Source organism: Micromonospora avicenniae (assembly GCF_900156065.1).
GTDB classification, from domain to species: domain Bacteria; phylum Actinomycetota; class Actinomycetes; order Mycobacteriales; family Micromonosporaceae; genus Micromonospora; species Micromonospora avicenniae.
Map to the genome: position 1 here is coordinate 1 of NZ_FTNF01000010.1, position 114,628 is coordinate 114,628.

General features: G+C 72.7%; 99 protein-coding genes and 2 pseudogenes (1 of these 101 cut by a window edge). 65 read left to right on the forward strand and 36 right to left on the reverse strand.

The features are described 5' to 3' along the window. The 5 genes and pseudogenes from BXA10_RS30915 to pspM all read left to right on the forward strand — a co-directional run. A pseudogene (locus tag BXA10_RS30915) lies at window positions 1-132 on the forward strand (IS110 family transposase); the annotation flags it as partial. A gap of 111 nt (window positions 133-243) precedes the next feature. Beyond that, window positions 244-774 carry a CinA family protein gene (locus BXA10_RS16580; RefSeq protein ID WP_076471294.1) on the forward strand — a complete coding sequence of 177 codons (531 nt, stop codon included), beginning with the start codon at window positions 244-246 and terminating at the stop codon, window positions 772-774. A 230-nt stretch (window positions 775-1,004) separates the two neighbouring features. After that, the gene (locus BXA10_RS16585) at window positions 1,005-1,460 is read left to right on the forward strand and encodes a helix-turn-helix domain-containing protein (protein WP_076471295.1); all 456 of its coding nucleotides are present in this window, start codon (window positions 1,005-1,007) and stop codon (window positions 1,458-1,460) included. A gap of 194 nt (window positions 1,461-1,654) precedes the next feature. After that, a complete protein-coding gene (locus BXA10_RS16590) occupies window positions 1,655-2,518 on the forward strand; it encodes a PspA/IM30 family protein (protein WP_076471296.1) in 864 nt (287 codons plus the stop codon). 23 nt (window positions 2,519-2,541) lie between these two features. Next, complete coding sequence (gene pspM / locus BXA10_RS16595; protein WP_076471297.1) at window positions 2,542-3,312, forward strand: phage shock envelope stress response protein PspM; 771 nt, start codon at window positions 2,542-2,544, stop codon at window positions 3,310-3,312. A gap of 115 nt (window positions 3,313-3,427) precedes the next feature. On the opposite strand, the gene BXA10_RS16600 is transcribed toward pspM, so the two are convergent. Beyond that, entirely contained in the window at window positions 3,428-7,069 is a 3,642-nt protein-coding gene (locus tag BXA10_RS16600; protein ID WP_076471298.1) for a fibronectin type III domain-containing protein, read from the reverse strand. 261 nt (window positions 7,070-7,330) lie between these two features. Further along, the gene (locus BXA10_RS16605) at window positions 7,331-8,209 is read right to left on the reverse strand and encodes a zinc finger domain-containing protein (RefSeq protein ID WP_076471299.1); all 879 of its coding nucleotides are present in this window, start codon (window positions 8,207-8,209) and stop codon (window positions 7,331-7,333) included. A gap of 110 nt (window positions 8,210-8,319) precedes the next feature. On the opposite strand from BXA10_RS16605, the gene BXA10_RS16610 reads away from it, so the two are divergent. Next, the gene (locus tag BXA10_RS16610) at window positions 8,320-8,466 is read left to right on the forward strand and encodes a hypothetical protein (RefSeq protein ID WP_245828281.1); all 147 of its coding nucleotides are present in this window, start codon (window positions 8,320-8,322) and stop codon (window positions 8,464-8,466) included. 106 nt (window positions 8,467-8,572) lie between these two features. Here the strand turns inward: BXA10_RS16610 and BXA10_RS16615 are convergent, their stop codons facing one another. Together BXA10_RS16615 and BXA10_RS16620 are read right to left on the reverse strand one after the other, a co-directional pair. Continuing rightward, window positions 8,573-9,409, reverse strand: coding sequence for an SAM hydrolase/SAM-dependent halogenase family protein (locus BXA10_RS16615; protein ID WP_076471300.1), 837 nt, complete (start codon window positions 9,407-9,409; stop codon window positions 8,573-8,575). A 10-nt stretch (window positions 9,410-9,419) separates the two neighbouring features. Then, on the reverse strand, window positions 9,420-9,971 hold the full coding sequence (locus BXA10_RS16620; RefSeq protein ID WP_076471301.1) for a GNAT family N-acetyltransferase: 552 nt from the start codon (window positions 9,969-9,971) through the stop codon (window positions 9,420-9,422). Between the two features lie 267 nt (window positions 9,972-10,238). Between BXA10_RS16620 and BXA10_RS16625 the strand changes: the two genes are divergently transcribed. Beyond that, on the forward strand, window positions 10,239-10,832 hold the full coding sequence (locus BXA10_RS16625) for a hypothetical protein (protein ID WP_076471302.1): 594 nt from the start codon (window positions 10,239-10,241) through the stop codon (window positions 10,830-10,832). Window positions 10,833-10,911: 79 nt separating this feature from the next. Here BXA10_RS16625 and BXA10_RS16630 read toward each other — a convergent pair whose 3' ends face one another. Beyond that, window positions 10,912-15,612 (reverse strand): Lhr family helicase, encoded by a 4,701-nt coding sequence (locus BXA10_RS16630; RefSeq protein WP_139338027.1) that lies wholly within the window; start codon window positions 15,610-15,612, stop codon window positions 10,912-10,914. 215 nt (window positions 15,613-15,827) lie between these two features. Between BXA10_RS16630 and BXA10_RS16635 the strand changes: the two genes are divergently transcribed. The 10 genes from BXA10_RS16635 to BXA10_RS16680 all read left to right on the forward strand — a co-directional run bounded on the left by BXA10_RS16635 (window position 15,828) and on the right by BXA10_RS16680 (window position 26,424). Further along, window positions 15,828-16,235, forward strand: a complete 408-nt coding sequence (locus tag BXA10_RS16635; RefSeq protein WP_076471304.1) for a hypothetical protein — start codon at window positions 15,828-15,830, stop codon at window positions 16,233-16,235. A 349-nt stretch (window positions 16,236-16,584) separates the two neighbouring features. Next, a complete protein-coding gene (locus BXA10_RS16640; protein WP_076471478.1) occupies window positions 16,585-19,419 on the forward strand; it encodes a Na+/H+ antiporter subunit A in 2,835 nt (944 codons plus the stop codon). Then, window positions 19,416-19,898, forward strand: coding sequence for a Na(+)/H(+) antiporter subunit C (locus BXA10_RS16645; protein ID WP_076471305.1), 483 nt, complete (start codon window positions 19,416-19,418; stop codon window positions 19,896-19,898). The genes BXA10_RS16640 and BXA10_RS16645 overlap by 4 nt, the downstream gene beginning before the upstream one ends. Before the next feature lie 28 nt (window positions 19,899-19,926). Beyond that, window positions 19,927-21,432, forward strand: a complete 1,506-nt coding sequence (locus BXA10_RS16650) for a Na+/H+ antiporter subunit D (RefSeq protein ID WP_076471306.1) — start codon at window positions 19,927-19,929, stop codon at window positions 21,430-21,432. After that, entirely contained in the window at window positions 21,429-22,025 is a 597-nt protein-coding gene (locus tag BXA10_RS16655; protein WP_076471307.1) for a Na+/H+ antiporter subunit E, read from the forward strand. The genes BXA10_RS16650 and BXA10_RS16655 overlap by 4 nt, the downstream gene beginning before the upstream one ends. Beyond that, window positions 22,022-22,285 carry an MrpF/PhaF family protein gene (locus BXA10_RS16660; RefSeq protein ID WP_076471308.1) on the forward strand — a complete coding sequence of 88 codons (264 nt, stop codon included), beginning with the start codon at window positions 22,022-22,024 and terminating at the stop codon, window positions 22,283-22,285. Before BXA10_RS16655 ends, BXA10_RS16660 begins: the two co-directional genes overlap by 4 nt. Next, window positions 22,285-22,617, forward strand: coding sequence for a monovalent cation/H(+) antiporter subunit G (mnhG, locus tag BXA10_RS16665; RefSeq protein WP_076471309.1), 333 nt, complete (start codon window positions 22,285-22,287; stop codon window positions 22,615-22,617). Before BXA10_RS16660 ends, mnhG begins: the two co-directional genes overlap by 1 nt. Before the next feature lie 201 nt (window positions 22,618-22,818). Then, on the forward strand, window positions 22,819-24,177 hold the full coding sequence (locus tag BXA10_RS16670; protein WP_076471310.1) for a hemolysin family protein: 1,359 nt from the start codon (window positions 22,819-22,821) through the stop codon (window positions 24,175-24,177). Further along, window positions 24,174-25,238 (forward strand): hemolysin family protein, encoded by a 1,065-nt coding sequence (locus BXA10_RS16675; RefSeq protein ID WP_076471311.1) that lies wholly within the window; start codon window positions 24,174-24,176, stop codon window positions 25,236-25,238. Before BXA10_RS16670 ends, BXA10_RS16675 begins: the two co-directional genes overlap by 4 nt. Window positions 25,239-25,494: 256 nt before the next feature. Next, window positions 25,495-26,424 (forward strand): sporulation protein, encoded by a 930-nt coding sequence (locus tag BXA10_RS16680; RefSeq protein WP_076471312.1) that lies wholly within the window; start codon window positions 25,495-25,497, stop codon window positions 26,422-26,424. Window positions 26,425-26,484: 60 nt separating this feature from the next. On the opposite strand, the gene leuE is transcribed toward BXA10_RS16680, so the two are convergent. Beyond that, a complete protein-coding gene (gene leuE, locus BXA10_RS16685) occupies window positions 26,485-27,153 on the reverse strand; it encodes a leucine efflux protein LeuE (RefSeq protein ID WP_076471479.1) in 669 nt (222 codons plus the stop codon). After that, window positions 27,153-28,421, reverse strand: a complete 1,269-nt coding sequence (locus BXA10_RS16690) for a bifunctional pyridoxamine 5'-phosphate oxidase family protein/GNAT family N-acetyltransferase (RefSeq protein ID WP_076471313.1) — start codon at window positions 28,419-28,421, stop codon at window positions 27,153-27,155. The genes leuE and BXA10_RS16690 overlap by 1 nt, the downstream gene beginning before the upstream one ends. A 35-nt stretch (window positions 28,422-28,456) precedes the next feature. Between BXA10_RS16690 and BXA10_RS16695 the strand changes: the two genes are divergently transcribed. The 7 genes from BXA10_RS16695 to rny all read left to right on the forward strand — a co-directional run bounded on the left by BXA10_RS16695 (window position 28,457) and on the right by rny (window position 36,965). Continuing rightward, window positions 28,457-29,797 (forward strand): aminotransferase class I/II-fold pyridoxal phosphate-dependent enzyme, encoded by a 1,341-nt coding sequence (locus tag BXA10_RS16695; RefSeq protein WP_076471314.1) that lies wholly within the window; start codon window positions 28,457-28,459, stop codon window positions 29,795-29,797. A 373-nt stretch (window positions 29,798-30,170) separates the two neighbouring features. Beyond that, window positions 30,171-30,872, forward strand: a complete 702-nt coding sequence (locus BXA10_RS16700; protein ID WP_076471315.1) for a UdgX family uracil-DNA binding protein — start codon at window positions 30,171-30,173, stop codon at window positions 30,870-30,872. Between the two features lie 182 nt (window positions 30,873-31,054). Next, window positions 31,055-32,401: an MFS transporter gene (locus tag BXA10_RS16705; protein ID WP_076471316.1), complete on the forward strand. Its 1,347-nt coding sequence runs from the start codon at window positions 31,055-31,057 to the stop codon at window positions 32,399-32,401. A gap of 4 nt (window positions 32,402-32,405) precedes the next feature. Next, entirely contained in the window at window positions 32,406-32,606 is a 201-nt protein-coding gene (locus BXA10_RS16710; RefSeq protein ID WP_076471317.1) for a DUF3046 domain-containing protein, read from the forward strand. A 184-nt stretch (window positions 32,607-32,790) separates the two neighbouring features. Beyond that, window positions 32,791-33,837 carry a recombinase RecA gene (recA, locus tag BXA10_RS16715; RefSeq protein ID WP_076471318.1) on the forward strand — a complete coding sequence of 349 codons (1,047 nt, stop codon included), beginning with the start codon at window positions 32,791-32,793 and terminating at the stop codon, window positions 33,835-33,837. An 8-nt stretch (window positions 33,838-33,845) separates the two neighbouring features. Next, entirely contained in the window at window positions 33,846-34,547 is a 702-nt protein-coding gene (locus BXA10_RS16720; RefSeq protein WP_076471319.1) for a regulatory protein RecX, read from the forward strand. Between the two features lie 654 nt (window positions 34,548-35,201). After that, complete coding sequence (gene rny, locus BXA10_RS16725; RefSeq protein WP_076471320.1) at window positions 35,202-36,965, forward strand: ribonuclease Y; 1,764 nt, start codon at window positions 35,202-35,204, stop codon at window positions 36,963-36,965. Window positions 36,966-37,124: 159 nt separating this feature from the next. Here the strand turns inward: rny and BXA10_RS16730 are convergent, their stop codons facing one another. The 4 genes from BXA10_RS16730 to BXA10_RS16745 are packed head-to-tail and all read right to left on the reverse strand — an operon-like array spanning window position 37,125 to window position 40,534. Next, window positions 37,125-38,099, reverse strand: coding sequence for an amino acid ABC transporter permease (locus BXA10_RS16730; protein WP_076471321.1), 975 nt, complete (start codon window positions 38,097-38,099; stop codon window positions 37,125-37,127). Then, window positions 38,096-38,803: an amino acid ABC transporter permease gene (locus BXA10_RS16735; protein ID WP_076471322.1), complete on the reverse strand. Its 708-nt coding sequence runs from the start codon at window positions 38,801-38,803 to the stop codon at window positions 38,096-38,098. Before BXA10_RS16735 ends, BXA10_RS16730 begins: the two co-directional genes overlap by 4 nt. A 42-nt stretch (window positions 38,804-38,845) precedes the next feature. Beyond that, window positions 38,846-39,730, reverse strand: a complete 885-nt coding sequence (locus BXA10_RS16740) for a glutamate ABC transporter substrate-binding protein (RefSeq protein ID WP_076471323.1) — start codon at window positions 39,728-39,730, stop codon at window positions 38,846-38,848. A gap of 57 nt (window positions 39,731-39,787) precedes the next feature. Beyond that, window positions 39,788-40,534: an amino acid ABC transporter ATP-binding protein gene (locus BXA10_RS16745; protein WP_076471324.1), complete on the reverse strand. Its 747-nt coding sequence runs from the start codon at window positions 40,532-40,534 to the stop codon at window positions 39,788-39,790. Window positions 40,535-40,734: 200 nt separating this feature from the next. Here BXA10_RS16745 and selD point away from each other — a divergent pair, with 200 nt between their 5' ends. Together selD and BXA10_RS16755 are read left to right on the forward strand one after the other, a co-directional pair. Further along, a complete protein-coding gene (selD, locus tag BXA10_RS16750) occupies window positions 40,735-41,730 on the forward strand; it encodes a selenide, water dikinase SelD (RefSeq protein ID WP_425436076.1) in 996 nt (331 codons plus the stop codon). A 244-nt stretch (window positions 41,731-41,974) separates the two neighbouring features. After that, window positions 41,975-42,454 (forward strand): hypothetical protein, encoded by a 480-nt coding sequence (locus BXA10_RS16755; protein WP_076471326.1) that lies wholly within the window; start codon window positions 41,975-41,977, stop codon window positions 42,452-42,454. A 148-nt stretch (window positions 42,455-42,602) separates the two neighbouring features. Here BXA10_RS16755 and BXA10_RS16760 read toward each other — a convergent pair whose 3' ends face one another. Continuing rightward, window positions 42,603-42,845 carry a DUF2277 domain-containing protein gene (locus BXA10_RS16760; RefSeq protein ID WP_076471327.1) on the reverse strand — a complete coding sequence of 81 codons (243 nt, stop codon included), beginning with the start codon at window positions 42,843-42,845 and terminating at the stop codon, window positions 42,603-42,605. A 352-nt stretch (window positions 42,846-43,197) separates the two neighbouring features. Here BXA10_RS16760 and BXA10_RS16765 point away from each other — a divergent pair, with 352 nt between their 5' ends. The 5 genes from BXA10_RS16765 to fxsT are packed head-to-tail and all read left to right on the forward strand — an operon-like array spanning window position 43,198 to window position 52,285. Further along, a complete protein-coding gene (locus BXA10_RS16765) occupies window positions 43,198-45,624 on the forward strand; it encodes an FxsB family cyclophane-forming radical SAM/SPASM peptide maturase (protein ID WP_076471328.1) in 2,427 nt (808 codons plus the stop codon). Next, window positions 45,608-46,444: an AAC(3) family N-acetyltransferase gene (locus tag BXA10_RS16770; protein WP_245828283.1), complete on the forward strand. Its 837-nt coding sequence runs from the start codon at window positions 45,608-45,610 to the stop codon at window positions 46,442-46,444. Before BXA10_RS16765 ends, BXA10_RS16770 begins: the two co-directional genes overlap by 17 nt. Before the next feature lie 53 nt (window positions 46,445-46,497). Next, on the forward strand, window positions 46,498-47,154 hold the full coding sequence (locus BXA10_RS16775) for a TIR-like protein FxsC (protein WP_139338020.1): 657 nt from the start codon (window positions 46,498-46,500) through the stop codon (window positions 47,152-47,154). Then, window positions 47,151-48,428: a TIR-like protein FxsC gene (locus BXA10_RS16780; RefSeq protein WP_076471330.1), complete on the forward strand. Its 1,278-nt coding sequence runs from the start codon at window positions 47,151-47,153 to the stop codon at window positions 48,426-48,428. The genes BXA10_RS16775 and BXA10_RS16780 overlap by 4 nt, the downstream gene beginning before the upstream one ends. Continuing rightward, window positions 48,425-52,285 carry an FxSxx-COOH system tetratricopeptide repeat protein gene (gene fxsT, locus BXA10_RS16785; RefSeq protein WP_076471331.1) on the forward strand — a complete coding sequence of 1,287 codons (3,861 nt, stop codon included), beginning with the start codon at window positions 48,425-48,427 and terminating at the stop codon, window positions 52,283-52,285. The genes BXA10_RS16780 and fxsT overlap by 4 nt, the downstream gene beginning before the upstream one ends. Before the next feature lie 57 nt (window positions 52,286-52,342). On the opposite strand, the gene BXA10_RS16790 is transcribed toward fxsT, so the two are convergent. Next, complete coding sequence (locus tag BXA10_RS16790) at window positions 52,343-53,251, reverse strand: alpha/beta fold hydrolase (RefSeq protein WP_245828285.1); 909 nt, start codon at window positions 53,249-53,251, stop codon at window positions 52,343-52,345. A gap of 212 nt (window positions 53,252-53,463) precedes the next feature. Here BXA10_RS16790 and miaB point away from each other — a divergent pair, with 212 nt between their 5' ends. Then, window positions 53,464-54,942 (forward strand): tRNA (N6-isopentenyl adenosine(37)-C2)-methylthiotransferase MiaB, encoded by a 1,479-nt coding sequence (miaB, locus tag BXA10_RS16795; RefSeq protein ID WP_076471333.1) that lies wholly within the window; start codon window positions 53,464-53,466, stop codon window positions 54,940-54,942. Window positions 54,943-55,655: 713 nt separating this feature from the next. Here the strand turns inward: miaB and BXA10_RS16800 are convergent. After that, entirely contained in the window at window positions 55,656-56,864 is a 1,209-nt protein-coding gene (locus tag BXA10_RS16800; RefSeq protein WP_076471334.1) for a DUF349 domain-containing protein, read from the reverse strand. A gap of 151 nt (window positions 56,865-57,015) precedes the next feature. On the opposite strand from BXA10_RS16800, the gene BXA10_RS16805 reads away from it, so the two are divergent. Genes BXA10_RS16805 through dapF form a run of 3 tightly spaced genes read left to right on the forward strand, consistent with a single transcriptional unit; the run spans window position 57,016 to window position 59,583 of the window. Continuing rightward, window positions 57,016-57,786, forward strand: a complete 771-nt coding sequence (locus BXA10_RS16805) for a class III extradiol dioxygenase subunit B-like domain-containing protein (protein WP_076471335.1) — start codon at window positions 57,016-57,018, stop codon at window positions 57,784-57,786. 41 nt (window positions 57,787-57,827) lie between these two features. Further along, window positions 57,828-58,730 carry a tRNA (adenosine(37)-N6)-dimethylallyltransferase MiaA gene (gene miaA / locus BXA10_RS16810; RefSeq protein WP_076471481.1) on the forward strand — a complete coding sequence of 301 codons (903 nt, stop codon included), beginning with the start codon at window positions 57,828-57,830 and terminating at the stop codon, window positions 58,728-58,730. 7 nt (window positions 58,731-58,737) lie between these two features. After that, window positions 58,738-59,583 carry a diaminopimelate epimerase gene (gene dapF / locus BXA10_RS16815; RefSeq protein ID WP_076471336.1) on the forward strand — a complete coding sequence of 282 codons (846 nt, stop codon included), beginning with the start codon at window positions 58,738-58,740 and terminating at the stop codon, window positions 59,581-59,583. Between the two features lie 6 nt (window positions 59,584-59,589). Here the strand turns inward: dapF and BXA10_RS16820 are convergent, their stop codons facing one another. Further along, on the reverse strand, window positions 59,590-61,056 hold the full coding sequence (locus BXA10_RS16820) for an NAD-dependent malic enzyme (protein ID WP_076471337.1): 1,467 nt from the start codon (window positions 61,054-61,056) through the stop codon (window positions 59,590-59,592). Between the two features lie 212 nt (window positions 61,057-61,268). Between BXA10_RS16820 and hflX the strand changes: the two genes are divergently transcribed. Together hflX and BXA10_RS31535 are read left to right on the forward strand one after the other, a co-directional pair. After that, window positions 61,269-62,774: a GTPase HflX gene (gene hflX, locus BXA10_RS16825; RefSeq protein WP_425436077.1), complete on the forward strand. Its 1,506-nt coding sequence runs from the start codon at window positions 61,269-61,271 to the stop codon at window positions 62,772-62,774. 51 nt (window positions 62,775-62,825) lie between these two features. Continuing rightward, the gene (locus tag BXA10_RS31535; RefSeq protein ID WP_076471338.1) at window positions 62,826-64,508 is read left to right on the forward strand and encodes a hypothetical protein; all 1,683 of its coding nucleotides are present in this window, start codon (window positions 62,826-62,828) and stop codon (window positions 64,506-64,508) included. A 173-nt stretch (window positions 64,509-64,681) separates the two neighbouring features. Here the strand turns inward: BXA10_RS31535 and lexA are convergent, their stop codons facing one another. Then, window positions 64,682-65,467, reverse strand: a complete 786-nt coding sequence (lexA, locus tag BXA10_RS16835) for a transcriptional repressor LexA (RefSeq protein ID WP_076471339.1) — start codon at window positions 65,465-65,467, stop codon at window positions 64,682-64,684. A 626-nt stretch (window positions 65,468-66,093) separates the two neighbouring features. Here lexA and nrdR point away from each other — a divergent pair. Together nrdR and BXA10_RS16845 are read left to right on the forward strand one after the other, a co-directional pair. Further along, window positions 66,094-66,594 carry a transcriptional regulator NrdR gene (gene nrdR, locus BXA10_RS16840; RefSeq protein WP_076471340.1) on the forward strand — a complete coding sequence of 167 codons (501 nt, stop codon included), beginning with the start codon at window positions 66,094-66,096 and terminating at the stop codon, window positions 66,592-66,594. Between the two features lie 68 nt (window positions 66,595-66,662). Then, window positions 66,663-69,524: a vitamin B12-dependent ribonucleotide reductase gene (locus BXA10_RS16845; RefSeq protein WP_076471341.1), complete on the forward strand. Its 2,862-nt coding sequence runs from the start codon at window positions 66,663-66,665 to the stop codon at window positions 69,522-69,524. A gap of 174 nt (window positions 69,525-69,698) precedes the next feature. Here the strand turns inward: BXA10_RS16845 and BXA10_RS16850 are convergent, their stop codons facing one another. Then, entirely contained in the window at window positions 69,699-70,811 is a 1,113-nt protein-coding gene (locus BXA10_RS16850; protein WP_076471342.1) for an FAD-dependent monooxygenase, read from the reverse strand. 197 nt (window positions 70,812-71,008) lie between these two features. Here BXA10_RS16850 and BXA10_RS16855 point away from each other — a divergent pair, with 197 nt between their 5' ends. Further along, entirely contained in the window at window positions 71,009-71,944 is a 936-nt protein-coding gene (locus BXA10_RS16855) for a DUF2332 domain-containing protein (RefSeq protein ID WP_076471343.1), read from the forward strand. A gap of 32 nt (window positions 71,945-71,976) precedes the next feature. On the opposite strand, the gene BXA10_RS16860 is transcribed toward BXA10_RS16855, so the two are convergent. Both BXA10_RS16860 and BXA10_RS16865 read right to left on the reverse strand, forming a co-directional pair. Then, the gene (locus BXA10_RS16860; RefSeq protein WP_076471483.1) at window positions 71,977-72,534 is read right to left on the reverse strand and encodes a dihydrofolate reductase family protein; all 558 of its coding nucleotides are present in this window, start codon (window positions 72,532-72,534) and stop codon (window positions 71,977-71,979) included. Window positions 72,535-72,584: 50 nt separating this feature from the next. Next, window positions 72,585-73,859 (reverse strand): MFS transporter, encoded by a 1,275-nt coding sequence (locus BXA10_RS16865; RefSeq protein ID WP_076471344.1) that lies wholly within the window; start codon window positions 73,857-73,859, stop codon window positions 72,585-72,587. 145 nt (window positions 73,860-74,004) lie between these two features. Here BXA10_RS16865 and BXA10_RS16870 point away from each other — a divergent pair, with 145 nt between their 5' ends. From BXA10_RS16870 to BXA10_RS16880, 3 genes are all read left to right on the forward strand, one after another. Beyond that, window positions 74,005-74,994, forward strand: coding sequence for an asparaginase (locus BXA10_RS16870; protein ID WP_076471345.1), 990 nt, complete (start codon window positions 74,005-74,007; stop codon window positions 74,992-74,994). A gap of 193 nt (window positions 74,995-75,187) precedes the next feature. Beyond that, the gene (locus BXA10_RS16875) at window positions 75,188-75,472 is read left to right on the forward strand and encodes a C1orf53 family protein (RefSeq protein WP_076471346.1); all 285 of its coding nucleotides are present in this window, start codon (window positions 75,188-75,190) and stop codon (window positions 75,470-75,472) included. 85 nt (window positions 75,473-75,557) lie between these two features. Next, window positions 75,558-76,106 carry a hypothetical protein gene (locus BXA10_RS16880; protein ID WP_076471347.1) on the forward strand — a complete coding sequence of 183 codons (549 nt, stop codon included), beginning with the start codon at window positions 75,558-75,560 and terminating at the stop codon, window positions 76,104-76,106. Between the two features lie 185 nt (window positions 76,107-76,291). Here the strand turns inward: BXA10_RS16880 and BXA10_RS16885 are convergent. Next, window positions 76,292-76,980: pseudogene (locus BXA10_RS16885) on the reverse strand (iron-dependent transcriptional repressor DtxR). 159 nt (window positions 76,981-77,139) lie between these two features. On the opposite strand from BXA10_RS16885, the gene BXA10_RS16890 reads away from it, so the two are divergent. The 3 genes from BXA10_RS16890 to BXA10_RS16900 all read left to right on the forward strand — a co-directional run bounded on the left by BXA10_RS16890 (window position 77,140) and on the right by BXA10_RS16900 (window position 81,912). Continuing rightward, on the forward strand, window positions 77,140-77,985 hold the full coding sequence (locus BXA10_RS16890; RefSeq protein ID WP_076471348.1) for a sulfurtransferase: 846 nt from the start codon (window positions 77,140-77,142) through the stop codon (window positions 77,983-77,985). A 175-nt stretch (window positions 77,986-78,160) separates the two neighbouring features. Then, window positions 78,161-79,342 (forward strand): acetoin utilization protein AcuC, encoded by a 1,182-nt coding sequence (locus BXA10_RS16895; RefSeq protein ID WP_076471349.1) that lies wholly within the window; start codon window positions 78,161-78,163, stop codon window positions 79,340-79,342. Window positions 79,343-79,362: 20 nt separating this feature from the next. Then, on the forward strand, window positions 79,363-81,912 hold the full coding sequence (locus tag BXA10_RS16900; protein WP_076471350.1) for a bifunctional acetate--CoA ligase family protein/GNAT family N-acetyltransferase: 2,550 nt from the start codon (window positions 79,363-79,365) through the stop codon (window positions 81,910-81,912). Window positions 81,913-81,976: 64 nt separating this feature from the next. Here BXA10_RS16900 and BXA10_RS16905 read toward each other — a convergent pair whose 3' ends face one another. Then, the gene (locus tag BXA10_RS16905) at window positions 81,977-82,384 is read right to left on the reverse strand and encodes a VOC family protein (protein ID WP_076471351.1); all 408 of its coding nucleotides are present in this window, start codon (window positions 82,382-82,384) and stop codon (window positions 81,977-81,979) included. 162 nt (window positions 82,385-82,546) lie between these two features. Next, a complete protein-coding gene (gene sigB, locus BXA10_RS16910; RefSeq protein WP_425436078.1) occupies window positions 82,547-83,563 on the reverse strand; it encodes an RNA polymerase sigma factor SigB in 1,017 nt (338 codons plus the stop codon). 246 nt (window positions 83,564-83,809) lie between these two features. Between sigB and BXA10_RS16915 the strand changes: the two genes are divergently transcribed. Beyond that, window positions 83,810-84,598: a sporulation protein gene (locus BXA10_RS16915; RefSeq protein ID WP_076471352.1), complete on the forward strand. Its 789-nt coding sequence runs from the start codon at window positions 83,810-83,812 to the stop codon at window positions 84,596-84,598. Between the two features lie 119 nt (window positions 84,599-84,717). Here the strand turns inward: BXA10_RS16915 and dtd are convergent, their stop codons facing one another. Both dtd and BXA10_RS16925 read right to left on the reverse strand, forming a co-directional pair. Then, window positions 84,718-85,140, reverse strand: a complete 423-nt coding sequence (gene dtd, locus BXA10_RS16920) for a D-aminoacyl-tRNA deacylase (RefSeq protein ID WP_076471353.1) — start codon at window positions 85,138-85,140, stop codon at window positions 84,718-84,720. A 193-nt stretch (window positions 85,141-85,333) separates the two neighbouring features. After that, entirely contained in the window at window positions 85,334-86,806 is a 1,473-nt protein-coding gene (locus BXA10_RS16925) for a DUF7782 domain-containing protein (RefSeq protein WP_076471485.1), read from the reverse strand. A gap of 231 nt (window positions 86,807-87,037) precedes the next feature. On the opposite strand from BXA10_RS16925, the gene BXA10_RS16930 reads away from it, so the two are divergent. Continuing rightward, window positions 87,038-87,616: an HhH-GPD-type base excision DNA repair protein gene (locus BXA10_RS16930; protein WP_076471354.1), complete on the forward strand. Its 579-nt coding sequence runs from the start codon at window positions 87,038-87,040 to the stop codon at window positions 87,614-87,616. Between the two features lie 56 nt (window positions 87,617-87,672). Here BXA10_RS16930 and BXA10_RS16935 read toward each other — a convergent pair whose 3' ends face one another. Together BXA10_RS16935 and BXA10_RS16940 are read right to left on the reverse strand one after the other, a co-directional pair. Continuing rightward, a complete protein-coding gene (locus BXA10_RS16935; protein WP_076471355.1) occupies window positions 87,673-87,984 on the reverse strand; it encodes a hypothetical protein in 312 nt (103 codons plus the stop codon). Between the two features lie 12 nt (window positions 87,985-87,996). Further along, entirely contained in the window at window positions 87,997-88,284 is a 288-nt protein-coding gene (locus tag BXA10_RS16940) for a hypothetical protein (RefSeq protein WP_245828286.1), read from the reverse strand. Window positions 88,285-88,414: 130 nt separating this feature from the next. On the opposite strand from BXA10_RS16940, the gene BXA10_RS16945 reads away from it, so the two are divergent. Then, a complete protein-coding gene (locus BXA10_RS16945; protein WP_076471357.1) occupies window positions 88,415-88,771 on the forward strand; it encodes a DUF3099 domain-containing protein in 357 nt (118 codons plus the stop codon). On the opposite strand, the gene BXA10_RS16950 is transcribed toward BXA10_RS16945, so the two are convergent. Beyond that, window positions 88,752-89,630 carry a helix-turn-helix domain-containing protein gene (locus BXA10_RS16950; RefSeq protein WP_076471358.1) on the reverse strand — a complete coding sequence of 293 codons (879 nt, stop codon included), beginning with the start codon at window positions 89,628-89,630 and terminating at the stop codon, window positions 88,752-88,754. The genes BXA10_RS16945 and BXA10_RS16950 overlap by 20 nt on opposite strands. A gap of 103 nt (window positions 89,631-89,733) precedes the next feature. Between BXA10_RS16950 and BXA10_RS16955 the strand changes: the two genes are divergently transcribed. Further along, complete coding sequence (locus BXA10_RS16955) at window positions 89,734-90,165, forward strand: VOC family protein (RefSeq protein WP_175649228.1); 432 nt, start codon at window positions 89,734-89,736, stop codon at window positions 90,163-90,165. A gap of 82 nt (window positions 90,166-90,247) precedes the next feature. Here BXA10_RS16955 and BXA10_RS16960 read toward each other — a convergent pair whose 3' ends face one another. Both BXA10_RS16960 and BXA10_RS16965 read right to left on the reverse strand, forming a co-directional pair. Beyond that, window positions 90,248-91,147 carry a carbohydrate kinase family protein gene (locus tag BXA10_RS16960; RefSeq protein ID WP_076471360.1) on the reverse strand — a complete coding sequence of 300 codons (900 nt, stop codon included), beginning with the start codon at window positions 91,145-91,147 and terminating at the stop codon, window positions 90,248-90,250. Continuing rightward, window positions 91,144-92,079 (reverse strand): pseudouridine-5'-phosphate glycosidase, encoded by a 936-nt coding sequence (locus BXA10_RS16965; protein WP_076471361.1) that lies wholly within the window; start codon window positions 92,077-92,079, stop codon window positions 91,144-91,146. Before BXA10_RS16965 ends, BXA10_RS16960 begins: the two co-directional genes overlap by 4 nt. Before the next feature lie 87 nt (window positions 92,080-92,166). On the opposite strand from BXA10_RS16965, the gene BXA10_RS16970 reads away from it, so the two are divergent. The 3 genes from BXA10_RS16970 (at window position 92,167) to BXA10_RS16980 (ending at window position 94,970) form a co-directional block, all read left to right on the forward strand. Further along, on the forward strand, window positions 92,167-92,385 hold the full coding sequence (locus tag BXA10_RS16970) for a DUF3039 domain-containing protein (RefSeq protein ID WP_076471362.1): 219 nt from the start codon (window positions 92,167-92,169) through the stop codon (window positions 92,383-92,385). 40 nt (window positions 92,386-92,425) lie between these two features. Next, on the forward strand, window positions 92,426-93,079 hold the full coding sequence (locus BXA10_RS16975) for a trimeric intracellular cation channel family protein (protein WP_076471363.1): 654 nt from the start codon (window positions 92,426-92,428) through the stop codon (window positions 93,077-93,079). 157 nt (window positions 93,080-93,236) lie between these two features. After that, the gene (locus BXA10_RS16980; protein WP_076471364.1) at window positions 93,237-94,970 is read left to right on the forward strand and encodes a DEAD/DEAH box helicase; all 1,734 of its coding nucleotides are present in this window, start codon (window positions 93,237-93,239) and stop codon (window positions 94,968-94,970) included. Window positions 94,971-95,149: 179 nt separating this feature from the next. Here the strand turns inward: BXA10_RS16980 and BXA10_RS16985 are convergent, their stop codons facing one another. Next, complete coding sequence (locus tag BXA10_RS16985; RefSeq protein ID WP_076471365.1) at window positions 95,150-95,383, reverse strand: DUF7455 domain-containing protein; 234 nt, start codon at window positions 95,381-95,383, stop codon at window positions 95,150-95,152. A 245-nt stretch (window positions 95,384-95,628) separates the two neighbouring features. Beyond that, window positions 95,629-97,230, reverse strand: coding sequence for an RNA polymerase sigma factor (locus BXA10_RS16990; protein ID WP_076471366.1), 1,602 nt, complete (start codon window positions 97,228-97,230; stop codon window positions 95,629-95,631). 289 nt (window positions 97,231-97,519) lie between these two features. Here BXA10_RS16990 and BXA10_RS16995 point away from each other — a divergent pair, with 289 nt between their 5' ends. Further along, window positions 97,520-98,338, forward strand: a complete 819-nt coding sequence (locus tag BXA10_RS16995; RefSeq protein WP_076471367.1) for an inositol monophosphatase family protein — start codon at window positions 97,520-97,522, stop codon at window positions 98,336-98,338. A gap of 20 nt (window positions 98,339-98,358) precedes the next feature. Here BXA10_RS16995 and BXA10_RS17000 read toward each other — a convergent pair whose 3' ends face one another. After that, window positions 98,359-98,874, reverse strand: a complete 516-nt coding sequence (locus tag BXA10_RS17000; protein ID WP_175649233.1) for a LytR C-terminal domain-containing protein — start codon at window positions 98,872-98,874, stop codon at window positions 98,359-98,361. Window positions 98,875-99,303: 429 nt separating this feature from the next. On the opposite strand from BXA10_RS17000, the gene BXA10_RS17005 reads away from it, so the two are divergent. Together BXA10_RS17005 and BXA10_RS17010 are read left to right on the forward strand one after the other, a co-directional pair. After that, window positions 99,304-99,600 carry a DUF4193 domain-containing protein gene (locus BXA10_RS17005; RefSeq protein WP_007075406.1) on the forward strand — a complete coding sequence of 99 codons (297 nt, stop codon included), beginning with the start codon at window positions 99,304-99,306 and terminating at the stop codon, window positions 99,598-99,600. Between the two features lie 130 nt (window positions 99,601-99,730). Continuing rightward, window positions 99,731-100,519 carry a hypothetical protein gene (locus BXA10_RS17010; RefSeq protein WP_076471369.1) on the forward strand — a complete coding sequence of 263 codons (789 nt, stop codon included), beginning with the start codon at window positions 99,731-99,733 and terminating at the stop codon, window positions 100,517-100,519. An 88-nt stretch (window positions 100,520-100,607) separates the two neighbouring features. On the opposite strand, the gene BXA10_RS17015 is transcribed toward BXA10_RS17010, so the two are convergent. After that, complete coding sequence (locus tag BXA10_RS17015) at window positions 100,608-101,102, reverse strand: DUF3093 domain-containing protein (protein WP_076471486.1); 495 nt, start codon at window positions 101,100-101,102, stop codon at window positions 100,608-100,610. A gap of 88 nt (window positions 101,103-101,190) precedes the next feature. Here BXA10_RS17015 and dut point away from each other — a divergent pair, with 88 nt between their 5' ends. From dut to BXA10_RS17035, 4 genes are all read left to right on the forward strand, one after another. Further along, window positions 101,191-101,703 carry a dUTP diphosphatase gene (dut, locus tag BXA10_RS17020; RefSeq protein ID WP_076471370.1) on the forward strand — a complete coding sequence of 171 codons (513 nt, stop codon included), beginning with the start codon at window positions 101,191-101,193 and terminating at the stop codon, window positions 101,701-101,703. Window positions 101,704-101,728: 25 nt separating this feature from the next. Next, on the forward strand, window positions 101,729-102,406 hold the full coding sequence (locus BXA10_RS17025) for a DUF3710 domain-containing protein (protein WP_076471371.1): 678 nt from the start codon (window positions 101,729-101,731) through the stop codon (window positions 102,404-102,406). 100 nt (window positions 102,407-102,506) lie between these two features. Beyond that, complete coding sequence (locus tag BXA10_RS17030) at window positions 102,507-102,887, forward strand: OB-fold nucleic acid binding domain-containing protein (protein WP_076471372.1); 381 nt, start codon at window positions 102,507-102,509, stop codon at window positions 102,885-102,887. A 22-nt stretch (window positions 102,888-102,909) separates the two neighbouring features. Then, entirely contained in the window at window positions 102,910-103,593 is a 684-nt protein-coding gene (locus BXA10_RS17035) for a DUF3159 domain-containing protein (protein WP_076471373.1), read from the forward strand. Window positions 103,594-103,642: 49 nt separating this feature from the next. Here the strand turns inward: BXA10_RS17035 and BXA10_RS17040 are convergent, their stop codons facing one another. Both BXA10_RS17040 and BXA10_RS17045 read right to left on the reverse strand, forming a co-directional pair. Continuing rightward, entirely contained in the window at window positions 103,643-104,332 is a 690-nt protein-coding gene (locus BXA10_RS17040; RefSeq protein ID WP_076471374.1) for a potassium channel family protein, read from the reverse strand. A gap of 3 nt (window positions 104,333-104,335) precedes the next feature. Then, window positions 104,336-105,001: a potassium channel family protein gene (locus tag BXA10_RS17045; protein WP_076471375.1), complete on the reverse strand. Its 666-nt coding sequence runs from the start codon at window positions 104,999-105,001 to the stop codon at window positions 104,336-104,338. A 160-nt stretch (window positions 105,002-105,161) separates the two neighbouring features. Here BXA10_RS17045 and BXA10_RS17050 point away from each other — a divergent pair, with 160 nt between their 5' ends. The 4 genes from BXA10_RS17050 (at window position 105,162) to dxs (ending at window position 111,866) form a co-directional block, all read left to right on the forward strand. Next, window positions 105,162-107,231, forward strand: a complete 2,070-nt coding sequence (locus BXA10_RS17050) for an APC family permease (RefSeq protein ID WP_076471487.1) — start codon at window positions 105,162-105,164, stop codon at window positions 107,229-107,231. Further along, window positions 107,224-108,459 (forward strand): class I SAM-dependent RNA methyltransferase, encoded by a 1,236-nt coding sequence (locus BXA10_RS17055; RefSeq protein WP_076471488.1) that lies wholly within the window; start codon window positions 107,224-107,226, stop codon window positions 108,457-108,459. Before BXA10_RS17050 ends, BXA10_RS17055 begins: the two co-directional genes overlap by 8 nt. Window positions 108,460-108,555: 96 nt before the next feature. After that, window positions 108,556-109,899 (forward strand): anhydro-N-acetylmuramic acid kinase, encoded by a 1,344-nt coding sequence (locus BXA10_RS17060; protein WP_084752886.1) that lies wholly within the window; start codon window positions 108,556-108,558, stop codon window positions 109,897-109,899. 11 nt (window positions 109,900-109,910) lie between these two features. Further along, window positions 109,911-111,866, forward strand: a complete 1,956-nt coding sequence (gene dxs, locus BXA10_RS17065) for a 1-deoxy-D-xylulose-5-phosphate synthase (protein ID WP_076471376.1) — start codon at window positions 109,911-109,913, stop codon at window positions 111,864-111,866. 114 nt (window positions 111,867-111,980) lie between these two features. Here the strand turns inward: dxs and BXA10_RS17070 are convergent, their stop codons facing one another. Beyond that, entirely contained in the window at window positions 111,981-113,171 is a 1,191-nt protein-coding gene (locus BXA10_RS17070; protein ID WP_076471377.1) for a hypothetical protein, read from the reverse strand. Window positions 113,172-113,577: 406 nt separating this feature from the next. Between BXA10_RS17070 and BXA10_RS17075 the strand changes: the two genes are divergently transcribed. Then, window positions 113,578-114,628: the 5' portion of a DUF6311 domain-containing protein gene (locus tag BXA10_RS17075; protein WP_139338029.1), read on the forward strand. Its footprint extends 707 nt past the window's final position; the window shows 1,051 of its 1,758 coding nt (coding positions 1-1,051); it begins with the start codon at window positions 113,578-113,580; its stop codon lies beyond the right edge, outside the window.

Here is a 114,628-nt window from a genome sequence, read left to right on the forward strand (position 1 = left end):
CGAGCCCAAGGAAAACGCCACAACGCCGCCCTCATCTGCCTCGCCCGACGCCGCTGCGACGTCCTATACGCCATGCTCCGCGACAAGATCCCCTATCAACCCCGCCCAGCCGCCTCAATCGCCACCGCTTGACGAAACCCATAGGGACCCCCCCCGATACGCCGTCCCGCTCCGTCCCGACGATCATGAGGTTGGCGGCGGGCCGGTGCGGTTTGCCCCAGGTCGTGGGGGAAGGATGGGGGCATGGAGAGCGACGCGCACGGGGATCGGCCGGTCGGTAGCCCGGCGGCCGGCGTGGTGCACAGTTTGTCCCAGCGGCACGAGACGCTGGCGACCGTCGAGTCGCTGACGGGCGGGCTGCTCTCCGCCGCGGTGGTGGAGATCGCGGGGGTGAGCGGGGTCTACCGTGGCGGCCTCGTCGTCTACGCCACGGAACTGAAGTCGAAGCTGGCCGACGTACCGGCCGATCTGCTCGCCCAGCGCGGCCCGGTCGATCCCGACGTCGCGGTGGCGCTCGCCGAGGGCGGCCGGCGGCGCTGCGACGCCGACTGGGGTCTGGCCACCACCGGGGTGGCCGGCCCGGAACCCCAGGACGGCAAGCCGGTCGGGCTGGTCTACGTGGCCGTGGCCGGGCCGGGTGGCTCCTCGGTGCGGCAGCTCGACCTGTCCGGTGGCCGGGACCACATCCGCTCCGCCGCGGTGATCGAGGCGCTGCGCCTGCTCGCCGAGCGGATCCACGAGGCGGACGCCGCCGACCTGGCCGACGCCGGGTAGGACCGGCAGAACGCCGGCCCAGCCAGGCCGGCGGCAACGACAGCGGTGCCGAAGCCGGCTCCTTCGACGTCGACGCCGGCCGGCCGCGGCGATCCGACGGGCGGGGCGGGATGTCGCCGGGCCGGGCAACGGGTACCGTTGTGGGAAGACTCCGTCGGTCGGTGCCGGCGCGGTCCACCGCGTTCGACCCGTGTCGCCGGGGAGAATGCGGTCGGAGAGGGGGAGGTGCGATGGTCCTGCTACGCCGAGTGGTCGGTGACGCATTGCGGGCACGCCGGCAGGGGCAGCACCGCACCCTGCGCGAGGTTTCCTCCGCCGCCAACGTCAGCCTCGGATACCTCTCCGAGATCGAGCGTGGCCAGAAGGAGCCGTCCAGCGAGCTGCTGGCCGCGATCTGCGACGCGCTGGGCGCGCGTTTGTCCGAGCTGCTGCGCGAGGTGAGCGACACTGTCGCGCTCGCCGAGCAGATGCCGAACGTGCTGGTGCCCGTGCAGGACGAGCCGGCGGGATCCACCCCGGTGCCGTCGGCTCCGGCGGCCAAGGCCACTGGTCGAGCCGTTCGCCAGGTCAGCTCCGACGGCACGGTCGCCGTCTCGGTACGCCAGGAGTCGCCGCTCAAGGCCACCCTGCGCAGCACCCGGGTCCGCGCCACCGAGCGTGAGCGCGACGTGGTCTGCGCCGCCTGAGTCTCCTTCGCGGCCGTAGCCGCCCGCGCGCGCTCCGCGTAGGGTTGATCGCAGACGGTGTCGGTCGCCTGCTCGCCGGTACGGGTGCCGGTCTGGTGCCCGGCTGAGACGATGGGGGAGCTGCCGCGCCGGTGGTCCGTCGTTCCGTCCGGCTCGTGCAGGCGAAGCGACGCTACTGAGGGGATACCGCGGAGATGGCGAACCCGTTCGTCAAGGGGTGGAAGTACCTGATGGCGCTCTTCGGCGCCCGGATCGACGAGCACGCCGATCCGAAGGTCCAGATCCAGCAGGCGATCGAGGAGGCGCAGCGCCAGCACCAGGCGCTCGTGCAGCAGGCCGCCGCGGTGATCGGCAACCAGCGCCAGCTGGAGATGAAGCTCTCCCGGCAGATGTCCGAGGTCGAGCGCCTCCAGGCCAACGCCCGCCAGGCGCTCGTCCTCTCCGATCAGGCCCGCGCCCGGGGCGACGAGGCCGAGGCGGGGCGGTACGAGCAGTCCGCGCAGACGCTGGCCACCCAGCTCGTCTCCGCGGAGCAGTCCGCCGAGGATTTGAAGACCCTGCACGACCAGGCGCTCGCCGCCGCAGGGCAGGCGCGCCGTGCGGTGGAGAACAACTCGATGATCCTCCAGCAGCGTCTCGCCGAGCGCACCCGGCTGCTCAGCCAGCTGGAGCAGGCGAAGATGCAGGAGGGTGTGGCCCGCTCGCTGGAGTCGATGTCGGCGCTCACGGCGCCGGGCACCACCCCCTCGCTCGACGAGGTCCGCGACCGGATCGAGCGCCGGTACGCCAACGCGATGGGCCGCGCCGAGCTGGCCGGCAACTCGACCGAGGGCCGGATGCTGGAGATCCAGAAGGCGACTCTCGACTCGGCCGGCTCGGCCCGGCTGGAGCAGATCCGGTCCAGCATGGCCGGTGAGCAGCTCGGTGTGCAGCAGCGGCAGGGCGGCGAGCAGCCGACGGCTCCGGCGAGCGACCCGGCAGCCGCCGCCCGCCTCGACGAACTCCGCGCGACCATGGCCCGCGAACGCGGCACCGGGGACACCACCGCCGCCGGCTGAGCGGCCGGCCAGAGGAGGGCAGGGTGGCAGACGAGCGTACGCGCTACTTCCGGCGGCTGGCCCGACTTCGCCGGTCGGCAAGACGGTGGAGCGTGCTGGCCGGTGGCCTCGGCGGGGCGGCTGCCGTCCTCACCCCGTACGCCGGGCTCGGGCTGCCGGACGCGGCCTGGGCCGGCGCGGCGGGCAGCGCGGTGGCCCTCGCCGCGTGGCGCTGGATCGACTTGCGGGCTCTCGCCGCCCAGCCGGCGCCTCCGCCGCTCGACCCGGCCGAGGCGGCCGCCCGATCCGCGGCCCGGCTGGTCGCCGCCGTCGAACGACTGCCGGCCGGATCCGGTGTGGTCGCCGAGGTACGTCGCGTCCGCGCCCGGGTGGCGTTGCGCGGCACCAGCGCGGCCGAGCCCTGGAGCCGGCTGGACCGGGCGGCGCTCACCCTCTCCGGTATGCGGCAGCGGTTGACCGGACCAGCCGAGCCGGCCCTGCAGGAGGCCGGCGCCGCCGACCATTCGCTGCGGGAACTCGCCCACCGGGTGGCGAGCGTGGAGCGGGCGCTCCGGCTCGCTCCGGTCGACGCCCGGGCCTCCCTGGCCGACACGCACCGCGTCCTCACCGGGCAACTGGAGAGCGGGGTGGCCGCGTACGAGCGGCTCGCGGTCGCCGCGGCCGGTTACGTCGCCGAGGATGCCCGCCCCGATGCTCCGCACCCGGCCGCGGCACGGCTGACCGAGGCGACCGACCTGCTGCACGGCGTCGCCGGCGCGCTAGCCGAACTACGCACCCCCACCCCCCACCCCTAACCCCCACCCCCCCGGAGCGGCGGGCACTCGTTCACGGAAAAAGTGACTGTTCCGCGCGGAATGCCCACTTGTTCCGTGAAAGTGCGGCCACCGTGGGGTGGCGGGTGGGTGGGGGTCAGGGTGGGGTGGTGATCGTTGTCGGGGGAGTGAAGGGGGAGCTGCCGACCACGTTGAAGGCGCGGACCCGGTAGTGGTAGGTGACGCCGCGGGCCAGTCCCGTGTTGGTGAAGCTTCGTCCGGTGACCGTGAACGTGGCGACCTCGCGGCTGAACTCCCGGTCGAGGGCGCGCTGGACGCTGAACCCGGCACCCGGTCCGGGCGCGGTCCCCGGTGCCCAGCCCAGGACCACCGTCGCCGTGTCGGGCTCCGGCGCGCTGGCGGTGACGCTCACCGCGTCGGGCGTCGCGGGCGCCGGCGGGGTGGTCACCGTGCCCACCGTCGACCACGGTGAGGCGGTGCCGAGATAGGTCGTCCGCACCCGGTAGTAGTACGTGGTGTTCGGCGCGACCGCCGGGTCGAGGTGGTTGTCGCCGACCCCGACGGCGGTGGTGGCCGGACCGCTGGTGAAGGTGGGATTGGTGGCCCGCTGTACGTCGATGCCGGTGGCGAAGGATCGGTTCGACCAGCGCAGCGCGACCCGCAGCGGGGCGGCCGGCGGGATCGCCGCGGTCAGCCCGGCCGGTGCGGTGAGCTGCACCGAGGCGGGCACGCTGTTGGACCAGGCCGAGCAGCTGACGGCGTTCTCCGCCCGGATCCGGTAGTGGTACGTGACCCCCGGGGTGACCGTGGCGTCGGTGTACCGGGTGGCGGTGGCCGCCACGGTGATCGTGGTGACCCCGGTGGTGAAGGTCGCGTCGGTCGCCCGTTGTAGCAGGTGGCTGGTGGCCGGCGGCCGACCGCCGTTGCCGGTCCAGGCCAGCGCGATGGCGGGCAGCGCGGTGGCCGAGCCCGGTGCCGGGGTTGCGGTCAGCCCGGTGGGCGCCTTGGGCGACACCCGAAGCACGAGCGGGCGGTTCGCGCCCAGGTCGCGGTGGCCGCCGAGCTGGCTGTGCCAGCGGTACTCCCAGCCGAGGTTCACCAGCTGGTTCACGACCAGGGCGGGCCGACCGTCGAACGGACTGACCGGGGTCGAGCCGGTCCGGGTGCCGGCCGGCCGGGTCGGGTCGAGCAGCCGGACGCTGTCACCGATCTTGAACGGCAAGGTCGGGGCGACCGGGCGCAACGCGACGACGACGTCCTCTCGCGGGTTGACCCGGATGACCTCCTTCCAGCCCAGTTCACCGGCCGCCGGTGGGCGGATCGTGCCGTCCCAGCCGACCCTGTTGATCACCTGGAGGTCGCAGCCGTCCAGGCGCAGCGTCTCGGTCTGCCGGCTGTTGCCCACGATCCGCCAGACCTGTGTGCCGTCGGCGGGGGCACCGATGGGCACCGCCGGGTCGGCCGCGAAGAGGATCTCGGTCGCCGGGTCGTCGGGGCCGAGCGGCAGGGTGGCGGGGGAGAGCGGCCCGGCGTGCGGGTGGGCGACGCCGAGGCGGACGGCGGCTCGGCCGTGCCCGGGCTCGAAGACCTGCTGCACGGCCTTGACCGTGACCGGCACCGCGACCGGCACGGCACCGCCGGCCGGGGTGAACGTGACGGTCGCGGCGTGCACCGGGACCAGCGTCTCGCGTGACGTCCGGGTACCGATCGCCTCGTCGTACGCCGGCTGCGGCACGATCGGCGGGCGCTGGCTGGCCGCGTACGCCCGGGGCAGCCGCTCGCGCAGCCGGGCCAGGTCGTACGGTGCCGCAGGGGCGCCGCGTACGCGGAACTGCAGCAGGGTACGGGTGTTCGGGCCGTACCCGGGGCGGGTGGGGGGCGAGCCGCCCTCGGCGGTGCGGTCGGGCGCGCCGGTGTGGTGGTCGTAGCGGGGGTCGTAGCCGGGCAGCGGAGCGGGGCAGTCGTTGTAGAGGATCAGCGTGCCGCCCGGAGGCACGGTGGAGAAGTCCACCACCACGTCGGCGCGTTCACCGGGAGCGAGCAGCAGCGCGTGTCCGTCGACGTTGAGCACGGTCGGGTCGCGCCGGTCGTACCGGTAGCCGATCGGACGGTTGCGGATCACCACCGGCGCGGGCAGCAGGCCACCGTCGTTGCCGATCTGGATCAGCTCCGGGCCGGCCGCGCGCGGGTCGGGCACCCCGCCGTCGCGTCCGTCGGCCGGCCAGTCCACCGACCGGCCGGGAGCCCGCGCCGCCGGCACCATCGGCACCTCACCCGCGTCGGCGTCGAGCAGGTTTCCCTCGTCGTCCCACATCGGAGCGTCCGATCCGGCCCGGTAGAGCTGGAGGTTGAGACCCCGGTCCAGGCAGGCGTTGAGGATCCGGAACCGGTACGCCCGCGGCTCCACCTCCAGGTAGGGGTAAGCGACGCCGTTGACCAGCGGGGTGTCGCCGAACGCTTCGGGAACGGCGCTCGGGTGCGGCACTCCCGGGGTCAGCGGCGGCTCCTCGGCCGCGGCGACCGGATCGTGGTGCGGGTTCGGCACCGGGCCCGAGCTGCCGTCGCGGTCGGGGTCGCGGTCCCCGTCGGCGGTACGCGACCAGGGCCCGTAGTCCCAACGGCCGGTCGGATTGATCCCCTCGCGCTGGTACGGATTCTGCCGGGGCTGGTAGACGTGCGGGAACCACAGGCTGCCCCGCGCTCCCCAGCGGTCCCGGTCCCAGGTCGGATCCTCCTCGGCGAGTTGGGTGTCGTCCGGTACGAACGTCTTGTCCTGGATCACCAGGGGCAGTTCGTCGCCGGGGAGCACCCCGTCGACCACGAGTTGCTCCTCCACCGGGTCGGTGAGCAGGTAGAGCGCGATCTGCCCCGAGTAGACGGTCAGCCGGGACAGGCCGAAAGTGTTGTCGTGGAACCACATGAGCCGCCCGCTCTGCTCGTTCGGGTAGTAGAGCGTGGTGGCACCGGCTCCGGGCGGCGGCATGTCCGGCACGTGGTGCAGGCCGACTCCGGTCGGGTACGGGGTGATCTCGCCGGCCGGGGTCACCCACTGCAACGGGTTGCCGGCGCTGATCCAGCCGGTCTGCGCGCCCGCGAGGTGCAGCACCGCCCGGTTCTGCGGGTACGGCGCCGGGCCGTCCAGCGGGCCGACGCCGGCTCCCTCGACGGTCTCGTCGACCGGCAGGAAGAGTTCGCCGGACCGGCCGGTGGGCAGCTGGTTGATGAATTTGATCCGCACCGGCCGGCCGCGCCGGGCGCGGATCAGCGGGCCGAGGTGCCAGGGGCGGCCGGGGGGCGCCATCGTGTTGTGCCCGGACTCGTCGGTGCCGAGGTTGAGCTGCCGGTAGCCCCGCAGGCGGGTGGCGGGCAGGTCGCGGTGGAGCCGCTGGGCGTACTGCTGGAGGCCGATCTCGTAGTAGTCGCAGCCCGGGTAGGTGATGGTGTCCGGCACCGCCACCGGCAGGTACCCGCCCAGTTGGGTGCGGCCGAGCGGACCCGGTCCGGGCAACGCGTCGACGAACTTGCGCAGGCCGGTCCCGGGCAGCACCTGACCGTCGGCGCCGCAGGTGGGCAGCGGGCTGCGGGCGAAGTTCGGCACCGGACCGAAGTAGCGCGGAACGGCGGCGGGATCCAGGCTGGCCGGTGCGGCCACGTCCGTCTCGTCGGCGGCCCGAGCCGCCGGAACGGTCGCCGCCTGCCCGCCGTCGGCGGTGCGGCCGTCGCCGCCTCGCGTCACGCGGTCCGCCCACGTGGTCCGGAGTCTGCGAAACATCGCCATGGCTCTCCCCGGGCTCGGGGCACGACCGTCGCCACCCCGGCGTGGCGGATCCGGTCGGGCCGGCTCTGCTGACGTCTGGTGAACGCCCAATCGCAGCATGCGACGTCGGGGTCCGGTTAGGAATTACCCAATCGTCCCAATCTGGGCAACTGGTGGTGCGGCTTCGGCCGGATGTTCCGCTGCCGGCTCTGCCGGGCGGACGGGCAGGTCAGGGACACGTCGGGCGGTCGCGCCCAGGCCGTCGGCGCTACGGCCGGCCGGTCAACGGGCCGGGTCTGGCTGGCAGACCGGGCACCAGTAGGTGACCCGCTCGCCCAACTCCTCCTTGCGAATCGCCGTGCCGCACCGGCGGCACGGCTGGGCTCGTCGGCCGTACGCGTAGGTGGTCTGCCCGCGGTGCAGCGAGCCGGTGCTGCTCTGCGTCCAGCGCCCCCGGTTGGCGGCGAGCAGCCGCTGCGCGAGGGCCACCAGGCCGGGCAGGTCGGGCACCGCGCGTACGGGCGTACGCGGCGAGACACCGCGCAGGAAGAGCAGCTCGCACTTGTAGAGGTTGCCCACCCCGGCCAGGTTGCGTTGGTCGAGCAGGGCCTCGCCGACGGGGGTGTCCGGGTGGGCGGCCAGCCGTCGTACCGCCTCGGCCGGATCCCAGTCCGAACCGAGCAGGTCCGGGCCGAGGTGGCCGACCAGGCGCTCCTCCTCTGCGGTGGGCACCAGCGCCAACTCGTGCAGGTGGTAGCCGACGGCCACGGCGTCCGCGCTGCGCAGCACCACCCGGATCAGGTGGCCCGGGCGCGCGGCCCAGCGTTCTCCCGGCGCGTACGCCCGCCACGCGCCGTCCATCCGCAGGTGCGAGTGAAGCGTCCAGCGTGTTCCGGGAGCCGCCCCGCCGTCCGTCGGGGTGCCCGGTACGCCGGTTTTCGTGCCGGTGGGCCGGCCCGCCGGGGTGGCGTCACCGCCCGTCGGCGCGTCGAGGCGGAGCAGTAGGTGCTTGCCGCGGGCGACCGACTCGCGCACGGTCCACCCGGCCAGGTCGGTTGTGGCGAGCTGCGGCACCCGGAACTCGCTCGCCGTCAGTACCGCGCCGGCCAATGCCCGGTGCAGGACGCGGGCGGTGTTCCAGACGGTGTCGCCTTCGGGCATCCTGCCATTCTCCCTCGGCCGAGCCGGATTCGCATGTATCGCTATTTGTACCGTGCTTACGCTTGATCTCCTGACATGGGCACCATCAGGGAGTTCTGGGGAGTTTGCCCATGAAACATGCTCATCGTCACCTTCGACCCGTTCTCGTCGCCGGTCCGTTCGGCACCACCAACCGGTGGGACCGCCTCGCCACCGGCCAGTACGTCAGCCACGCGTACATCTCCGCCGTCTACGGCGGCACCGTGCCGCGCTGCTGACCACTGCTCCGGGCCGGGACCGTGTGCCCCGGCTCGGCCGGCGCCCTCGACGGTGCCGGCGCGAGCCGTCGCAGGAAGTCCGCGCCGGCCGACGCCGGAGCCGCCGTCAACCGCTGATCCGGACGAGGTCACCCGGGCGTACGCCCAGCCGGTCGACCGCCCGCCCGCCGTTGACCGACACCGCCACCCGGTCGGCCGAGTCGGGATGCACCACCAGTTCACCCGGGCGGGCGTCGCCGAACGTCCGCCCGCGCACCGCCGTACGCCCCGGCGCGCCGTCCCCGACCGGCTCCGGTGCCGGCAGCGGCGCGTTGGCCGGCGCGGTCACCCGCACCATCGCCGGGAGCTGCTCCAGAAGCTCGGCCGTGGCGGCGAGCTGCACGTTGCCGAAGTGATCCACGGTCAACACCTCAGCGGTGAAGCCGGCGGGATCCGCCGCCACGATCGGCTCGGGCAGCCGGACCAGCTCCGCCGGATCGATCGCGGGCCCGGCCTCAACCAGCGGCGCGCCGAGCGCCAGCCGGGCCGCGACCGGTGCGAAGACGTCCCGACCGTGGAACGTGCCGGACACCCGTCGAGCCAGCCAGGCCGGGTTGGTCAGCTCGATGGCGCCGGTGACCCCGCCCAGCGCCTCGGCGGCGTCGGGCAGCAGCCCGTTGTCCGGTCCGACCAGCAGCCCGTCCGGGGTGGCCAGGGCGACGCCTCGACGCGCGGTGCCGACCCCCGGGTCGACCACCGCCACGTGCACCCCGACCGGAAGGTACGCAACGGTCTGGGCGAGTACGGCCGCACCGTGGCGTACGTCGGCGGGTGGAACCAGGTGGGTCACGTCGATCACCCGGGCGGCCGGGGCGATCCGGGCGATCACCCCGTGGCAGGCGGCCACGAAGCCGTCGGAGAGGCCGTAGTCGGTGGTCAGGGAGATCCAGGGCGTGGCGGGCATGGCTCGCAGGCTAACCGTCGCCCCGGGTCCGCGCCCCGGGTTGTGCCGGACCCCGCCGCTCCGGCCGGCCCCCGGCGGCGGTACGCAGCTCCAGGGTCAGCTCGTCGTGCAGCGGGATGCCGTCCTCCCCGACGAACGGGATCTCCGGCTTCAGGCGGCGCGCTCGGTCCACCGCCCCCGGGTCGAACCCGACCAGGCGCAGGCCGCGCCGCTGGTAGAAACGGAGCGCCCGGAGGTTGTCGTTCGTGGTGATCAGCCAGAGCCGGTGCAGGCCCGCGGCCCGCGCCGTCGACGCGGCCGCCTCCAGCAGGGTGGTGCCGGCCCCTCCGCCGGGTACGGCGGCCACCAGGCTCACCACCTCCAGTCCCTCGGCGTCGCAGTTGTAGGCGAGCGCACCGACCACGGCGGCGGCGCCGTCCACGGCCACCAGCGTCGGCAGGGTACGCAGGTCGTACCGGATGTCGTGGGCGATGACGTACGGGCCTCCCCACTCCCGGTCGTGCAGCGCGTCTACTTCCGCCCGGTCGCCCGGCTTCGCCGCCCGTACCATGATCCCGCCCATGCCGCCCCTCCTCGTCGGCCCGCTGCCCGCGTCGGCCCGTCGGCCCGCGTTGGTCCGTCGGCACGCGTTGGTCCGTCGGCCCGCGCCGGCCCGCGTCGGCTCGCGTCGGTCGGCGAGGGTAGCCGGGCGGCGCGGAGACGGCGCGCGAGTTTCGCGGTCGCGAGCCGCCGCGGCGGCGCACTGAGCGGTGCCTCTGCCGGATATGGGACAGGGCCTCTGGCCGACCGGCCACTGCCGTCGCCCGACCCGGTTCGGGAGACTGCCCTGGTGACACATCGGAGCCTGCCCGCGGTCGCGGTGCTCGTCGTGGCTGTCGCACTCACCGCCGGATGCGGCGACGGGAACCGGCCGACGAACGCTGCCGTAGCGTCCAGCACCCCGACCACCAGCCCGTCCCCGGTGGTCCCGCCGCCCGTCGCCGGTGCGCCCGTCGCCGGGCCCAGCTCCGGTCCGGCGGCTCCGGTGGTTCCACCGGCCGGCGACGCCCCGGCCGTGCAGGAACCCACCGAGCGCCGCCCGGCCAGCCCACCACCGGTGGTGCTGCCGCGCCGCCCGGCGGGTGCTCCCGGCGCGAAGCAGGTGGTCGACGCGTTCCGGGCCGCCGGTCTGAAGGTGCCCAACCCCCGTGACCTCTCGGTCGACTGTGGACCTGACGGACTCGGGCTGGGCTGCTCGGAGATCATCGCCACGGATGCCGTGACCGTGTACGTCTTCCCGGACGAGACCAGCGCGAGCGACATCGCCGAGATCTGGAGCGGACAGTCGTACCGCCGGGGCGCAGTGGTGCTCAACTACCTGGCGGCACGTACTCCGGCCGCCGACCGGCTCCGCTACGAGAAGGTGCTCGCCGGCCTGGGCTGAGCGGCCTCGCCGTGCGCCGGCGCACGTCCGCGCGGCAGGTCCCCCGCCATCGGCCGACGTCGACGACCGCGCCCCGCGCCTAGCCGCGTAGCCGCAGGCCGCGGGGGGTGGCTCGGAAACCGGCGGCGGTCAACGCGTCGCGCAGCGGCGAGGTGTGCACCGCCTCACCGTCGGCCCGCTCCACCGAGATGGCCCCGAGCGCGCCGGAGTGCACCGCGTCGGCCAGCGCCTTGCCAGCCGCGGCGAGCACGTCGGCGTCGTCGGTGAAGGAGAGCAGGGTCCGCCCGCCTCGCTCCACGTAGAGCACCAGGTCGCCGGCGACCAGGACGACCAGCGCACCCGCCTTGCGGCCGGCCCGGTGCCCGGTCGCCGGGTTGCCCCCGTCGCCCGAGTCGACGGCCCGGTCCGGCCAGGGCAGCGCGGCACCGTACGGGTTGGCCGGATCGGTGGCGGCGAGCACCAGGGTGGGCCCGCCGCGGCCCCGGCCGCCGTCGACCGGCTTGGCCAGCGCCCGGATCCGCTCCACTGCGCCGGGCACCGCGAACTGCGCCGCGCCCAGCCCCTCGACGAAGTAGCCGCGCCGAGCCGCGCCGCGCTCCTCCAGTGCGGACAGCACCGGGTAGACCGCCGCGAAACCGCCGACCACCTGCTCGGCCACGACCGCGCCCCGGGTGACCACGCCGTGCCGCTCCAGCAGCACGTCGGCCAGGGCCGCGGCCCGGCGTGTCGCGTCGGTGTCCCGTTCCGGGAGGCGGGACCAGCGCCCGGCCACGGTCGGCGGCCCGCCACGGGTGGGCAGCGCCACCCGGCCGGGACGCCGGTAGCGGGTGCGCGGTGCCGACGGCCGGGAGCGGTGTGCGCCACCCGCGCCGAGCACGGCTCGCAACGGGGCGAGCGTGTCGTTGGTGAGGTGACCGGCCCAGACCAGGTCCCAGATGGCGGCGGCCAGCGCGGTGTCGTCGGTCGAGCCGACCCGGTCGGCGAGCGGCCGGAAGAACAGCGCCTGCCCGTCGGAGAGCGCGTCGAGCACCGCCTCGTGCAGCGGCGTGAGGGCCAACGCCTCGTCCGGTGGGGGCAGCAGCAGCGGAGCGGCATCCGCGTACGCGAGGGTGACCCAGCCGTCGCCGCCGGAGATCGCGCCGGAGCCGGCCCAGACCACCTCGCCGCTGGCGCAGAGCTCGTCGAGCTGGGCGGGCGAGTAGTCGGCGACCCGGCCCGGCAGCACCAGCCGTTCCAGCGCCGACGCCGGCACCGCCGCGCCCTGCAACTGCTCCACCGCCGCGGCCAGCGCCTCCACACCACGGGCGGACGAGCCGACCTGCTGCCAGCGGGGCAGGAACGCGGCGAGTGCCCGCGGCGGCACCGGCTCGATCTCCCGGCGCAGCGCGGCCAGGGAGCGGCGGCGCAGCAGCCGTAGCACCTCGGCGTCGCACCATTGCGTGCCGACTGTCTCCGGGGTGAACTCGCCGGAGACCACCCGGCCGGTCGCGGCGAGCCGGCGCAGCGTCTGCTCCACCACGAAGACACCGAGACCGAACCGGGCGGCACAGCTGGCCGCCGCGAACGGCCCGTGGGTGCGGGCGTACCGGGCGACGAGATCGCCGATCGGATCGGAGACCGGAGCGAGGTACGCCTCCGCCACGCCGACCGGCAGCGCCACGCCGAGCGCGTCGCGCAGCCGGGCCGCGTCCTCGACGCCGACCCAGCGTTCCTCGCCGGCGATGCGTACCCGCAGCACGCGGCGGGCCGCCTCCAACTCGGTGAGCCAGCCGACCGGCACCCCTCGTTCGGCCAGCTCGGACGCGTTGAGGTCGCCGAGCACGCGGAGCAGCTCGACCACGTCCTCGGCGTCGCGGGGGCGGCGCTGCTCGGTCAGCCAGCGCAGCTGCCGCTCGGTCTCGGCGAGGACCGTCGGGTCGAGCAGCTCCCGCAGGTCGACCCGGCCGAGCAGCTCACCGAGGAGCGCCGAGTCCAGCGCCAGCGCGGCGGCCCGCCGCTCGGCGAGCGGGGCGTCGCCCTCGTAGAGGAACGCGCCGACGTACCCGAAAAGCAGCGAGCGGGCGAACGGCGACGGCTGGCTGGTCTCCACCTCGACCAGGCGGACCCGGCGGGCGGCCAGGTCGCGCATAACCCCGGCCAGCGCCGGCTGGTCGAAGACGTCCTGCAGGCACTCCCGGGCCGCTTCCAGGGTGACCGGGAACTCGGCGTACTCCCGGGCGACGTCGAGCAGCTGGGCGGCGCGTTGGCGCTGCTGCCAGAGCGGCTGCCGGCGACGGGGGTCGCGGCGGGGCAACAGCAGCGACCGGGCCGCGCACTCGCGGAACCGGGCGGCGAACAGCGCGGAGGTGCCGACCGACTCCTCCACGAGCTGGGCGATCTCGTCGGGCTCGAAGGCGACCACGTCGGCGCCCGGCGGCTCGTCGACGGTGTCCGGCAGGCGTACGACGATCCCGTCGTCGGAGGGCATCACCTGCGCGTCCACCCCGTAGCGTTCGGTCAGCCGCCGCCCGATGGCCAGCGCCCAGGGCGCGTTGACCCGAGCGCCCAGCACGCTGTGCACGGCGAGGCGCCAGTCACCCAGCTCGTCGCGGAACCGCTCGACGACGATCGTGCGGTCGTCCGGCAGGGACCGGGTCGCCGCGCGCTGTTCACGCAGGTAGGCCAGCAGATTGCCGGCGGCCCAGTCGTCGAGCCCGCCGGCGCGCAGGGCGGCGGTCGCCGCCTCGTCGCTCTGCCGGAGCAGGGCACGGACCCGGGCCCCGATGGCCCGGCCCAGTTCGACCGGCCGGCCCACGGTGTCGCCCTTCCAGAACGGCATCCGGGCGGCCTGGCCGGGCGCGGGGGAGACCAGCACCCGGTCGGGGGTGATCTCCTCGATCCGCCAGGAGGACGAGCCGAGCAGGAAGACGTCACCGATCCGCGATTCGTAGACCATCTCCTCGTCGAGCTCGCCGACCCGGGCGGCGCGCTCGGCGCCGGCCAGGAAGACGCCGAAGAGACCCCGGTCGGGAATCGTGCCGCCGCTGGTCACCGCCAGCCGCTGCGCGCCGGGGCGGCCGGTGAGCAGGTCGGTGGCCCGGTCCCAGACCAGCCGGGGGCGCAGCTCGGCGAAGGCGGTCGACGGGTAGCGGCCGGAGAGCATGTCGAGCACCGCGTGCAGGGCGGAGTCGGGCAGCTCGGCGAAGGGCGCCGCCCGGCGGACCACGGCGGCCAGGTCGCCGACCCCCCACGGCTCGAGCGCCACCATCGCGACGATCTGCTGGGCCAGCACGTCGAGCGGGTTGCGCGGGAAGTGCAACTCCTCGATCGCGCCCGCCCCCATCCGCTCCGCGACCACGGCGCAGGAGAGCAGGTCGCCACGGTGCTTCGGGAAGACCACCCCGCGGGAGACCGCGCCGACTTGGTGCCCGGCGCGGCCGACGCGTTGGAGCCCGGCGGCGACGCTGGGCGGTGCCTCGATCTGCACGACCAGGTCGACCGCGCCCATGTCGATGCCGAGTTCGAGGCTGGAGGTGGCGACCACGGCGGGCAACTGCCCCGACTTGAGCGACTCCTCGATGTGCTTGCGCTCCTCGCGGGAGACGCTGCCGTGGTGGGCCCGGGCGATTACCGGCGGCGCGCCGGTTGCGGCCCCCGACTGGGCCATCACCTCGGCCGGCTGGCGTGGGGCCCGCAGCGGCCCCACCGGTCCGTCGAACGCCTCCGCGCCGCGCCGCCGCGCCGGGCCGGCGCCGTCCGCCGGGCCTCCGTCGACGGCCGGCGGCCCGTCACCTCCCGGCAGCAGCTTGGATACGCTCACCGGCTCTCCACCCCGAGCCACGCGACGGCCGTCCGGTGCGGCCGACGCCTCCAGCTCCTCGGCGGCCAGCTCGTTGAGGCGTGCGCAGAGCCGCTCGGCGCTGCGCCGGGAGTTCGTGAAGACGATGGTCGAGCGGTGTGCGCGGATCAGGGAGTAGACCCGCTCCTCGACGGCCGGCCAGATGGACGCGCGGCGCGGGCCCGGCCCGCCCAGCTCGTCCTCGAGGGGCTGTTCCTGCTCGTCGAGCCGGGTCATGTCCTCGACCGGAACCTGGACCGTGACCTCGATGGTCTTCGCGGTGGCGGGCTGGACCACGTCGACGGGCCGGGCGCCGCCGAGGAACCGGGCGCAGCCGTCGATCGGACGGACCGTGGCCGAGAGGCCGATCCGCTGTGCCGGTGCGGGCAGCAGCTCGTCGAGGCGTTCCAGGGAGAGCGCGAGATGGGCGCCGCGCTTGCTGCCGGCAACCGCGTGCACCTCGTCCACGATGACCGTCTGCACGCCGCGCAGCGAGTCGCGGGCGGCGGAGGTGAGCAGCAGGAAGAGCGACTCCGGTGTGGTGATGAGGATGTCCGGTGGAGTGCGTGCGAAGGCCCGCCGTTCGTCGGCCGGGGTGTCGCCGGTACGCATCCCCACGGTGATCTCGGGCGGGGCGACGCCGAGCCGCGTCGCCGCCTGGCGCATCCCGGCGAGCGGTGCGCGCAGGTTGCGCTCCACGTCGACGGCGAGCGCCTTGAGCGGGCTCACGTAGAGCACCCGGCACCGCTGCCGGGCGTCCGCCGGTGCCGGCTCGCGGGCCAGCCTGTCCAGCGACCAGAGGAAGGCGGCGAGTGTCTTGCCGGAGCCGGTCGGCGCCACCACGAGCGCGTTGCGGCCGGCGGAGATCGCCCGCCAGGCCCCGGTCTGGGCGGCGGTGGGCGCGGCGAAGGCAGCAGTGAACCACTCCCGCGTCGCCGGGCCGAACCCGCCCAGCACGCCCATGCCGCCCGCCTCGGGGTCGGCTGCCACATCCGCCACCCATCCATACTGCCGCGCGCCTGTGACAACCGGCGCCGACGGCCGGGAGGTATGTCCGTCTACAATACCTTCAACCGTGGATATGACACTTGACGCATTAAGTCTCACTTAACTGCTTGCTTGCGCAGCACAACATAAAGTAACTTCACTCGCGACGCGGTAAGGGTGGAGGGGATCGGATGGCCGTCGAGCAGCGGAACGTCGAGCCCGGCAGCGACGTGCTCATCCGCAAGGTCGACAGTCATCTCGCCGCGGTCCGTGCTGGACTGCGCGGCCCCGAGCTGGAACTCGCCGAGCGGCTGGGTCGCTGCCTGCGGGAGCTGGTCGTCTCCACCGCGCACGCCAGCGCAGCCGACCGGGGGCAGGTCCGCGCCGCCGTGCACTACTTCGTGCTCCGCCGCGAGAGCCGAGGCCGCCTGCTGTCGGTGCGCTCGCTGGCCGCCGCCGAGCGGGTGGTGCAGCGGGTCGCCCGGCAACTCGGGCGCGCCGACCTGCTGGCCGAGCCGGCGATCGAGGACCGTACCGGCCCGGATCCCCGCGCCGCCGGGCCGGTACGGGCCGCTGAGCAGGGCGCCGCCGCCCGCTGACCTCGCGGCTGTGCCCGTTGGTCCGTGATGGGGCCGATTTGTTCCGTGCCGGCGCTCGTTGCGGCTCAAGGTCAACTCGGCTTCCTTGATGTTGGGGCATCCAGACGTCAGGGACACCCCGACATGCCGAGTCGATCATCGCGAGGGACTGGACCGAGCCGGACCGGGCCGGACCAGGAGCCGGACCGGGAGTGGGTTCGGGCAGGGGTGCAGGGCGTAAGCCCGGGACACGGACAATGCGGGAGAGTTTGCGTAAATGCCCCCGGAGAGCGCAGAACTGGCGTCTGATCACAGCTAGGCGCCGAACCGCCGGAGGCGTCCGCCGCTGCCACCTCGACCGGGAGTGCGGGTGCTCGTACTGCTGATCCTCCACCTCGTGGCGGCACTCCTCGCGCCGCTGCTCGTCCGGTGGTGGGGGCCACGCGCCTGCTACCCGCTGGCTCTCGCGCCGGCCGCCGCGTTCGGCTGGGCGCTCGCGCAGACCCCGACGGTCCGCGACGGCCGGGCAGTGGTCGAGACGTACCCGTGGATCGGACAGCTCGGGCTCGACCTCGCCTTCCGGCTCGGCACGCTCAACTGGTTGATGACCCTGCTGGTCGGCGCGGTCGGCACCCTCGTACTGGTCTACTGCGCCCGGTACTTCAGCCCCGGCTCACTCGGCCTCGCCCAGTTCACCGCAGTGCTTGTCGCGTTCGCCGGGGCGATGCTCTGCGTCGTCCTCGCCGACGACCTGCTGCTGCTCTACGTCGGCTGGGAACTGACCACGATCTTCTCCTACCTGCTGATCGGGCACAGCACCGAACGTCGGTCGAGCCGGTGGGCCGCGGCCCAGGCGCTGATGGTCACCACCCTGGGCGGGCTGGCCATGCTGGTCGGCTTCATCCTGCTCGGCGAGCACGCCGGCACCTACCGGTGGTCGGAGATCGCCGCCGGGTCGCTGCCCGGCGGTGGCTACCTGGTCACCGCCGTACTGCTGATCCTCGCGGGCGCGCTGTCGAAGTCGGCCGTGCTGCCGTTCAGCTCCTGGCTGCCCGTGGCGATGGCGGCGCCCACGCCGGTGAGCGCCTACCTGCACGCGGCGGCCATGGTCAAGGCCGGCATCTACCTCATCGGGCTGATCGCGCCGGTGCTCGCCACCGTCGGGCCATGGCGTCCGGTGGTGCTCGCCACGGGTCTGGCCACCATGATCGTCGGTGGCTGGGCGGCGCTGCGGCAGACCGACCTGAAGCTGCTGCTGGCGTACGGCACGGTCAGCCAGCTCGGCCTGCTGGTGGTGCTGACCGGGGCGGGCACTCCGGACGCCGCACTGGCGGGGATCGCCATGCTGCTCGCGCACGCCCTGTTCAAGGCGGCGCTCTTCCTGGTCGTCGGGGTGATCGACCACGGTGCCGGCACCCGGGACCTGCGCGAGCTCTCCGGGCTGCGGCACGGCAGCACCCCGTTACTCGTCGTGGCGCTGCTCGCCGCGGCGTCCATGGCCGGGATTCCCCCGCTGATCGGGTTCGTGGCCAAGGAGGCGGCCTTCGCCGCGTTCACCGACCGGCCGGTGATCCTCGCCGGACTGGTGGCCGGCATCGTCCTCACGGTCGCCTACAGCGCGCGATTCCTGTGGGGCGCCTTCGCCGACCGACCCGGGGTGGCGCCCGCCCGGCTCGACCGGATCGCCGCGCCGCTGCTGGTACCCCCCGCCCTGCTCGCCGTCGCCGGACTGGTCGCCGGTCCCCTCGCCGGTGGCCTGGACGTGGTGTTCCGCCCGTACGCCGAGTCGTTCGGCGCGGCCCACACGCACCTGGCGCTCTGGCCCGGCCTGACCCCGGCACTCGGCCTGTCGGCGCTGGTGCTGGTCGCCGGCGGCGCGCTCTTCGCGTTGCGGGGTCCGCTGGCCCCGCTGCTGGCCCGGCTGCGCGCACCCGTCGGCGGCAACCCCGGGTACGAATGGGTGATCGGCCGCTTCGACCGGTTCGCCGTCGAGGTCACCGGGGCCACCCAGCGCGGCTCCCTCCCGCAGTACCTCGGCACCATCCTGGTCGTCCTCGTCGTGCTGCCCGGCGGCGCGATGTTCGCGGCCCGGCCTTGGGGCGAACGGATCGCCCTCTGGGCCAACCCGCTGCAACTGGTCGTCGCCGTGGTGCTCGGGGTCGCGGCCGTGCTCGCGGTGGGCGCCCGCAGCCGGTTGACCGCGATGCTGCTGGTCGGGGTCACCGGCTACGGCACCGCAATGCTCTTCGTCCTCTACGGCGCACCCGATCTGGCGCTGACCCAGTTCCTGGTGGAGACCGCGACCATCGCGATCTTCGTCCTGGTGCTGCGCCGGCTGCCGGCCCGCTTCTCGGCCCGGCCGCTGCGGCGCAGCCGGTGGCTGCGCCGGGCCGTCGGCGCCGCGGCCGGGCTGGTGACCGCCGGCCTCGCGCTGGTCGCGGCGAGCGCCCGGGGGGCGCCCACCATCTCGGCGGCCTTCCCGGACCTGGCGGTCGCCGAGGGGCACGGCCGCAACGTGGTCAACGTGACCCTGGTCGACATCCGGGCCTGGGACACGATGGGCGAGCTGGCGGTGCTCGTGGTGGCCGCGACCGGGGTGGCCAGCCTGGCCTTCGAGCGCTCCCGTACCGGGCCCCGGCCCCGTCGGCAGCAGCGGGACGCCCGGGCGCAGCGTCCCGGCCGCCCGGTCTGGCTGCGCGGCGGCGCCCGCCTGGCGGAACGGCAGCGCTCGATCGTGCTGGAGGTGGTGACACGCCTGATCTTCCACACCGTGGTGCTGTTCTCGCTGTTCCTGCTCTTCTCCGGTCACAACGCGCCGGGCGGCGGCTTCTCCGGGGGCCTGGTCGCGAGTCTCGCCCTGGTCGTCCGCTACCTGGCCGGCGGCCGGTACGAGCTGGCCGAGGCCGCGCCCATCGGGGCCGGCACCGTGCTCGGCGCGGGGCTTGCCGTCTCGGTCGGCACCGGCGTGATCTCGCTGCTCGCCGGCGGTTCGGTCCTGCAGAGCGCGCGCGTCGACCTCTACCTGCCTGGCATCGGCGACTTCTACTTGATCACCTCGCTCTTCTTCGACATCGGCGTCTACCTCGTGGTGGTCGGGCTGATGCTGGACATCCTGCGCAGCCTGGGCGCCGAGGTGGACCGGCACATCGAGGCGGCCGGCGGCGGCGCGCGGGGGCTGGCCGTCGAGCGGGGGGAGGAAGCGTGACCGGCGGCGGGGCGGGCCCCACGCTGGTGCTGGTGATCATCGTCGGCGTGCTCGTCGGTTGCGGCGTGAATCTGCTGCTGGAGCGGAGCCTGACCCGCATCCTGCTCGGCATCATCCTGCTCGGTAACGGGGTCAACCTGCTGATCATGCTGGGCGGCCGGCCCGGCGTGGCCCCGGTGGTCGGCACCGGCCCGGTCGATCAGATGAGCGACGCGCTGCCACAGGCCATGGTGCTCACCTCGATCGTGATCACCTTCGGGCTGACCGCGTTCCTGCTCGCGATCGGTTACCGCAGCTGGTACCTGACCGGTGACGACGAGGTGCCGGACGACATCGAGGACCGGCAGATCGTCCGCCGGGCCGAACGCGACGAGGCGGCCACCGCGGACCTCGGCGGCGAGGGGGCGGACGCCGATCCGGAGCAGGTCGACCCGGAGCCGGCGCGCCGACGGCTGCGGCGCGGGGACGGTGTCGAATGAACTGGCACCCGCACCGGGGGGTGGTCCGGTGAACCGGCTGCTGCCGCTGCCGGTGGTGGTGCCGCTGCTCGGCGCGGCGCTGACGCTGGTGCTGGGCAGGTGGCCGCGGCTGCAACGGGGCATCAGCGTCGCCGGTCTGACCACCACCCTGGCGGTCGCCGTGGTGCTGCTGGTCGAGGCGTACCGGCACGGGCCGGTGGTGCTCGCCGTCGGGGCGTGGCCGCCACCGGTCGGGATCGTGCTGGTCGCCGACCAGTTGGCCGCGCTGATGCTGGTGGTCTCCTCGGCGGTCACCCTCTGCGTGCTGCTCTACTCGATCGGGCAGGGGCAGGGGGACGTCGGCGAGAGCGCCCCGGTCACCATCTACCACCCCACCTACCTGGTGCTGACCGCGGGCGTGACCAACGCGTTCCTCGCCGGGGACCTGTTCAACCTCTTCGTCGGCTTCGAGATCCTGCTCGCCGCGAGCTTCGTGCTGATCACCCTGGGCGGCACCGAGGTCCGGATCCGGACCGGCTCGACGTACGTGGTGGTCAGCATCGTCTCGTCGATGCTCTTCCTGGCCGCCGTGGGGCTGGTGTACGCCGCCACCGGCACGCTCAACCTGGCCCAGCTCGCCACGCGCCTGGACGCGCTGCCAGACGACGTACGGCTGGCGTTGCAGCTCATGCTCCTGCTCGCGTTCGGCGTCAAGGCCGCGATCTTTCCGCTGTCGGCCTGGCTGCCGGACAGCTACCCGACCGCGCCGGCTCCCGTCACCGCCGTGTTCGCCGGCCTGCTCACGAAGGTCGGCGTGTACGCCGTCATCCGGACCGAGACGCTGCTCTTCCCGGACCGCCAGGTCGCACCGCTGCTGATGGTGGTGGCCGGACTGACCATGCTCATCGGCATCCTGGGCGCGGTGGCCCAGTCGGACATGAAGCGGCTCTTCTCGTTCACGCTGGTCAGCCACATCGGCTACATGATCTTCGGAGTGGCGCTGAGCAGCGTGGCCGGGCTCTCCGGCGCCATCTTCTACGTGGTGCACCACATCACCATCCAGACCACCCTGTTCCTGGTCGCCGGTCTGGTCGAGGTGCGTGCCGGCAGCACCGACCTGCGGCTGCTCGGTGGGCTGGCGCGGCTGGCGCCGCTGCTGGGCGTGCTCTTCTTCGTACCGGCGATGAACCTCGCGGGCGTTCCGCCGTTCTCCGGTTTCCTCGGCAAGCTCGGCCTGCTCCAGGCCGGGGTCGCGGCCGGCGGCGCGCTGCCCATCGCACTGGTCGCGGCCGGGGCGGCCACCAGCCTGCTCACCCTCTACGTGGCCTCCCGGGTGTGGAACATCGCCTTCTGGCGATCGCCCCGGCTGGCCACCGACGAACCGGCCGTGCGGCTTCCCGCGCTGATGGTGGGGGCCACCGCCGCCCTCGTCGCGCTCGGGCTGGTGCTGACCGTGGCCGGCGGGCCGCTCTTCGACGTGACCGCCGACGCGGCCGAGGACCTGCGTGCCCGCACCCCGTACATCCGGGCCGTGTTCCCGGGTGGTACGCCGTGACCGGCGGAACCGGCGCGCAGCCACCCGGCCGGCTGCGCGGTCGGGTGGCGACCTGGCGCGACCAGGCCGTCGCATTCGGCTGGCTGGTGCTGATCTGGAATCTCCTCTGGGGTGAGTTCACCTGGGGCAACCTCGTCGCCGGGCTGCTGGTGGCGGCCGCGGTACTGCTCTTCTACCCGCTGCCGCCGGTCACCTTCGGCGGTCGGCTGCGCCCACCGGCGCTGCTGGTGCTCGCCGGCCGGTTCGTCGCCGAACTGGTCGTCGCGAGCGTGCGCGTGGCCCGGATCGCCGTGCAGCCCGGCTTCCGGCCGCGCAGCGCGATCATCGCCGTACCGCTGCGGGTGCGCACCGACCTCAACCTGGCGCTCACCGCCGAGCTGGTCTCGCTCGTCCCGGGCACGCTCATCCTCGAGGTGGACCGGGAATCGGGCGTCCTCTACCTGCACGTGCTCGACGTACGCCGGCCGCAGGACCTGGCCGACAACCGGGCGCGCGTCCGTGAGATCGAGCGGCGCATCGTCCGAGCCATCGGCTCGGCCGCCGAAGTGCGCCAGGTGCACACCGATCACGTCGAGAAGGAGAACAACTCGTGACCACGTTCCTCGCCGTCGTCCTCACCGGACTGTTCTCGGCGGCCGCGCTGCTCGTCCTGGTCCGGCTCTACCGCGGTCCGTCGCTGCTCGACCGGGTGGTCGCCGCCGACATGCTGCTCGCCACGATGGTCGGCGCGGTCGCCGCCGAGGCGGCGGTGAACCGGCACTCCGGCACGCTGCCGGTGCTGGTGGTGCTCTCGCTGCTCGGCTTCGTCGGCTCGGTATCGCTGGCCCGGTTCGCGGTACGGGAGGGCGCCTGATGCCGGGCATCGTGGCCGACTGGCTCGGCGCCGTCTGCCTGGTGGCCGGTGCGCTGCTCGCCCTGGTCGCCGCGATCGGTGTGCTGCGCTTCCCGGACGTGCTGGACCGGATGCACGCCGCCACCAAGCCGCAGACGCTCGGCGTGCTGCTCCTGCTGGCCGGAGTCGCCCTGCGGCTGCGTACGCCGGGTGACCTCGGGATGGTGGTGCTGGTCGGGGTCTTCCAGTTGGCCACGGCTCCGGTGGCCGCCCAGATGATCGGGCGGGCCGCGTACCGCGCCGGTCGGGTGGATCCCACCCTCCTCGACGTCGACGAACTGGCCAACCGCTGACAGCGCACCGAAGTGCCGACCCGGTCGGTCGACGAACCGGACAACCGGGAGGCTTCGCCCCACCTTCAGCGGGCGTACAGCCATCGCCGATAAAATGACCCGCATGATCGACTCTTCTGCCCAGGAGGGCAGCAGTAGCCAGCCGGGTCGTGCCCGGCATCCGAAGGCCCCGACGCGGTCGCGAGGAGCCCTGAGCCTCCCGTGCTGATCGTCCTGGGCCTGGTCCTGATCATCGTTCTCACCGCACTCACCGGCTACTTCGTGGCCCAGGAGTTCGGCTTCGTCGCCGTGGACCGGGGCAAGCTGCGCCAGCTTGCGGAGGAGGGCGACCAGCCCGCCGCCCGGGCACTCGAGGTGACCAGCCGGCTCTCCTTCATGCTCTCGGGAGCACAACTCGGCATCACCGTCACCGCTCTGCTGGTCGGTTACGCGGCCGAGCCGTACCTCGGTGCCGGCTTGGCCGATCTGCTCGGTCTCGCCGGGGTCGCCGAGTCGCTCAGTCTGCCCCTGTCCGTCGCGCTCGCCCTGATCATCGCCACCGTGGTGCAGATGGTTCTGGGCGAGCTGGCCCCGAAGAACCTCGCCATCGCCCGCGCCGAACCGGTGACCCGGGCGCTCGCACGGTCGACCCTCATGTACCTGAAGGTGGCCGGCCCGGTGGTCCGGCTCTTCGACAAGTCCGCGGTGCGGCTGCTGCGTCGCGTCGGCATCGAGCCGATCGAGGAGTTGCCCAGCGGCGCCACCCCGGAGGACCTGGAACAGATCATCGCCGAGTCCCGCAACGAGGGGCATCTGGACGTGGAGATGTCCACCCTGCTCGACCGGGGGTTGGACTTCCGCGAGCTCAGCGCCGGCGAGGCCATGGTGCCGCGGGTGGACGTGCACACCGTACGCGCCGACCAGCCGGTCAGCCGGGTGGTCGAGCTGCTGGACACCGGCCACTCCCGCTTCCCCGTCCAGGGCGCGGAAGGGGTGGACGACCTGGTCGGGGTGGTCGGCATCTCCGACGTGCTCGGCGTACCCCAGCACGAGCGGGCCACCACCCCGGTGAGCGCGGTGGCCGTACCGCCGCTGCTGGTGCCCGAGACGCTGCCGCTGCCGACGGTGCTGGACCGGCTGCGGTCCGGCCATCGGCAGCTGGCCTGCGTGGTCGACGAGTACGGCGGCTTCGCCGGGGTGATCACCCTGGAGGACATCGCCGAGGAACTGGTCGGCCCGATCCGTGACGAGGACGACCCGCCGGAACGGGCTCCGGCCCAGCAGGCCGACGGCTCCTGGGTCGTGCCGGCCCGCTGGCGGATCGACGAGGTGGCGGACAGCACCGGCATCGCACTGCCCGAAGCGCCCGAGTACGACACGCTCTCCGGCCTGGTCATGCGCGAGCTCGGGCGGGTGCCCGAGGTCGGTGACCGGCTCGAGATCAGCCTGGCGCCCGACGCCGAGGACGGTGAGGCGGAGCCGCGCGCCCTGGTGGAGGTGCTCGCCGTCGACCGGCACGTGGCCGACTCGGTGCGCCTGCGGCTCACCGAGACCGGCAACCGCCCGGAGGTGTCGGCATGAGCCCCGGGGTCGCGCTGTTCACCTCGGCGGTGCTGCTGGCGCTCAACGGGTTCTTCGTGGCCGCCGAGTTCGCCCTGGTCGCGAGCAAGCGGTACCGCCTGGAGCAGGCCGCGGCCGGCGGCGGGCGGGCCGCCCGGGCCGCGCTGGACGGCGTACGCGAGCTGTCGCTGATGCTCGCCGGCGCGCAGCTGGGGATCACGCTGTGCACGCTGGGCCTCGGTGCGCTCGCCGAGCCCGCGATCGAGCACCTGGCCAGTCCCGTGCTGCACGCGGTGGGGTTGCCGGATGCGCCCAGCCACATCGTGGCGCTGGTGTTCGCGCTGGCGCTGGTCACCTTCCTGCACCTGATCGTCGGTGAGATGGCGCCGAAGTCCTGGGCGATCACCGACGCGGAACGCTCGGCCATGCTGCTGGCGCTGCCGTTCCGGGCGTTCGCCCGGGTCTCCCGGCCGGTGCTCAGCGCGCTCAACGCGCTGGCCAACTCGATCCTGCGGCTGGTCCGGGTCAACCCGCAGGACCAGCTGGCGCAGGTGCACGGCCCGGACGAGCTGCGGATGCTGCTGGAGCAGTCCCGGGAGCACGGGCTGCTCGGCGCCGAGCAGCACCAGTTGCTGACCAGCATGCTGGAGTTGCAGGGCACCACGGTGGCCCAGGTGATGGAGCCGTTCTCGACCATGGTGACGGTCTACCGGGGCGACTCCGCCGAGCGGATCGAGCAGGTCAGCCGGGAGAGCGGCCGGTCCCGTCTGGCGGTGCTGGACGCGGCGGGTGACGTCTGCGGTCTGGTGCACGTACGGGAGGCGGTGCGCGCCGTCACCACGGGCCAGCGGGCCGTGGCCGGTGACCTCATGAGCACCGCCTTCATCCTGCCGGCGGAGGCGTCGGTGACCGAGGCGGTCGCCGCCATGCGTGCCCGCCAGTCCCAGCTCGCCCTGGTGCGCAACGGCGGCGGCCCGACCCGGCCGGTCGGTTTCGTGGCGCTGGAGGACCTGTTGGAAGAGGTCATCGGTGAGTTCGACGACGAGACCGACCCGGTGCCGCGCGGTCGCCGGTTGAGGTGACCCCCGGTCCCCGACCGGGGACGGACGGCTCGTACGAGTACCCAGCGGACCCCGACCACCGGTCGGGGTCCGCTGGGATTCGGCCGGCCGAACGGCGACAGCAGAGGCGCTCCGGGTCGTGTGCGCGCCGTCGCAGCGGGAAGGAACCAGGTATCCGGGGCGGCGGGGCGACTCTGGCGGGCGTCACTGGACCTGCTCGGCGAGGCGTGGCCCTGGTGCCGGTGGGGTGGACGTGGGTGCGACGGTAGGGGGTCCGGTGCGGTTCACGGGGGTGTCGCCCGAGTCCAGCTGGACCGGCCTGACCGTGCACACGGCGCTCACCAATCCGAGCACCCGGCCGGGGTTGCGGCTGCCCGGCCGGGTGACGGTGACCGCCGGCTCGACGGATGTGCCGGTGCGGCACGTCCGGCTCGGCCTGGTGGCCACGGCCGAGCCGGACGACCCGTCGGCGCCGCGCCGACTGGTGCAGTTCCACGGCGCGGCGCTGTCCGGCGCGTTCGTGCTCCGGGCGCGGCGGGGACGTACCATCCCGTTCCAGTTCCCGGTGCCCTGGGAGACCCCGGTGACCATCTTCGGCGGCGTGCCGCTGCTCAGCCTCCGGATGGGCCTGCGCACGGAGGTCGCGATCGATCCGGCGCTCGACCAGGGTGCGATGGTGCCGGTCTTCGTGCACCCGCTGCCCACGCAGGGACACGTGCTCGCCGCGTTGGACACCCTCGGGTTCACCCTGCGGCAGGCCGGGATGGTGGACGCGCGGCTGCCCGGCGTGGAGCAGACGCTGCCGCTGCACCAGCGCATCGGCTTCTGGGCGGCCCCGCTCTACGCCGGGCCGATCACGGAACTCGAGCTGATCTTCATGACCAACTCGGCCGGCCTGGAGGTGATCTTCTGGATGGACCGCCGGCTCGCCCTGGCCGGGCTGACCCACCAGAGCATCAGCCGCTTCCGGGCCTGGCACGCCGGCGCCGAGCAGCGGGACTGGGTGGGCATCGTGGACGGCTGGCTGCGGGAGGCGATCAACCGGCACGCGGCGGCTGCCGCCCATGCCGACTGGTCCGCCCAGCTCACCGAGTCCGCGCACGTCAGCCGCCCGCCCGACGAGCCGCTCCAGCCGGGGACCGGGCTCGGCGGCACCGCGGGCGGCCCGGGGGTCGGCGGCGGTGGCGGAGGCGGCGACGGCACCTGAGCCGATCGTGCACCGCCCGGCTTCCCGCTCTCAGCAGGGCGCCCGACGCGCACCCGCCGGCTACATGCTCGCGGTCGCCAGCTTGGCGCTGAAGCCCAGGAACAGGGCGGCGATGCCGGTGGTGGCGCCGGCCGCGAGCCGGCGGCGGCGACGGAACTGCGTGGCCAGGAAGGTGCCCGTGAAGATCAGCGTGGTCAGGTACAGCGCGCTGGCCAGCTGCGCGATCAATCCGAGCAGCACGAACGAGAGCGCCGGCCAGTGGTACGCCGGGTCGACGAACTGGATGAAGAACGAGACGAAGAAGAGGATCGCCTTGGGGTTGAGCAGGCTGATCACCAGCGCCTTGCGGAACGGGCCGCGCATCTCCGCCGGCTCCGACGCGTCGATCAGCCGCGGCGTGGTCGGGTCGTCGCGGTCGCGCCAGCGCCGCCACGCGCCGCGCAGCATGGTCAGACCCATGTAGCCCAGGTACGCGGCGCCCGCGTACTTGATCACGAGGAAGAGCGGGGGGTAAGCCTTGAGCAGGGACGCCACCCCGGCGGCGGAGAGGAACATCAGCACCCCGTCGCCGAGGAAGACCCCGCCGGCGGCCCGGTAGCCCGCCGCCACGCCGCGCTTGGCGGCGGTGGAGAGCACGAACAGTGAGTTGGGACCGGGCAGCAGGATGATGGCCACGGTGCCCAGCACGTACGTCTCGATGTCGGTGATCCCCAGCACGCCGGCCATCATCACGCCGCCGGCACCGCCCGGCGAAGCCTTTCCCGCAGCGTCCGCTGTGCGTTCGGCCACGCCTCGACGGTCAGGGCGTACTGCACGGTGTCCCGCCAGGAGCCGTCCGGGCGCTGCCGGTGCATCCGCAGGACCCCCTCGCGGGTCGCGCCGAGCCGTTCGATGGCCCGCTGGGAGCGTTCGTTGCGGATGTCGGTGTGCCAGACCACCCGGACCGCGCCCAGGTCCTCGAAGGCGCGGGTGAGCAGCAGCAACTTCGCCTCGGTGTTGATCCCCGTACGCCACCACGGCCGGCCGAGCCAGGTGTAGCCGATCGCCACCGACCGGCGCTGCGGGCCCAATTCGTAGTAGGAGGTGCTGCCGACCACCGCGCCGGTGACCGCGCAGCGCTGCACCCAGGGCACCCGCTCGCCGCGGTCGTGGGCGGCCAGCGCTTCGGTGATCACCGCGGCCGTGGCCGGGGCGTCGACCGGCAGCGGACGCCACAGGTGCCGCCAGACCTCCGGGTCGGCGGTGGCGGCGTGCAGCTCGTCGGTGTGCGCGAGGTCGAGCGGTTCGAGCACCACGTGCTCGCCGCTCAGGACCGCCGGGTCGAGCCAGGGCGAGCGCCCCGGGCGCAGGTATGCCGGGACCGGGGCGGTGACGCCGGCGTCCGTCTCGGGTCGGCCCCGGGTGAGCCGCAGCGGCACCACCCCGGCCCAGTGCGGCAGGCCGAGGTCGGCTTCCTCGTCGCCTACGCCACCACCGCGGGTGCGCAGCGAGACCTCGTGCAGCGGCAGCGCCAGCACCGCGGTCTCGGCCAGCTCCTTGCGGCTCGGCGGGCGGCTGTCCGCGCTGCGTCCGGCGGCGACCTTCTCCACCAGGGCCGTCATCACGTCGGCCTTCTCCCGTTCGTCGGTCACCAGTCGGGCGGTGCCGTGCGCGACCACCGAGCGGTAGTTGGCGCTGTGGTGGAACTGGGCCCGGGCGTAGATCAGCGCGTCGAGCAGGGTGACCGCCACGGCGACCGGCAAACCGTCTCCCCGGGCGGCGAGCAGCGGCCGGCTGCCGGTGGAGCCGTGCAGGTAGAGCGTGTCGCCGACGCGCACGTGCATGGTCGGCAGGACCCGCGGCTCGCCGTCCACCGTGAACCCGAGCACGCAGTGGTACGCCTCGTCCAGCACCGCGTGCACGGCCGACCGGTCGTAGCTCATCCGGTCGCGGGGGCGCTTCGCGGTCGTCCGCTCGGTCCGGGGATAGGTGGTCGGGTCGACTCCGGGGGTGGCCATCGCATCCGCCTTTGTTCTAGTACAATCTTTGATTTGTGTCAGCACGCTATCAGGTCACCGGGGCGACGGCCGTCGAGATCTCGGCCAGCATCGAGTCCGGCATCCGCACCGCCGCCCTGCCGCCCGGCGCCGCGCTACCGCCGGTCCGCGCCCTCGCCGCCGAGCTGGCCGTCAGCCCGGCCACCGTCGCCCGCGCCTACCAGGAGCTCCGCCAGCGTGGGCTGGTCGCCACCGCCGGCCGGCACGGCACCCGGGTCCGGCCGCGCCCGCCGGTGGCGGCCCGCCGTTCGGCGCTGCGCCCGCCGCCCGCACCCGGTCTACGCGACCTCTCCGCCGGCGAGCCCGACCCGTCCCTGCTGCCGTCGCTCGGCCCCCACCTGGCCGCCCTCGCCGTCGACGCGGGACCTCCGATCGGCTACTCGGGCGGCGGGGTGCTCCCCGAGCTGGCCGAGGCGGCCCGCGCCCGGCTCGCCGGCGACGGCGTACCGGCCGGGGAACTGACCCTCACCGGCGGCGCGCTCGACGGCATCGAACGGCTGCTCGGCGCTCACCTGCGCCCCGGCGACGCGGTCGCGGTGGAGGACCCGGGTTGGGCCAACCTGCTCGACCTGATCGCCGCGCTGGGGCTACGCCCGGTCGGCGTACCGGTGGACGACGAGGGGCCGATGGTGGCCGGGGTGTCGGCCGCGCTCGCCGCCGGAGCCCGCGCACTGGTCGTGACCAGCCGCGCCCAGAACCCGACCGGCGCCGCGGTCTCCGCCGCCCGCGCGGCGGCGCTGCGTGAGCTCCTCGCCGGCTGGCCGGACCTGCTGCTGATCGAGGACGACCACGCCGCCGAACTCGCCCGCGTACCGCTGCACCCGCTGGCCGGGGCGACCGGAAGCTGGGCGTTCCTCCGCTCGGCCAGCAAGCCCTTCGGCCCGGACCTGCGGATCGCGGTGCTGGTGGGCGACGAGACCACCGTGGCCCGGGTGGCCGGTCGGGCCCGGGTCGGCGCCGGCTGGGTCTCCACCGTGCTGCAACGGCTGCTGCTCGCGCTCTGGCGCGACCCGGCCGTCGCCGAAATGGTCGACCGCGCGGCGGAGAGCTACGAGCGGCGGCGGTCCGCACTGCGCGCCGCGCTCGCCGAGCGGGGGCTGGACGCCTGCGGCCGCAGCGGTATCAACGTCTGGCTGCCCGTTCCGGACGAGACGAGCGCGGTGACCGCGCTGCGTGACGCTGGTTGGTCGGTCGCTCCCGGCGCGCTGTACCGGATCGCCGCCGAACCGGGCCTGCGGATCACGGTCAGCTCGCTCGCCGACGCCGACATCGGCCCGCTCGCCGAGACGCTGGCCCGCGCCGTCCGACTGCCGTACCCGGGAGGCTTCGCCGCCTGAGGCGTGCCGTGCCCGGCCGATCCGGGCTGGCCGCCCGGCCGTCGTCCCTGCCGCACCCGGCTCGGGCGTCCGGTGCGGCAGGGGCGTCCGCGCGTGGGCGTCCGGCGCCGGGAGCGGGCGTCAGGCGCGGACGGGCGGGTAACCGCGGTGCGGGAGGAGGGCATCCATGGCGTCGTCGGGGGCTAGGAAGGTCATCTGGATCGCGATCGCCGTCGCGGTGGTCGTGCTCGTCATCGTGATCATCGCGATGATGTCCGACGACGCCGGTGGCAGTTACTGACCGCAGCGGTCACGCCGCGACCGCTGCGCACGACCGGGCACCCGCCGGGCCGGCGTACCCGGCACCGATCCCCGAACGGGTATAAAAGTCGGCATGGCCGAGCAGACCGCGAACGCTCCCGGCGCCCAACGGTTCATCCCGCCGGAGGCGGACACCATCGACGAACTGCGCGCGGCGGCTGCCGGCTGCCGCGGCTGCGAGCTGTACCGCGACGCGTCGCAGACCGTCTTCGGGCGGGGCGACGAGAGCGCCCGGGTGGTGTTCGTGGGTGAGCAGCCCGGCGACATGGAGGACCAGAAGGGTCTGCCTTTCGTCGGTCCGGCCGGTCGGCTGCTACGCCGGGCGGTCGACGACGCCGGCCTCGATCCCGGCTCGATCTACCTCACGAACACCGTCAAGCACTTCCGCTTCTCGCTGCGCGGGAAACGGCGCATCCACCAGACGCCGGACCAGGTGCACATCACCGCCTGCCGGCCCTGGCTGGTCGCGGAGTTCGCCCGTCTGCGTCCGGAGGTCGTCGTGGTGCTCGGCGCCACCGCGGCCAAGGCGCTGCTCGGTCCGGCGTTCCGGGTCACCCGGCAGCGCGGCGAGCTGCTGCCCTGGCCGGCCTCCGCCCAGCATCCGGAGGACTTCCAGCGCGTGCCGGTGGACAGGTCCGGGAAGCTGGCCGACAGCCCGCCGGTCCAGCTGCTCGCCACCATCCACCCGTCGGCGGTGCTGCGTGCCGACGACCAGGACAAGGCGTACGAGGGGCTGGTCGCCGACCTCACCGTCGCCGCCCGCGCCCTCGGCTGACCCGGCACCCGCCCGACGCCCTCCTGTCGCGCCGGCCGGCCCTGGCCAACGCGCTGATCATGGAAGTTATCGTCCCGACACGCTGGGTTGACGTGCAACAACTTCATGATCAACAGGGCTGGGTGGCGGACGGGTGCGCGATTATGTAGGCCCCTCGGCACCCCTTATCGCGAGGAGCCCACATGGCCACCGAACTGACCGCGCCGACACCGGTCCGCCCGGACGTCGCGCCGATCCAGCGGCGTACCCTGCGCCTGCTCTTCGGCACCCAGATCGTCGGCGGGATCGGTGTCACCATCGGCATCTCGGTCGGGGCACTGCTCGCCGCGCGGGTCGCCGGCACCGCGCTGGCCGGTCTGGCGCAGAGCGCCTCCGTGGTGGGTGGGGCGCTGCTCGCGGTTCCGGTCACCCGGATCATGAACGGGCACGGCCGCCGGCCCGGTCTCGCGGTCGCGTACCTGGCCGGTGCCCTCGGGGCGGTGCTGGTCGTGCTCGCCACGGTCACCGACTTCGTGCCGCTGCTGTTCCTCGGAATGCTCTTCTTCGGTGGCGGCACCGCCGCCAACCTCCAGGCCCGCTACACGGCCGTGGATCTCGCCGAGCCGGCTCGGCGGGGCCGTCAGCTCTCGCTGATCGTCTGGGCCACCACGATCGGCGCGGTGGCCGCTCCGAACTTCGCCGACCTGGCCGACCACGCCACCACCGGCTGGGGCCTGCCGCCGCTGGCCGGGCCGTTCGCGTTCAGCGCTGCCGCGTTCGTGCTCGCCGCCGGCGTACTGCTGGCGCTGCTGCGGCCCGACCCGCTGCTGACCGCGCGCCGGCTGGCGGCGCCCGCCGCGCTGGTGGCGGCCGGCGCCGCGCCCGAGGTCACCCCACCGGCCGGGGCCGTCACCCCTCCGGCCGTGACCGCCAGGCGCGGAGCCGGGATGCGCGCGGCCTGGCAGGTGGTACGCGGCCTGCCCGCCGCCCGGCTCGGCATCGCCGCGGTGGCGGTGGGCCACGTGGTGATGGTGGCGGTCATGTCGATGACCCCGGTGCGGCTCGGTGAGTCGCACAGCGACGCGGACGTGCTACGGGTGGTCGGCATCGTGCTGAGCCTGCACATCGCGGGCATGTACGCGCTCTCCCCGCTGGTGGGTTGGCTCACCGACCGGCTCGGCCGGCGGGCGGTGATCCTCCTCGGCGTCGTGCTGCTGCTCGCCGCGTGCGCGGTCGCCGGGACGGCCGGGCACCACACGCCCCGGCTCTCGATCGGTCTGGTCCTGCTCGGTCTGGGGTGGTCCGGCACCATGGTCGCGGGCTCCACGCTGCTCTCCGAGTCGGTGCCGACGGCCGTCCGTCCGAGCGTGCAGGGCTTCTCCGACCTGACGATGGGACTGGCCGGCGCGGTGGCCGCGGCGGTCAGCGGGTTTGTCATGCGGGGCCCCGGTTATCCGGTCCTCACCCTGCTCGCCGCGGTCGCCACCGTGCCCCTGGTGGCGCTAGCGTTGCGGCCGGTGCCGGCGGGGGCACCGGACGAGGAGGACTGATCACGTGCGGCTGACCGACTTCTGGGCGCGGCTGGAGGAGGCATTCGGCCCCGGCTACGCGGCCAGCATCGCCCACGACCAGGTGCTTGCCCAACTCGGTGGACGGACCATCGAGCAGGCCCTCGCCGAGGGTGAGGAGACGCATGTGGTGTGGCGGGCGGTCTGCGCGGCCTATCCCGACCGGGTGCCGGCGCGACTACGCTGAGCAGCGGTTTCCGCCGATCCGCGTGTCGCTTGCGTAGTCGTACACCTGTTCGGCTATTGTCCACAGCGGGGTGCTCGTCCACAGCTCGCGGCCCGTCGGCTGGTTTTCTGTCGGACCCAGCGCCTAGCGTGTCCGCGTGACGCGAAGCTCAGCAAAGACGCCGGCGAAGGCAGGGGTGGCAACGATGGTGGCAGCGCCTGACCGGGAGAAGGCACTCGACCTTGCTCTCGCTCAGATCGACAAGCAGTTCGGCAAGGGCTCGGTGATGCGTCTGGGGGAGCGGCCGGTCGTCCAGACCGCCGTGATCCCGACCGGCTCCATCGCGCTCGACGTGGCGCTCGGCGTGGGCGGCCTGCCGCGTGGCCGGGTCATCGAGATCTACGGCCCGGAGTCCAGCGGTAAGACCACTGTCGCCCTGCACGCGGTGGCCAACGCCCAGCGGGCCGGCGGCATCGCCGGCTTCATCGACGCGGAGCACGCGCTCGACCCGGAGTACGCGAAGGCCCTCGGTGTCGACACCGACGCGCTGCTCGTGTCCCAGCCCGACACCGGTGAGCAGGCGCTCGAGATCGCCGACATGCTGGTCCGCTCGGGCGCGCTCGACATCATCGTGATCGACTCGGTGGCCGCGCTGGTGCCGCGCGCCGAGATCGAGGGCGAGATGGGCGACAGCCACGTCGGTCTCCAGGCCCGGCTCATGAGCCAGGCGCTGCGGAAGATCACCGGTGTGCTCAACAACACCGGCACCACGGCGATTTTCATCAACCAGCTTCGCGAGAAGATCGGCGTGATGTTCGGCAGCCCGGAGACCACCACCGGTGGCCGGGCGCTGAAGTTCTACGCCTCGGTCCGGCTCGACGTCCGCCGCATCGAGAGCCTCAAGGACGGCACCGACGTGGTCGGTAACCGGACCCGGGTCAAGGTCGTGAAGAACAAGGTCGCCGCGCCGTTCAAGCAGGCCGAGTTCGACATCATGTACGGCAAGGGCATCTCCCGTGAGGGCTCGCTGATCGACGTGGGCGTGGAGCAGGGGATCATTCGCAAGTCCGGCGCCTGGTACACGTACGACGGCGACCAGCTCGGCCAGGGCAAGGAGAAGGCTCGCGAGTTCCTCCGCGAGAACCCGGACGTGGCCGCCGAGATCGAGAAGAAGATCCTGGAGAAGCTCGGTGTCGGGGTTGCCGGGAGCGACGCGGCGGGTGGCCCGGAGCTGCCGCCGGTCGACTTCTGATCTGACCTGTGGCAGGACGACGAGCCCGCGCGGGGCGAGGCTGGGATGCCAGCCCACCCCGCTCGGGCGATGCCACCACGCCTCGCCCTCGCCGTGGGCGCCGGGGGAGGGCAGAGGAACCTGACCCGACGGAAGCCGCCGCCCCCGTCCCGCCCCGGGACGAGGCCGAGGTGGCCAGGGAGATCTGCCTGCGGCAGCTCGCCGTGCGGCCACGTACTCGCGCCGAGCTGGCCGGGGCCCTGGCGAAACGGGGCATCTCCGAAGAGGTGGCCGCTCAGGTCCTCGACCGCTACGACGAGGTCGGCATCATCGATGACGCCGCGTTCGCCCGGGCCTGGGTGAGCAGCCGGCACACCGGGCGGGGCCTGGCCCGCCGGGCGCTGGCCAACGAGTTGCGGCAGCGCGGCGTCGACGGCGACGTCGCGAGCGAGGCGCTCGGTGAGCTCAGTGAGGAGACCGAGGCGGAGACCGCACGGGCGCTGGTCGAGCGGAAGCTGCGTACCGCCCGGGGCGAGCCGGACGCGGTCTTCCGCCGGCTGGTCGGGATGCTGGCCCGCAAGGGCTATCCGCCCGGGGTGGCGATCCGGGCGGTGAAGGACGCACTGGCCGCCCAGAGCGCCGAGGCCGCCGAGTTCGCCGAGCAGATCGACGCGGACGCTCTGGCCGAGGCGGAGAGCGAGATCGAGCGCGACGGCCGGTCGGCCGACTGACGGGCCGGCCTGGCCGTCTCCGGTTCCGCGGGGTGGTCGGTCTCCGGTTCCCAGGCCTGGCCGGTCTCCGGTCCTCGGTGGGCCGGTCCTCGGTTTTCGGCCTGCCAGGAGCAACTCGACTTCCATGAAGTCGGGGTATCAGCCGAGCCGGAATGCCCTGACTTCATGGAAGTCGAGTGGATCAAGGAGCGCCGGCCCCGGTCGTCGTGGCGTTTGTCCCCCCGTGTCCGCACGTTCATCAGCACTGGGTGACGATGCAACTTCTCTCCGTTCGGGGGGTTTGATCATGAGTTCTTGACCAGAGCACCCCTGGCGACCTAGCCTCGCCATACAGGCTCACATTGCCCGACCAGCGCAGGCTAAGCGCACAACATAGATCGCGTAACAGAACAGCAACGCTTTGGTCGGCTCGCCCGGCCTGATACGCCAGCTCCGGACAGGCCGGTCCGGGGCTGACGCGACAACTGCACTCGGCCACCGACGATGCCCGCGGGCACCGCCGGTGGAGCAACCTACCCACGGCCAGTCGCTCCGGTCGGGCGTCCAGAGCCGCAGGAGCGTGCCTCCGGCACGGTTGCTGCGGCGCCGACGTTCAGGGGAGGCGGCCATGGCGGGACGGCACAGGTTGACCGGTGGTCCGCGCGGAGTCCCCGCATGAGCGTCTTCGACACGGTGCTCCTCGTCCTGGTCCTGATCCTGATCCTCGTGGTCATCGGCGCGCTGGCGATCGGTCTGCGGACACTGCGCGGGATGCGCGGCACCCCCACGGCGGACCCGGCCTTCATCGCCGAGAAGGATCGGCAGGAGCAGTCCCTCGCCGCGTTACGCAGCGCGGCCGACGAGGCGAACAGCACCATCGACGTGGCGAAGTCCGCGGCCGCGGCGGCGCGGGCCGAGGCCGCCGCGGCGAAGGCGGAGGCGAAGGCGGCCCGGGCGGAGGCCCGCCGGGTGCTCGACGATGCCCGCGCCGAGGCCGACACGGTCCTGGAGCGTGCGCACAAGCAGGCCGAAGCCGACGCGGAGCAGTTGCGTACGGCCGCGCGGCGCGGCGGTGAGCGCGAGGTGGCGGTACTCGCCGCGACCACCCGCGAGCAGGCCGCCGAGGTGGACCGCCGGGCGGCCCGGATGGACGAGCGGGAGCGCCTGCACACCGAGGAGGTCGAGCGGCTCGCCGAGCGCGAACGGCAATTGAGCGCGGCGAGCGCCGCGCTGGCCGCTCGGTCTGCCGCGCTCGACCAGCGGGAGGCCGAGCTGGCCGAGGCGGAGACCCGGCGCCGGTGCGAACTGGAGCGGGTCGCCGGACTCACCGCCGAGGCTGCCCGGGCGGAGCTGATCGAGGCGATCGAGGGGCAGGCCAAGCGGGAGGCGGCGCTGCTGGTCCGCGACATCGAGGCCGAGGCACGCGGTACCGCCGAGCAGCGGGCCCGCCACATCGTGGTGGACGCGATCCAGCGGGTGGCCAGCGAGCAGACCGCGGAGAGCGTGGTCAGCGTGCTGCACCTGCCCGGAGACGAGATGAAGGGCCGGATCATCGGCCGGGAGGGCCGCAACATCCGAGCCTTCGAGTCGGTGACCGGGGTCAACCTGATCATCGACGACACCCCCGAGGCGGTGCTGCTCTCCTGCTTCGACCCGGTCCGCCGCGAGGTCGGGCGGCTAACCCTCGAGAAGCTGGTGCTGGACGGGCGGATCCACCCGCACCGGATCGAGGAGGTCTACGACCTGGCCCGGCAGGAGGTCGAGCAGCTCTGCCGGCGGGCCGCCGAGGACGCGCTCGTCGAGGTCGGCATCACCGAGATCCACCCCGAGCTGATCACCCTGCTGGGCCGGTTGCGTTACCGGACCTCGTACGGGCAGAACGTGCTCAAGCACCTCGTCGAGACCGCCCACATCGCCGGCGTCATGGCCGCCGAGCTGCGCCTGGACGTACCGCTGATCAAGCGGTCCGCGTTCCTGCACGACATCGGCAAGGCGCTCACCCACGAGGTGGAAGGCAGCCACGCCATCATCGGCGCCGATCTGGCCCGCAAGTACGGCGAGAGCGAAGAGGTGGTGCACGCGATCGAGGCGCACCACAACGAGGTGCAGCCGCAGACCGTGGAGGCCGTCCTCACCCAGGCCTCCGACGCCTGTTCCGGCGGTCGGCCGGGCGCCCGGCGGGAGAGCCTGGAGGCGTACGTCAAGCGCCTGGAGCGGATCGAGGAGATCGCCGGTGGCAAGGGCGGCGTGGAGAAGGTCTTCGCCATGCAGGCCGGCCGGGAGATCCGGGTGATGGTCAAGCCGGAGCACGTGGACGACATCGGCGCCGCCGTACTGGCCCGGGACGTGGCCAAGCAGATCGAGGAGGAGCTGACGTACCCCGGTCAGATCCGGGTGACGGTGGTCCGCGAGTCCCGGGTCACCGAGATCGCCCGCTGACCGGTCTCGCGCCGGAGCGCCCGCCGCGTAGGCGGCGGGCGGACCGCAGGGCGAAGCAATACCGTGCCGCGAAGCGAGGCGGTTGCCGGGCCGGGAGCAGACAGCCGAAGGGCCGCCCCGAATCGTCGGGGCGGCCCTTCGTGGTCGTTGCGGCAGGGCTCAGACGCCGCCGCCCATGCCGCCACCCTCGGCCTGCGACATGAGCGCCGCCGGGGGCGGGTTCTGGGCCGGGGTGCCCGCCGTCTTCCGGCCCCGCGAGAGCCGGCGCTGGACGTACTGGGCCAGCTTCGACAGCGCGTAGTTGACGACGATGAACAGCACCGCGATCACCACGTACACCTGGATGGGATTGTCCAACGCGCCGATGATCTGCTTGCCGATGTTGAGGGTCTCCTCGTAGCTGATGATGAAGCCGAGCGAGGTGTCCTTGAGCACCACGACCAGCTGGCTGATCAGCGCGGGAAGCATGATCCGGAACGCCTGCGGCAGCAGGATCATCCGGGTCGTCTGCAGTGGTGAGAGCCCGATCGCGGCTGCGGCCTCGGCCTGCCCGCCGGGCAGACCCTCCATGCCGGAGCGGAGGATCTCGGCGATGACCACCGAGTTGTAGATGGTCAGACCGATGACCAGATACCAGAGGTTGTCCAGGTAGAGGCCGAACTCGGGGAACCCGCGGGCCACGAAGAAGATGGTGATCACGACGGGCAGGCCGCGGAACACCTCGACGCAGACCCGGGTGACCGCCGACAGCACGGCGCTCAACCCGCGCAGCAGGTACGACACGGGTGTGGCGAGCCCGGTGAACCGACGCCGGGTGAGGCTCTTGAGCTGGATCCGCAGCACCGCCAGGAGCGTGCCCACCACCAGCGAGGAGACGATCGCCAGGATCGCCGCGGTCAGGGTGTTCTTCAGGCCGACCCCGAGGCGGTCCCACACCTGAGGGAAGTACTCGTTGTCGGGGTCGAGCAGCGGCCCCCACAACTCCATCGAGAACTGGCCCTTGTCGTCGAGCGGCCGGTAGACGAGGTAGTACAGGCCGACCAGCACCAGCACGGTGGCGACGAGGCTGCTGAGCAGGGTGACCCGGCGCTGCCGGGGCCCGGGGACGTCGTAGAGGACGGTCTGCTGGCTCATCGGGCCACCGCCTGCCGCTTCTCGATCCGGTCGAGCAACGCGCCGAGGGGGACGGTCATGATCAGGTATCCGATCGAGATGCCGATGGCGACGGGGATGAAGGCGTAGCCCTCGGCCGAGGTGAGCTGGTCGGCGGTCTGGGAGAGATCGCCGACCACGCCGAAGAAGCCGACCAGAGCCGAGTTCTTGATCATGGCGATGATCACCGAGCCGAGCGGCACGATCGAGGCCTTCCAGGACTGCGGCAGCACCACGTACCGCAGGTTCTGACCGAAGGTGAGCCCCAGCGACCGGGCGGCCTCGGCCTGGCCGGCCGGTACGGCGTTGACGCCCGAGCGCAGCGCCTCGCAGACGAACGCCGCGGTGTAGAGCACCAGGGCGATCAAGGCGAAGCGGAAGTAGGGCAGGTCGGTGCCGAGTCGGGTGAAGACCGCGTCCATCCCGGGGATCCGCAGGAAGTCCGCATTGGAGCCCAGCGCCGGCAGGCCGAACGCCGCGAAGAACATGACCACGGTGAGCGGCATGTTCCGGAAGATGTTCACGTACGCGGTGCCGACGGCCCGCAACGGCGGTACGGGTGAGATGCGCAGCACCGCCACGATGGCGCCCAGGATCAGGGCGCCGATCGCGGCGAGTACGCAGATCTGGAGGGTGAGCCAGAAGCCCCCCGCGAAGACGTCGAACTTGTCGATGAGCACACTCACGGGTCGGACTTCCTCCCCACCCTCCGGATCGTACGGGTCAGATCAGTAGCGGTTGACGGCCGGCGGATTGCCCAGCTCGGCGCCGAACTTGCCGGCGGTGTCGTCCCAGGCCTTCTTCCAGCTGCCGTCGCTGTACGCCTTCTCCAGCGTGTCGTTGACGAAGTTGCGGAAGTCGGTGTCTTCCTTCTTCACGCCGATGCCGTACGGCTCCTTGGTGAAGTTCTCGCCGGCCAGCTTGAACGAGGCCTCGTCCTTGGCGATGTAGCCGAGCAGGATCACGTTGTCGGTGGTCACCGCGTCGACCTGGCCGCCCTTGAGGGCGTCACGGCACTTGTCGTAGGTGTCGAAGAGCACCAGCTGGGTCGCGACGTCCTTGACGTGCTTCTTGATCTCCTCGGCCGGGGTGGAGCCGGTGACCGAGCAGACCTTCTTCGTGCCGTCCTTGAAGGAGTCCGGGCCGGTGATCGTGGTGTCGTCCTTCTTCACCAGGATGTTCTGGCCGGCCTCGTAGTACGGCCCCGCGAACGCGATGCGCTCCTTGCGGGTGTCGTTGATCGTGTAGGTGGCGGCGACCAGGTCCACGGTGCCGTTGACGATCACGTCCTCGCGGACCTTCGAGGGAGTCTCCACCCACTCGATCTTGTCCTCGGGGATGCCGAGCTCCTTGACGATGATCTTCGCGACCTCGACGTCGAAGCCCTCGGGCTTACCCGACAGGCCCTTCAGGCCGAAGCCGGGCTGGTCGAACTTGGTGCCGATCTTGATGGCCTGGGCCTTGTTGAGCCGCTCCATCGTGCTGCCGGCCGCGAACGACTTGCTCTCGCCGCCGCTGCCGGTGCCCTCGTCGGACCCGTTGTCGCCACAGGCAGCCAGCCCGAGGGCGAGGGTCGCGGCCGCCGCGAGCGCCGCCACGCGCTTCATACGCATACTTTTCTCCTTCTTCGACGAAGCCCGCCGGGGGATGGCGCGCTCGTGGGTGGACGCCTAGTGCGTGAGGATCTTGGAGAGGAAGTCCTTGGCCCGCTCGCTGCGCGGGTTGGCGAAGAACTCGGCCGGCGGAGCATCCTCCACCAGTTGGCCGTCGGCCATGAAGATGACCCGGTTCGCCGCGTGCCGCGCGAAGCCCATCTCGTGGGTGACCACGACCATCGTCATGCCGTCACTCGCCAGCGACGTCATCACGTCCAGCACCTCGCCGACCATCTCCGGGTCGAGCGCGCTGGTGGGCTCGTCGAAGAGCATCGCCTTGGGCTGCATGGCCAGAGCGCGGGCGATCGCGGCCCGCTGCTGCTGGCCGCCGGAGAGCTGGGCCGGGAACTTGTCGGCCTGGTTGGCGATGCCGACCCGGTCGAGCAGCGTCATGGCGCGTTCCCGTGCCGCGGCCGGCTTCTCCTTGCGGACCTTGACCGGGCCGAGGGTCACGTTCTCGAGGATGGTCTTGTGCGCGAAGAGGTTGAACGACTGGAAGACCATGCCGACCTCGCTGCGCAGCTTCGCGAGCGCCTTGCCCTCGGCCGGCAGCGCCTGCCCGTCGAAGGTGATGGTGCCGGAGTTGATCGGCTCCAGCCGGTTGATGGTCCGGCAGAGCGTCGACTTGCCGGAGCCGGACGGGCCGATCACGACGACCACTTCGCCGCGGCCGACCGAGAGCGAGACGTCGTCCAGCACGTGCAGCGGCCCGAACCACTTGTTGACCGAGTCCAGCACGATGAGCGGTTCGCCCGTCGTCACGTCGCCCCCTCGTCCCTGTCGTCTCTCGATCGGGGCCGGTTGACCCCTGGTTGGGCAACTCTAGGCGGCGAGTTGTGGCAGGACGAAACCCAGTTGGTCACGGAGCGGTAACACCCAACGGGGCGGGTGTCGAGTGTCCGGTTTCGACCGGGCGACTTGTCCGCTGTCGGTAGCGGGTGACCTTTCCGTGCGACGAACATGTGGGTATGACAGAACGGGTACGGCTGACCCGGTACGCCCGGGGCGGCGGCTGCGCATGCAAGATCCCACCTGGTGAGCTCGAGCTGATGGTGGCGGGCCTCGGCACAGCGACCGGGACCACCGATCTGCTGGTCGGGCTGGACCACGGCGACGACGCAGCGGTGGTCCGCCTCGACGAGCGGACGGGCCTGGTCGCCACCGCCGACTTCTTCACCCCGGTCGTCGACGACGCCTACGACTGGGGGCGCATCGCGGCGGCGAACGCGCTATCCGATGTGTACGCGATGGGGGGCACCCCGCTGGTCGCGTTGAACCTGCTCTGCTGGCCCCGGGACGTACTGCCGATGGAGCTGGCCCGCGAGGTGCTGCGCGGCGGACAGGACGTGGCCCGCGAGGCCGGTTGTCATCTCGCCGGCGGGCACAGCGTCGACGACGACGGCCCGAAGTACGGGCTGGCGGTCACCGGGGTGGTCCGGCCGGAAGAGCTGATCACGCTGGAGGCGGGCCGGCCGGGGCAACCGCTGTCGCTGACCAAGCCGCTCGGCGTCGGAGTGCTGAACACCCGGCACAAGGCCACGGGCGAGGTGTTCGCCGAGGCGGTGGCCTCGATGAGCACGCTGAACCGGGACGCGGCCCGGGCCGCGGTCGCCGCTGGGATCCGCTGCGGTACCGACGTGACCGGCTTCGGTCTGCTCGGGCACGCCTCGAAACTGGCTCGCGCCAGCGGTCTCACGGTGGCGATCGACGCCGCTCGGGTGCCGTACCTGGCGGGTGCCCGTGAGGCGGTACGGGACGGATACGTCAGCGGCGGGAGCCGTCGCAACCTGGACTGGGTGACCCCGTGGACGGACTTCGGCGCGGCGGGGGAGCAGGAGAGGCTGCTGCTGGCCGACGCGCAGACCTCGGGCGGCCTGTTGGTGGCGGGAGAGCTGCCCGGCGCCCCGGTGGTCGGTGAGCTCCTGCCTCGGGGCGAGCACATGGTCGTCGTCCGTTGAGTCCAGTCGCGGGTTCGGACGGCGTCGCTCCGGTGCCGTCCGGCCCGGTGCGGCGGAGCGGGATGCGGCACGGTACCCGATAAACTGTCATCTTCCCGCCACCTTGAGCTATGGGCCGGGAGGATTTTTTGCCCGGTTTGGTCACAGACCGGTAACTTGCCCCCGGCTGGGGGCAAATGCACCGCACCATCGTCAGTAAGGCCCGATCCGGAGGCCGGTGGGACGAACGCAGCGAGGAGGCGGCATGACCGAGCTGTGGAACTGGAGAATCGACCAGGTACGACCCGTGGAGGTCTACCCGGCGCTGGCGGAGGCGCTCGGTCGGGTGGTGATGCCCATGGCGATCGCCGACCCGGCCCGACTGCCGACGTACGCGGTGATCTGCGACGTCTGGCAGGCGCCGGGCGAGTTCGCCACGATCGTGGACTGCTACGGAGTGCCCGAGCGGCTCTCCGAGCACGCGAGCATCGCCGCGCTGGCCCGGCTGCTGGATCGCAACTGCGTGCTGCGTGACGACACCCTCGACGCCGGTCGGCACCTGCTCGTCGCGCCCGACGGCACGATCCGTCCGGTGCACTTCGACGTCCGGGAGACCGATGACGGCGAGGTGCTCGGCAATCAGCGCCTCTGCACCGACGCCGACCCCGCCTGCCGTGGCTGGTCGCAGTGTCACCGTTCACGGTGGGCCCCCGACACGGTCGCCCCGGCGCTCGCCGCGGCCTGACGGCCGGACGGGCTCGGCGGTTCCTGGCCGCGGCGGGCCGGCGGCCCACACGGCGCCGGCCCGCCCGGACCGGCTCAGCTCAGGCCGGGACCGGCTCAGGCCGGGACCGGCTCAGGCCCGGACCGGCTCAGCTCAGGCCCGGACCGGCTCAGGCCCGGGCGGCGGGGGCGGCCCCGCCCGCTCGTCCGCCGCGCACCACGAGCTGGTCGAGCAGGGTGGCGGTGGCGGCGGCGACGGCCGCGACCGCGGCGTGGAAGGCCTCCGCGTTGTGCGGAGCCGGCGTCCGGAAGCCCGAGATCTTCCGGACGTACTGCAACGCGGCGGCGTCGATGTCCGCGGGCGTCACCTCAGGGACGTACGGCTCCCGCAGGGTCTTGATGCTCCGGCACATGCTCTGCTCCTCCTGTCCGACCGGGGTCACCACATGTGGTGCCCGGTGTGGCACCGACGGTGACAAGCGGTCGAGACTTGTCTATTCTGGTCACGGATCAGAGCCCTTCGAGCCATGCTGCCGCTCGCGCTGTCGCGCCCCGGGCCCCCGGAGACTCATTGTGGACCAGACAGCCCCTCGTCACAGCCCACCGTCCATCGACGTCCTGACGCGTAGCCTGCGGACACCGCTCGGTCGGGTGGCCACCGAGCACCCCGAGGTGCTCGCGCTCGTCCGGCGGCGCGTCCTGCCGGGCGAAGGCACCCCGCCGGGCACCGTGCCAGTCGCCGCGTTCAACTCGTCCATCTGAGGTATGGCGTGTCGGTGCGGCGCCGCCGGTCCGGCCGCGCCCTGCCGGCCGATCAGCCAGTACGTCCTCAAGGTGCACAGCCGGTGTGACCTCAGCTGCGACCACTGCTACGTCTACCAGGAGGCGGACCAGACCTGGCGGGACAAGCCGGTGCGGATGGCGGCATCGACCGTCCGGGCCGCCGCCGCCCGGATCGCCGAGCATGCCCGGGCACATGATCTCCCCGCCGTGCACGTGGTGCTGCACGGGGGCGAGCCGCTGCTGCTCGGTCCGGCGGGGCTGCGCGAGGTGCTCGCCGAGCTGCGCGCCGCACTGACCCCTGGCGTCGTGCTCGACCTGCGGATGCAGACCAACGGTGTGCTGCTCGACGAGGAACTGTGCCGCCTGCTGGTGGCGTACGAAGTGAAAATCGGAGTGTCGCTCGACGGTGACCGTGCGGCCAACGACCGGCACCGGATCTTCGCGCACGGCGGCAGCAGCCACGCGCACGCCCGGCGAGCGCTGGCGCTGCTGCGCCGCCCGGAGTTCCGCGGCAGCTACGCGGGCATCCTGTGCACCATCGACCTGCGCAACGACCCGGACCAGGTCTACTCGGCCCTGCTGGCCGAGGCGCCGCCCCGGATCGACCTGCTGCTGCCCCACGCCACCTGGGACCGGCCGCCTCGGCGCCCGCCAGGCGTCGCCACCCCGTACGCGGACTGGCTGGGTCGGATCCACCGGCGCTGGGTGGACGACGGGCGGCCCGTGCCGATCCGGCTCTTCGAGGCCCTGACCTCCGGGGCCGGCGGCGGCACCGAGGCCGTCGGGCTCGCCCCGGCCGACCTGCTCGTCGTCGAGACCGACGGCAGTTGGGAGCAGGTCGACTCGTTGAAGGTCGCGTTCCACGGCGCGGCCGGCACCGACCTGGACGTCTTCGCTCATCCGGTCGACGAGGCCGCCCGCCATCCCGGTGTGGCGATCCGTCAGGAAGGGCTGGCCGGGCTCTGCGCCACCTGCCGTGCCTGCCCGGTGGTGAGTCGCTGTGGCGGCGGGTTGTACCCGCACCGCTGGCGAACCGGCACCGGCTTCGACAACCCCTCGGTCTACTGCGCGGACCTCCAGGCGCTCATCGCCATCGTGGACAGCGCACCGGCGTCCGACCGGGCCGGCGCCCGGCGCCCGGGTGACGCTCCGGCTCCCGCTGGCGCCGGCGGCCGGGGGCCGCGTTCTCCGGGCATCCCCGTGCCGCGGTCCGCTGAGAGCGTCGGGGACCGGGCCGTGGACCCCGCTGCCGACCGGTTGCTGGCCGAGATCGCCGGGGGTCACGGCGGCCCGTGGGCGCTGGACGTGCTCGCGCAGACCCAGCTCTCCATCACCCGGGTGCTGCTGGAGACCTGGCGGGACATCACCGGCGGCAGCGCTGCCTGGGAATTGCTCGCCGAGCTCGACGCCACCGCAGGCGACGCGGTCGGCGCCGTGCTGGCGCACCCGTTCGTCCGCCCCTGGCTGGTTCGCCAGCTGGCTCGGCGCGGCACCCCCGACGTCGACCTCGTGCCCGCGCTCGCCGTCGTGGCCGCCGTGCGGGCCGGCGTCGAGGCGGTGGTGGAGGTGCCGGTGCGAGGTGGGGCGCTGGTGCTGCCCGCGCTGGGCCGGTTGACGGTCGGCGATGAGCGGGCCGGTGAGGTGCGCACCGCCCCGGGCGGGCTGCACATCCGCGTCGGGTCGGTGTCCCGGACGGTCCCGCTGGACGGTGCCGGCCCGACGCCGACCGGCTGGCAGCCGGTCCGTCGCCCGCCCATCGCCGACGCGATGATCACCATCGAGGACGTCGACCCGGAACGGAACTGTTACGGCCAGCCGGTGGCGCCGACGCTGGACGACGACGCGGCGGACGCACTGGGGGCCACGCTCGCCCTGGCCCGGCTGGCCGTCCACCGTGACGTGCCGGCGCACGGAGTCGCACTCGACGCCGGACTGCGGGCCGTGGTGCCGTTGGCGCCGGACCGGCTGGCCCCGTGGCGCAGCGCCACCGCCCGGCAAGCCTTCGGCGCCATCGCCGTGGCCGAGATGTCCGATGCGGACGCGATGGCCGTGCTCCTGGTCCACGAGTGGCAGCACGGCAAACTCGGCGCGCTGATGGATCTCTACGACCTGGTCGACCCGGGATCGTCGGTGCGGATCCCGGTGGCCTGGCGGCCCGATCCGCGACCCGTCGAGGGGGCGCTCCAGGGTGCGTACGCGCACCTGGCGGTGACCGAGGTCTGGCATGCCCGCGCCACGGCCGACCGGCCGGACGCGCAGGTCGCCCGCGGACACCTGGTGCGCTACCGGGACTGGACCCGGGAGGCGGTCGAGGCCCTGCTCGGGGCCGGGGCGCTCACCGATCTGGGTGAGCGGTTCGTCGGACGGATGGGGCACGTTCTGGAGGAGCTCCGTGCCGACCAGGGCTGACGGAAGGGCCGATGCGCTGCACGGGCACATCGACGCGGCGCGCCTCGTCGCCGACCTGCGGGCGCTCGGCCTGGCCGCGGGTCGGGACGTCCTGGTGCACTGCTCGCTGCGGCGGCTCGGTCGGCCGGAAGGCGGCCCGGCGGCGCTGGCGTCGGCGTTGCGGGAGGTCCTCGGCCCGACCGGCACGCTGCTCGTACCGAGCGAGAACGCCGGCAACTCGACGAGCTCGCGGGCCTACCGGGCCGCGACCCGGGGGATGGACGCGAGGCAGCTCGCCGACTACCACGCGGCGATGCCCGGCTGGGATCGGGCCGGTACGCCATCGGAGGGCACCGGTGCGTTCGCCGAACACGTCCGGTCGACTCCCGGCGCGCTCCGCAGTGACCACCCGCAGACCTCCTTCGCCGCGCTCGGCCCCCGGGCCTGGGAGCTGACCGAAGGTCACGACCTCGACTGCCACCTGGGCGAGCGGTCGCCGTTGGGCCGGCTGTACGCGGCCGCCGGCTGGATCCTGCTGCTCGGTGTGGGTTACCAGGCTTGTACGGCGTTGCACCTGGCGGAGTACTGGTTGCCGGTACCGCCGCCCCGCCGGCCCTACACCTGCTACCGCCTGATCGCCGGCCGGCGGGTACGCCTGGACTTCGACGCGCTCGACCTGGACGACAGCGACTTCACCGCGGCCGGGCAGGCGCTCGACGAGGCACCCTTCGTCCGTCGCGGTCAGGTCGGCGCAGCCGACGCCCGATTGATGCCGGTGCGTGACACAGTGGGCTTCGCCGTCGACTGGTTCAGCGCCCATCGACCGGATCCGGGGCGTTGACGTGGGGACTAGGCTGATGGTTCGGCCGCGCGGGGAGGGGCGGAGGCACACGGGTGAGCACAGTGGACATACCCGCCGGCATGCGGGCCCCGCTGTTCTTCCTGAGCCACTCCCGCTCGCCGGCCCGCCGGGCCGCCGTAGGCCCCTCGGAATACCTGCTCCGCTTCTACGAGGACCTCTCGGGGCACGTCAGCGAGCTCGTCGGTCCGGAGACCGGGGTCGACCCGGGCTTCATGGACACCGCGATGACCGGTGGGGAGCGATGGACACCGGAGTTGCTGCGCGCCGCCGGGACCTGCCAGGTCTTCGTACCCCTGCTGTCCAGCGCGCTGCTCCGCAGCGACTGGTGCGGGATGGAGTGGCACGCCTTCTCACGCCGGCGTATCGAGCGGCGACGCGACGACGTCTCGGCGCACGAGACGGCGATCATCCCCGTCTCCTGGTCGCCGACGGAGGGTGCCCGCCTGCCCAAGGTCGTGGGCGAGATCCAGCGGTTCTCACCTACCCCGATGCCGGCGGAGATCGTGGCCCAGTACCAGCGGGAGGGGGTCTACGGATTGCTGACCTTGCAGATGGAGAACGCGTACCGGGCGGTGGTGTGGCGGCTCGCCCAGCGCATCGTCGCGATCCATCGGGCGTACCTGGTCGAGCCGCAGGTGCCGGCGGGCGTGAGCGAACTGCGCAACCTGTTCGCCGAGGAGTCGGGGTGAGCCGGCCCGGCGCGGTGCCGCGGACGGCGAGGCCGGGGGCCCGCCGGACCTACTTCTTCCTCAGCTACGCCCACTCGGCCCCGCAACAGGGCGCGCGGGCCGACGCCGACGTCTGGGTGGGGCAGTTCTTCGCCGACCTGTCGGCGGAGGTGGCTCGCCGGGCCGAGCTGGTGCCCGGAATGCGGATCGGCTTCTTCGACCAGCAGATCCCGCCCGACGCCGACTGGAAGGCCGCACTGGCCGAGGCGTTGAGCGGAGTCGAGGTCTTCGTGCCGCTCTACTCGCCGGGTTACTTCCGGCGCCCCTGGGCGCTCGGTGAGCAGGAGTCCTTCCGCGGCCGGCTGGCCGCCGCCAACAAGCCGGACACCGCCGGGCACGTCCTGCCGGTGCTCTGGATCCCGTTCCCGACCTGGGAGAGCCGTTCCGAGCTGGACGAGGCGTTGGACCTGGGCCGGGACGTCCCCGAGTACGCCGAGAACGGGTTGCGTGCGCTGTGCATGCTCGCCGCCTACCGGGAGCAGTACGACGACCTGCTCGGGCGGCTGGCCCACCGGATCGTGGAGGCCGCGGAACGGCACCCGCTCGGCCCGTCCCGGGCGCCCAGCCTGGACGAGGTGACCCGGCCGGCGCCGGCCGACCCGGACCTCGTGGTGGCGGTACTGGCGCCCACCCGGGGCCGGTTGCCGGCCGCCCGGGCGAGGAGCGGGTACGCGAGCAGTGCCCGCCAGTGGCGGCCCTTCGGCGGCCGGCAGAAGCTGCCGGCGGCCGAGTACGTCGCCAGCACCGCCGAGCGGCTGGGGCTGTCCGCCCGTACCGCGGACTTCGCTGCCGGGGCCGACCTGCTGGAACGCCGGCCCACCGTACTGCTGATCGATCCGTGGGTGGCGGCGGACCCCGACGCGACGGAAACCTTCGCCGCGGCGATGCGCGACCTGCGCCCCTGGGTGGTGCCGATCGTCGTCACCGACGGCGACGACCCGCAGGACGCCGCGCGGCACGCCGAGACCGTCGCCGACATGCTGCAGAACGCGGGCGTACCGCAGGTCAAGCGGGCCAGGAACGTCCAGGAGTTCGTGGATCTCATGCCGGCCCTGGTGACCGAGGCCCGCCGCCAGTACCTGAAACACGGCCCGGTGACGGAGTTCCCCGAGGCCGAACCGCCACCCAGCCTGCGGCACGGGCCGGAGCATCGCCCGCGCCCCGGCGCGTCGTTCGACCCGCCGCCCGCCCACGACGATCCGGCGTCGCCGCGTCCCCACGGAGAGAACCGATGAGCAACGATCGTGAAGGTCAGGTCGTCACGTTCTACTCGTTCAAGGGTGGTACGGGCCGGACGATGGCGCTGGCGAACGTCGCCTGGATCCTGGCCGCCAACGGACGGCGGGTGCTGGTCGCCGACTGGGACCTGGAATCCCCCGGCCTGCACCGCTTCTTCCATCCGTTCCTGGACGCCGAGGCGATCCAGAGCACCAGCGGGGTCATCGACATGATCCGCGACTACGAGTGGGAGACCACCCGCACCGTGGACCGGCCGGACCGCTGGGTCGAGCAGTTCGCCCGGGTCCGGCGGCACGCCTTCTCGCTGCGCTGGAACTTCCCCGACGGCGGCAGCCTGGACTTCCTCTCCGCAGGCCGGCAGAACAGCGACTACGCGGTGTCGGTGAGCGGCCTGGACTGGGACAACTTCTACAACCGGCTGGGCGGTGCGCAGTTCTTCGAGGCGCTGCGCGCCGACATGAAGCGCGAGTACGACTACACGCTCATCGACAGCCGGACGGGCCTCAGCGACGTCGCCGACATCTGCACCCTGCACCTGCCGGACACCCTGGTCGACTGCTTCACCCTCAGCGACCAGGGCATCGAGGGTGCGGCCCGGGTGGCCCACTCGGTGCGGGACCGGTTCCGCCGCCGGGACATCCGCATCCTGCCGGTGCCGATGCGGGTCGACCAGGCGGAGAAGGAGAAGGCGGAGGCCGGTCGCTCGCTGGCGATGCGCCGCTTCGCCGGCCTGCCCACCGGTATGACCGAGGCGGAGCGCCGGCGCTACTGGGCCGCGGTGGAGGTGCCGTACCGGCCGTTCTACGCGTACGAGGAGACATTGGCCACGTTCGGCGATCCGCCCGGCTCGCCGACCTCGCTGCTGTCCGCGTTCGAGACGCTGACCGGGATCCTCACCGACAGCGAGGTGAGCGCCCTGCCGGTGATGGACGAGTCGGTCCGTGAGCGGGGCAAGGCCCGGTTCCGCCGGCGAGCCGAGGCGGTCGACGACCAGATCGTGCTCCGGCACGCCCCCGAGGACGCGGTCTGGGCGGAGTGGCTGGAACGGGTGCTCAGCGCGGCCGGGATGCAGGTCGTCTCACCCGCCGCGGCGGTCGGTTCGGCGGCCACCCCGGCCCCGCGGACGCTGACCGTGATCTCGCCGGCCTACCTGGCGACACCGACCGGCGGCCTGCCACCGCGGGAGTCGAGTACCGGTTCGACAGCGCTCGCGGTCTACGTGGCGGACCTGCGCCCGTTGGCGGAGTTCCCCGCGCAGGTCTCCGCCCACCTGGTCAACGTGACCGCGGAGACGGCGGTCGAGCGGGTGCTACGACTGGTGGGCCGGCCGGTGCCGCCGGCCGCGCAGGGGGCCCCGGCCGGTGCCACGCGCTTCCCCGGCACCGAGCCGCTGATCTTCAACGCACCGAACCGCAACGCCCGGTTCACCGGCCGCGAGGACGACCTCGCCGAGTTGCGCCGGCAACTGCAGAGCGGGGGCAGCGCGGTGGTGCTCCCCGTCGCCCTGCAGGGCATGGGTGGTGTCGGTAAGACCCAGGTCGCGCTGGAGTACGTGCACCGGTTCCGGTCGGCGTACGACGTGGTCTGGTGGGTCGTGGCGGACCCGCCGCAGTTCGTCGACACGGCACTGTCCGATCTGGGCGCCCGACTCGGCCTGCCAGCCGGTCCGGCCCTGCCCGAGACGGTGCAGACGGTGCTGCAGGCCCTTGGCCGCGGCGAGCCGTACGAGCGGTGGCTGGTCGTCTTCGACAACGCCGAGGAACTCGAGCACGTCGAGCAGTTCCTCCCGCAGGGCCCCGGGCATGTGCTGTTGACCTCACGCAACCGGGCGTGGGGGGAGCGGGCGAACCCGATCCAGGTGGACGTCTTCGACCGGGCCGAGAGCGTCGCGCACCTCGCCCAGCGGGTGCCGGCGATCAGCCGCGAGGAGGCCGACCGGGTCGCCGAGGCGTTGGGCGACCTGCCGATCGCCGTCGCCGCGGCCGGTGCCTGGCTGGCCGACACCGGCACGCCGATCCCGGACTACCTGCGCCTGATCGAGCGGCACGGGCCCAGCGCCCTGTCGGTCGAGGCCACCTGGGACCTGTCCCTCAACCGGCTGCGGGCGCAGGCCCCTGCCGCGTACCGGCTCCTGCAGCTCTGCTCGGTGCTGGCACCGGAGATCGCGCTGGACCTCATCTACAGCGACGAGATGGCGGCGGCGCTCGTGCCGTACGACCCGTCGGTGTCGGAGCGGCTGGTGCGTGGCGCCCTGGTCCAGCAGATCAACCGGCTGGCGCTGCTGAAGCTGGACGTTCAGGGCGGTCGGATCCAGGTGCACCGGCTGTTGCAGGCCGTGGTCCGGGACCGGATGGACGCCGAGGAGATCGCCGAGGCACGCCACCAGGTCCACCTGGTGCTGGCCGCGTCCCGGCCCCGCGAGAACGTCGACGATCCCGCGACGTGGCCGCGCCTGCGCATACTCTGGCCGCACCTGGAGGTGTCCGACGCGTTGACCTGCCGGGAGGAGTCGGTGCGCCAGTTGCTCATCGACCGGGCCCGGTATCTGTGGCAGCGCGGTGGTCTGGCGCAGGCCGAGGAGTTCAGCCGGCACGTCGACGAGATCTGGTCGGCGCAGCTCACCGGGGCGGCGGGCGGGTTCGAGCCGGACCAGCACCTGCTGCATCTGCGGTTCAACCGGGCGAACATCCTGCGCACCATGGGCCGGTTCGCCGAGGCCTGGGAACTCGACAAGCAGGTCCTCGAGGACCAGCAGCGTCGCCTCGGACCGAGCCACCCGCACGCCTTGATGACAGCCGGCAGCCTCGGCGCCGACCTGCGGGCCCTCGGGCGGTACGCCGAGGCGCTGGAGCGGGACCGCGCCACCTACGCCTCCTGGGTCGACCTGCTCGGCGAGGAGCACCCGCGCACGTTGAGCGCGGCCAACAACCTCGCCGTGTCGTTCCGGTTGGTCGGCGACTACCGCTCGGCCCGCAGCTGGGACGAGGACGTGCACCAGAAGCGGCGAGCCGTCCTCGGGCCCACCGACCCGTACACGCTGCAGTCCGCCGTGCGGCTCGGCAGCGACCTGCGGGAGGCCGGCGAGTACGAGAAGGCGGTGTCGCTGCTGCGCGGGGTGTACGACAGCTTCGTCGAGGTGCTGGGCGTCGACGACCTGTTGACCCTCACCGCCCAGGTCAATGTGGCGGTGTCGCTGCGCAGCGTCGGCCGGCCCGCCGACGCCATGCCGCTCTTCGAGGAGGCCTACCGGCGGCTGGAGGAGCGGTTCGGCCCGAACAACCCGGACACGGTGGCCTGCCGGTCGAGCCGGGCCGCGAACCTGCTCGCGATCGGCGACGCGAACCGGGCGCTCAGCGAGATGGTCGCGGTCGGCCGGACGTACGACGAGGTGCTGCGTCTCGGTCCGGCGCACCCGCACACGCTCGCCACGCTGAGCAACCGGTCGGCGGCCGAGCGGTCCCTCGGTCAGCTGCCCGCCGCCCGGGCCACCGCCGCCCACGCCGCCGACGAGTTGCGCAAGGTCCTCGGCCCGGAACATCCGCACACCCTGGCGGCCGAGGTCAACCACGCGGTCTGCCTCGCCGAGGACGGGGAGTGGGAGTCGGCGCGGCAGCGGCTGCGGGACACCGCCGAGCGGTTGGCGGTGACCGTCGGCGCTGATCACCCCGACACGCTGCGCTGCCTCGGCGACGTGGCCGTGGTGACCCGCCGGACCGGCGGTACCGGGCCGGAGGCCGACGCCGGCGCCGCGGCGGATCGGCTGGCCGACCTGATCGGCCACGAGCATCCGAGCGTTCAGACGCTCCGGGGTGGTCGGCTGGTGGCCCGGGTCATCGACCCGAACCCGTTCTGACGGTCGGCGCTGCTCGTCGTCCCGGTCGGTCGTGGCGGGTGCCGCGGCCGACCGGAGTCAGAGCCGCGGGGCCGCCGCCAGTGCCGGGGTGGTCAGCCAGGCGAGGGTCTGCGGCAGGATCTCCACCGCACCGAAGTGCGCGGCACCGGGCTGCACCTGGACCTCGGCGGTGGGGATCCGGGCGGCCAGCCATCGGGAGTGCGAAACCGGAGAGAACTGGTCCTGCTCGCCGTGCCACAGGCGGACGGGTAGCCGGATCGAGCCGAGGTCGAAGCCCCATGACCGGTGGACGGCGAGCACGTCGTCGATCCAGCCCTCGGGGCCGTGCCGCAGCGCCTCGGCGTACATGTCGGTGAGCAGGCGGCGGATGGCCACGTCGTCGACCACCCGGATGTCCGGCTCGGTGAGCTGCGGGCGGAGGAACTCCAGCAGGGTCATCGGGTCCCGCTGGACGTCCTTGGCCCGCACGGTGAGCAGGTCGCGCAGCTCGGCGGTGTCCGCGTCGCCGAGGGCGTGCTCGTCGACGTTCTCGTCGGTCATGCCGGCGTACCAGTCGAGGTCGGGGGCGTCGGCCGGGGCGAGCCCGACCAGCACCGCCGCCCGGGTCACCCGGTCGGGCAGCAGCGCGGCGCAGGCCAGCGCGTGCGGACCGCCGCCGGAGCGGCCCACCAGGGCGAACCGGTCGATGCCGAAGGCGTCGGCGATCGCCGCCACGTCGGCCGCGGTGTCGGCCACCCGACGGCCCTCGTGCCGATCCGAGTCGCCGTACCCGGGCCGGTCGTAGCAGATCAGGTGCACGCCCAGGCGGTAGAGGACGACCGGGCGGGGCCGGGGGCCGCTGCGGCTGCCGGGAGTGCCGTGCAGAAGGAAGACCGCGAGGCCGTCCGGCGCGCCGGAGGTCTCCACTGCGAGGCGTCGCCCATCGCGGGTGACAACGGTGTGCTGTGCCGCGTTCTCTAGCGTCACGGTGGCCTCCCGCGGCTTTTTCATGTGCTTCCTCGAACGCACACCTGTCGGTCTTGAGTGCAAAGCCCCCGAAACCACCCAGAACATCGTCCTGCTGTGCAGCGTACTGCCCGCTGGGTGACCCCGCCATTGGCCGCCGGGTCAATGCCGGGCGATCGGGTCGGCCGAGCGGGCCGCTACCCTGGTAGCCCGAGGAAAGGGGCGCCGAGCAGGTGGCTAGGACCTACAACGTCGTGACGTACGGCTGCCAGATGAACGTGCACGACTCGGAACGCATCTCCGGCCTGTTGGAGCAGGCGGGTTACGTGCGCGCCGCCGGGGGCGACGAGACCCCCGACATCGTCGTCTTCAACACCTGTGCGGTCCGGGAGAACGCCGACAACCGGCTCTACGGCAACCTCGGCCGGCTCCGCCCGGTCAAGGACAAGCACCCGGAGATGCAGATCGCCGTCGGCGGCTGCCTGGCCCAGAAGGATCGCGGCGACATCGTCCGCAAAGCCCCCTGGGTGGACGTGGTCTTCGGCACGCACAACATCGGCTCCCTCCCGGTGCTGCTCGAGCGGGCCCGGCACAACGCCGCCGCCGAGGTGGAGATCCTGGAGTCCCTCGACGTCTTCCCGTCGACGCTGCCCACCCGCCGTGAGTCGACGTACGCCGGCTGGGTGTCGATCTCGGTGGGCTGCAACAACACCTGCACCTTCTGTATCGTGCCGTCGCTGCGCGGCAAGGAGAAGGATCGTCGCCCCGGCGACATCCTGTCCGAGGTCCGCGCGCTGGTCGACGAGGGCGTGCTGGAGGTGACCCTGCTCGGGCAGAACGTCAACTCCTACGGGGTGGAGTTCGGTGACCGGCTCGCCTTCGGCAAGCTGCTGCGCGCCTGCGGCGAGATCGACGGCCTGGAGCGGGTACGTTTCACCAGCCCGCACCCGAAGGACTTCACCGACGACGTGATCGCCGCCATGGCCGAGACGCCTAACGTGTGCCACTCGCTGCACATGCCGTTGCAGTCGGGCTCCGATGCGGTGCTGCGCGCCATGCGCCGGTCGTACCGGGCGGAGCGCTACCTCGGCATCATCGAGAAGGTCCGCGCGGCGATGCCGGACGCGGCGATCACCACCGACATCATCGTCGGCTTCCCCGGCGAGACCGACGCCGACTTCGAGCGCACCCTCGACGTGGTGCGCGAGTCCCGGTTCTCCTCCGCCTTCACCTTCCAGTACTCCAAGCGCCCCGGCACCCCCGCCGCCACCATGGAGGGCCAGCTGCCCAAGCAGGTGGTGCAGGAGCGCTACGACCGCCTGATCGCCTGCGTCGAGGAGATCACCTGGGCGGAGAACAAGAAGCTGGTCGGCCAGGACGTCGAGGTGCTGGTCGCCGTCGGCGAGGGACGCAAGGACGAACGGACCGGGCGCATGTCCGGCCGCGCCCGCGACGGCCGCCTCGTGCACTTCGACGCGGGATCCCTCGCCGGGCAGATCCGCCCGGGTGACATCGTGCACACCTCCGTCACGTACGCCGCCCCGCACCACCTGAACGCCGACGGCGAGCCGCTGGCTCACCGGCGTACCCGGGCCGGGGACGCCTTCGAGGCCGGACGCTCCCCACGTACGCCGGGCGTGCTGCTCGGGCTGCCCACGGTCGGCGCGCCGGCGGCGGTGCCCGCCGCCACCTCGGGCTGCGCCGCGCACTGACCACACCGGCGTCGCGGTCCACGCAAGTCGCGCTACGACCGGGATGTAGTGGCCTCACTTTGCGAGTGAGGCCACTATCCGTGTTGTAGCGCGAGGTTGGCCCAGGGGCGAGGTTGGCCCAGGGACGAGGGTCCGCACTTCCCGGGCGGAGCATGGTTCTCAAGCAGGCTCCAAGGTCCGGGAGGCCGATGGTGACCACTTCGGGGACGCTTTAGAGCTGATGTCGTGAACGACTCGCTGGCGGCCGCGCTGGATGATCTACCGAACGGTGACCGGAGGTGCTGAGGCGGCAGCTTCCGCCTGCGGACTGCTGGTGGCACCGTCGGTGATCGCCCAATGAATCGAGGCGCGCGCGTCGGTAATTGTGTGGGAGCACTGCCGATGATGTCGCAGGCGATTCAGCTCCAAAGCGTGCCCGAGAGGGATGTCTCGCCCGGTGGTGCCGCTGCCTTTCGCGCTCGCACCGTTCGCGCCAGCTTGTGGGGCCCGCTAGGCTCGTGAGCCCTGTGAGCCCTGTGAGCCCTGTGAGCCCTGTGAGCCCTGTGAGCCCTGTGAGCGCCGTGAGCGCCGTGAGCGCCGTGAGGCCGGTGGGCCCGTGTCCGTGAGCCCACTGGACCCGCGAGCCCGGTGGGGCCGGGGTGGGTAGGGAAATCCGGCCGGATGCGCGGGAGCCCCGGTCCCGTGCGGGACCGGGGCTGCCGGGGTCGTTCAGGTCAGCTGGACTGCTCGGCGAGCTGGAGGAACTGTCGCTTGGACGCCAGCGCCTGCTCGGCCTCACGGACCCGACGGGCGTCGCCGGCGGCCTGGGCCCGGGACAGCCGCTCCTCCGCCTCGGCGACCTGCGCGCGCATCTGGGCGAGCAGCGGGCTGTCCTCCTTGGAGGTCCGCCGCCACGCCGAGTCCATCACCTCGCGGACCTTCTCGTCGACGGCCCGCAGCCGGCGCTCCAGCCCGGCGGCCGCCTCGCGGGGCACCCGGCCGGCCTCGTGCCACTGTGCCTGGATGTCCCGCAGCTTCGCCTGTGCGCCCTTCGGGTCAGCGTCGACGTCCAGCGCCTCCGCCTCGGCGAGCAGCGCCTGCTTGCGCTCCAGGTTGCCCCGCATCTCGTTGTCCCGAGCGGAGAAGACCTCGCTGCGCCGGGTGAAGAAGTCGTCCTGCGCCGCGCGGAACCGTTCCCACAGCCGCTGCTCGGCCTCCTTGGACGCGCGCGGCGCCGCCTTCCATTGCGTCATCAGGTCCTTGAGCTGGTTGGCGGTGGCCGCCCAGTCGCTGGAGTCCTTGAGCTTCTCAGCCTCGGCGACCAGCTCCTCCTTGACCGTCTGCGCCTGCTTGCGCTGCGCGTCGAGGGACGCGAAGTGGGCGCCCCGGCGGCGGGTGAAGCCGTCCCGGGCCGCCGCGAACCGCTTCCACAGCTCCCCGTCGGTCTTCTTGTCGACGCCACGGATGGTCTTCCACTCGTCGAGGATCTCCTTGAGTCGGTCCCCGGCGGTCTTCCATCCGGTCGACTCGGCGGCGAGCTTCTCCGCCTCCTCGACCAGCGCGGTCTTGCGGGCCAGCGCCTCGCTACGGGCCGCGTCCCGCGCCGCGCGGGCCTCACCAGCCTTCTCCTCGGCCACGCCGGCGAGCCGGTCCAGCCGCGTGGCCAGCGCGTCGATGTCGCCGACCACGTGTGCCTCGGCGAGCGAGGCCCGGATCCGGCGGATCGTGCTCAGTGAGTGGCCGGCGTCCGCCGCACCCGAGTTGAGCCGGGCCTCAGTCAGGTCCACCTCGGTCACCAGGTCGGCGAAGCGGCGGGCGAAGTGCGCCAGCCCCTCCTCCGGTGCTCCTGCCTGCCAGGATCCGACCACCCGCTCGCCTTCGGCGGTCTTGACGTACACGGTGCCGTCCGCGTCCACCCGTCCGAAGGCAGTCCAGTCGCTCATGTGCCCATCCTCGTTCTCCCGGCGTCGGGAGAGCAGTTCCCGATCGCCGCCACAGCGCAGCCAAGTTTCTCCCCGGCATTGTCACAGGTACGACCCCGTCCCCGTCGAGCGCCTATCGCCGACCGTGACCATACGGTGTCCTAGCGCCCAGATGACCGGATCGGCGCACAGACTCACCGGCGCGTCCCGCTACCGTGAACGGGTGCCACTGGTCGCCGCCGCCGTCTGCCCCCATCCGCCCCTGCTCGTGCCCGAGGTGGCCGGTGCCGCCGCCGCTGAGCTCGACCCCCTCCGCGCCGCCTGCGAAGCCGCGCTGACCCGGCTGCTCGCCGCCGGGCCGGAGGCGATCCTGCTGGTCGGCAGCGGACCTGAGACTCGCAGCTTTGGTAGCGCCGACTACGGCTCCCTGCGTGGGTACGGGCTCGACCGGACGGTGCCGCTGTGGAAGACGGGCCGCGCGGGGGCGGACGTGCTGCCGCTCAGCCTGACCGTCGGCGCGTGGCTGGTCGGCCGGACCGGTACACCGCTGCCCCGGTTCGCGGCGGCGATCGCGGACCAGGCCGCCCCTGCCGACTGCGAGGACATGGGTGTGCAACTGGTCGAGCGCGCCGAGGCGCGGATGGCGCTGCTCGTGCTGGGGGACGGGTCGGCCTGCCGGGGGCAGCAGGCGCCCGGCTACGACGACCCGCGCGCCGGGGCGTACGACGAATCCGTCGCTGCCGCCCTGGCCACCGCGGACGCCGGGGCCCTGCTCGGCCTGGACCCGGTGCTGTCGGCGGAGCTGAAGGTCGCCGGCCGGGCACCGTGGCAGGTGCTCGCCGGCGCGGTCCGTGCGGCCGGCGGCGACTGGCGGGGCGAACTGCACTACGCCGAGGCCCCCTACGGCGTGGCCTACTTCGTGGCCGGCTGGGAGACGGCGTGAGCGGCCCGGTCGAGGCCGGTGGCAGCCGCCACCCGGTCGGGATGGTCGTGGCCGTGGTCGGGCCGACGGCGGCCGGCAAGTCGGCGCTGAGCATCGCGCTGGCACACGCGCTCGACGGCGAGGTGGTCAACGCCGACTCGATGCAGCTCTACCGGGGCATGGACATCGGCACGGCGAAGCTCACCCCGGCCGAGCGGGACGGTGTGCCACATCACCTGCTGGACATCTGGGACGTCACCGAGCCGGCCAGCGTCGCCGAGTACCAGCGGCTGGCCCGTGCGGCGGTCGACGACATCCTGGCCCGGGGACGGGTGCCGCTGCTGGTCGGTGGATCCGGCCTCTACGTGCGCGCGGTGCTGGAGCAGTTCGAGTTCCCCGGCACCGACCCGGCGATCCGGGAGCGGCTGGAGCGGGAACTGGCCGAGTTCGGCCCGGCGCCCCTGTACGCGCGCCTGCGCGCCGCCGACCCGGCCGCGGCCCAGGGGATCCTCCCCGGCAACGGGCGCCGGATCGTCCGTGCCCTGGAAGTGATCGAGCTGACGGGGGCGCCGTTCACGGCGTCGCTGCCCGAACCGACCCCGTACTACCCGTCCGTGCAGGTCGGCGTCGATCTGGACACCGTGCTGCTCGACGAGCGGATCGCCCTCCGGGTGGACCGGATGTGGGCCGACGGGCTGGTCGCCGAGACCCGCGAACTGGTCGGACGTGGCCTGCCGGACGGCCGTACCGCCGGCCGCGCACTCGGCTACCAGCAGGTGCTGCGCTTCCTCGACGGCGAGTTGACCGAGACGGAGGCGTACGAGGAGACGATCCGGGCGACCCGCCGGTTCGTACGCCGGCAGCGCTCCTGGTTCCGCCGCGACCCGCGGATCCACTGGCTGGACTCCGCCGAGCCGGGCCTGGTCGCCGAGGCCCTGCGGTCGGTCGCCGCCGCTGCGGGATGATGGAGTCGTGGAGTTCACCAAGGGACATGGCACCGGCAACGACTTCGTGATCCTGCCCGACCCGGACGGGACGCTCGACCTCACACCCGGCCTGGTCGCCGCCATCTGCGACCGCCGGCGAGGGCTCGGCGCCGACGGGGTGCTGCGGGTCGTACGGGCCGCCAAGCACCCGGAGGGCGTGGCGCTGGCCGGCGAGGCCGAGTGGTTCATGGACTACTGGAACTCCGACGGTTCCATCGCCGAGATGTGCGGCAACGGGGCACGCGTGTTCGTCCGCTACCTGGTCGACACCGGGCTGGCCGCCCCCGCCGACGCGGCGCTGCCGGTGGCGACCCGGGCCGGGATCGTCCGCGCGCGGGTCGACGGCGACACCATCGCGGTGGAGATGCGTCGCCCCCGGCTGTACGACGCGTCCACGGCGACCCTGGGCGGCCTCACCCTGGCCGGCACCGCGGTGGACGTGGGTAACCCGCACCTGGTATGCGCGCTGCCGGCCGGGCTGGACCTGCCCACGCTGGACCTGACCAGGGCGCCCGAATTCGACCCGGCGGTCTTCCCGGCCGGAGTGAACGTCGAGTTCACCGCACCGGGTGGACCGGTCGACGGGGTCGACGGGCACGTGCTCATGCGCGTCTACGAGCGCGGCTCGGCGGAGACCCTGTCCTGCGGCACGGGTGCCTGTGCGGTGGCCGCGGTGGCGCTGCGTGACCTCGCGCGGGAGACCGGCGTGGTCGCGGTCGACGTTCCCGGTGGACGCCTCACCGTCACGGTCACCGCCGACACCTGCTGGCTCGCCGGCCCCGCGCTGCTCGTGGCCACCGGCAGGTTGGCCTCGTCCAACCTGCCGGACTGACCACCGTCACGGGTTGGCGGAGGCCTCGGCGGCGATCTCCGGAAGGTCGGCCGGACCGGGGTCGGCGGCCGGCGCGGGGGCCGGGCTGTGCGCGGCGGCGCGCACGGCGGCGGCCACGGCCGGGGCGACCCGGGAGTCGAAGACGCTCGGCACGATCACCGTCGGGTTGATCTTGTCTTCGCCGACGACGTCCGCGATGGCGTGCGCGGCCGCGATCGCCATCTCCTCGGTGAACTCCTCGGCGTGCGCGTCGAGCATGCCGCGGAAGACGCCGGGGAAGGCCAGCACGTTGTTGATCTGGTTGGGCTGGTCCGACCGGCCGGTGGCGACGATCGCGGCGTGCTTGCGCGCCTCCCGCGGGTCCACCTCCGGGTCGGGGTTGGCCAGCGCGAACACGATCGAGTCCTTCGCCATGGTGGCGATGTCCTCGCCGGTGAGCAGGTTCGGCGCGCTGACCCCGATGAAGACGTCGGCGTCACGGATCGCCCCGCGCAGGTCGCCTGAGTAGTTGTCCTTGTTGGTGTTCTCGGCCAGCCACTGCCAGGCCGAGTTCAGGTCGGTCTGGCCGCGGTGCAGGGCGCCCTGCCGGTCGTACGCGATGATGTCGCCCACGCCCTGGCGCAGCAGCAGCTTCATGATCGCGGTGCCGGCGGCACCGGCTCCGGAGACGACCACCCGGACGTCCTCGAGCTGCTTGCCGACGACGCGCAGCGCGTTGGTGAGTGCGGCCAGCACGCAGATGGCGGTGCCGTGCTGGTCGTCGTGGAAGACCGGGATGTCCAGCGCGTCACGCAGCCGGGCCTCGATCTCGAAGCAGCGCGGCGCCGCGATGTCCTCCAGGTTGATGCCGCCGTACGCGGGCGCGATCGCCTTCACGATGGCGACGATCTCGTCCGTGTCCTGGGTGTCGAGCACCACCGGCCAGGCGTCCACGCCGCCGAACCGCTTGAACAGCGCCGCCTTGCCCTCCATCACCGGGAGCGCGGCGGCGGGTCCGAGGTTGCCCAGGCCGAGGACGGCCGAGCCGTCGCTGACCACGGCGACGGTGTTGCGCTTGATGGTCAACCGCCGGGCGTCCGCCGGGTTCTCCGCGATGGCCATGCAGACCCGGGCCACGCCCGGGGTGTACGCGCGGGACAGCTCGTCACGGGTCCGCAGGGCGACCTTCGAGCTGACCTCGATCTTGCCACCCAGGTGCAGCAGGAACGTCCGGTCGGACACCTTCCGGACGTCGACCCCGTCGAGCGCGGAGATCGCCTGGACGACCTGGTCGGCGTGGCTGGCGTCGGCGGTGTCGCAGGTGAGGTCGACGAGCACGTGGGTGGGGTCGGAGTCGACCACGTCCAGCGCGGTGACGATCGCCCCGGCCTCTCCGACGGAGGTGGTCAGCCGCCCGATCGACGAGGCGTCCGCCGGTACGGCGATCCGGATCGTGATGGAGAATCCGGCACTCGGGAGTCGGGTGATGGCCACAGGTGTTTCCTCCGTCAACGCTGAGCGGCTCGACTCGCATTTCTACCCGCCCACCGAGGTCGCTCGGCATCCGGCCCCACTACCGGTGGGTACGGCCACCGTCCGCGTTCCACGTACGGCCGGGTGCGGGGTCGCGGTCGCGTGACGCGGCCACGGGACTTCGGCGACTTCCGCGCGCCTAGGAACCGACCATGCGGGCATATAGCAGGTGCATGCGGCGTTGCCACATGTCAGGATTGCTTTCCACCCGGCAGAACGGACAGGAGATCGGTTTGCGCGACCAGGACACCGTCGTCGTCCCATTCGAGGACGAGGAGCTCGACGCCACCACCGGCGAGCTCGAGCTGTCAGAGCGGCAGGCGCTGCGGCGGGTCCCCGGCCTCTCCACCGAGCTCACCGACATCACCGAGGTCGAGTACCGGCAGCTCCGCCTGGAACGGGTGGTGCTGGTCGGGGTCTGGACCGAAGGCACGCAGAGCGACGCCGAGAACTCCCTCACCGAGCTGGCCGCGCTGGCCGAGACCGCCGGCTCGCAGGTGCTCGAGGGGCTGATCCAGCGCCGCAACCGGCCCGACCCGGCGACGTACATCGGCCGCGGCAAGGTCGACGACCTGGGTTCCGTGGTGCTCGCCTCCGGCGCGGACACCGTCATCTGCGACGGCGAGCTCTCCCCGTCCCAGCTGCGTAATCTCGAGCAGCGCACCAAGGTCAAGGTGGTCGACCGGACCGCTCTCATCCTCGACATCTTCGCCCAGCACGCGAAGAGCAAGGAGGGTAAGGCGCAGGTCGAGCTGGCCCAGCTGGAATACCTGCTGCCCCGCCTGCGCGGTTGGGGTGAGACGCTCTCCCGGCAGACGGGTGGTAGCGCCCGCGGCGGTGGCGCCGGTGGTGGCGTGGGTCTGCGCGGTCCCGGTGAGACGAAGCTGGAGACCGACCGGCGCCGCATCCGCACTCGGATCGCTCGGCTGCGCCGCGAGATCAAGAGCATGCGGACGGTACGCCAGACCAAGCGCGCCCGCCGCACTCGGAACGCCGTGCCCGCCGTGGCGATCGCCGGCTACACGAACGCCGGCAAGTCGAGCCTGCTCAACCGCCTGACCGGGGCGGGCGTGCTGGTGGAGAACGCCCTCTTCGCCACCCTGGACCCGACCATCCGCAAGGCCACCACCTCCGACGGGCGGGTCTACACCCTCTCCGACACGGTGGGCTTCGTCCGGCACCTGCCGCACCAGATCGTCGAGGCGTTCCGCTCGACGCTGGAGGAGGTCGCCGACGCCGACCTGGTGGTGCACGTCGTCGACGGCGCCCATCCGGATCCGGAGGAGCAGGTCCGGGCGGTGCGCGAGGTGCTCGCCGAGGTGGGTGCCGACCGGCTGCCCGAGCTGCTGGTGGTCAACAAGACCGACGCCGCGGACGAGGAGACCCTGCTGCGGCTCAAGCGTCTCTGGCCGGAGGCGATCTTCGTGTCCGCGCATTCGGGGCGCGGCGTCGACGATCTGCGCGGCGCCATCGAGGGCCGGCTGCCGCGGCCGGCGGTGGAGGTCTGCGCGGTCCTGCCGTACGACCGGGGCGACCTGGTCGCCCGGGTGCACCGCACGGGCGAGGTGCTCAGCACGGCGCACCTGCCGGAAGGCACCCGCGTGCATGTCCGGGTCAATCAGGCGCTCGCCGCGGAGCTTGCTCCGTACGAGGAGCGGACGGCCGCGGCGCGCCGCTAGACGCCTCGCCGGCGTCACCCGACCGAAACCGGGGCATGCGACACTTGCGCAATGCGCCGCGCTGTTTCCTCGGTCACGGTCGCCCTCGGACTCATCGGGGCGACCGTGGCGTTCACCGGAGTCGCGCTGGCGGCTCCCGCCGCCTCGTCTGCCACCGCGCCCGTTCCGGGCAAGAAGCGGTGCACGATCACCGACGAGCGGCCGCGTCAGCTCTCCGGTCTGGCCGCGGCGAGCACTGGCTTCGTCGTCATCAACGACGACTCCGATATCGAGTCGCGTAGGCGCGTCTACCTCCTGGACAGCAAGTGCAAGATCTCCAAGGAGGTTTCGTACCCGGGCGACGGCCCGGTCGACACGGAGGACGTGGCGCTCTCCCCGGACAAGAAGACGGTCTGGATCGCCGACACCGGCGACGAACCCATCGGGGAGCGACGCAAGCACGTGGCGGTCTGGACGATGCCGGTCAGCGGCTCCAAGAAGCCGACCCTGCATCGCCTCTCCTACCCGGAGGGGAAGCCGCACGACGCGGAGGCGCTCCTGGTCGGCGACGACAAGCTGCCGTTGATCATCACGAAGGTCACGTCGGGCGCGGCCGATATCTACCGACCGGCGGCGGCGCTCACCAGCGGAGACGACGAGCCGGTCGCCATGGAGAAGGTCGGCTCGCTCAAGCTGCCGATGACGCAGACGGAGAATCCGCTCGCGGTCATGGGCCGCGTCGCGATCACCGGTGCGGCCCGTTCGCCGGACGGCGGCAAGGTGGTGCTGCGGACGTACGCCGATGCCTTCGAGTACGACGTCACGGACGGCGACATCGTCAAGGCGCTCACGGGCGGCAAGCCCCGGGTGACGCCGTTGACCGATCCGTTCGGTGAGGCGATCACCTACTCGCCGGACGGGAAGAGCTTCCTCACGGTCTCGGACGTCGGGAAGCTCGGCGACGACGAGGCCAAGGTCGAGATCCTGAGCTACACCCCCTCCACCAAGGGGGCCGACCCGGTCGCCGCGGGCGTCGACGCCAACCCGGCCGCGAACCGCTCATGGTTCGACGGTCTGAGCATTCAGGACATCACCTACCTGGTCGCTGCGGTAGGCGTGGTGGGCGTGCTGCTGGTCGGTGTCGGAATCTTCGGCATTCTCCAGTCACGAAAGCGCAAGGCGAGCGGCGGGGACCGCTCTCCCGGTGGCCGCGGCGACGACTCGCCCGGCGGCCGTACGGATGAGGGTTTCGCGGGCCCCGGACCGGGTGGTGGCGGCGTCTACGGCGGAGCTCCGGGTCGCGATGCCGGCCCAGGTGGTGGCGGGGTCTACGGCGGTGGCCCGAGTCGGGGTGGTGCGGCACCGGCCGGCGGTGGCGGCTACGGCGGCGGTCGTCCGGCCGGCGGTGCGGGCGGGGTCTACGGGGGTGCCCGTCCGAACGGTGCCGGCGACCCCCGCCCGGGCGGCGGCGTCTACGGTGGCGGCCGGCCCCCGGGTGGTGGACGGCCGCGCGGCGGTCAGCCCGCCGGTGGCTCCTACGGTGGCGGTCAGCCCGGTGGTGGCTCCTACGGCGGCGGGCAACCCGGCGGCGGTGGCGTGTACGGCGGCGGTGGCGGCCGTGCGGAACCGCCCCGGCGTGGCGGACCCGACCCGGATTACCAGGGCCAGCGTGGCGGTCGTCGACGCCAGGAGGACGTCGACCCGTACGGCCAGTACCCCGGCGGCCGCGACCGGTACCGCGGCGACCGCTACTGATCATCTCGGCTCCCGTCGCGCCTCGGCGTGGCGCTGGGGTGCCTGTTCCGCGCCGGCACAACCGCCTCGGTGCGGCTGTGCCGGCGCTGGAGAGAGGTCCAGGGCCGCCGACCAGCGGTGCGTTGGTCAGCCGGCTGTCACGTTGGCTGGTCGACCGGGATGCCCGACACCTGTCAGATGCGTCGTAGCACCGCTACGACGCGGCCCATGATGGTGGCGTCGTCGCCGGGAATCGGGTCGAACGCCGGGTTCTGCGGCATCAGCCACACGTGCCCGTCGCGACGCCGGTAGGTCTTGACGGTCGCCTCGCCGTCGAGCATGGCCGCGACGATGTCACCTGACTCGGCGGTGGGCTGCTGCCGCACCACCACCCAGTCGCCGTCGCAGATCGCCGCGTCGAGCATCGAATCGCCCTTGACCTGGAGCATGAACACCTCACCCTCGCCCACCAGCTCGCGGGGGAGGGGGAAGACGTCCTCCACCGCCTGCTCGGCGAGGATCGGACCACCGGCGGCGATGCGGCCCAGCATCGGCACGTACGCCGGAGTTGGGCGTTGCGAGCGGGTCAGTTCGTCGTCCAACGCGTCGCTGGGGGAGCGGACGTCCACGGCACGCGGACGGTTGGGGTCGCGGCGCAGGAAGCCCTTCTTCTCCAGCTCCTTCAGTTGGTAGGCCACGCTGGAGGGCGACACCAGCCCGACCGCCTCGCCGATCTCCCGGACGCTGGGCGGGTAGCCGTGCCGCTCGACCCAGGTGCGGATGAATTCGAGGATCCGCCGCTGCCGGGCCGTCAGGTCGACCGTGGCCGGCTCGGGGAAGCTGCTGACCACCGGGGTGACAGGCCGCAGGGTGGGTTGCCCCGTCCGGCTACGCGCGGCGCCCCGGCGCCGAGTGGCCGGCGGACCCGCCTCGGCGACCTGCTGCGGGTTCTTCGGCCGGCTGGCCCGGTCCTCGGTCACGTCCGTCCTCCCTGTCGGCGCTGGGTGCCCCCGGCGCCCCGTGATGCATGTGGTGATGCCGGTGTGCGTGCTGGTGCGGCGGAACTCGCCGCGACCGGTTGGTCATGACCGTATAGGTGAGATCGGCCATTTTCAAACATCTGTACGACCTGTCACCGGCGTGTCGCGATGAAAAGCGCTTCTTTCGTACTGGCGTTCTGATAAATGTTACTTCGGTTGGCACGTCTGTTCGAATTGTGCCGGTCGGGCTGGTGGAATCCTCGCCGGCCGGCGGTAACTCCGCGCGGTCCTGCCCGTTGGGCTCACCGGCAGCTCGGGCGGGCGGTGTCGCGCTGCGGGTCAGCCGTTCGGGCGGGCCCCGGTCGGCGGGTCGTGCCGGCAGGGGTGCCGTGGGTGTGGAGTGACACGCGGGACACGCCGTCAACTTGACCCGGGTCTGCTGGCGACATACGGTCGACCCCTAGATGTAGTAGTCACACGGGCGTAAGTTGCCCATAGGTTGGGTCCGACTACCGACCGCACTCCCGTACAGTGTCACGGCGAGCGGCCATCGAGCGATGGCGCCGCCGCGGTGCGCCGTGCCCGGGAGTGCCCGGTGCGGCAGTGGTCGATCAAGGAGGTCAGCGATGCGGTGTCCGTACTGCCGGCACGCCGACTCACGAGTGGTCGACTCGCGGGAGGCCGACGACGGCCAGCTCATCCGGCGGCGACGCGCCTGCCCGGAGTGCGGCAAGCGGTTCACCACTGTCGAGGAGGCCGTCCTCGCGGTGGTCAAGCGCAGTGGGGTGACCGAGCCGTTCAGCCGGACGAAGATCATCGGCGGGGTACGCAAGGCGTGCCAGGGCCGGCCGGTCGACGATGACTCGATCGCACTGCTCGCCCAGCGGGTGGAGGAGACGGTCCGCGCCAAGGGCGCCGCCGAGATCCCCAGCCACGAGGTCGGGCTGGCGATCCTGGGCCCGCTGCGGGACCTCGACGAGGTGGCGTACATGAGGTTCGCCAGCGTCTACCGGTCCTTCGACTCGCTGGCCGACTTCGAGCGCGAGATCGAGTCGTTGCGGGCCGCGGCGCGCGCCCGGGACAACGGCGGGGCCGACGCGGTCGAGGCCGCGGGCCGGCCCAACTGACTTTTCGAGTTTTTCCTAACGGTATCGGGACGCGCGGTGGGTGACCGCGCAGACAGGGGGGCGACGGCGTGACGACGAGCAGGTCGCGAAGCAAGTCAGGCGCAGGCCTGAAGATCGAGCGGGTCTGGACGACGGAGGGGGTCCACCCGTACGACGAGGTCACGTGGGAGCGCCGGGACGTCGTGATGACGAACTGGCGGGACGGCTCGATCAACTTCGAGCAGCGCGGGGTGGAGTACCCCGAGTCGTGGAGCGTCAACGCGGCGAACATCGTGACCACCAAGTACTTCCGGGGAGCGGTGGGGACCCCGGAGCGGGAGTGGTCCCTCAAGCAGCTGATCGACCGGGTGGTCACCACCTACCGGACGGCCGGCGAGGAGTACGGCTACTTCGCCAGCCCGGCGGACGCCGAGATCTTCGCGCACGAGTTGACCTGGATGCTGCTGCACCAGGTGTTCAGCTTCAACTCGCCGGTGTGGTTCAACGTCGGCACGCCGTCGCCGCAGCAGGTCAGCGCGTGCTTCATCCTCGCCGTCGACGACTCGATGGACTCGATCCTCGACTGGTACAAGGAGGAGGGCCTGATCTTCAAGGGCGGCTCCGGCTCCGGCGTGAACCTGTCCCGGATCCGTTCCTCCAAGGAGCTGCTCTCCTCCGGTGGCACCGCCTCCGGCCCGGTGAGCTTCATGCGGGGCGCGGACGCCTCGGCCGGCACCATCAAGTCCGGCGGCGCCACCCGGCGTGCGGCCAAGATGGTCATCCTCGACGTCGATCACCCCGACATCGAGGAGTTCGTGGTCACCAAGGCGCGCGAGGAGGACAAGATCCGCGCCCTGCGGGACGCCGGATTCGACATGGACCTGGGCGGCGCCGACATCGTCAGCGTCCAGTACCAGAACGCCAACAACTCGGTTCGGGTCTCCGACGAGTTCATGACCGCGGTGGAGAAGGACGGCAGCTTCGACCTGCGCGGACGGCTGGACGGCGCGGTGATCGAGTCGATCAACGCGAAGAAGCTGTTCCGCACCATCTCCCAGGCGGCGTGGGAGTGCGCCGACCCCGGCCTGCAGTACGACGACACCATCAACGACTGGCACACCTGCCCGGAGACCGGGCGGATCACCGCGTCGAACCCGTGCTCGGAGTACCTGCACCTGGACAACTCCTCGTGCAACCTGGCCTCGCTGAACCTGATGAAGTTCCTCCGCGCCGACGGTGGCTTCGAGGTGGAGAAGTTCGTCAAGTCGGTCGAGTTCGTCATCACCGCGATGGACATCTCGATCTGCTTCGCCGACTTCCCGACCGAGAAGATCGGTGAGACCACCCGTGCCTACCGGCAGCTGGGCATCGGCTACGCCAACCTCGGCGCGCTGCTGATGGCGTCCGGCCTGCCCTACGACTCGGAGCAGGGTCGTTCGGTCGCCGCCGCGATCACCTCGCTGATGACCGGCACCGCGTACCGCCGGTCGGCCGAACTGGCCGGCATCGTCGGCGCGTACGACGGCTACGCCCGCAACGCCGAGCCGCACAAGCGGGTCATGCGCAAGCACGCCGCCGCCAACGACGAGATCAAGCCGGCCGGCACCGTGGCCACCGCCATCCAGCGGGAGGCCACCAAGCAGTGGACCCTGGGCAACAAGATCGGCGACAAGTTCGGCTGGCGGAACTCGCAGGCCAGCGTGCTCGCGCCCACCGGCACCATCGGCCTGATGATGGACTGCGACACCACCGGCGTCGAGCCGGACCTGGCGCTCGTCAAGTTCAAGAAGCTGGTCGGCGGCGGCTCGATGCAGATCGTCAACCAGACGGTGCCGCGGGCCCTGCGCAGCCTCGGCTACCCGGAGGAGCAGGTCGAGGCGATCGTCGAGCACATCGCCGACCACGGGCACGTGGTGGACGCCCCCGGCCTGAAGCCGGAGCACTACGCGGTCTTCGACTGCGCGATGGGCGAGCGGTCCATCGCCCCGATGGGGCACGTGCGAATGATGGCGGCCGTCCAGCCGTTCATCTCCGGGGCCATCTCAAAGACGGTCAACATGCCGGAGCAGGCCACCGTCGAGGACGTCGAGAAGATCTACTTCGAGGGCTGGAAGCTCGGCCTCAAGGCGCTCGCGATCTACCGGGACAACTGCAAGGTCGGCCAGCCGCTCTCCGCGGCGAAGCCGAACAAGGCCACCGTCGAGGCTCCGGCCGAGGTGGAGAAGGTCGTGGAGAAGGTCGTCGAGTACCGGCCGGTGCGCAAGCGGCTGCCGAAGAAGCGCCCGTCGGAGACGATCTCCTTCTCGGTCGGCGGGGCCGAGGGCTACCTCACCGCCTCGTCGTACCCGGACGACGGCCTGGGCGAGGTCTTCCTCAAGATGTCGAAGCAGGGCTCGACCCTGGCCGGCGTGATGGACGCCTTCTCGGTGGCCATCTCCATCGGTCTCCAGTACGGCGTCCCGCTGGAGACGTACGTCAGCAAGTTCACCAACATGCGCTTCGAGCCGGCCGGCATGACCGACGACCCGGACGTGCGGATGGCCGCCTCGGTGATGGACTACATCTTCCGTCGGCTGGCGCTGGACTTCCTGCCGTACGAGCGCCGCGCGGAGCTGGGCATTTTCACCGCCAAGGAGCGGGCCGCCCAGCTCCAGGCCGAGGCGGAGGCGGAGGCGAACGGTGCGGACCTCACCGCGATGGCCGCCTCCGCCCCGGTCGAGGTCAAGGTGGAGGAGCCGAAGACCGGCCCGGTCGCCCAGCCGGCGCAGGAGGTCGCCGACGTGGCCGCCGTGAAGCCGGCGCCGTCGGTCGGCTCCAGCACCGAGCTGCTGGAGGCCGTGCTTGGCCAGGTCGCGGACGCCCCGCTCTGCTTCACCTGCGGTACGAAGATGCGCCCCGCCGGTAGCTGCTACGTCTGCGAGGGCTGCGGTTCCACCAGCGGCTGCAGCTGAGGTACGACACCTGCGGCGCTGCCCCGATCCCGCCAGGGGGTCGGGGCAGCGCCGTATTCACGTATCGACTCGGAGTCCGGGCGGTCGTGCGGTCGTGGAGTCCGGCACGGCAGGACGACCCGACATCGAGGAAGTCGACTGGACCCTCGACGTTGTGGGCCGGCGAAGTGGTGGTCAGGGTTGGGCGAACAGGGGTCCGTAGTTGGACCGGAACATCTTCTCGCCGAGGCGGCGCATCACCGTGTCACGCAGTACGGGTGGCAACCCGCTCGCCTTGTCCCGGCGATGTGTCTGACTGAGCACCCAGTCCGTGCGCGGGCGGCGGCGTGCCTCGTACCCGCCCAGCGCCTCGGCGATGCTGCCGGCGTTCGCGAGCGAGTCGGCCAGCACAACGGCGTCCTCGAGGGACATCGCGCCGCCCTGCGCCATGTTCGGAGAGGTGGCGTGGGCGGCGTCGCCGACCAGCAGTACCGGGCCGCGCGTCCACGAGTCGAGCACGACCTCCTGGTTCGGGCCGGCGTGCAGGGTGGTGGCGTCCGCGTCGAGCGCGTCGAGCATGGTGGCGACCGGCCCGGCGAACGTCGCCCGCAGTTCGTCGCGCCAGCCCGGCCGGTCGGCGACCGGGCCGTCGTTGTAGTAGCAGTACGTCAGATCGTCGGAGACGGGGATCGTGAGGAACTGGATGCCGCGCCCCAACAACACGGACCAGACCGGCTCGGCGTCGACCCGTGGGGCGATCCAGCGGTACGCGTACTGGCCGAGGGGCCGGGCCACCTGACCGTCGAAGGCGAGCCGGCGGACCGTCGAGTTCACCCCGTCCGCGCCGATCACCAGGTCGTACGACGCCGCGGTTCCGTCGTCGAATTCGACGGCCACCCGGTCACCCTCCTGGTCGAGGGCGACCGGCTGGCGGGCCCACCGGATCGGAAAGTCCCCGATGCCGGCGAGCAACGCCCGGTGCAGTTCGGCTCGGGGAAGCGAGACGCAGGGCCCGACGCCGTGCCACAGGGCGGCCACGTCGATGTCGAAGAGGCGCCGGCCACGCTGGTTCGCGCTGCGCTGCCGCCTGATCTCCACGGCCACGTCGGCGATCGGCTCCCACAGCCCCAGCGCGTCGAGCGTCCGGGTCGCGTTGCCGGTCAGGTAGATGCCGGTGCCGGAGGTGGCGGGAGCCTCGGCCCGTTCGACCAGATCGATCGTCGCGCCCCACTCGCGCAGTGCGGCAACCGTCGCCAGCCCGGCGACACCGCCGCCGACGATCAGTACCCGGACACCCTCACCCCGCACGTTCAGTCCTCCCCACTGCGCGCCTGGGCCGGGGCTGAGCCTCCGCTCCGACTCCACGGCCGTCGCAGACTCTACGAGTTGCCCGTGGCGGTTCCCCACGTCGTTCCCACGGGCAGGGGTGTGCCGTTCGACTCACTGCGCCCTCCGTCACGTCCGGCAGGTTCCCGCCCGGTGGTGCCCGCTGCGACGATCGGGGCATGTCCATCGCCGTCGACTACGCCGATTTCGCCGCCCGAGAGTTGCGCGGGGTGTCACCCGCGTACGAACGCCTGGCGCTCGCGGTGTCCCGGGACGACGAGTTGCTCACCCTGCTCGGCACGCTTCCCCCGACGAAGCGGCAGCCGAACCTGCTCTTCGGTGTCGTACGACTGCTCGGCGGCCCGGTCGAGGATCCGGCGGCGTTCCACGACTTCGCGGTGACGCACTGGCCGGCGGTGCAGGCGGAGATGCGGGTCCGGGCCACGCAGACGAACGAGGCCGGCCGTTGCGCCGTGCTGCTTCCGCTGCTTGCCGCGCTGCCGCAGCCGCTCGCGTTGCTGGAGGTCGGCGCGTCCGCCGGGCTGTGCCTCTACCCGGACCGGTACGCGTACCGCTACGGCGACCAGCGGCTCGGCGCGGGCGAACCGGTACTGGAGTGCACGGCCGATGCTCTGGTGCCGCCGACCCGGCTGCCCGACGTGGTGTGGCGGGCCGGCCTGGATCTGAATCCGCTCGACGTGACCGACACCGCCGACCTGGCGTGGCTGAACGCCCTCATCTGGCCGGAGCACGCCCACCGCCGGGAGCGGCTGCGGGCCGCCGCTGAAGTCGCCGCCGCCGAGCCGCCCCTGCTGGTACGCGGTGACCTGGTGGACGATCTGCCGGCGCTGGCCGCGCAGGCACCGGCCGACGCGACGCTCGTGGTGTTCCACACCTCGGTGCTCTACCAGGTGCCGCAGCCCCGGCGGGCCGCCTTCGTCGACCTGGTACGCGAGCTGCCCGGGCACTGGATCTCCAATGAGGCCCCGGACGTGCTGGCGTACGAGGGGCTCCCGGAGCAGCCGGGACGGGCGCTGCACAACGTGCTCGGCCTGGACGGCAGGCCGCTCGCCTGGACCCGTGGGCACGGCCAGTCGATGGTCTGGTTCGGCTGACGCGACGTCGAGCCCGCCCGCGGCCCGGGGGCTCAGCGCCGATGGCGCAGCAGGACCACCCCGTTGCCGAAGACGCGGCTCTCGACCAGCCGCAGGTCGGTGGGCCCGACCCCGGCGGGAAAGAGCGGGCGGCCCCGGCCCAGCAGCACCGGGTGGACGTACGTCCGCCACTCGTCGACCAGGTCGTGTCGCATGAACGTGGCCATCAGGTCCGCCCCGCCGAGCGCCAGGTCACCGCCCGGCTCGGCCTTGAGCCGGCGCACCTCGTCGGGGTCGACCTCGCGCACCACCGTGGCGTTCCAGTCGGCCCGCTCCAAGGTGCGCGAGTAGACGATCTTCGGCATCTCGCGCCAGATGCCCGCGTACTCCCGCACCGCCGGCGGGCTCGCCGGGTCCTGGTCCGCGGTCGGCCAGTACGCGGCCATCAGCTCGTACGCGATCCGGCCGTTGAGGAAGGCGCCCATCGTGCGGAGTTCGGCGTTGAAGTGCTCGTGCAGCTCGTCGTCGACCCGGTGCCAGCTGAGGTCGCCGCCGGGGCCCTCGAAGTAGCCGTCCAGCGACACGCTCATGTGCACGACGATCCTTCGCATCGCTGCGCCTCCCACCTTGTCGGACATCCGCCGCCGAGTCTGCCCGTCGACTACGACGAAACTGCCGGTTCCGGCATGTCCCGCAGCCCGCGCAGTGGAGAGAGGACCACGAACAGGCATGCGCTCCACGTGCCCAGTACGCAGATCCAGAGCGCCGTACGCAGCCCCAGCGCCGTGCCGAGCCCCCCGCCGACCAGCGCGCCGAGCGGGATCACCCCGAAGCAGATCCACAGGAACGCCGCGTTGACCCGGCCCAGGATCGCCGGCGGGGTGATCCGCTGCCGGTAGGTGGTCGACGCGACGTTGTACAGCACCGCGTTGGCGGAGAACGCGGCCAGCCCGACGCCGTAGAGGAGCACCCCCCAGCCCGGTCCTGCCAGCGGCATGAGCAGGTAGAACGGGCCGGGTGCGGCCATGGCCACCCAGATGACCCGGCCCGACCCGATCCAGGCCGACAGCCGCCCGGCGAGCGCGCCGACGACCAGGCCACCGATCGCGCTGACCGAGAACACCAGTCCGACCTGCACCGACGAGGCGTGCAACTCGCGCAGCATGAACGTCACCTCGATCGAACCGGCCGCCATGACGAAGAAGTTCGAGGTGGTCGTGCAGGCCAGGATGCGCAGCAGGATGGGCTGGCTGCGGATGAACCGCAGCCCGTCGGTCATCTCCACCCGCAGCGGCAACCGCTCGCGCTGCTCCACCGCCCGCGGTGTGGGCCGGATCAGCACCAGGGTCACCGCGCTCACCAGGAAGGCCAGCCCGTTGCTGAGGAACGTCCGGGTGGCGCCGACCAGGCCGATGAGGACGCCGCTGGTCGTCGGCCCGACCAGCTCGGCGGCGTCCTGGCTCATGATGAGCTTGGCGTTGGCGTCGACCAGCTGCACCGCCGGAATCAGTCCCGGCAGCATGCTCTTGTACGCGACGGTGAAGAGCACGGTGAGCACACCGGACAGCCCCACCACCGTGTACAGGTAACCGAGGGTGAGCTGTCCGAGCAGCGCGACGCCCGGGAGCGACAGCATCAACGCGCCGCGGCCGAGGTCGCAGAGGATCATCAGGCGGCGCTGGTCCACCCGGTCGGCGAGGATCCCCGCCGGTAGCGAGACGAGCAGGTACGGCAGCCACGCCAGGAAGGTGAGCAGCGAGACCTGGAAGACGCTGGCGTGCAGGGTCTCCGCGGCGAGCAGCGGGACGGCCACGCCGGCGATCCGGGTGCCCAGCTCGCTGACCGTCTGTCCGCTCCACAACAGCAGGAAGTTCCGGCTCCGCAGCAGCGAGGGCGGTCGGACGGTCGCGGGCGGGTCGGCGACGTGCTGGCTCAAGAGATTGCCTGTCTGTGAAGTGCGTCGTCGGTAGTGGACGACCATGGGGTCGCCCCAGCCTGCCGCCGCTGCGGCCGACCGCGCCAGCCGATATCGCCACGTGTAGGGTCCGGGGCTCACTCGGCGGCGGACGGAGATCCAACGGATGTCGATCGCTCTCATCACCCTCGGCGGCACGATCGCGATGGGCGGGGTCGACCGGGGGCGACCCGGCGTGGTCACCCGGCTCACCGGCGCTGACCTGACGGCGGCCGTGCCGGGCCTCGCCGACCTCGGGGTGCGGCTGGACGTCCGGGACGTGCACGCGGTGCCGAGTGCGAGTCTCACCTACCGGCAGTTGCTGGACGTGGTCGCCGTCGCCTCTACCGCGGTCGCCGCCGGGGCGACCGGTGTGGTGGTCAGCCAGGGCACCGACACACTGGAGGAGTCGGCGTTCCTGGCAGATCTGGTCTGGCCGCACGCAGCCCCGCTGGTGTTCACCGGCGCGATGCGAAATCCCACGCTGGCCGGCCCGGACGGCCCGGCGAACCTGCTGGCGGCGATCCGTGTCGCCGCCGCACCGGCGGCCGGTGACCTGGGCGTGCTGGTGGTCGTGAACGACGAGGTGCACGCGGCCCGCTGGGTACGCAAGACGCACAGCACCAGCACCGCGACCTTCGCCTCGCCGAACGCCGGCCCGATCGGGCAGGTGATCGAAGGGGAGGTGCGCGTGCTCGTGCGCCCGCAGCGGCGCGACCCGTTGCCGTCGGTCGACCCGGAGCGGCTCGACGCCACCCGGGTCGCCCTGTACCCGGTCACCCTGGACGACGACGGCCTGCTGCTCACCGGCGTCGCCGACATGCACCACGGGCTGGTGGTCGCCGGTTTCGGCGTGGGACACGTGCCCGCCGCGCTGGCGCCGCTGCTCGGGGAGTTGGCCGGACGGATACCGGTGCTGCTCACCTCCCGTACCGGCGCCGGATCGGTGCTGCGCCAGACGTACGGGGCGGTCGGGTCGGAGGCCGACCTCCAGCGGCGCGGGCTGCTCAACGGCGGGCTGCTCGACCCCTACAAGGCGCGGGTGCTGTTGCGGCTGCTGCTGGCCGCCGGCCTGGACGGGAACGAGCTGGCCGTCGCGTTGGCCCGGTTCCGCTGACCGGGCCTGCCGTCCCGAGGCCCTGTCCTGCCGATCATTGCCGGCCTGCGTCGGGTCCAGCCGACGACCGGCTGCGTTGTCGATTCGTCCGGATACAACACCGGTATCCGGACGAACCTCCGCCTTGCCGGGCCGCCACCTGGATCCCGCCTCGGCTCGACATGATCGACAGGACACGGCCTAGACTGCGGCGGTGACCGGGAAGCGACGACCCTTGGCCGCGCGCCCGCTGACCGAGCCGCACCCGTCCCGGCTGCCGCACGACCATCCGGGCCAGGAGCGGATCCTCGCCGTACACGCCGCCGCGCTCGACGCGGGGGAAGCCGGTTATCTCGACCCGGACACGGGTCTCTTCGTGCTCACCGCCGGTTTCCTGGCCCGCCGGGGCACCTGCTGCGGCCGCGGCTGCCGCCACTGCCCGTACGTCGACGATCCGGCCGGCGACGCGGAGGTGACGCCGGAACGTCGGGACGGATGAGGGGTTCCGCCCGACCCGGACGTTCCGTACGGTGTCCGACGGACATCCGGCGGGGTGACCCCGTCGACTACTGCGGAGGTTCCACGTGCGTTCCCGGATCTTGCTCGTCGTCGCGGCCGTACTGTCCACGGCGGGCTGCGCGACAGAGCGGGAACCGGTGGAGCTGCCACCCCCGGCGCCGATGGCGGTGGACGTGGCAGCCGCCTCCTCCGGCGGCGCGTGCCGGCTGCTCGACTTCGCGGTGATCGAGCAGCTCGTGAAGGTCCGGTTCGACGTGGCCGCGGCGAGCGAGCGCGGCGACACGCACACCTGCGTCGTCCGGGGCGGCCGGGCGACTCTGCCGGAGCTGACGCTGACGGCGACGGAGACCTCGATGGACAAGGCCACCTTCGTCGCGGACGTGGTGCCCGATTCGGCCAGCAAGGTCTCCGGGCTGGGCGAGCAGGCCTATCGGCGCACCGTCGGCGCGGCGGACGGGCACGGGCCGGTCGCCGAGGTGGGCTGGCTCTCCGCCGACGGCAGGCTCGCCGTACTGCGCTGGACCACTGAGAAGGGCACCGCCAAGTCGGCTGCGGAGAAGGTGGCGGTCCAGCTGACGGCCCTGGCCAAGAAGGTCGACACCCGGGCCCTGTGACGACGGCCGGCGGGGCGAGCGTCGACCCCACGTCCGGCCGGGCGTCCGCGCAGCGGCGGTGCCGGGCATCTTCGCCGCGGCGGTCGCCCGCGAGCCGGTCGGGCGGCCCTCATCGGCCCAAACGGGCGACCAGGGTTCCGGAGCGCCCGGCCCGGATATGGCCGGGCGCGCCCGGACCCGAAGCGTCAGGCGGCGGCGACGAACACCCGGGAGGCGACCTCGCGGGGAGTCGGACCCGATCGCCGGAGCGGTCGATGGACACGCCGTCGCGCTCCTGGGCCACGGTCACCGTGGCACCGGGGTCGACACCCGCGGCGTGCAGTTGGCGGAGCACGTCGGCGTTGGTCTGCACGCTCTCGCAGATCCTCCGGACGACGACCTTCCCGGAGAGACCGGGGAAGGCGAGGTTGCGCTCACCGTCGACGACGACGGTGTCCTCCGGCTCCGGCGAGCCGAGTCCCTCGAGGCCGGGGATCGGGTTGCCGTACGGCGAGCGGGTCGGCCGGTTGAGCAGGTCGTAGACCCGCTTCTCGACTGCGTCGCTCATCACGTGCTCCCACCGGCAGGCCTCGTCGTGGGCCTCCTCGTAGGGCATCCCGATCACGTTCACCAGCAGCAGCTCGGCGAGCCGGTGCTTACGCATGACGGAGACAGCGGCGTTGCGGCCCTCCAGGGTGAGCGACAGATGGCGGTCATCCTCGACCGTCAGCAGGCCGTCGCGCTCCATCCGTGCGACCGTCTGGCTCACCGTGGGACCGCTCTGCTTCAGCCGTTCGGCGATGCGGGCGCGCAGCGGCGGCACCCCCTCCTCCTCGAGCTCGAGGATGGTGCGCAGGTACATCTCCGTGGTGTCAACAAGATCGTGTTTGGCCATCGCTACCACCTCTTTCCGGAGGTAACGTCACCCTCGCTCGTGTCGACCAGGTCGTGTTTCACGTCAGCGGCCCTCCGGTGATCGATGTTACCGCGTCGCGCGTGTGACGACCGAGGCCGAAACGCGAGGCCGTTCACCGAATGGTGTTGACTGGTCGTCATGTCCGGTACCGACGATCTGCTGGTCGAGCCCGACCGACTCGCCGCCGAGCTCGACTCCGCCGACCCGCCCACCCTGCTCGACGTCCGCTGGCGACTGACCGGGCCGCCCGGCCGCGACGACTACACCGTCGGCCACCTGCCCGGCGCGGTCTTCGTCGATCTGGACACGGAGCTCTGCGGCCCGCCCGGCGCCGCCGGGCGGCACCCGCTGCCCGATCCCGCGGCGTTGCAGGCCGCCCTACGGGCCGCCGGCGTCCGGACCGGCCACCCCGTCGTGGTGTACGACGGCGGCGAGGGCATGGCGGCCGCCCGCGCCTGGTGGACGCTGCGCTGGGTTGGGCACGCGCAGGTCCGCCTGCTGCACGGTGGTTACCCGGCCTGGACGGCCGCCGCCCTGCCCACCAGCGCCGACGTGCCCGAGCCGGAGCCGGGTGACGTGTCCGTCCGGCCGGGTGCGCTGCCCGTGCTCGACGCGGGGGAGGCCGCCCGGCTGGCGGCCGCGGACGGCGGCGTGCTGATCGACGTGCGGGCCGCGCCCCGCTACCGGGGGGAGACCGAGCCGATCGACCCGGTGGCCGGGCACGTGCCGGGCGCGGTCAACCTGCCCGCCCCGGAGTACGTCACGGACGGCCGGTTCCCCGCGGCGGAGGCGCTGCGGGAACGCTTCGCCGCCGCCGGGGTCTCCGACGGCACGGCGGTCGGGGCGTACTGCGGATCGGGTGTGACCGCCGCTCAGGCGGTGCTCGCCCTGCACCTCGCGGGCCGGCCCGACGCCGCGCTCTACGTCGGCTCATGGAGCAACTGGGTCGCGGACCCGGACCGGCCGGTGGCCACCGGGTCGTGATCCCCGCACGGGACCCGTCCAGGGGGCGGCCGCCGACCTGTGACCGTGGCCGCGCCGCCGTCGGTCCTGGCCGTCGCCACGTTGAGCCACGGGACGTGACCGGCACCACGCCGACACCCGGGTCGTGACCAGCGCGTCCACCGCGACCGGCCGGTCCACGTGCGACGATGTGCCCATGTCCGACGACACGGTGGTGGTGTGGGACGAGTCGCTGCTCGCCTACGACATGGGTGACCATCCCCTCGATCCGGTCCGGGTGGAGCTGACCGTGGCGCTCGCCCGGGAACTCGGCGTTCTGGACCGGCCCCGGGTATGCCTGGTCAAGCCGGAGCCGGCCGACGACGCGCTCCTGACCCGGGTGCACGATCGGCGCTACCTGTCGGCGGTTCGGGCGGCGCCGGCCGACCCGTTGTTCGCGGGCTTCGGGCTGGGTACCTCGGACAACCCGATCTTCGACGGAATGCACGAGGCGAGCGCCCTGGTCGCCGGAGCCACGGTGGCCGCCGCCGAGGCGGTCTGGCGGGGCGAGGCGCGCCGGGCGGTCAACGTGGCCGGCGGGCTGCACCACGCCATGCCGGCCCAGGCCGCGGGCTTCTGCGTCTACAACGACCCGGCCGTGGCCATCGCGCGCCTGCTCGACCTCGGCGCCGAGCGGGTCGCGTACGTGGACGTGGACGTGCACCACGGCGACGGGGTGCAGCGCGTCTTCTGGGACGACCCGCGGGTGCTGACGGTCAGCCTGCACGAGACCCCGCTCGCCCTCTTCCCGGGCACCGGCTTCCCGGACGAGACCGGTGGGCCGGGCGCCGCGGGGAGTGCGGTCAACGTGGCGTTGCCACCGGGTACCGGCGACGCAGGCTGGCAGCGCGCCTTCCACGCGATCGTCCCGTCGGTGCTGCGGGCCTTCCGGCCGCAGGTGCTCGTCACCCAGTGCGGTGCGGACGGGCACCGGCTCGACCCCCTAGCGGACCTGAACCTGTCCGTCGACGGGCAGCGCGTCACCTACCTGGCACTGCGGGCGCTCGCCGACGAGCTGTGCGAGGGCCGCTGGGTGGCCACCGGCGGGGGCGGGTACGCGCTCGTCGAGGCAGTACCCCGGGCCTGGACCCACCTGCTGGCGATCGCGACCGGAGAGCCGCTCGACCCGGCGACGTTGACCCCGCCGGCCTGGCGTGCGCTGGCCGCCGCGCGTCGTCCCGGTAGCGAGGTGCCGCTGCGGATGACCGACGACGTCGACCCCTCGTACGAGCCGTGGCAGCCCAGCGGCGAGCCGACCGCGGTGGACCGGGCGATCGCGGCCACCCGCAAGGCGGTCTTCCCGCTGCTCGGGCTCGACCCGCACGACCCGCGCGACTGAGCGACCCGGGACGCCGGCCCGTGACGACCGTGGACCAACCGGTGGACGTGCTGCTCAGCGACGGCACCACCGTCCAACTGCGACCGATCCGGCCGGAGGACGCGTCGGAGATCGTGGCGATGCACGGCCGGTTCTCGGAGCGCACCCGCTACCTGCGCTACTTCTCGCCGTACCCCCGGATCCCGGACCGGGACCTGCGACGCTTCGTCAACGTCGATCACCACGACCGGGAGGCGTTCGTGGTCCTGGCGGGCGGGCGGATCGTCGCCGTCGGCCGGTACGAGCGGCTCGGGCCGGAGGCCCCCGAGGCCGAGGTGGCCTTCGTGGTGGAGGACGCCCATCAGGGCCGGGGGATCGGCTCGGTGCTGCTGGAGCACCTGGCCGACGGGGCCCGCCGGGTCGGCATCGTGCACTTCGTCGCCGAGGTGCTGCCGGCCAACGGCGCGATGCTGAGGGTCTTCTCGGACTTCGGCTACCAGGTGCAGCGGCAGTTCGCCGACGGAGTGGTGCATCTGAGCTTCCCGATAGCACCGACCGAGGCGACCCTGGCCGTGCAACGTGGCCGGGAACATCGCACCGAGGCCCGCTCGATAGCCCGCCTGCTGGCCCCACGGGGAGTCGCCGTCTACGGTGCCAGCGCCACCGGGCAGGGGGTGGGCGCGGCCGTGCTCGGGCACCTGCGCGACGGCGGTTTCGCGGGGGACGTCGTGCCGGTGCATCCGAACGCCCCGACCGTCGCCGGGCTGCCCGCGTATCCGCACGCGGTCGACGCCGGCGTACCGCTGGACCTGGCGGTGGTCGCGGTTGCACCGGACGCGGCACCGGCCGTGGTCGCCGACGCGGCGGCCGCCGGCGTGCACGGGTTGGTGGTGATCTCGGCCGGGTTCGCCGAGGCCGGGGCGGAGGGGGCCGCCGCGCAGCGGACGCTGGTCCGGGCCGCACACGCGGCTGGGATGCGGGTGATCGGCCCGAACTGCCTCGGCGTGGCGAACACCGACCCGGCGGTACGCCTCAACGCCATGCTGGCGCCGGCGCTGCCGCCGCCCGGCCGGGTCGGGATCTTCAGCCAGTCCGGGGCGTTCGGGCTGGCGTTGCTGGCGGAAGCGGAGCGGCGTGGCCTCGGCCTGTCCAGCTTCGTCTCGGCGGGGAACCGGGCCGACGTCTCCGGCAACGACCTTCTCCAGTACTGGCAGGACGACCCCGGCACGGACGTGGTCATGCTGCACCTGGAGACCTTCGGCAATCCCCGCAAGTTCGCCCGGCTGGCCAGGCGGATCGGGCGGAAGAAGCCGGTGGTGGCGCTCGCGTCGCCGGCCCGACCGCCCGGAGTGGGTAGCTCCGCCGGCCCGGACGAGATGGCGGTGGCCGCCCTCTTCGCCCAGTCCGGCGTGATCCGGGTCGACACCGTCGCCGAGCTGCTGGACGTCGGGGTGCTGCTGGCCAACCAGCCGCTGCCGGCCGGCCCGCGGGTGGCCGTGGTGGGCAACTCCTCAGCGCTCAGCAGCCTCGCCGCCAGCGCCTGCGCGGCTCAGGGGCTCACCCTGGCCGAGGGCCGGCCCCGCGACGTCGGGCCGATCGCCGACGCGGCCGAGTTCGCCGACGCGCTCGCCGCGGCGGACGCCGACGACGGGGTGGACGCGCTCGCGGTGATGCTCGCCCCGCCGCTGCCCGGTCAGCCCGCGGAGGCCGACCTCACCGTCGCGTTGCCGGCCGCGCTGGGCGCCACCAAGCCGGTAGTGGTGACCGTCCTGGCCGGGCGGTCCCTGGCCGGGTTGCCGACGTACGCCGGTGTCGAGGAGGCGATCCGGGCGCTGGCCCGGGTGCACCGGTACGCGGACTGGCTCCGCCGGCCGCCCGGCACCCTGCCGGAGCTGCCCGGCATCGACCCGGCGGCCGGTCAGGCCGCGCTGCGTCCCGACGGTGTGGACACCGCTGGGCTGCTCAACGCGTACGGGATCGACCTGGTCGACTCGGTGCCGGCGGGTTCGGCGGACGAGACCGCCGACGCGGCGACCCGGCTCGGCTTCCCGGTGGCGCTCAAGGCTGCCGCGTACGGGCTGCGGCACCGCCTGGACCTGGGCGCCGTACGGCTCGACCTACCCGACGCGGCCACGGTCCGCCGGGCGTACGCCGAGATGTCCGTGCTCTTCGGTGCGGACGTCCTGGTACAGCCGATGGTGCCGCCCGGGGTGGCCTGCGTGATCGAATTGGTGGAGGATCCGGCGTTCGGGCCGGTGGTCGGCTTCGGCGTCGGCGGTGTCGCCACCGAGCTGCTCGGTGACCGGGCGTGGCGGGCGGTGCCGTTGACCGATCGCGATGCCGAGGAACTGGTCGACGAGCCACGGGCCGCCCCACTGCTGCGGGGTCATCGGGGAGCCGTTCCGGTGGACCGGTCCGCCCTGGCCGAGCTGCTGTTGCGTGTCGGGCGGCTGGCCGACGAGCAGCCTCGGGTACGCGCCCTCACGTTGAACCCGGTGCTCGCCCGCCCGGACGGACTCTCGGTGCTGCACGCCTCCGTACGCCTCGGCGCCGCCGCCGACCGTCCCGACACCGGCCCGCGCCGGCTGTGAAAGCAGTTCGCGCGACCGGGACGGCAATCCCGGCGGGACCGGACACGGGGTACGCCGAGCGGGGTCAGGCGCGAGTGGAGATCTGCTGGACGGCCCACGAATTGCCGTCCGGGTCGGAGAAGAAGACGAAGCCGACGTTGTCCAGCGGGTGCCGGGTCGGGCTCGGGCTTTCTCCCAGCACCTGGATCTCGCTGACCGGCACGCCTCGACCGACCAGCTCGGCGTGGGCCCGCTCGAGGTCGTTCACCACCAGTTGCAGCCCCTTGAGCGACCCGGGTGGCATGTCCGGAACGATGCCCGTACCGATCACGATCGAGCAGCCGGAGCCCGGCGGCGTCAGCTGAACGACCCGGCCGAGGTCGCCGGCGGCGGTGTCGTGGTCGAGGTTGAAGCCGAGCTGGTCGACGTAGAACGCCTTGGCCCGGTCCACGTCGGACACCGGGATCACCACGACTTCCAAGGTCCAGTTCATGCTGCGTCCCCTCACGATGTGGATGGTGGCGGTTACGCCTTGCTAGCAGTCCGGGCCGGGTGAATCAACCACTCCGAGGGCCGCGTGGTGGTGGCCGAAGCCTGGTCAGCTCGCGCGGAGGGCCCCGGCGAACCGCCGGGGCCCTCCGACCACGCGCCCTGATCAGCAGGCGTACGCCTCCAGGCGCTGCGCTCGCTCCGGGGCGCGTAGCTTCAGCAGCGTCACCTTCTCGATCTGCCGGATCCGTTCCCGGGAGAGGCCGAACTCGCGGCCGACCTCGTCGAGCGTGCGCTGCCGGCCGTCGTCGAGACCGAACCGCAGCCGGATCACCGCCTGCTCGCGCTGCGAGAGGGTGGCCAGCACGATTCGTACCTCGTTGCGCAGCTCGCCGTTGGCCGCGGCGTCGCCGGGCTGCTCCCGCGGGTCCACCGCGGCGACGAAGTCGCCGAGCGCGCTCTCGCCGTCCTCGCCGACGGCCTGGTCCAGGCTGACCGGCTCACGGTCGTACGAGATCAGCTCGATGACCTGGAACTCGGGGACGTCGAGCGCCCGAGCCACCTCGGCGACGGTGGGCTCGCGACCCAGCGTCACCGACAACTCCCGGCGGGCCCGGACCATCCGGTTGACCTGCTCGACCATGTGCACCGGGATGCGGATGGTGCGGGCCTGGTCGGCCATGGCGCGGGTGATGGCCTGGCGGATCCACCAGGTGGCGTAGGTGGAGAACTTGTAGCCCTTGGTGTAGTCGAACTTCTCGACGGCGCGGATCAGGCCGAGGTTGCCTTCCTGGATGAGGTCGAGGAAGGCCATGCCACGGCCGGTGTAGCGCTTGGCGATGCTCACCACCAGTCGCAGGTTCGCCTCGAGCAGATGGTCCTTGGCGGCCCGACCCTCCGCGGCGATCAGCTCCAGGTCGGCACCCAGTTCGGTGGAGACGGGGGTGCAGGTGACCAGCTTCTCCTCGGCGAACAGGCCGGCCTCGATGCGCTTGGCGAGTTCGACCTCCTGCGCCGCGGTGAGCAGCTTCGTCCGGCCGATGCCGTTGAGGTACGCCCGGACGAGGTCCGTGGAGACGCCCCGCTCGTCGGTGGCGTCCAGATCGGTGAGGACCTCGGCGCTCGGGTCGGTGTTCGTGCCCGCGGTCGGGCGCATCTGGTGCTCCGTCATCTGCAGGGCCATCTTCGTCTCTCCCCGTGTCCGTGTCGTGCGCTTCCGGCCTGGTGCCGCCGGTGACAAACAGCTTGGCGGGCGGGGCGTAAAACGGGAGTGAGGCGATCGGGGACCCGACAGCAATACGGTCGGATCGGTGGAGTCGGCGCGGCCGCGAGGGGTCGGAGTGTCGGCCCGGGTCGGCTTTGCCCGGCCCGGTTACCGTGCCATCGACCGGCCGGCGTGACCGGCCCCGCGAGGCTACGGAGGGGTGCAGTGGTCTTCAAACGGCTCATGCAGGCGATGGGTGTGGGTGGACCGTCGGTGGAAACCGTGCTGACCAACCCGAACTGCCGGCCCGGCGGCCAGTTGGAGGGCCGCATCCAGGTGACGGGTGGCGACCATCAGGTCGACATCGAGTACGTGGCCCTCGGGCTGGTCACCCGGGTCGAGGTGGAGAGCGGCGACAACGAGTACGACACCACTCAGGAGTTCCACCGGCAGCGGGTCACGGGCGCGTTCCGGCTGGAGCGGGGGCAGCAGCACGAGATCCCGTTCCGCTTCGACGTGCCGTGGGAGACGCCGGTCACCGAGCTGTACGGGCAGCACCTGCACGGGATGACGATGGGGCTGCGTACGGAACTGGAGGTGGCACGCGCGGTCGACAAGAGCGACCTGGACGCCGTCGCCGTGCACCCGCTACCCGCTCAGGAACGTCTGCTGGAGGCGTTGCTGCGGCTGGGTTTCCGGTTCGCGCGGGCGGATGTGGAACGTGGCCACATCTACGGGGTACGGCAGACGCTGCCCTTCTACCAGGAGATCGAGTTCTACCCGGCGCCGCAGTACGGCCGGGCGATCAACCAGCTGGAGGTCACCTTCATCGCCGACCCCCAGCAGACGCAGGTGGTGTTGGAGCTGGACAAGCGGGGCGGGCTGTTCACGGAGGGGCGGGACGCGTTCGGCCGGTTCACCGTCGACCACGCCACGATGGACCGTGTCGACTGGGCCGCCCAGCTCGACGGCTGGTTGCGCCAGTCCCTCCAACGCCGCGGCCTCTTCTCCTGACCCACCCCCCACCTCTGCCCTGGTTGATCAAGATGTTTGCGTCATCTCCGGCCAGGAACCTGACGCATTTCTCTTGATCAACCAGGGCGGGGGAGGGCAGGAGTGGGGGTGGGGTGGGGTTAGAGGTCCAGGAGGATGGTGCGGGGGCCTACGTTGACGCTCTCGACCAGCATGTGGGCGCGGAAACGACCGGTCTCCACCTTGGCACCGCGCTCGCGCAACGCCTCGACCACAGCTGTCACCAGCGGCTCGGCGACCTCCGCCGGTGCCGCGGCCGTCCAGCTCGGGCGTCGGCCCTTGCGGGCGTCGCCGTAGAGGGTGAACTGACTGACCACGAGGACCGGGGCGCCGGTGTCGGCGGCGGACCGCTCGTCGTCGAGGATGCGCAGCTCGTGAACCTTGCGGGCCATCGTCCGCGCGGTCTCCTCGGTGTCGGTGTGCGTCACTCCGAGCAGCACCAGCAGCCCGTCGTCGATCGCGCCGACCACCTCGTCGCCGACCGTGACGCTGGCCCGGCCGACCGTCTGCACCACCGCACGCATCAGCACGTCCTCCGTCCGTTGTTCCGGCCGGGTACGGCGCCCGCCGTTCGCGAGCCGCCCCGGCCGGTCGACAGGACGAGGCCCGGCACGGACGCGCTGCGTCCGCCGTTCCCGTCGGCGTACCGGGCGAGGCCCGGCACAAGTTCGTCGTGCCGCCGGGTCGCCCCGAGGCGCCGGGGCGAGGCCCCTGCGCTCATCGACCGGCCACCGGCTCGATGATGCCGCGCTCCACCAGGTGCGCCACGATCGGGCCGGCCGCCTCGGCGAGCTCGTCGGGCGCCACGTCGTGCGCCACCGCGAGGAGGGCGAGCTGGTCGCGTAGCGGCAGACGGCCGTCGGCGCCGCCGACCAGCGCCAACACCAGCGGGTCGACCTCCTCGGTCCAGCGCAGACCGCGCGGCATGGACAGCACCTGCCGGTCCACGGCCCAGCCCTCCTCGCCCATGGTCGCCTCCTGCCGCAGCTGGAGCCCTTCGGCGGCCCGGTAGCGCTCGGCCAGCAGCGCTTCGGTGTCGCGTACCCGGAGGAAGTCCTGGCGGTCGAACCAGGTGGCGATGCGGTCACCCATCGGCGGCTCGACCCGCTGCCGGAGGTCCTCCACCCGAAGGACGGGGTCCGCGTGCCCGCCGCGGCGTAGCGAGATGATCCCGAAGCCGATCGCCTCCACCTTGTGCGCGTCGAACCAGTCCAGCCAGGCCGCCATCCGCTGCGGGTCGGCCGCCTCGCCGACGTCGGTCAGCCACAGGTTGACGTACGCCATCGGGTCGGCCACCTCGCGCTGGATGACCCAGGCGTCCAGACCCGTGCCGGCGAACCAGCCGGCCACCCGCTCGTCCCACTGCTCGCCGGCGATGTGCACCCAGTTCGCCAGGTACTGCATCGTGCCGCCCTCGGTGAGCAGGCCGGGCGCGGCGGCGGCCAGTTCGCTCCCGATCGCGTCGCCGACCCGGCCGGAGTCCCGGTAGACGTGCGTCGTCGTGCCGGGGCCGACCACGAACGGCGGGTTGCTCACCACCAGGTCGAACCGGCGCCCCGCGACCGGCGCCACCATGTCGCCGCGGAGAAGCTCCCAGTCCTGGCCGTTGAGCGCGGCCGTGGTGGCGGCGAAACGCAGCGCCCGCGGCGAGACGTCGGTGGCGGTGACCGAGCGGGCATGGGTGGACAGGTGCAGGGCCTGCACGCCGGAACCGGTACCCAGGTCCAGCGCGGTGTCGACCGGGCGTCGGATGGTCGCGCCGATCAACGTCTGGGTCGCCCCACCGATGCCGAGCACGTGCTCGGAGTGCAACGGTCGCCCCGGACGGGCGCTGGCGGGCACGTCCGCGAGCACCCACCACTCGTCCCCGTACGGTTCCAGGTCGACGCCGGCTCGCAGGCCGTCGCCGTGCCGTTCGAGCAGCCCGCCGTCGACCGCCTCGGCGAGGTCGAGCGGCGCGAGCGCGGCCGCCACCACGGCCTCCGATTCGGTCTGGTCGCAGATGAAGACCCGGATCAGCGTGGCGAGCGGGTCGCGATCCTCGGTCGCCTTCAGGGCGGCGCGGAAGTCGTTGCGAGCCACCCCGCCGGTCGCCTGCGGACCGAGTCGGTCGGCGATGCCGTTCGAGGTGAATCGGGCGCGGGTCAGCGCGGTGCGCAACGCCTCGACGCCGGCGGGAGAGAGCAGCATGTCTTGTTCGGCCACCTCGCCATCCTGCCTGCTGCCGCTGGAGCGGACGGGCCCACCCGGAACATCAGTGCCGCCAGCAGGCGCTATCGAACATCGGCTTGCCCGTCGAAGCCGATTCCGCGGTCACCGGTCGGGCCGCCATCCGCCGGGTGCGACCCCGGGGGCGTGGCGTGCGCGTGCGCATCCGCGTCTGTCCGTCGGCTGCCGATCGCGGTCTGGCAGCATGGCGACATGGCGTTGGCTCTTCCGATCGACTCCGCGGCGAACGACCTTCTCAACCGGGATCCGCTGGCGCGCATCCTCGGCATGGTGCTTGATCAGCAGATTCCGATGGAGAAGGCGTTCTCCTCGCCGTACGTCCTGACCCAGCGGCTCGGGCACGACCTCGACGCACGGGAGCTGGCCGGGTACGACCCGGAACAGCTGATCGCACTCTTCGCCCAGCCGCCCGCGCTGCACCGCTTCCCGAAGGCGATGGCGGCCCGGGTGCAGGAGGTGTGCCGGATGCTCGTCGACCGGTACGACGGCGACGCGGCCGGGCTCTGGGCCGGGGTGACCGACGGCCGGGAGCTGTTCAACCGGATCGCCGAGCTGCCCGGATTCGGCAAACAGAAGGCGCAGATCTTCCTCGCCCTGCTCGGCAAGCGCTTCGACGTGCGGCCGGAGGGCTGGCGGGAGGCGGCCGGCGGGTACGGCGACCCGGACGCGTACCGGTCGGTCGCCGACGTGACCGACGGTGAGTCGCTGCGCCGGGTACGGGAGTACAAGCAGCAGATGAAGGCGGCGGCCAAGGCGAAGGCTGCCGACTGACCGCCGCCGGGCCTGCCCGGGGCCGGCGGCGGTTGCCGGCCGACCGTCGCGTGGACTCAGGCGGCGGTGGGGTGGGCGAGCGAGGCGAGCGCCCGCCGGACGTCGGCGAGCGAGACGGTGGTCGAGTCGTCGAGGTCGGCCAGGCCCGCCTCGATCCACTGCCTCATCAGCGTGGTGACCCCGATGCCGCGCGCCTCGGCTGCCGCCCGCACCCGTTCGTAGGTCTCCAGCGGCAGCCGTACCGACCGGCTCACCATCGGCACGTCGGTGTCGGGGGTGGGCAGCTCCGCCGGCTGGCTCTCGTCGATCAGTTCCGCGAGCCGGTCGTCGCCGCTGTGGAACTGCTTGGTCGCGTCGTCACGGTGCATGTCACCGCCTCCTCATCGGCGCTCTCTCCGCACCGCCTCGTCGTAGCGCTTCGACTCGGCGTCGCTGAGCTCACGGGCGGAGAGGATGTCCCAGTCGTTGTCGGTGCCGTCGGCCTCGGCGAGCAGCACGGCCAACCGACGGCCCCGCCGGGCGGCGGCGTAGACGACCATCACGTCGTCGCCCAGGTGGCGGATCACCCGCCGGACGCTGTGCAGCGCCTCCCAGACTTCCCCCGGCGTGACGTCGTAGACCTTCAGGTTGGCCAGCGCCTCTTCGGTGAAGCTGAACCTGCTGCCCACGGGCGGAGCGTACCACGCACGTAACACGCTCGCCGCCGACAGCGCTTCCGGAGTTGCCGCCGCGACCGAACTTCGCTGATCACGCCCGTCAAGTGACAGGATGAGGCGTAACCCCTCGAGGAGGTCCGTGGTGAAGCGTCAGGCGTACCAACCGATCCTGATCACCGACGCCTCACGCAGCCAGGGCGACCAGCTCAACAGTCGGCAGCGGCGATACGTGCTGATGATGGGTATAAGGGTCGCCTGCCTGGTCGTGGGTGCGATTCTGGTCGGCGCGCAGGCTCCCCTGCTCTGGCTCTGGCTACCGCTCTGCGGCCTCGGCATGGTGCTCATTCCGTGGCTCGCCGTGCTGCTGGCCAACGACCGTCCGCCGAAGGAGGAGCACCGGCTGGCCAACAAGTTCCAGCCCCGGCACCGCGACGAGAACCCGCCGATGAGCCTCACCGCCGAGGAGCGCCCACACAAGGTCATCGAGGTCGAGCCCTAGGCGCATGTGGGGTCGGTGACCCGGATAGCAGCGCCAGCCGGAACCTGGACTCGTCCTCGGTGTCCGGGGCCGTGGTCAGCACGACGATCTTCCGTTCCGCGTCGCCGTCGATGATCACGTCGCAGTCCACCGCGATCAGGCCGACCGCCGGGTGGTGGACCATCTTGTGATCCTCGCGATGCGCCCCGACCGCGCCGGCGGCCCACAGCTCGGCGAAGCGTGCGTTGCCGGTGGCGAGCAGCCGGATCAGGTCGGACAGCCGGTTGCTGCCGGGGAAGCGTCCCGTCGCCCGGCGCAGGTCGGACACGACGGCCGACTCCACCCCGCCCTGAGCGAGCGAGGTCACCGGCCAGTGCGACAGGCGCGGCCCCTCGCCGTCGATCGGGAAGGTGTCGCGAGCGAAGTTGCGCAGCGGCGGCGGTGTCGCCGAGGGGTCACCCAGCAGGGCCGCCCAACCGCGGTTCCACCAAATCAGCCGCCAGTCCGCGGCGAAGACGGCGACGGCGGTGTCCGCCAGCCGGTCGAGGAGGCGGCGCAGCCCCGGCGGAAGGTGGTCGGAAAGCTCCTCGTGCGACGGCGGCCCGAGACCGGCCAACCGGTGCAGATGATCCCGTTCGGCGTCCGTGAGCCGCAGGGCGCGGGCGAGCGCGGCGACCACCTGCGCCGACGGGGTGGTGGACCGCCCCTGCTCCAGACGTACGACGTAGTCGACCGAGATCCCGGCGAGTTCCGCGAGTTCCTCCCGGCGTAACCCCTTCGTCCGGCGCCCGCGCCGGCCCGGCAGCCCTGCCGCCGCCGGGGAGACCCGGTCGCGCCACGCGCGCAGCGTCGTGCCCAGCGCGGTCCCGTCCGTGTTCATGCCGTTGATTCTTGCTCCTGACCTCCGGTCGAGGGTGGTACCCGTGTTCCTACCGTCGTCCCGTCCCTGGTCGCGGGCTCGACGAGCGGGCAGCCTCGGCTGCATGAGCATGTCCTTCTCCCACGACCATGTCGGCCTGAGCGTGACTCCCGAGGACCTCGACGCCACCGTCGAGTGGTACGTGAGCAAGCTCGGCTTCACTGTCGACCAGCAATTCGACTCCCACGGCACGACGTTCGTCTACCTCGTCAGCGGGGATGTCAAGATCGAGCTCCTGGCCGGCGCGTCGCACCGGCAGCTACCGATCCCTGACGTCCTGACGAGCATGGACCCGGCGCGCCTGCACCACTTCTGCATCGCCGTCGAGGATCTCGATGCGACCGTCTCCGCGCTGCGCGACCTCGGCGTGGCGCTGATCGGAGGCCCCATGGCGGTAGCCGCGATCGGTCAGCGCATCGCGTTCGTCACCGACAACCTCGGCAACATCATCGAGTTCGCCGAGCCCGGCACCTGGCCTGCCGGTCGACCGGGCTGATCGTTCCGGCGTGCGGGTCGACAGGGGCACCACCGGCTCGGTTGCCGCGCCCGGGGGACGGGCAAGGTTGAACCCGGTGCCGTCAGGGTGCCGGGCGGGCGCCGAGGGTGGAGACGGCCACCGCGCCGAGGTCACCGGCCCGGGCCAGCGCCGCATCCGGATCCGCACCGGCCAGCCAGGCCGTCAACAGGCCCGCGGCGAACGCGTCCCCGGCACCGGTGACGTCCACCACGGCCACCCGGCGGGCGGGCGCCGAACTGAGCCGGCCCGTCCGGTCCGCCCAGACCGCGCCGGCCGCGCCCCGCTTGACCACCACCCGCCGGGCGGTCGCCGACAGCGCCCGCGCCTGGGCCGCCGGTTCCAGCCCGCCGGCCAGCACCGTCGCCTCGTCCGAGTTGACCAGCAGCAGGTCGACGTCGCGTACCCAGGCCAGGAAGGCCATCGCGCCGACGCGCCGCAGTGGCGCAGCGGAGGCCGCGTCGACACTGGTGGTGAGACCCCGCGCCCGGGCGGCGGTCAACGCCCGCAGCCCGGCCTCGCGCGACCCGGCGTCCAGCAGGGTGTACCCGGACAGGTGCAGATGCCCCGCGTCGGGTACCGCGGCCAGGGCCCGCTCGACGTGCTCCGCGGTCAGTCGCAGGTTCGCCCCGCGCTGGCTGACCATCGTCCGCTCGCCGTCGTTGGCCAGCACGATGACCGTGCCGGTCACCGCATCCTCGATGCTCTCGATCGCGCAGTCGACACCGACGGACCGCAGTTCGGCTGTCCGGTCACGCCCCTCCGCGTCGTCGCCCACCGCCGCGGCCAGCGTCACGGGGACGCCCTGCGCGGCGAGCCAGGCGGCGGTGTTGGCCGCCTGGCCGCCACCGCTGAACCGAATCTCGGCCGCCGTGTCCGAGCCGGCGGCGAGCGGCCCGCTGAGCACCGCGAGCACGTCGGTGATCACGTCACCGACGACGACGATCCGGTGAAGCGGGCTCATGCCTCAGTGTCGGCGCGGCGGGCGGCGGCGGCCACCGCGATCCGCGCGGCCAGGTCGGCGTTGCGCAGGATGATCCGGACATTCACCGTCAGGCTGGCCCCCTCGGTAGCGGAATGGAAGTGGGCCAGGAGGTAAGGCGTCACGGCCTTGCCGGTCACCCCGTCGCGCTCCAGCAGGGCCAGGCCCTCGGCGAGGGTGCGGTCGTGCATTGCCGGGTCGAGCTGCTCGTCAACGGGGAGCGGATTGGCCACGACGAGACCACCGCGGTGCAGGTCCTGCTGGGTCCGGGCGGCGAGCACGTCGGCGACCTGCTCGGGCGAGTCCACCGACCAGTCGAGATCGAAGCCGCCGTCGGTGAGGTAGAAGCCGGGGAACCGGCGGGTGCGGTAACCGATCACGCTCACGCCGAGCGTCTCCAGCCGCTCCAGCGTCGCGCCCACGTCGAGGATCGACTTGACGCCGGCGCAGACCACCGCGATCGGGGTCCGAGCGAGGGTGACGAGGTCCGCCGACTCGTCGAAGGTCTGCGCCGCCTCCCGGTGCACCCCGCCGAGGCCGCCGGTGGCGAACACGCCGATCCCCGCCATGGCGGCCACCGCGCTGGTCGCAGCGACGGTCGTCGCGCCGTCCGCGCGGGTCGCCGCGGCCACGGCCAGGTCGCGTACGGAGAGCTTGGCCACACCGTCGACGGTGGCGAGGCGGGTCAGCTGGGCGTCGTCCAGGCCGACCACGAGTTCACCGCCGACCATGCCGATGGTGGCCGGCACCGCTCCGGCGTCCCGCACGGTCGCTTCGATCTGGCGGGCGACCCGCAGGTTCTCCGGTCGGGGAAGACCGTGCGAGACGATGGTGCTCTCCAAGGCGACGACGGGACGCCCGTCCCGCAGGGCGTCGGCCACCTCGGCGCCGTAACGGATGTGAAAGTTGGTCACAGTGATCACCGTACGGCCAGCCCCCGGTCGTAGTGAATTGGACCGGGCCGTCAGGAGCTGCCAAACTTGAGCGTTGGAGGTGCAGACGTGAGCACACAGGTTCTCGAACGGCCGGAGCTGAAGGACGCCGACACCGGCCCGGAGTTGTTCCACTACGTCCGTAAGGAGAAGATCGCCGAGAGTGCCGTCATGGGCACGTTCGTCGTGGCGCTCTGCGGGGAGACCTTTCCGGTGACCAAGGCCGCCAAGCCGGGCTCACCGGTCTGCCCGAAGTGCAAGGAGATCTACGACTCCTGGGCCGACTGATTCGGGGCACCCACTCCGGCCTCGCGCGTAGCCTTCGGCGGTGACCACCTCCACCGCCCTGCTCATCGCCGACCTCGTCGGCGTCGCGGTGTTCGCCGCCTCCGGCGCCTCCGCCGCGGTGGCCAAACGGCTCGACCTGTTCGGCGTCGCCTTCGTCGGTTTCGTGGCCGCCCTGGGCGGCGGGATCTTCCGTGGCCTGGTCATCGGGGAGATGCCACCACTCGCCTTCGCCGACTGGCGGTACGCCACCACGGCCGCGATCACCGCCGGCGCGATCTTCTGGCTGCACCCCCAACTGGCCCGGCTGCGGACCACCGTGCTGGTGCTGGACGCGGCAGGGCTCGCGCTCTTCACGGTCACCGGCACGCTCAAGGCGCTCGACGCGCACGTACCCCCGGTCGGGGCCTGCGTGGTCGGCATGCTCAGCGGGATCGGCGGCGGCCTGGGCCGGGACCTGCTCACCGGCGAGATTCCGGTGGTGCTGCGCCGCGAGATCTACGCCGTGGCCGCCCTGGCCGGGGCGGTCGTCGTGGCGGTGCTGGACCGGGCGGGACAGGCCCACTCGGCACCGCTCCTGGGCGCGGCGGTGCTGATCTTCGGACTGCGGATGGTGGCGTTGCGCCGGCGCTGGACCGTGCCGGTCGCGACACTGCGCCCGCCGCGTACGCACGACCCCGGACCGGGCCAGCGCTGATGTGACCAGCGTGGCGTCGCCTGGGCGCGGGGACGCCCGCTGGTTATGCTGACTCCGGCCTTCGCGGCATCTTCTGCGCGGAGGCGTTTTCATGGGCGGTGCGGACCGGTGGCCCCCACCCAGGTCCGCCTTCGTGCGGTCGGAGAGGAGCCTTCGCGTGCCAGCCCCGTTGCCGGCGATCGAGACGTTTCCGGCACTACGCGCCTGGCAGCGCAAGGCGCTCGTGGAGTACCTGCGCCGGCGCTCCGAGGACTTCACCGCGGTCGCCACGCCCGGCGCCGGCAAGACCACGTTCGCCCTGCGGATCGCCGCCGAGCTGCTCGTGGACGGCACGGTGGAGGCGGTGACCGTGGTCGCCCCGACCGAGCACCTGAAGAAGCAGTGGGCGGAGGCCGCCGCCCGGGTCGGCATCCAGTTGGACGCCGCCTTCCGCAACGCCGACGTGCACTCCTCGGCCGACTTCCACGGCGCCGTGGTCACGTACGCCCAGGTCGGCATGGCCCCGCAGGTGCACCGGCGACGCACGATGACCCGGCGCACGCTCGTCATCCTCGACGAGATCCACCACGCCGGCGACTCCCGCTCCTGGGGTGACGGCGTCAAGGCCGCCTTCGAGCCGGCCGTACGCCGTCTGATGCTCACCGGTACGCCGTTCCGCTCCGACGACAATCCGATTCCGTTCGTCACGTACGAGCGTGGCGAGGAAGGGCTGCTGCGTTCCCGCGCCGACTCGGTCTACGGCTACGCGGACGCGCTCCGGGACAACGTGGTGCGGCCGGTGCTGTTCCTCGCGTACTCCGGGGAGACCCGTTGGCGCACCAACGCGGGGGAGGAGTTGGCGGCGCGGCTCGGCGAGCCGATGACGCAGGACCTCATCGCCCAGGCCTGGCGGACCGCCCTGGACCCGGCCGGCGACTGGATGCCGCAGGTGCTGCGGGCCGCCGACGCCCGGCTCAGCGTGCTGCGTAACGCCGGAATGCCCGACGCCGGTGGGCTGGTGATCGCCAGCGACCAGCAGACCGCCCGCTCGTACGCCAAGCTCATCGAGCAGCTGACCGGCGAGAAGGCGGCGGTGGTGCTCTCCGACGACGCCGGGGCGTCCGCCCGGATCGCGACGTTCGCGGCGTCCGAGCAGCGGTGGCTGGTCGCGGTACGGATGGTCTCCGAGGGGGTCGACATCCCGCGCCTCGCGGTCGGGGTCTACGCCACCAGCGCGAGCACGCCGCTGTACTTCGCCCAGGCGATCGGCCGTTTCGTCCGGGCCCGGCGCCCGGGAGAGACGGCCTCGGTCTTCCTCCCCAGCGTGCCGCATCTGCTCGGCCTGGCCAGCGAGATGGAGGCCGCCCGCGACCACGTGCTGGGCAAGCCGAAGGACCGCGAAGGTTTCGACGACGACCTGCTCGAGCGGGCCCAGCGTGACGAACAGGCCAGCGGCGAGCTGGAGAAGAGGTTCGCCGCGCTGTCCGCCACCGCCGAACTGGATCAGGTGATCTTCGACGGCGCGTCCTTCGGCACCGCGGCCCAGGCCGGCACCCCGGAGGAGGAGGAGTACCTCGGGCTGCCCGGTCTGCTCACCGCCGACCAGGTCGCCGTGCTGCTCTCGAAGCGGCAGGCCGAGCAGTTGGCCGCGCAGCGACGCAAAGCGGCCGTGCGGACCGCTGAGCCGGCCGCTGCCGCGTCGGCGGCACCGCCGGCACCGATGAGTGCGGCCCAGCGCCGGGTGGCGCTCCGCCGTCAGCTCAACGCCCTGGTGGCCGCCCGGCACCACCGTACGGGCCAGCCGCACGGCAAGATCCACGCCGAGCTGCGCCGGCTCTGCGGCGGCCCGCCGAGCGCTCAGGCGACGATCGAGCAGCTCGAAGAGCGCATCGCCACCGTCCAGACCCTCTGACCTGCCCGTCCCGGGATTCCGCGCCGGCCACCGACGCGTCGATCCTGAGGTCTGTGGGTGTTGGCGACCTGATCGGCCCGGCTGTTCGGGAGGGGCGGGTCGGGGTCGGTGGGACGAAAAGAGGCCGGCCGGAAACACCTCTCGGTGCTTCCGGCCGGCCCTTATGTCGGCTTGCGGATTCAGTTCGCCATCAGGTCGGCACCGCGCCAGCTGAACTCCGGGTCCGCCGCGTACCGAACGGTGATCTTCACGAGATCCTCCGCGTACTTGTTCGCGTGGTGCCCGCAGAACACGAGCTCACTTCCACCGGCCAGGGTGACACGGAGCTTGCCGGCAGCATTGCAGCGGTCGCACCGTTCATCGGCGGCCGGGGGGCTCACCGTCTCGGGCGGCGGCGTGAGGGTCGGGGTCATCGCCTTCCTCCTCTGGTCGTCACCGATGAACAATCTCTTCGGTCGTTGCTCACGTATCCTGCAACATCCTCGTGGCGTCTGGACTTCCCTGTGTGCCCGCGGGGGACCGAGGTCACACATGACAGGCACAGTGTGCCGTGCACCAAGGGTGCCACGTCAACGATCACAATCGTGCAACCGGCGAATCACCATCCGGCGTTGCACGCCAGGTGATCAAAACGACACGCCAGGTTGACGATGTGGGCTCAGTCCAGGTAATCCCGAAGGACCTGTGACCGCGACGGGTGGCGCAGCTTCGACATGGTCTTCGACTCGATCTGCCGGATCCGTTCCCGGGTCACCCCGTAGACCTGACCGATCTCGTCCAGGGTGCGCGGCTGACCGTCCGTCAGGCCGAAGCGCAGGCGTACCACGCCCGCCTCACGCTCGGAGAGCGTCTGCAGCACCTGCTGGAGCTGGTCCTGCAGCAGCGAGAACGAGACCGCGTCGACCGCGACCACGGCCTCCGAATCCTCGATGAAGTCACCGAGCTGGCTGTCACCCTCGTCACCGATGGTCTGGTCCAGCGAGATGGGCTCCCGGGCGTACTGCTGGATCTCCAGCACCTTCTCCGGTGTGATGTCCATCTCCTTGGCCAGCTCCTCCGGGGTGGGCTCGCGGCCCAGGTCCTGGAGCAGCTCGCGCTGGATCCGGCCGAGCTTGTTGATCACCTCGACCATGTGCACCGGGATGCGGATGGTGCGGGCCTGGTCGGCCATGGCGCGGGTGATGGCCTGGCGGATCCACCAGGTGGCGTAGGTGGAGAATTTGTAGCCCTTGGTGTAGTCGAACTTCTCGACGGCGCGGATCAGGCCGAGGTTGCCTTCCTGGATGAGGTCGAGGAAGGCCATGCCACGACCGGTGTAGCGCTTGGCCAGCGAGACGACCAGCCGCAGGTTGGCCTCCAGCAGGTGGTTCTTGGCCCGCTCGCCGTCCCGGGAGATCCACATCAGGTCGCGCTGCATCTCGCGGGTGAGCTTCTCCTCGCCCTCCTCGGCAGCGCGCAGCCGCTCGGCGGCGTAGAGCCCGGCCTCGATCCGCTTGGCGAGCTCCACCTCCTGCTCGGCGTTCAGCAGCGGAACCTTGCCGATCTGCTTGAGGTACGCCCGGACCGAGTCGGCGGAGGCGGTCAGCTCGGCGTCACGCCGGGCCTGCTTGAGCGCCTCGGACTCCTCGTCGTCCCACTCGAAGTCGTTGTCGCTGGCGGAGTTCGCCGCGTCGGCCTCGGCGGCCTGGGTGAGCTCGGCCGGCTCGTCGACGACCACATCCTCGATCTCGGCGGCCAGTTCCTCGGGATCGATGTCGCCCTCGGCCCCGTCGCCCTTGGCCTTCCCGGAGGCTGCCTTCGCCTTGCCGGCCACGGCCACGGCCGACTTGGTGGCCCGGGTCGCCTTGGCGGCCTTGGCCGGCGCCGCCGCCTTGGCCACCTGGGCCGTGGTGTCGGCGCTCTTGCGGGCGGTCGCCTTTCGCGGGGCGGGCGCCGTGGCCTCGTCGGCGGCGGGGGCCTGCTTCGGGGCCGGGGCGGCCTTCTTGGTGGTCTTGGCGGTGGTGGCACGCGACGCGGGAGTGGCGGACCGGGCGGCGGCAACTCGGCGACGGGTACTGGCCGACCCGTCCACGACCACGGTCACTCCCGCCTCGGAGAGCGCCCGCAGGATCTTCTTGGCCTGGGCCGGCGTCACCTCGGCGGTCTCGACGGTGCGCGCGAGCTGGGCCGACGTCAGCTGACCGCCGGCGCTCTGGGCGTGGGCAATCAGAGTGTCGGTGAGCGAGCGAACGTCGGCGCCGGTCTGGCGGGGTTCTGTCACGAATGACCTTCCGGAGGCGAAGAGCGAGCACGGCCGGGTTGTCCGGCGCAGCGGGGGCCACCGCGCCGGGCGATGTGGTTTGAGAACCCCCGTGTCCCGGACCGGCCGGTCACCGGCGGTCCGTGGCGCGTGGGCAGGGGTGAATTGTAACGCCGTCTGCGGCGATCATCCTGCGCCGCACGGCGTATCGGGTTGTCGAGACCGTCGAAACGGCGCAGATGTGGAGTTTGTAAGGATGGTACTCGCGCATGAGACGGGACACCCCGATCGTGCGGGAAGGGGACGAGGCATGGAGCGCGGGGCACCTTCATCGGGCGAACTACTGGAGATCGCGGTCGGGCTGGCCCGGGAGGCCGCCGCGACGGCGTACCGGATGCGGGCCGAGGGGGTCTCGGTCGCCGCCACCAAGAGCACGGTGACCGACGTGGTGACCGCTGCCGACCGGGCGGTCGAGATGCAGGTCCTCGACGCGCTGCGTCGGCTGCGGCCCGCGGACGCGGTGCTCGGTGAGGAGTACGGCGCGGGCGACACGGAGGTGGGCGCCGGCGGGGTCCGCTGGATCCTCGACCCCATCGACGGCACCGTCAACTACCTCTACGGGCTGCCGCACTGCGCCGTGTCGCTCGCGGCAGAGGTCGACGGCGAGGTGGTCGCCGGGGTGGTCCGCAATGTGATCACCGGCGAGGAGTGGACCGCCACCGCCGGTGGTGGCGCGTGGCGCGACGGCGAACGGCTGCGCTGCTCGACCGAGACCGACCTGGGCCAGGCGCTCGTCGCCACCGGGTTCGGCTACGACCCGAAGCGCCGGGCGCACCAGGCGCGCGTGGTCGCCGAGCTGATTCCGCACGTACGGGACATCCGTCGCCTCGGCGCTGCGGCGCTGGACCTCTGTCTGGCGGCCGAGGGACGGGTGGACGTCTACTACGAGAAGGGGCTGGCCGCTTGGGACCAGGCGGCCGGCGCCCTGGTGGCCACCGAGGCGGGGATGCTGGTCGCGGGGCTGGGTGGCCGGCCGGCCGGGCCGGACCTGGTGATCGCCGCGCCTCCCGCGCTCTTCGCGCCGCTGCACGACCGGCTCGCCGACCTGGACGCCTCCGGCGGCCCGTGACAGGCCGCCGGAGACACCGGTCACTCCTTGACGGGCGCCGGGCAGGAGCCGGGCGGCGCGATCGGCGAGCCGAGGTCGCCGAGGGACTGGTTCACCTCGGTCGTGGTGGCCAGCTGCTGGAAGGCGTCACCCAGCACCACGTCCACGGTGTCGTCGGTGCGCTTCGGGTCGTAGTCGGTCTTGGCGTTGTCGAGGAAGTACGCGCGCAGCAGATGTGCCGAGCCGACGCCCTTCGGGCCGTACCGCAGCACCGCCACCTCGTCGACCCCCTTGGGGGCGTTGCCCACCTTCTTGACCTGGAACTTGCGGTTGCGGAAGTCGTCCGCGACGCTGGCCGCCCGACCTGCCTCGTCGGTCGCGTTCAGCACGTTGATCTTGACATCCTTGGTCTCGCGCAGTGTCACGTCGGCGAGCGGCCAGCCGTCCGGACAGCCCTTGGCGGCGCCCGCGTCGCCCTGGCTGTCGCGCACCACGGCGACGGCCACGAAGATCACGGCGAGGACCGCCAGCAGACCGACGACAACGAGTGCCCGCACTCGCGCAAAACTCATCTGGGCGCTCCCCGGACTTCGAGAGGGTGGCGGCGACCGACGGCGGACGTGCCGCCCCGGCCGCCGGGTACGCCGCTGAGGTTAACGGTTGTCCGACCGTCGCGTGGAAACAGCCGGACATGGCGGCGCGCCGCCCATGAACCAGGTACTACTACCCCTATCTTCGTGTCGCCTGAGTCACATTGGGAACAACTTGCCGTGCGGGGGCGTACATCTCTGCCACGAGGGCGGTATACATGCCTCGCCCAAAGGGGGGGTAAGGTACCGCGCTCGCCGGGGGAGTTTCTCTGGCGGCCTCGACCGACGGTCGTCGGGTCGGGTGACCGACACAATGGGTGGCCGGCCAGCGGAACCGGAAAAGCGTCGTCCGGCGTTACAACCGTACGACCACATCAACATGGGAGAGTGAAACCGATGGCCACCGACTACGACGCCCCGCGTCGCGACGAGGTCGACCTCGGCGAGGACAGCCTGGAAGAGCTCAAGGCCCGGCGCGTCGACTCACAGTCGGGTGCCGTGGACGTCGACGAGGCCGAGGTGGCCGAGAGCTTCGAGCTGCCCGGAGCCGACCTGGCCGACGAGGAGCTCACGGTCAAGGTGCTGCCGATGCAGCAGGACGAGTTCCGCTGTGCTCGCTGCTTCCTCGTCCACCACCGCAGCCAGTTGGCGGTCGAGCGCAACGGCGAGCTGATCTGCCGCGAGTGCGTCTGACCTTCGATACCTGATCCAGCGGCGGCCTTCCGAACCAGGCCGCCGCTGTCGGCGTCGCCATGCGCCACGGGTGGGGACCTGCTTGACTCGGAACGGGTAGCCGTACCAGCCCTCCGGGAGGTCGAGTGCGATGAGCGAGCGAGGCGACGCACGTGAGCATGATCCGGCCGAGCTGGGCGCCACCGTGGCGGCGCTGACCGCAGACGACATCGAGCCGGGTCGGCGCCGGCAGCTGCTCAGCCGGCTGGTCGGTCAGGCCCGCGTCCGCGGCCTGGGCGACCTGTTCAAGCCCCGGGCCGCGGTCCGCTGGATGGTCGACACCGTCACCGAGGTCGCTCCGCACGTGCCGGTCCGGGACCTGGCCACCTTGCGGCGGCACTTCGCGGGCCTGGACGACGAGGCGCTCGCCGACCGGCTGGTACGCAACGCCGCCCGGGCGACCGCCGGGGTGGGTGCCGCCGGCGGAGGGGTGGCCGCCGTGGAGTGGACCGTCACGCCCACTCTGCTGTCCGCCCCGGTGCTGCTGGCGGCCGAGACGGTCGCCGTGGTGGCGATCGAACTCAAGCTCGTCGGCGAGCTGCACGAGGTGTACGGCATCGTGCTCCCCGAAGGCCGGGGCCAGCGTGCCGTCGCCCTAGTGCAGGCCTGGGCCACCCAACGCGGGATCAACCCGACGATGCCCGGCGCCGGCGTCGGGGCGGTGCTCGGTAACGCGGCCCGCCGGGAGCTTCGCGACACCCTGCTGCGGCGCTTCGGGCGCAACCTCACCACCCTGGGGCCGTTCCTGACCGGGGCGGCCGTCGCCAGCTACCTCAATCGCCGGGCCACCAGAGGGCTCGGCGACCAGGTCCGCGACGACCTGCGGCGCAAGCGCCGCGAACTGCCCGTCCCGCCACGCTCCCTGCCCGATGTCCCCTGAGCCGTCATGGAGCACCGAGCAGAGCCGGGTGGGCGGTCCCGCTCAGCAGGTCCCCCGGCCGCCGTCGCCGATGCGGGGGCGTCGCTCGTCAGCGGGCGTCGCGGGCGGCCAGGATCGCCTCGGCCAGCTCGACCGGTCGTCGGGTGCTCACCACCCAGAACGGGGTGGGGTCGGCCGGGTCGTCCAGCACCACCTGGACGGCGCCGCCGATCCAGGGCCGCTGCACCACGAAGGCCAGCGGGTCGGCGCCCACGCCGAGCACCTCACGGCGGCCGGCCGAGTCGAGCGGGATCACGTCCGCGACGTACCGCACCGGGAGGCGGGCGTCGTCGACCAGGAGTTCGCCGTCACGGACCGAGACCCGGATCCGTCCCAGCCACCAGAGCCCTGCCGCGGTGGCGGGCAACAGCGCCACGAACGGCAGCCAGGCACGCAGCCCGGGCGCGCCCATCCAGACCTCGACGGCGAGCAGGCCGGCGGACGCCAGCCCGGCCAGCCACAGCCACCAGGGCAGAGTGAGCCGCTCCGAGCGCTCGACGCGGGTCGGAACGGGCTGCGCTGAGGACGATGACGACGGCGACAGGCTCACAGTCCGAGGGTACGGCGGACGGCGGCCCCGCCACCCGGCAGGATGGCAGGGTCATCGCCGTACCGGACGGAAGAGGAGAACCGTGACCGACGTGGTACCCGTGCCCGTACGGCAGCTCGACCCCGAGCTGCCGCTGCCGGCGTACGCGCATCCCGGCGACGCCGGTGCCGACCTGGTGGCCGCCGCGGACGTGGAGCTGCCGCCCGGCGGCCGGGCCCTGGTCCCGACCGGAGTGGCGATCGCCCTGCCCGAGGGGTACGTGGGCCTGGTCCATCCCCGGTCCGGACTCGCGGCCAGGCTCGGTGTGACCGTCCTCAACGCGCCCGGTACGGTCGACGCCGGCTACCGGGGGGAGATCATGGTGAACCTGATCAACCATGATCGGCTCGCATCGGCGAAGATCTCCCGGGGCGACCGGATCGCTCAGCTCGTGGTGCAGCGGGTGGCGCGGGTGGAGTTCCAGCCGGTGGCCGAGCTGCCGTCGTCTCCGCGCGGGACGGGCGGGCACGGCTCCACCGGCGGGCACGCCGGCCTGGTGCCACCACCGGCGGACCCGTCCGAAGGCGAACGGCGCAGCAAAGAGGTGACAGGTTGAAGACGAACAGCGGAGGGTGGACGCAGTGATCTTCTCCCGGAAGCGTGCCGGGCGGCACGCCGGTGACGAGCGGACCACCGAGGTCCTCGACGACCTCCAGGCGGGGGAGGCGACCCGGGCGGTGCCCACCCACGGCCCGTACGACATCTCCGAGGCCCCGTCCGACGTGCCGCGGCTGGACCTGGGCAGTCTGCACATTCCCGCGATTCCCGAGGTCGAGGTGCGGGTGCAGGCCGATCAGCAGGGCGTCGTCCAGCAGGTCGTGCTGGTGCACGGGCAGAACGCGTTGCAGCTCGGCGTCTTCGCCGCGCCCCGGTCCGAGGGGATCTGGGACGAGGTGCGGGAGGAGATCCGCCAGTCGCTGTTCAACGACGGCGCCGCGCCGCAGGAGGTCGAGGGCGAGTACGGCCCCGAGCTGCGGGCCCAGGTGCGTACCCCCGACGGCCCGACCGACCTGCGGTTCGTGGGGATCGACGGCCCGCGGTGGATGGTGCGCGGCGTCTTCCAGGGCGCGGCGGCGGTGGACCCGGCGGCCGCCGGCCCGCTGGCCGTGTGCCTGTACGGGCTCGTGGTCGACCGCGGCCAGGAGGCCAAGCCGGTACGTGAGCCGCTGCCGCTGCGGCTGCCGCGGGAAGTCGCCGACGAGTCGGCGCAGCCCGGCCCGGACGGAGGGCGCCCGGCCGAGCAGCCGCGGCAGGTCTGACCGGGGGTCGCCGGTCCGCCGGGATCGGGCGGACCGGCGTACGCTGGCGGGCGTCCCGGCGACGCCGGGCCGGCCAGATGGAGAGGGTGACGCGGGGGTCATGACCACCGACGAGAGCCGAGGGTCGCTGCGGCGGATTCTGCACCGGCTCACCGCGAGCGAAGCCGAGATCGAGGCGCAGGAGCTGCAGCGGGAGAGCGCGGAGTGTGGCGGTGTGCCGGCTCTGGAGTGCTTCCGGGGCCAGGTGGTCTCGGTGAGCGGCCGGCTCCGCACCGTGGTCTACACGCCGCGCACCAACCTGCCCACCCTCGAGGCGGACCTCTACGACGGCAGCGACGTGGTGACGCTTGTCTGGTTGGGGCGCCGGCACATCGCCGGCATCGAGCCGGGCCGGCACCTGACCGCCCGCGGCCGGATCGCCGTGCGGGACGAACGCAAGGTGATCTACAACCCGTACTACGAGCTGGACCTGCCGAAGTGACCGTGCGGATGGACGGGAGCCGATGACCACGGGACAGGACCGGGCCGCTCAGCCGGATGCCGGATCGCCGGACGAGGAGCGGCTACCCAGCATCGCCGAGCAGATGGCCGACCAACTCGGCGGCTGGCGGGGGCTGGTGGAATCCAGCATCCCCGTGGTGGTCTTCGTGATCGCCAACGTCATCGGCGAGCTGCGCCCCGCGGTGATCGCCTCGGTGGCGGTGGCGTTGTTGATCGCCGGCCTGCGGCTGGCCCAGCGCCGCCCGATCAGGCACGCCGTCAACGGGCTCTTCGGCATCGCCATCGGCGCGGCCATCGCCTGGCGCACCGGTAACGAGCGGGACTTCTACCTCCCCGGCATCCTCTACGGCGTCGGCTACGGGCTCGTCCTGCTGCTCTCCGCCGCCATCCGCCAGCCGCTGGTGGGGTGGATCTGGTCGGTGCTCGTCGCCAAGGGGCGCTCCGAATGGCGCGACGACCCACGGCTGGTGCGTACGTTCACCGGGCTGACCGTGCTCTGGGGCGTGGTCTGGCTGGCGAAGGTCGGCGTGCAGGCCGGGCTCTACCTCGCCCACCAGGACACCGCGCTCGGTGTGGCCCGGCTGCTGCTGGGCTACCCGCCGTACGCCCTGCTGCTGCTCATCACCGTCTGGACCGTCCGGCGGGTGACCCGGGAGGCGACTCCCGAGCCGCTGCCCGGCAACTGACCGCCCGCCGCCCGCGCCGCCCATTTCGAGGCGGCGCGAGCGATCCGGGTCAGCTTCCCCCGCGGGTACGCTCCACGCTGCCCGGGCCGAGGATCACCGCGCGGACGTCGTCCTCCACCTCGGCCGTGCACACGAAGATCAGCTCGTCGCCGGCCTCGATCGGGTCGTCCGGGCTGGGCACCAGCACCCGCTTGCCGCGAAGGATCGCCACCAGCGCGGCGTCGCGGGGCAACGGCACCGCGTGGATCGGCTGGCCGACGTAGGGCGCGGCGGGCGGCAGGGTGATCTCCACGAGGTTCGCCTCGCCCTGCCGGAAGGTCATCAGCCGGACCAGGTCGCCGACGGTGACGGCCTCCTCGACCAGCGCGGCCATCACCCGCGGCTTGCTCACCGCCACGTCGACGCCCCACTGGTCGGTGAAGAGCCACTCGTTCTCGGCCCGGTTGACCCGGGCCACCACCCGGGGCACCGCGAACTCGGTCTTGGCCAGCAGAGACACCACCAGGTTGACCTTGTCGTCCCCGGTGGCGGCGACCACCACGTCGCAGCCGGCGATGTCCGCCTCCTCCAGACTGGTCAGCTCGCACGCGTCGGCGAGCACCCATTCGGCGGCGGGCACCCGGTCCGGCCGCAGCATCTTGGGCTGCCGTTCGATGAGCATCACCTGGTGGCCGTTCTCGATCAACTCCTGGGCGATCGAACGCCCCACGTTGCCCGCGCCGGCGATGGCGACCCGCATGGCTCAGTGCCCCCCTTCCGGCGGCCTCGACGCCACCGACGTGACCGTCGCCACGATGTCGTCGGTGACCAACATGAAGACCTGGTCGCCCTCCTGCACCACGGCGGACGTGGTGGGGAGCGTGCCGATGCCGAAGCGGATGAGGTACGCCACCCGCGCCCCGGTCTCCTCCTCCAGCGCGTGCACCGGCCGGCCGACCCAGTCCTTGTGGATCGGCACCTCGACGATCGAGACGGTGCTGGTGGGGTCGCGGAAGATCTCTACGTTTCCCTCCGGCACGAGGTGCCGCAACATCCGGTCGGCGGTCCACCGGACGGTGGCGACCGTGGGGATGCCGAGCCGCTCGTAGACCTGTGCCCGCCGCTGGTCGTAGATCCGCGCCGCGACCCGGCACACGCCGAAGGTCTCCCGCGCCAGCCGAGCGGAGATGATGTTGGAGTTGTCGCCGCTGGAGACCGCGGCGAAGGCGTCGGCCCGTTCGATGCCGGCCTGCCGCAGCACGTCTCCGTCGAAGCCGGCGCCGGTCACCGTCACTCCGGCGAAGTCCGGGCCGAGCCGGCGGAAGGCGTCCGCGTCGTGGTCGATCACCGCGACCGAGTGCCCTCGGGATTCCAGGCTGTGGGCGAGGGTCGAGCCGACCCGCCCACAACCCATGATCACGACATGCACGCTTCCCTCCCAAGCTGCGCGCCCGTCCGCACGGCGCCCGTCGAGTGCGAGCCTGCCATGTCCCGGTCGGGAACGGGGACCGACGGTACCGCGCCCGCACGCACCATCGCCGATCGCCCACCCCCGCAGCCTCGCCGGAGTGGACGTACCCTTGGCGTTCGTGGCCAGTCCCACCTCGCTGCTGAAGCGGCTGCTCCTCGGTCGACCGTTCCGGTCCGACCGACTGCAGCACACCCTCCTGCCGAAGCGCATCGCGCTGCCCGTCTTCGCGTCCGACGCGCTGTCCAGCGTCGCGTACGCGCCGGACGAGATCCTGCTGACGCTGTCGATCGCGGGCGCGTCGGCCTACTTCTTCTCGCCGTGGATCGCGCTCGCGGTGGTCGTCGTGATGCTGACCGTGGTGGCCAGCTACCGGCAGAACGTCCACGCCTACCCGTCCGGCGGCGGGGACTACGAGGTGGCCACGGTCAACCTCGGGCCGAAGTTCGGCCTCGGGGTGGCCAGCGCGCTGCTGGTCGACTACGTGCTGACGGTGGCCGTGTCGGTCTCCTCCGGGGTGGCGAACCTGGGCTCGGTGGTGCCCTTCGTGGCCACCCACAAGGTCATGATCGCGGTGACCGCGGTGGTGCTGCTGAGCGCCGTCAACCTGCGCGGGCTGCGTGAGTCGGGCACCGCGTTCGCCGTCCCCACCTACGGGTTCGTGATCGTGATCGGCGGGATGCTGCTCACCGGCCTCGTCCGGGTCTTCGTGCTCGGCGACGAGCTGCGCGCCCCCAGCGCCGATCTGGTCATCCAGGCCGAGCACAGCGTGACGGGGTTCGCCCTGATCTTCCTGCTGCTGCGGACGTTCAGTTCGGGCGCTGCGGCACTCACCGGCGTCGAGGCGATCTCCAACGGCGTACCCGCGTTCAAGCCGCCGAAGAGCCGTAACGCCGCCACCACCCTGCTGCTGCTCGGTGGGATCGCCGTGAGCATGCTGGTCGGGATCATCTGGCTGGCCCGGCTGACCCGCCTCCAGTTCGTCGAGGACCCGGCGACGCAGATCGTCGCCGGCCCCGAGGGGTACGTGCAGAAGACGGTCACCACCCAGCTCGGCGAGGCCGTCTTCGGCTCCGGGTCGATCCTGCTCTACGTGGTGGCCGGGGTGACCGCCCTGATCCTGTTCCTGGCCGCGAACACCGCGTTCAACGGCTTCCCGGTGCTCGGCTCGATCCTCGCGCAGGACCGGTTCCTGCCCCGGCAGTTCCACACCCGGGGCGACCGGCTGGCCTTCTCCAACGGCATCCTCTTCCTCGCGGCCTTCGCCATCGTGCTGATCGTCGGCTTCCAGGCCGAGGTGACCCGGCTCATCCAGCTCTACATCGTCGGGGTCTTCGTCTCGTTCACCGTCTCCCAGGCGGGCATGATCCGGCACTGGAACCGGCACCTGCGGACCGAACGGGACCCGGAGGCGCGCCGCCGGATGCATCGCTCCCGGGCCATCAACGCCTTCGGCATGGGGCTCACCGGGACCGTCCTGGTGATCGTGCTGCTCACCAAGTTCCTGCTCGGCGCCTGGATCGCGATCGCCGCGATGGCGGTGATCTACGGGCTCATGCTGGCCATCCGGCGGCACTACGACCGGATCTCGGAGGAGCTCACCCCGCCGGACGAGGGACGCGCCGTGCTGCCGGCGCGGAACCACGCCATCGTCCTGGTCAGCAAGCTGCACCAGCCGACGCTGCGGGCCATCGCGTACGCCCGGGCCACCCGGCCGGACACGCTCACCGCGGTGACGGTGAACGTGGACGAGAAGGACACCCGGGACCTCCAGGAGGAGTGGGAGCGGCGGGAGCTGCCCGTGCCGCTGACGGTTGTCGACTCGCCGTACCGGGAGATCACCCGGCCGATCCTCGACTTCGTCGCCAACACCCGCCGGGAGTCGCCCCGCGACGTCGTCACGGTCTTCATTCCGGAGTACGTCGTCGGACACTGGTGGGAGAACCTGCTGCACAACCAGAGCGCGCTGCGGCTCAAGACCCGGCTGCTGTTCGAGCCGGGCGTGATGGTGACCAGCGTGCCCTGGCAGCTCGCCTCGACCGCGAACAAGAACCTGACCCGGCTGGACGCCACCCTGGCCCGCGGCCCCGCCCGCGGGCCTCGCGTCGTGCCGCGCAGCGCCGTGCCGTCGAGCGTCCCGCCGATGGTCTCCGTGCCGCCCGGCGAGTCGGGTGGTGGTGACCGTGACTGAACGTGGTCTGGCCGAGGCGGAGCGGGTCGAGTTGACCGTCGGGGCGGTCGCCCCGGGCGGGCACTGCGTGGCCCGGGTCGACGGGCAGGTGGTCTTCGTCCGGCACGCGCTGCCCGGGGAACGGGTCGTCGCCGAGGTGACCGAGGTGCACCGGGGGTTCGTCCGGGCCGACGCGGTGACGGTGCTGGACGCCTCACCGGACCGGGTCGAGCCGCCCTGCCCGTACGCCCGGCCGGGCCGGTGTGGCGGTTGTGACCTGCAGCACGTCGCACCCGCCGCGCAGCTCGAGTGGAAGGCCGCCGTGGTGCGGGAGCAGCTGAGCCGACTGGGCGGGCTCACGGACGCCGAACTCGACGGCCTCGGCGTCCGGATCGAGGCGCTGCCCGGCGGGCGGTTGGGTTGGCGCTCCCGGGTCCGGTACGCGGTGGACGCCGGCGACCGGGCCGGGCTGCTCAAGCACCGCTCGCACGAGGTGGTGCCGATCGACCGTTGCCTGATCGCCCATCCGGCGATCCAGAGCCTGCCGGTGCTGGCCGCGAGCGGAACCCGCTGGCCGGACGCCGACGCGGTGGAGACGGTCGCCTCCACCGGCGGCGACGTGGCGGTCGTGACAGTGGTCGACGGCGTCGCCAGCACCGCCGAGGGACCGGCCACGGTCCGCGAGGTGGCCGCCGGCCGGGAGTGGACGCTCCCGACGACCGCCTTCTGGCAGGTGCACCCGGCGGCCGCCGACACCCTGGTCGGTGCGGTGCTGGAGCTGGTGGACCCGCAGCCCGGGGAGATCGCCTGGGACCTGTACGGCGGCGCGGGACTCTTCGCCGCCGCGCTGGCCGGCGTGGTCGGCGACACCGGCCGGGTCACCCTCGTCGAGGCCGCCGAGCAGGGTGTCGCCGCGGCCCGGGAGAACCTGCGCGACCTGCCGCGCGTCGAGGTGGTCGCCGCCCGGGTGGAGACGGCGCTGGCCCGCCGCCGGATCACCGGTCCGGTCGACGTGGTGGTGCTCGACCCGCCCCGTACCGGCGCCGGCTCCCGGGTGGTACGCGAACTGGTCGCCGCCGGGCCCCGCGCGATCGGCTACGTGGCCTGCGATCCGGCCGCCTTCGCCCGGGACGTACGCACGTTCGCCGAGGCGGGCTGGCGGCTCGCCGCGGTACGTGGATTCGACCTGTTCCCGATGACCCAGCACGTCGAGCTGGTCGGGCTGCTGCTGCCGCCGTCGGCTCGCTGACCACGAGGTCGGCGGGGGAGCGATCACCGGTTCCCCGCCAACCTCATGATCAACCGGTGGCTGCCCCCTGGGGGCCGGAGGGGCTAGCCTCCGCACATGAAGATCGTCGGGCTGATGTCGGGAACCTCGTACGACGGGGTGGACGTGGCGGCGGCGGAGTTCACCGTCGACGGGGAGACGCTCCGGCTGCGGCCGCTCGGGCACCGCGGGGTCGACTACGACGACGAGCTGCGCGCCCTGATCGGCGCGCTGCTACCGCCGGCCGGCACCACGATCGAGGCGGTCTGCCGGCTGGACAACCTGCTCGGCGACGTCTTCGCCGAGGCGGCGGCGGTCGGGCTGGAACTCGCCGGTGGTCGCGCCGACCTGGTGGTCTCGCCGGGGCAGACCGTCTTCCACTGGGTGCAGGACGGGGTGGCCCGGGGCACCCTGCAACTCGGTGCGGTGGCGCGGGTCGCCGCTCGGGTGGGCGTACCGGTGCTCAGTGATCTGCGCTCGGCGGACATCGCGGCCGGCGGGCAGGGCGCGCCGCTGGTGCCGGCCTTCGACGCCCTGCTCCTGGCCCCGGACGCCGAGCCGCCGGCGACGGGGGTGGCCGGGGCCGCCGGGCCGGGTGCCGGGAGCGGCCGGGCGGGGGCGCCGCGGGCGGCGCTGAACCTCGGCGGGATCGCCAACCTCACGGTCGTCGCCGATGGCGCACCGGTGCTCGGGTACGACGTCGGGCCGGCCAACGCGCTGCTCGACGCCGCGGCCCGCCGCTTCCTCGGCCGGCCCTGCGACCTCGACGGTGCCCGGGCGGCGGCCGGTCGGGTGCACCCGGGCCTGCTCGATCGGCTCCTCGCCGAGCCGTACTACGCGGCGCCCGCGCCGAAGTCGACGGGCAAGGAGCTGTTCCACGCCGGCTACCTGGAGGAGCACCTCTCGGCCCTCGGTGAGCCGCTCGCGGCCGACGACGTACTGGCCACGCTGACCGAGTTGACGGCCCGGGTGGTGGCCGCCGAGTGCGACCGGCACGGGGTGACCGAGGTCATCGCCTCGGGCGGCGGGGTGCGCAACCGGACGCTGCGTGCCCGGCTCACCGAGCTGGGGACGGGGCGCTGGCGGGTGCGTACGACCGACGAGCTGGGCGTGCCGGCGCAGGCCAAGGAGGCGTACGCCTTCGCCCTGCTGGGTTGGCTCTCCTGGCATGGTCTGCCCGGTTCGATCCGATCGGTGACCGGCGCGTCCCGGGCCGCCGTCCTCGGCTCCTGGACCCCCTCCGGGCCCGGGCCGCCGTCCTCGGCTCCTGGACCCCCTCCGGGCCCGGGCCGCGCGCCACTGCCGCGGTCCCGCCTCGACGGCTGCGGATCCGCGCCTGACCTGCTGCGCCGGCGGCGTTCCGCCGCCGCGCCGGGCGCGATGGTCGTCGGGCCCGGCTGCGAAGTGACGGATGGCCGATAGACTCTGCGGTCATGAGTGTTGAACAGGACACGGTCAACCACAGCCAACTGCTGGCGAAGGTGCGGGGTCCGCGGGACGTCAAGGGGATGTCCGCCGAGCAGTTGGAGATCCTCGCCGCCGAGATCCGTGACTTCCTCGTCGCGAAGGTGTCCCGCACCGGTGGGCACATCGGGCCCAACCTCGGTGTGGTCGAGCTGACCCTCGCCCTGCACCGGGTCTTCGACTCTCCCCGGGACCGGCTCCTGTTCGACACCGGCCACCAGGCGTACGTGCACAAGATCATCACCGGTCGGCAGGCCGGGTTCGACAAGCTGCGCCAGCGCGGCGGTCTCTCCGGCTACCCGAACCAGGCGGAGAGCGAGCACGACCTGATCGAGAACTCGCACGCCTCCACCGCCCTGTCGTACGCCGACGGCCTGGCCAAGGCGTACGCGCTGCGCGGCGAGTCGCGCTCGGTGGTCGCCATGGTCGGCGACGGGGCGCTCACCGGCGGCATGTGCTGGGAGGCGCTGAACAACATCGCCACCGCCGGAAATCCGCTGGTCATCGTCGTCAACGACAACGGCCGGTCGTACTCGCCGACCATCGGTGGTCTCGCCGACCACCTCTCCTCGCTGCGCCTCAATCCCGGCTACGAGAAGGTCCTCGACACGGTCAAGGACGCCCTCGGCTCGACCCCGCTGGTCGGCAGGCCGATGTACGAGGTGCTGCACGCGGTCAAGAAGGGCATCAAGGACGCCGTCGCCCCGCAGGCGATGTTCGAGGACCTCGGCATCAAGTACGTCGGCCCGGTCGACGGGCACGACATCGCCGCGGTGGAGTCCGCGCTGCGGGCGGCGAAGCAGTTCGGCGGCCCGGTCATCGTGCACGCGGTGACCCGGAAGGGCTACGGCTACCGCCCGGCCGAGGAGGACGAGGCGGACTGCCTGCACGGCCCGGGTGGTGCCTTCGACGTGGAGACCGGCCAGCTCGTCGCCGCGCCGTCGGTGAAGTGGACCCATGTCTTCGCCGACGAGCTGGTCGCGATCGCCGACGAGCGTCCCGATGTGGTCGGTATCACCGCCGCCATGGCCGAGCCGACGGGCATCGCCAAGCTGGCCCGCAAGTACCCGGAGCGGGTGTACGACGTCGGCATCGCCGAGCAGCACGCCGCCACCTCCGCGGCGGGCCTCGCGCTGGGCGGTCTGCACCCGATCGTGGCGGTCTACGCGACCTTCCTCAACCGGGCCTTCGACCAGGTGCTGCTCGACGTGGCGATGCACAAGCTCCCGGTGACCTTCGTGCTCGACCGCGCCGGCATCACCGGCCCGGACGGGCCGAGCCACTACGGCATCTGGGACATGTCGGTGTTCGGCGTCGTGCCGGGCCTGCGCATCGCCGCGCCCCGCGACGCCGCCACCCTGCGCGAGGAGCTGCGCGAGGCGGTCGGGGTCGACGACGGCCCGACCGTGCTCCGCTTCCCGACCGGCTCCGTGGCCGGTGACCTGCCCGCCGTACGCCGGGTCGGCACCGTCGACGTGCTGACCGAGTCGGCGCGTACCGACGTGCTGCTGGTCGCCGTGGGTGCGTTCGGGCACCTCGGCATGGAGGTCGCCGCCCGGGTCGCCGAGCAGGGCTACGGCGTCACAGTGGTCGACCCCCGCTGGGTCCGCCCGGTCCCGGCCGAGCTGGTCGAGCTGGCCGCCGGGCACCGGCTCGTGGTCACCGTCGAGGACGGGGTGCGGGTCGGTGGAGTCGGTGACGCGCTGGCCCAGGCGATGCGGGACGCGGACGTCCGGGTGCCGCTGCGCGACCTCGGTGTGCCGGCGGACTGGCACCCCCACGGCACCCGGGCGCAGATCCTCGCCGACCTGCGGCTCACCGCGCAGGACGTGGCCCGGGACGTCACCGGCTGGATCTCGGGGCTCGATGGCGCGTCGGTCGATGCGGTGCGGGTCGGCGCCGACGACACGGCCGCGCAGAACTGACGACGACGACGGCGGGGCGTCCCGGACGGGACGCCCCGCCGTCGCGTTGCAGCGCGGATGTCCGGTGGTCGATGCGGCGCGGCCGATGTGCGCCACGGGCCGGGGCAGAACCGGTCAGCGACCGCCGACCGACCGGTAGTGGGTCTTCTCCGTGCCGGCCAGGCTGACCGTCTCGGGCCGCTCCGGCTCCGACATCACCGCCAACCCCGGCCGCTCCACCAGCAGCGGCGTACCCGGTGCCACCGACAGGGAGCTGTCGCGCGTCGAACGCCAGCTCAACACCACCAGCGGTTGATCGGGTACGGGTAGCCGGTAGGCCTGCAACGGGCCGATCCGGTCGGCGGGGGAGAGCACCGGTGCGTCGCGCCCGGGCGGCCGGTAGACCACGGCGGTCATCGTGTCGGTGGCGCTCTGCCAGGTGAGCTGCTCGAGCTCGCCCGGCTCGCCCCGACCCAGGGTCAACTCACCGAGCGATCGGACCGCGACCTTCGCCATCGGCCAGGACTCCGGCGCCGAGCCCGGTGCGTCCCGGTCGCCGATGCGGCGCGGGATGCTGCCGAACGGACCCCGCTCCCCGGCGAGCGCACAGGTGTCGAGCCCGGTCAGTGCCCGCCGGCCGGAGCCGGTCTCGTCGTCGACCAGCGGGTAGCGCGGGTCGTCGAGGCCCGTGCCGAGATCGAGCAGGCGCTGCGTCTCCCGGCCCCGCGGCAACGACTCGGTGGTGCGCAGGCCGGCCGTCACCGGCACCGCACGGCAGGTCGGCACCTGGACCGGCGCGCTGAGGCCGTCCTTGGTCGCCAGCGCCTTCCCGTCGGGCCCGACGAGGCGCCGTACCCGGTCGGAGACCAGATAACGACGCCCAGCCCGAGTCAGCACCGGTAACACGTCGGAGTAGACCAGATAACCGGGATCGGTGTACTCGGCGGCCCGGGCGACGACGTAGCGGTCGCCGTCGCGGCTGAGCTGCAACAGCCAGGAGGCGCTGTGGCCCGGCACGTCGGCGGCGACCAGAGCCAACGGCGCGCCGTCGACCTCACCGGAGAAGAGGATGCCGGAGGAGGGCAGGTGCACACGGTCGTCGGCCGGTGACCGCCAGTCGCGTACCGCGTCGGTGATCGCGGCGGTCACGGAAGCGTCGCCGGCGAGGCCGCCGCGGGGCGGCCAGATCGCGAGCGTGCCGTCGAGGCTGTCGTAGCCGACGCGCAGGTCCCCGGGTTGACGATCGGCGACCGGAGCGCAGGCCGTCGCGGCCAGCAGCACCGCCAGCAGCGCGGCCGTCGTGCCGCGTCGGCGGACTGGAGCCACCTGTACGCCCCCGATCGCTCGCCCTCAAGTCGGAGCGCCATAGTACGAGATGTCCGACCAACATGACGCAGCACCTCGTGCCGGACCAGCCGTGCGCACCGGACGGTACACCACAAAGGACCGACAGCATGGTTTTCCTGCCTTTTCGCCGCTCGGGTAGACTCCGCCGACTGTGACGTCTGTCGAGCCCCGCGCCGCATCCGCCCTGGATAACGACGCCGCCACGGGCGTCCGACCCGATCGGACCGCGGCCTGCGCGGGCGTGGACGGTGCCGGCGACGCCGCGCGCGACGGCGCGACCGCAGTGGCCACGATCGATTCACCACCCGCCCCGGACACCGGGCGATCGCCTGTCGAGGAGACCGGTCGCGCGGCTGGCGCGACCCGGACCGGCACCACCGCGCCCGTGGCCGCTCGACGGTGGCGGTGGAGCCCTCGCCGGCAGGATCTGGCGGTGTACGCCGTCTTCCTGCTCGCCGCGCTCTGGGTGACCAGTCGGATCTGGATCGACCCGGCCGGCCGGGTCGCATCGCTCTACAGCAGTGACCCGGCACAGGTGCAGTTCTTCCTCGCGCACTCCGTACGGGTGGTGCTGCACGGCGAGTTCCCGTTCTACACCGAACAGTTCAACTACCCCGACGGCGTCAACCTGATGGCCAACACCGCCATCCTGGCGCTGGGCATCCCGATGGTGCCGGTGACCCTCCTCTTCGGCCCCGCGGTCTCCTTCGTGCTGCTGGTCACGCTCGGCCTCGCCGGCACCGCCGCCGCCTGGTACCACGTGCTCTCCCGGCACCTGGTCCGCAACCGGCTGGCCGCGGCGGTAGGCGGTTGGTTCTGCGGCTTCTCCTCGGCGATGCTGTCGCACGCCAGCTGGCATCCGAACATCATCAGCCAGTACCTGCTGCCGTTCATCGTCTGGCGGGTGCTCGTGCTCTCCCGTACCCGCCGGCCGATCCGGGATGGGCTGCTGCTCGCCCTGCTGGTCACCGCGCAGGCGTTCATCAACGAGGAGATCCTCCTCTTCACCGCGCTGACCTGCGCGGTGTTCCTGCTCGCGGTGGTCGTGCAGGAGCCGCACCGCTGGGCGGCGGCGTGGCGGCCGATGGCGCTGGGGCTGTCCGCGTGCGCGGTGCTGGCCGGTGCGCTGCTGGCGTACCCGCTGCACATCCAGTTCGCCGGGCCGATGGCGTACCACGGGCTCAGCGACGCGGTGCGGGACTACGGCAACGACATCGCCGCCTTCTTCGCCCCCGGCTCGCCCACCCTCGGCGGCAACCAACGAGCGAACGTCGGTCTGGCCCCGAACTACTCGGAGGAGAACGCGTTCCTCGGGTGGAGCCTCGCCCTGCTCACCGTCGGCATCGTGTGCTGGCTGCGCCGGGAGGTGATGGTCCGGGCGCTCGCGGTCACCGGCGCCCTGTTCGCCGTGCTCTCCCTCGGCGAGCGGATCTCCT

Bases quoted from the DNA above. Each gene is read 5' to 3' on its own strand.
- BXA10_RS16580 (WP_076471294.1), top strand. From the start codon at position 244: ATGGAGAGCGACGCGCACGGGGATCGGCCGGTCGGTAGCCCGGCGGCC.
- BXA10_RS16585 (WP_076471295.1), top strand. From the start codon at position 1,005: ATGGTCCTGCTACGCCGAGTGGTCGGTGACGCATTGCGGGCACGCCGG.
- BXA10_RS16590 (WP_076471296.1), top strand. From the start codon at position 1,655: ATGGCGAACCCGTTCGTCAAGGGGTGGAAGTACCTGATGGCGCTCTTC.
- BXA10_RS16600 (WP_076471298.1), bottom strand. From the start codon at position 7,069: ATGGCGATGTTTCGCAGACTCCGGACCACGTGGGCGGACCGCGTGACG.
- BXA10_RS16605 (WP_076471299.1), bottom strand. From the start codon at position 8,209: ATGCCCGAAGGCGACACCGTCTGGAACACCGCCCGCGTCCTGCACCGG.
- BXA10_RS16610 (WP_245828281.1), top strand. From the start codon at position 8,320: ATGAAACATGCTCATCGTCACCTTCGACCCGTTCTCGTCGCCGGTCCG.
- BXA10_RS16615 (WP_076471300.1), bottom strand. From the start codon at position 9,409: ATGCCCGCCACGCCCTGGATCTCCCTGACCACCGACTACGGCCTCTCC.
- BXA10_RS16620 (WP_076471301.1), bottom strand. From the start codon at position 9,971: ATGGGCGGGATCATGGTACGGGCGGCGAAGCCGGGCGACCGGGCGGAA.
- BXA10_RS16630 (WP_139338027.1), bottom strand. From the start codon at position 15,612: ATGGGCGTGCTGGGCGGGTTCGGCCCGGCGACGCGGGAGTGGTTCACT.
- BXA10_RS16635 (WP_076471304.1), top strand. From the start codon at position 15,828: ATGGCCGTCGAGCAGCGGAACGTCGAGCCCGGCAGCGACGTGCTCATC.
- mnhG (WP_076471309.1), top strand. From the start codon at position 22,285: ATGCCGGGCATCGTGGCCGACTGGCTCGGCGCCGTCTGCCTGGTGGCC.
- BXA10_RS16675 (WP_076471311.1), top strand. From the start codon at position 24,174: ATGAGCCCCGGGGTCGCGCTGTTCACCTCGGCGGTGCTGCTGGCGCTC.
- leuE (WP_076471479.1), bottom strand. From the start codon at position 27,153: ATGATGGCCGGCGTGCTGGGGATCACCGACATCGAGACGTACGTGCTG.
- BXA10_RS16690 (WP_076471313.1), bottom strand. From the start codon at position 28,421: ATGGCCACCCCCGGAGTCGACCCGACCACCTATCCCCGGACCGAGCGG.
- BXA10_RS16700 (WP_076471315.1), top strand. From the start codon at position 30,171: ATGGCCGAGCAGACCGCGAACGCTCCCGGCGCCCAACGGTTCATCCCG.
- BXA10_RS16705 (WP_076471316.1), top strand. From the start codon at position 31,055: ATGGCCACCGAACTGACCGCGCCGACACCGGTCCGCCCGGACGTCGCG.
- recA (WP_076471318.1), top strand. From the start codon at position 32,791: ATGGTGGCAGCGCCTGACCGGGAGAAGGCACTCGACCTTGCTCTCGCT.
- rny (WP_076471320.1), top strand. From the start codon at position 35,202: ATGAGCGTCTTCGACACGGTGCTCCTCGTCCTGGTCCTGATCCTGATC.
- BXA10_RS16730 (WP_076471321.1), bottom strand. From the start codon at position 38,099: ATGAGCCAGCAGACCGTCCTCTACGACGTCCCCGGGCCCCGGCAGCGC.
- BXA10_RS16740 (WP_076471323.1), bottom strand. From the start codon at position 39,730: ATGCGTATGAAGCGCGTGGCGGCGCTCGCGGCGGCCGCGACCCTCGCC.
- BXA10_RS16755 (WP_076471326.1), top strand. From the start codon at position 41,975: ATGACCGAGCTGTGGAACTGGAGAATCGACCAGGTACGACCCGTGGAG.
- BXA10_RS16760 (WP_076471327.1), bottom strand. From the start codon at position 42,845: ATGTGCCGGAGCATCAAGACCCTGCGGGAGCCGTACGTCCCTGAGGTG.
- BXA10_RS16765 (WP_076471328.1), top strand. From the start codon at position 43,198: ATGGCGTGTCGGTGCGGCGCCGCCGGTCCGGCCGCGCCCTGCCGGCCG.
- fxsT (WP_076471331.1), top strand. From the start codon at position 48,425: ATGAGCAACGATCGTGAAGGTCAGGTCGTCACGTTCTACTCGTTCAAG.
- BXA10_RS16800 (WP_076471334.1), bottom strand. From the start codon at position 56,864: ATGAGCGACTGGACTGCCTTCGGACGGGTGGACGCGGACGGCACCGTG.
- BXA10_RS16805 (WP_076471335.1), top strand. From the start codon at position 57,016: ATGACCGGATCGGCGCACAGACTCACCGGCGCGTCCCGCTACCGTGAA.
- miaA (WP_076471481.1), top strand. From the start codon at position 57,828: ATGGTCGTGGCCGTGGTCGGGCCGACGGCGGCCGGCAAGTCGGCGCTG.
- hflX (WP_425436077.1), top strand. From the start codon at position 61,269: ATGCGGCGTTGCCACATGTCAGGATTGCTTTCCACCCGGCAGAACGGA.
- BXA10_RS31535 (WP_076471338.1), top strand. From the start codon at position 62,826: ATGCGCCGCGCTGTTTCCTCGGTCACGGTCGCCCTCGGACTCATCGGG.
- nrdR (WP_076471340.1), top strand. From the start codon at position 66,094: ATGCGGTGTCCGTACTGCCGGCACGCCGACTCACGAGTGGTCGACTCG.
- BXA10_RS16855 (WP_076471343.1), top strand. From the start codon at position 71,009: ATGTCCATCGCCGTCGACTACGCCGATTTCGCCGCCCGAGAGTTGCGC.
- BXA10_RS16860 (WP_076471483.1), bottom strand. From the start codon at position 72,534: ATGCGAAGGATCGTCGTGCACATGAGCGTGTCGCTGGACGGCTACTTC.
- BXA10_RS16870 (WP_076471345.1), top strand. From the start codon at position 74,005: ATGTCGATCGCTCTCATCACCCTCGGCGGCACGATCGCGATGGGCGGG.
- BXA10_RS16890 (WP_076471348.1), top strand. From the start codon at position 77,140: ATGTCCGGTACCGACGATCTGCTGGTCGAGCCCGACCGACTCGCCGCC.
- BXA10_RS16895 (WP_076471349.1), top strand. From the start codon at position 78,161: ATGTCCGACGACACGGTGGTGGTGTGGGACGAGTCGCTGCTCGCCTAC.
- BXA10_RS16905 (WP_076471351.1), bottom strand. From the start codon at position 82,384: ATGAACTGGACCTTGGAAGTCGTGGTGATCCCGGTGTCCGACGTGGAC.
- sigB (WP_425436078.1), bottom strand. From the start codon at position 83,563: ATGGCCCTGCAGATGACGGAGCACCAGATGCGCCCGACCGCGGGCACG.
- dtd (WP_076471353.1), bottom strand. From the start codon at position 85,140: ATGCGTGCGGTGGTGCAGACGGTCGGCCGGGCCAGCGTCACGGTCGGC.
- BXA10_RS16925 (WP_076471485.1), bottom strand. From the start codon at position 86,806: ATGCTGCTCTCTCCCGCCGGCGTCGAGGCGTTGCGCACCGCGCTGACC.
- BXA10_RS16930 (WP_076471354.1), top strand. From the start codon at position 87,038: ATGGCGTTGGCTCTTCCGATCGACTCCGCGGCGAACGACCTTCTCAAC.
- BXA10_RS16935 (WP_076471355.1), bottom strand. From the start codon at position 87,984: ATGCACCGTGACGACGCGACCAAGCAGTTCCACAGCGGCGACGACCGG.
- BXA10_RS16950 (WP_076471358.1), bottom strand. From the start codon at position 89,630: ATGAACACGGACGGGACCGCGCTGGGCACGACGCTGCGCGCGTGGCGC.
- BXA10_RS16955 (WP_175649228.1), top strand. From the start codon at position 89,734: ATGAGCATGTCCTTCTCCCACGACCATGTCGGCCTGAGCGTGACTCCC.
- BXA10_RS16960 (WP_076471360.1), bottom strand. From the start codon at position 91,147: ATGAGCCCGCTTCACCGGATCGTCGTCGTCGGTGACGTGATCACCGAC.
- BXA10_RS16985 (WP_076471365.1), bottom strand. From the start codon at position 95,383: ATGACCCCGACCCTCACGCCGCCGCCCGAGACGGTGAGCCCCCCGGCC.
- BXA10_RS16995 (WP_076471367.1), top strand. From the start codon at position 97,520: ATGGAGCGCGGGGCACCTTCATCGGGCGAACTACTGGAGATCGCGGTC.
- BXA10_RS17005 (WP_007075406.1), top strand. From the start codon at position 99,304: ATGGCCACCGACTACGACGCCCCGCGTCGCGACGAGGTCGACCTCGGC.
- BXA10_RS17010 (WP_076471369.1), top strand. From the start codon at position 99,731: ATGAGCGAGCGAGGCGACGCACGTGAGCATGATCCGGCCGAGCTGGGC.
- BXA10_RS17030 (WP_076471372.1), top strand. From the start codon at position 102,507: ATGACCACCGACGAGAGCCGAGGGTCGCTGCGGCGGATTCTGCACCGG.
- BXA10_RS17035 (WP_076471373.1), top strand. From the start codon at position 102,910: ATGACCACGGGACAGGACCGGGCCGCTCAGCCGGATGCCGGATCGCCG.
- BXA10_RS17040 (WP_076471374.1), bottom strand. From the start codon at position 104,332: ATGCGGGTCGCCATCGCCGGCGCGGGCAACGTGGGGCGTTCGATCGCC.
- BXA10_RS17060 (WP_084752886.1), top strand. From the start codon at position 108,556: ATGAAGATCGTCGGGCTGATGTCGGGAACCTCGTACGACGGGGTGGAC.
- dxs (WP_076471376.1), top strand. From the start codon at position 109,911: ATGAGTGTTGAACAGGACACGGTCAACCACAGCCAACTGCTGGCGAAG.